Origin of the sequence: Fibrella aestuarina BUZ 2 (assembly GCF_000331105.1) — a bacterium.
In the GTDB taxonomy this organism is placed as follows: domain Bacteria; phylum Bacteroidota; class Bacteroidia; order Cytophagales; family Spirosomataceae; genus Fibrella; species Fibrella aestuarina.
Map to the genome: position 1 here is coordinate 5,875,208 of NC_020054.1, position 115,343 is coordinate 5,990,550.

General features: G+C 57.2%; 89 protein-coding genes (2 of these 89 running past the window's edge). 61 read left to right on the forward strand and 28 right to left on the reverse strand.

Features of this window, described 5'->3' with window-relative positions:
• Positions 1-3,236, reverse strand: partial view of a PAS domain S-box protein gene (locus FAES_RS24325; protein WP_015333857.1) — the 5' portion only. Its footprint begins 148 nt before the window's first position; the window shows 3,236 of its 3,384 coding nt (coding positions 1-3,236); the start codon lies at positions 3,234-3,236; its stop codon lies off the left edge, out of view.
• Complete coding sequence (locus tag FAES_RS24330) at positions 3,223-4,362, reverse strand: FIST signal transduction protein (protein WP_015333858.1); 1,140 nt, start codon at positions 4,360-4,362, stop codon at positions 3,223-3,225. Before FAES_RS24330 ends, FAES_RS24325 begins: the two co-directional genes overlap by 14 nt.
• A gap of 453 nt (positions 4,363-4,815) precedes the next feature.
• Here FAES_RS24330 and FAES_RS24335 point away from each other — a divergent pair, with 453 nt between their 5' ends.
• From FAES_RS24335 to FAES_RS24355, 5 genes are all read left to right on the forward strand, one after another.
• The gene (locus tag FAES_RS24335; protein WP_015333859.1) at positions 4,816-6,024 is read left to right on the forward strand and encodes a DUF1972 domain-containing protein; all 1,209 of its coding nucleotides are present in this window, start codon (positions 4,816-4,818) and stop codon (positions 6,022-6,024) included.
• A gap of 67 nt (positions 6,025-6,091) precedes the next feature.
• Entirely contained in the window at positions 6,092-7,183 is a 1,092-nt protein-coding gene (locus tag FAES_RS24340) for an MraY family glycosyltransferase (RefSeq protein WP_015333860.1), read from the forward strand.
• A 160-nt stretch (positions 7,184-7,343) separates the two neighbouring features.
• Positions 7,344-8,708: a sigma-54-dependent transcriptional regulator gene (locus FAES_RS24345; RefSeq protein WP_015333861.1), complete on the forward strand. Its 1,365-nt coding sequence runs from the start codon at positions 7,344-7,346 to the stop codon at positions 8,706-8,708.
• A 33-nt stretch (positions 8,709-8,741) separates the two neighbouring features.
• Entirely contained in the window at positions 8,742-11,510 is a 2,769-nt protein-coding gene (locus tag FAES_RS24350; RefSeq protein WP_015333862.1) for a response regulator, read from the forward strand.
• Between the two features lie 73 nt (positions 11,511-11,583).
• The gene (locus tag FAES_RS24355) at positions 11,584-12,114 is read left to right on the forward strand and encodes a CopD family protein (protein ID WP_015333863.1); all 531 of its coding nucleotides are present in this window, start codon (positions 11,584-11,586) and stop codon (positions 12,112-12,114) included.
• Between the two features lie 83 nt (positions 12,115-12,197).
• Here FAES_RS24355 and hslU read toward each other — a convergent pair whose 3' ends face one another.
• Positions 12,198-13,613: an ATP-dependent protease ATPase subunit HslU gene (gene hslU, locus FAES_RS24360; RefSeq protein WP_015333864.1), complete on the reverse strand. Its 1,416-nt coding sequence runs from the start codon at positions 13,611-13,613 to the stop codon at positions 12,198-12,200.
• Between the two features lie 181 nt (positions 13,614-13,794).
• Here hslU and FAES_RS24365 point away from each other — a divergent pair, with 181 nt between their 5' ends.
• From FAES_RS24365 to FAES_RS24380, 4 genes are all read left to right on the forward strand, one after another.
• On the forward strand, positions 13,795-16,362 hold the full coding sequence (locus tag FAES_RS24365; protein WP_015333865.1) for a TonB-dependent receptor: 2,568 nt from the start codon (positions 13,795-13,797) through the stop codon (positions 16,360-16,362).
• 150 nt (positions 16,363-16,512) lie between these two features.
• Positions 16,513-17,229, forward strand: a complete 717-nt coding sequence (locus tag FAES_RS24370) for a LolA-like protein (RefSeq protein ID WP_015333866.1) — start codon at positions 16,513-16,515, stop codon at positions 17,227-17,229.
• 89 nt (positions 17,230-17,318) lie between these two features.
• Positions 17,319-18,062, forward strand: a complete 744-nt coding sequence (locus FAES_RS24375) for an SOS response-associated peptidase (protein ID WP_015333867.1) — start codon at positions 17,319-17,321, stop codon at positions 18,060-18,062.
• A 202-nt stretch (positions 18,063-18,264) separates the two neighbouring features.
• Positions 18,265-21,186: a TonB-dependent receptor gene (locus tag FAES_RS24380; RefSeq protein WP_015333868.1), complete on the forward strand. Its 2,922-nt coding sequence runs from the start codon at positions 18,265-18,267 to the stop codon at positions 21,184-21,186.
• A gap of 37 nt (positions 21,187-21,223) precedes the next feature.
• Here FAES_RS24380 and FAES_RS24385 read toward each other — a convergent pair whose 3' ends face one another.
• From FAES_RS24385 to FAES_RS24415, 7 genes are all read right to left on the reverse strand, one after another.
• The gene (locus tag FAES_RS24385) at positions 21,224-23,197 is read right to left on the reverse strand and encodes a DUF3857 domain-containing protein (RefSeq protein WP_148289443.1); all 1,974 of its coding nucleotides are present in this window, start codon (positions 23,195-23,197) and stop codon (positions 21,224-21,226) included.
• A 14-nt stretch (positions 23,198-23,211) separates the two neighbouring features.
• Entirely contained in the window at positions 23,212-25,296 is a 2,085-nt protein-coding gene (locus tag FAES_RS24390; RefSeq protein WP_015333870.1) for a DUF3858 domain-containing protein, read from the reverse strand.
• 125 nt (positions 25,297-25,421) lie between these two features.
• Positions 25,422-26,288 (reverse strand): SDR family oxidoreductase, encoded by an 867-nt coding sequence (locus FAES_RS24395; RefSeq protein ID WP_015333871.1) that lies wholly within the window; start codon positions 26,286-26,288, stop codon positions 25,422-25,424.
• A gap of 38 nt (positions 26,289-26,326) precedes the next feature.
• Positions 26,327-28,615, reverse strand: a complete 2,289-nt coding sequence (locus FAES_RS30690; RefSeq protein ID WP_015333872.1) for a sensor histidine kinase — start codon at positions 28,613-28,615, stop codon at positions 26,327-26,329.
• A gap of 167 nt (positions 28,616-28,782) precedes the next feature.
• Positions 28,783-29,376, reverse strand: a complete 594-nt coding sequence (locus tag FAES_RS24405; RefSeq protein WP_015333873.1) for a TetR/AcrR family transcriptional regulator — start codon at positions 29,374-29,376, stop codon at positions 28,783-28,785.
• 170 nt (positions 29,377-29,546) lie between these two features.
• Complete coding sequence (locus FAES_RS24410; RefSeq protein WP_015333874.1) at positions 29,547-30,317, reverse strand: class I SAM-dependent methyltransferase; 771 nt, start codon at positions 30,315-30,317, stop codon at positions 29,547-29,549.
• A gap of 110 nt (positions 30,318-30,427) precedes the next feature.
• Positions 30,428-30,889, reverse strand: coding sequence for a redoxin domain-containing protein (locus FAES_RS24415; protein WP_015333875.1), 462 nt, complete (start codon positions 30,887-30,889; stop codon positions 30,428-30,430).
• A 169-nt stretch (positions 30,890-31,058) separates the two neighbouring features.
• Between FAES_RS24415 and FAES_RS24420 the strand changes: the two genes are divergently transcribed.
• Positions 31,059-31,979: an ROK family protein gene (locus tag FAES_RS24420; protein WP_015333876.1), complete on the forward strand. Its 921-nt coding sequence runs from the start codon at positions 31,059-31,061 to the stop codon at positions 31,977-31,979.
• Between the two features lie 20 nt (positions 31,980-31,999).
• Positions 32,000-32,479, forward strand: coding sequence for a DUF8479 domain-containing protein (locus FAES_RS24425; protein WP_015333877.1), 480 nt, complete (start codon positions 32,000-32,002; stop codon positions 32,477-32,479).
• A gap of 55 nt (positions 32,480-32,534) precedes the next feature.
• On the opposite strand, the gene dtd is transcribed toward FAES_RS24425, so the two are convergent.
• Both dtd and FAES_RS24435 read right to left on the reverse strand, forming a co-directional pair.
• Positions 32,535-32,987, reverse strand: a complete 453-nt coding sequence (gene dtd, locus FAES_RS24430; protein ID WP_015333878.1) for a D-aminoacyl-tRNA deacylase — start codon at positions 32,985-32,987, stop codon at positions 32,535-32,537.
• A gap of 114 nt (positions 32,988-33,101) precedes the next feature.
• A complete protein-coding gene (locus FAES_RS24435) occupies positions 33,102-33,923 on the reverse strand; it encodes a serine O-acetyltransferase (RefSeq protein ID WP_041258360.1) in 822 nt (273 codons plus the stop codon).
• A gap of 172 nt (positions 33,924-34,095) precedes the next feature.
• Here FAES_RS24435 and FAES_RS24440 point away from each other — a divergent pair, with 172 nt between their 5' ends.
• Together FAES_RS24440 and FAES_RS24445 are read left to right on the forward strand one after the other, a co-directional pair.
• Positions 34,096-35,289, forward strand: coding sequence for a PQQ-dependent sugar dehydrogenase (locus FAES_RS24440; RefSeq protein ID WP_015333880.1), 1,194 nt, complete (start codon positions 34,096-34,098; stop codon positions 35,287-35,289).
• Positions 35,290-35,382: 93 nt separating this feature from the next.
• Positions 35,383-36,096, forward strand: a complete 714-nt coding sequence (locus FAES_RS24445) for a murein L,D-transpeptidase catalytic domain family protein (RefSeq protein WP_015333881.1) — start codon at positions 35,383-35,385, stop codon at positions 36,094-36,096.
• A 154-nt stretch (positions 36,097-36,250) separates the two neighbouring features.
• Here the strand turns inward: FAES_RS24445 and FAES_RS24450 are convergent, their stop codons facing one another.
• The 3 genes from FAES_RS24450 to FAES_RS24460 all read right to left on the reverse strand — a co-directional run bounded on the left by FAES_RS24450 (position 36,251) and on the right by FAES_RS24460 (position 39,722).
• Positions 36,251-37,423: a L,D-transpeptidase family protein gene (locus FAES_RS24450; RefSeq protein ID WP_015333882.1), complete on the reverse strand. Its 1,173-nt coding sequence runs from the start codon at positions 37,421-37,423 to the stop codon at positions 36,251-36,253.
• Positions 37,424-37,505: 82 nt separating this feature from the next.
• Complete coding sequence (locus tag FAES_RS24455) at positions 37,506-38,543, reverse strand: glycoside hydrolase family 43 protein (RefSeq protein WP_015333883.1); 1,038 nt, start codon at positions 38,541-38,543, stop codon at positions 37,506-37,508.
• Positions 38,544-38,654: 111 nt separating this feature from the next.
• Entirely contained in the window at positions 38,655-39,722 is a 1,068-nt protein-coding gene (locus FAES_RS24460) for an Ldh family oxidoreductase (protein ID WP_015333884.1), read from the reverse strand.
• A gap of 128 nt (positions 39,723-39,850) precedes the next feature.
• Here FAES_RS24460 and FAES_RS24465 point away from each other — a divergent pair, with 128 nt between their 5' ends.
• The 4 genes from FAES_RS24465 (at position 39,851) to FAES_RS24480 (ending at position 43,461) form a co-directional block, all read left to right on the forward strand.
• A complete protein-coding gene (locus FAES_RS24465) occupies positions 39,851-40,408 on the forward strand; it encodes a DUF502 domain-containing protein (protein ID WP_041258361.1) in 558 nt (185 codons plus the stop codon).
• A 79-nt stretch (positions 40,409-40,487) separates the two neighbouring features.
• A complete protein-coding gene (locus FAES_RS24470) occupies positions 40,488-41,153 on the forward strand; it encodes a hypothetical protein (RefSeq protein WP_015333886.1) in 666 nt (221 codons plus the stop codon).
• 596 nt (positions 41,154-41,749) lie between these two features.
• Positions 41,750-42,184 (forward strand): response regulator, encoded by a 435-nt coding sequence (locus FAES_RS24475; RefSeq protein WP_015333887.1) that lies wholly within the window; start codon positions 41,750-41,752, stop codon positions 42,182-42,184.
• A 38-nt stretch (positions 42,185-42,222) separates the two neighbouring features.
• Positions 42,223-43,461, forward strand: a complete 1,239-nt coding sequence (locus tag FAES_RS24480; protein WP_015333888.1) for a 3-phosphoshikimate 1-carboxyvinyltransferase — start codon at positions 42,223-42,225, stop codon at positions 43,459-43,461.
• Here the strand turns inward: FAES_RS24480 and FAES_RS24485 are convergent, their stop codons facing one another.
• Together FAES_RS24485 and FAES_RS24490 are read right to left on the reverse strand one after the other, a co-directional pair.
• Positions 43,462-43,842, reverse strand: coding sequence for a DUF423 domain-containing protein (locus tag FAES_RS24485; protein WP_015333889.1), 381 nt, complete (start codon positions 43,840-43,842; stop codon positions 43,462-43,464).
• Positions 43,843-43,907: 65 nt separating this feature from the next.
• Entirely contained in the window at positions 43,908-44,567 is a 660-nt protein-coding gene (locus FAES_RS24490; protein WP_015333890.1) for a YggS family pyridoxal phosphate-dependent enzyme, read from the reverse strand.
• Positions 44,568-44,885: 318 nt separating this feature from the next.
• Between FAES_RS24490 and FAES_RS24495 the strand changes: the two genes are divergently transcribed.
• Positions 44,886-45,848 carry a DUF8428 domain-containing protein gene (locus tag FAES_RS24495; protein ID WP_015333891.1) on the forward strand — a complete coding sequence of 321 codons (963 nt, stop codon included), beginning with the start codon at positions 44,886-44,888 and terminating at the stop codon, positions 45,846-45,848.
• 94 nt (positions 45,849-45,942) lie between these two features.
• Here FAES_RS24495 and FAES_RS24500 read toward each other — a convergent pair whose 3' ends face one another.
• On the reverse strand, positions 45,943-50,808 hold the full coding sequence (locus FAES_RS24500; RefSeq protein ID WP_148289444.1) for a beta strand repeat-containing protein: 4,866 nt from the start codon (positions 50,806-50,808) through the stop codon (positions 45,943-45,945).
• A gap of 382 nt (positions 50,809-51,190) precedes the next feature.
• Between FAES_RS24500 and rpsF the strand changes: the two genes are divergently transcribed.
• The 11 genes from rpsF (at position 51,191) to FAES_RS24555 (ending at position 63,074) form a co-directional block, all read left to right on the forward strand.
• The gene (gene rpsF / locus FAES_RS24505) at positions 51,191-51,556 is read left to right on the forward strand and encodes a 30S ribosomal protein S6 (protein ID WP_015333893.1); all 366 of its coding nucleotides are present in this window, start codon (positions 51,191-51,193) and stop codon (positions 51,554-51,556) included.
• A 2-nt stretch (positions 51,557-51,558) separates the two neighbouring features.
• Positions 51,559-51,810, forward strand: coding sequence for a 30S ribosomal protein S18 (gene rpsR / locus FAES_RS24510; protein WP_015333894.1), 252 nt, complete (start codon positions 51,559-51,561; stop codon positions 51,808-51,810).
• A 114-nt stretch (positions 51,811-51,924) separates the two neighbouring features.
• Complete coding sequence (gene rplI, locus FAES_RS24515) at positions 51,925-52,365, forward strand: 50S ribosomal protein L9 (RefSeq protein WP_015333895.1); 441 nt, start codon at positions 51,925-51,927, stop codon at positions 52,363-52,365.
• Positions 52,366-52,459: 94 nt separating this feature from the next.
• Positions 52,460-53,440 carry a GSCFA domain-containing protein gene (locus FAES_RS24520; protein ID WP_015333896.1) on the forward strand — a complete coding sequence of 327 codons (981 nt, stop codon included), beginning with the start codon at positions 52,460-52,462 and terminating at the stop codon, positions 53,438-53,440.
• A gap of 104 nt (positions 53,441-53,544) precedes the next feature.
• On the forward strand, positions 53,545-54,654 hold the full coding sequence (locus FAES_RS24525) for an Mrp/NBP35 family ATP-binding protein (RefSeq protein WP_015333897.1): 1,110 nt from the start codon (positions 53,545-53,547) through the stop codon (positions 54,652-54,654).
• Between the two features lie 136 nt (positions 54,655-54,790).
• Positions 54,791-55,060 carry a NifU family protein gene (locus FAES_RS24530; protein WP_015333898.1) on the forward strand — a complete coding sequence of 90 codons (270 nt, stop codon included), beginning with the start codon at positions 54,791-54,793 and terminating at the stop codon, positions 55,058-55,060.
• A 115-nt stretch (positions 55,061-55,175) separates the two neighbouring features.
• Complete coding sequence (locus FAES_RS24535) at positions 55,176-56,537, forward strand: glycoside hydrolase family 27 protein (RefSeq protein WP_051054288.1); 1,362 nt, start codon at positions 55,176-55,178, stop codon at positions 56,535-56,537.
• Positions 56,538-56,738: 201 nt separating this feature from the next.
• Entirely contained in the window at positions 56,739-58,304 is a 1,566-nt protein-coding gene (locus FAES_RS24540; protein ID WP_015333900.1) for a flavin monoamine oxidase family protein, read from the forward strand.
• Between the two features lie 106 nt (positions 58,305-58,410).
• A complete protein-coding gene (locus FAES_RS24545) occupies positions 58,411-59,406 on the forward strand; it encodes a Hint domain-containing protein (protein ID WP_041258363.1) in 996 nt (331 codons plus the stop codon).
• 33 nt (positions 59,407-59,439) lie between these two features.
• On the forward strand, positions 59,440-61,809 hold the full coding sequence (locus tag FAES_RS24550; protein WP_015333902.1) for an efflux RND transporter permease subunit: 2,370 nt from the start codon (positions 59,440-59,442) through the stop codon (positions 61,807-61,809).
• A 107-nt stretch (positions 61,810-61,916) separates the two neighbouring features.
• Positions 61,917-63,074, forward strand: a complete 1,158-nt coding sequence (locus tag FAES_RS24555; RefSeq protein WP_015333903.1) for a hypothetical protein — start codon at positions 61,917-61,919, stop codon at positions 63,072-63,074.
• On the opposite strand, the gene FAES_RS24560 is transcribed toward FAES_RS24555, so the two are convergent.
• Positions 63,071-63,964, reverse strand: coding sequence for an alpha/beta hydrolase (locus FAES_RS24560; RefSeq protein ID WP_015333904.1), 894 nt, complete (start codon positions 63,962-63,964; stop codon positions 63,071-63,073). The genes FAES_RS24555 and FAES_RS24560 overlap by 4 nt on opposite strands.
• A gap of 115 nt (positions 63,965-64,079) precedes the next feature.
• Between FAES_RS24560 and FAES_RS24565 the strand changes: the two genes are divergently transcribed.
• Positions 64,080-64,655, forward strand: a complete 576-nt coding sequence (locus FAES_RS24565) for a DinB family protein (RefSeq protein WP_015333905.1) — start codon at positions 64,080-64,082, stop codon at positions 64,653-64,655.
• A gap of 9 nt (positions 64,656-64,664) precedes the next feature.
• On the opposite strand, the gene FAES_RS24570 is transcribed toward FAES_RS24565, so the two are convergent.
• The 3 genes from FAES_RS24570 to FAES_RS24580 all read right to left on the reverse strand — a co-directional run bounded on the left by FAES_RS24570 (position 64,665) and on the right by FAES_RS24580 (position 72,426).
• Positions 64,665-66,008: a DEAD/DEAH box helicase gene (locus FAES_RS24570; protein ID WP_015333906.1), complete on the reverse strand. Its 1,344-nt coding sequence runs from the start codon at positions 66,006-66,008 to the stop codon at positions 64,665-64,667.
• A gap of 74 nt (positions 66,009-66,082) precedes the next feature.
• On the reverse strand, positions 66,083-66,880 hold the full coding sequence (gene murQ, locus FAES_RS24575) for an N-acetylmuramic acid 6-phosphate etherase (protein ID WP_015333907.1): 798 nt from the start codon (positions 66,878-66,880) through the stop codon (positions 66,083-66,085).
• Between the two features lie 95 nt (positions 66,881-66,975).
• Positions 66,976-72,426 carry a fibronectin type III domain-containing protein gene (locus FAES_RS24580; protein ID WP_015333908.1) on the reverse strand — a complete coding sequence of 1,817 codons (5,451 nt, stop codon included), beginning with the start codon at positions 72,424-72,426 and terminating at the stop codon, positions 66,976-66,978.
• 140 nt (positions 72,427-72,566) lie between these two features.
• On the opposite strand from FAES_RS24580, the gene FAES_RS24585 reads away from it, so the two are divergent.
• The gene (locus FAES_RS24585) at positions 72,567-73,184 is read left to right on the forward strand and encodes a methyltransferase domain-containing protein (RefSeq protein WP_015333909.1); all 618 of its coding nucleotides are present in this window, start codon (positions 72,567-72,569) and stop codon (positions 73,182-73,184) included.
• Between the two features lie 153 nt (positions 73,185-73,337).
• Here FAES_RS24585 and FAES_RS24590 read toward each other — a convergent pair whose 3' ends face one another.
• Positions 73,338-74,087 (reverse strand): rhomboid family intramembrane serine protease, encoded by a 750-nt coding sequence (locus FAES_RS24590; RefSeq protein ID WP_158408813.1) that lies wholly within the window; start codon positions 74,085-74,087, stop codon positions 73,338-73,340.
• 188 nt (positions 74,088-74,275) lie between these two features.
• Here FAES_RS24590 and FAES_RS24595 point away from each other — a divergent pair, with 188 nt between their 5' ends.
• From FAES_RS24595 to FAES_RS24605, 3 genes are all read left to right on the forward strand, one after another.
• Positions 74,276-74,881 carry a TetR/AcrR family transcriptional regulator gene (locus tag FAES_RS24595; protein ID WP_015333911.1) on the forward strand — a complete coding sequence of 202 codons (606 nt, stop codon included), beginning with the start codon at positions 74,276-74,278 and terminating at the stop codon, positions 74,879-74,881.
• 79 nt (positions 74,882-74,960) lie between these two features.
• Complete coding sequence (locus FAES_RS24600; protein WP_041258365.1) at positions 74,961-75,665, forward strand: DsbA family oxidoreductase; 705 nt, start codon at positions 74,961-74,963, stop codon at positions 75,663-75,665.
• Positions 75,666-75,704: 39 nt separating this feature from the next.
• Complete coding sequence (locus FAES_RS24605; RefSeq protein ID WP_015333913.1) at positions 75,705-76,337, forward strand: nitroreductase family protein; 633 nt, start codon at positions 75,705-75,707, stop codon at positions 76,335-76,337.
• A gap of 71 nt (positions 76,338-76,408) precedes the next feature.
• Here the strand turns inward: FAES_RS24605 and FAES_RS24610 are convergent, their stop codons facing one another.
• A complete protein-coding gene (locus FAES_RS24610; protein ID WP_015333914.1) occupies positions 76,409-77,755 on the reverse strand; it encodes a PQQ-dependent sugar dehydrogenase in 1,347 nt (448 codons plus the stop codon).
• Between the two features lie 166 nt (positions 77,756-77,921).
• Here FAES_RS24610 and FAES_RS24615 point away from each other — a divergent pair, with 166 nt between their 5' ends.
• The gene (locus FAES_RS24615; RefSeq protein WP_015333915.1) at positions 77,922-78,548 is read left to right on the forward strand and encodes an L-threonylcarbamoyladenylate synthase; all 627 of its coding nucleotides are present in this window, start codon (positions 77,922-77,924) and stop codon (positions 78,546-78,548) included.
• Positions 78,549-78,586: 38 nt separating this feature from the next.
• Positions 78,587-79,501, forward strand: coding sequence for a pirin family protein (locus FAES_RS24620; RefSeq protein WP_015333916.1), 915 nt, complete (start codon positions 78,587-78,589; stop codon positions 79,499-79,501).
• Between the two features lie 6 nt (positions 79,502-79,507).
• On the opposite strand, the gene FAES_RS24625 is transcribed toward FAES_RS24620, so the two are convergent.
• Positions 79,508-80,455, reverse strand: a complete 948-nt coding sequence (locus FAES_RS24625; protein WP_015333917.1) for a 2-hydroxyacid dehydrogenase — start codon at positions 80,453-80,455, stop codon at positions 79,508-79,510.
• A gap of 147 nt (positions 80,456-80,602) precedes the next feature.
• Between FAES_RS24625 and pdxA the strand changes: the two genes are divergently transcribed.
• The 6 genes from pdxA (at position 80,603) to FAES_RS24655 (ending at position 89,170) form a co-directional block, all read left to right on the forward strand.
• On the forward strand, positions 80,603-82,429 hold the full coding sequence (pdxA, locus tag FAES_RS29780) for a 4-hydroxythreonine-4-phosphate dehydrogenase PdxA (protein WP_015333918.1): 1,827 nt from the start codon (positions 80,603-80,605) through the stop codon (positions 82,427-82,429).
• 82 nt (positions 82,430-82,511) lie between these two features.
• A complete protein-coding gene (locus FAES_RS24635) occupies positions 82,512-83,402 on the forward strand; it encodes a YicC/YloC family endoribonuclease (RefSeq protein WP_015333919.1) in 891 nt (296 codons plus the stop codon).
• A gap of 218 nt (positions 83,403-83,620) precedes the next feature.
• The gene (gene uxuA / locus FAES_RS24640) at positions 83,621-84,823 is read left to right on the forward strand and encodes a mannonate dehydratase (RefSeq protein ID WP_015333920.1); all 1,203 of its coding nucleotides are present in this window, start codon (positions 83,621-83,623) and stop codon (positions 84,821-84,823) included.
• Between the two features lie 107 nt (positions 84,824-84,930).
• Positions 84,931-86,331, forward strand: coding sequence for a glucuronate isomerase (gene uxaC, locus FAES_RS24645; protein WP_015333921.1), 1,401 nt, complete (start codon positions 84,931-84,933; stop codon positions 86,329-86,331).
• 127 nt (positions 86,332-86,458) lie between these two features.
• A complete protein-coding gene (locus FAES_RS24650; protein ID WP_015333922.1) occupies positions 86,459-87,838 on the forward strand; it encodes a M28 family metallopeptidase in 1,380 nt (459 codons plus the stop codon).
• 129 nt (positions 87,839-87,967) lie between these two features.
• On the forward strand, positions 87,968-89,170 hold the full coding sequence (locus FAES_RS24655) for a pyridoxal phosphate-dependent aminotransferase (RefSeq protein WP_015333923.1): 1,203 nt from the start codon (positions 87,968-87,970) through the stop codon (positions 89,168-89,170).
• Between the two features lie 6 nt (positions 89,171-89,176).
• On the opposite strand, the gene FAES_RS24660 is transcribed toward FAES_RS24655, so the two are convergent.
• Positions 89,177-89,866, reverse strand: a complete 690-nt coding sequence (locus tag FAES_RS24660; RefSeq protein WP_015333924.1) for a pseudouridine synthase — start codon at positions 89,864-89,866, stop codon at positions 89,177-89,179.
• Between the two features lie 103 nt (positions 89,867-89,969).
• Between FAES_RS24660 and FAES_RS24665 the strand changes: the two genes are divergently transcribed.
• Complete coding sequence (locus FAES_RS24665; RefSeq protein WP_015333925.1) at positions 89,970-90,806, forward strand: hypothetical protein; 837 nt, start codon at positions 89,970-89,972, stop codon at positions 90,804-90,806.
• A 79-nt stretch (positions 90,807-90,885) separates the two neighbouring features.
• Here FAES_RS24665 and pheA read toward each other — a convergent pair whose 3' ends face one another.
• Complete coding sequence (pheA, locus tag FAES_RS24670; protein WP_041258367.1) at positions 90,886-91,959, reverse strand: chorismate mutase; 1,074 nt, start codon at positions 91,957-91,959, stop codon at positions 90,886-90,888.
• A 116-nt stretch (positions 91,960-92,075) separates the two neighbouring features.
• Positions 92,076-93,968, reverse strand: coding sequence for a DNA topoisomerase IV subunit B (locus tag FAES_RS24675; protein WP_015333927.1), 1,893 nt, complete (start codon positions 93,966-93,968; stop codon positions 92,076-92,078).
• Positions 93,969-94,259: 291 nt separating this feature from the next.
• Here FAES_RS24675 and FAES_RS24680 point away from each other — a divergent pair, with 291 nt between their 5' ends.
• The 18 genes from FAES_RS24680 to FAES_RS24765 form a co-directional block, all read left to right on the forward strand.
• Complete coding sequence (locus FAES_RS24680) at positions 94,260-96,917, forward strand: polysaccharide biosynthesis/export family protein (protein WP_229364530.1); 2,658 nt, start codon at positions 94,260-94,262, stop codon at positions 96,915-96,917.
• Between the two features lie 21 nt (positions 96,918-96,938).
• Positions 96,939-98,045: a GumC domain-containing protein gene (locus FAES_RS24685; RefSeq protein WP_015333929.1), complete on the forward strand. Its 1,107-nt coding sequence runs from the start codon at positions 96,939-96,941 to the stop codon at positions 98,043-98,045.
• A gap of 6 nt (positions 98,046-98,051) precedes the next feature.
• On the forward strand, positions 98,052-98,882 hold the full coding sequence (locus FAES_RS24690; RefSeq protein WP_015333930.1) for an ABC transporter permease: 831 nt from the start codon (positions 98,052-98,054) through the stop codon (positions 98,880-98,882).
• Between the two features lie 17 nt (positions 98,883-98,899).
• The gene (locus FAES_RS24695; protein ID WP_015333931.1) at positions 98,900-100,156 is read left to right on the forward strand and encodes an ABC transporter ATP-binding protein; all 1,257 of its coding nucleotides are present in this window, start codon (positions 98,900-98,902) and stop codon (positions 100,154-100,156) included.
• A 131-nt stretch (positions 100,157-100,287) separates the two neighbouring features.
• On the forward strand, positions 100,288-101,385 hold the full coding sequence (locus FAES_RS24700; RefSeq protein ID WP_015333932.1) for a DegT/DnrJ/EryC1/StrS family aminotransferase: 1,098 nt from the start codon (positions 100,288-100,290) through the stop codon (positions 101,383-101,385).
• A 112-nt stretch (positions 101,386-101,497) separates the two neighbouring features.
• Positions 101,498-103,579, forward strand: coding sequence for a glycosyltransferase family 39 protein (locus FAES_RS24705; protein WP_015333933.1), 2,082 nt, complete (start codon positions 101,498-101,500; stop codon positions 103,577-103,579).
• Positions 103,580-103,690: 111 nt separating this feature from the next.
• On the forward strand, positions 103,691-104,428 hold the full coding sequence (locus FAES_RS24710; RefSeq protein WP_041259448.1) for a WbqC family protein: 738 nt from the start codon (positions 103,691-103,693) through the stop codon (positions 104,426-104,428).
• Positions 104,429-104,481: 53 nt separating this feature from the next.
• Complete coding sequence (locus FAES_RS24715; protein WP_015333935.1) at positions 104,482-105,135, forward strand: acetyltransferase; 654 nt, start codon at positions 104,482-104,484, stop codon at positions 105,133-105,135.
• Positions 105,135-106,316: a glycosyltransferase family 4 protein gene (locus FAES_RS24720; protein ID WP_015333936.1), complete on the forward strand. Its 1,182-nt coding sequence runs from the start codon at positions 105,135-105,137 to the stop codon at positions 106,314-106,316. Before FAES_RS24715 ends, FAES_RS24720 begins: the two co-directional genes overlap by 1 nt.
• Positions 106,313-107,365, forward strand: coding sequence for a hypothetical protein (locus FAES_RS24725; RefSeq protein ID WP_015333937.1), 1,053 nt, complete (start codon positions 106,313-106,315; stop codon positions 107,363-107,365). The genes FAES_RS24720 and FAES_RS24725 overlap by 4 nt, the downstream gene beginning before the upstream one ends.
• A 25-nt stretch (positions 107,366-107,390) precedes the next feature.
• A complete protein-coding gene (locus FAES_RS24730; RefSeq protein ID WP_015333938.1) occupies positions 107,391-108,392 on the forward strand; it encodes a hypothetical protein in 1,002 nt (333 codons plus the stop codon).
• Between the two features lie 96 nt (positions 108,393-108,488).
• Entirely contained in the window at positions 108,489-109,376 is an 888-nt protein-coding gene (locus FAES_RS24735) for a glycosyltransferase family 2 protein (RefSeq protein ID WP_041259450.1), read from the forward strand.
• Positions 109,373-110,746 carry a hypothetical protein gene (locus FAES_RS24740; RefSeq protein WP_015333940.1) on the forward strand — a complete coding sequence of 458 codons (1,374 nt, stop codon included), beginning with the start codon at positions 109,373-109,375 and terminating at the stop codon, positions 110,744-110,746. Before FAES_RS24735 ends, FAES_RS24740 begins: the two co-directional genes overlap by 4 nt.
• Before the next feature lie 7 nt (positions 110,747-110,753).
• Positions 110,754-111,920 (forward strand): glycosyltransferase family 4 protein, encoded by a 1,167-nt coding sequence (locus FAES_RS24745; protein WP_015333941.1) that lies wholly within the window; start codon positions 110,754-110,756, stop codon positions 111,918-111,920.
• Between the two features lie 19 nt (positions 111,921-111,939).
• Complete coding sequence (locus FAES_RS24750) at positions 111,940-113,109, forward strand: glycosyltransferase (RefSeq protein WP_015333942.1); 1,170 nt, start codon at positions 111,940-111,942, stop codon at positions 113,107-113,109.
• A 58-nt stretch (positions 113,110-113,167) separates the two neighbouring features.
• Positions 113,168-114,304 carry an acyltransferase family protein gene (locus tag FAES_RS24755; protein ID WP_015333943.1) on the forward strand — a complete coding sequence of 379 codons (1,137 nt, stop codon included), beginning with the start codon at positions 113,168-113,170 and terminating at the stop codon, positions 114,302-114,304.
• A complete protein-coding gene (locus FAES_RS24760) occupies positions 114,301-115,236 on the forward strand; it encodes a glycosyltransferase family 2 protein (RefSeq protein WP_015333944.1) in 936 nt (311 codons plus the stop codon). Before FAES_RS24755 ends, FAES_RS24760 begins: the two co-directional genes overlap by 4 nt.
• Positions 115,202-115,343, forward strand: the 5' end (the start) of a protein-coding gene (locus tag FAES_RS24765) for a WcaF family extracellular polysaccharide biosynthesis acetyltransferase (RefSeq protein ID WP_015333945.1). It continues 458 nt past the right edge of the window; 142 of the gene's 600 nt are visible here — the first part of the coding sequence; its start codon is at positions 115,202-115,204; its stop codon lies off the right edge, out of view. Before FAES_RS24760 ends, FAES_RS24765 begins: the two co-directional genes overlap by 35 nt.

A 115,343-nucleotide genomic window follows, 5' to 3' on the forward strand; every position in this document is an offset into this window, starting at 1 on the left:
TTATCGATCGACGGTTTGACACGGTGGGCCACCTTACGGACCTGCTCAAATTGCCCGGCGGCATAGGCAGCCCTGATCTCCTGCACCGACTCGGGGCCGTACCGCATGAACAGGTCGACCATCCGATCGACAAACGCCTGATTGCCTTTCGCCAGATTCATCACCGTCGACAGGTCGTATAGTGGCGGCTCGGGCGCGGCAGCGGGTAGCAAAGCAGCTTCAGCTTTTTCCAGCCACCGTACCACTATCGCCAGCAACTGTTCTTCGCTGAAGGGCTTGGCGAGGTAGTCGCTCAGACCCGCCCCGATGAACTTGGCGCTGTCGCCTTTTACGGCAAAGGCCGTCAGGGCAATGACCGGCAGTTGCGCGCTGATGTCGGCCCGGATGATCCGGGTGGCTTCCACGCCGTCCATCACGGGCATCTGAATATCCATCAGCACCAGGTCAAAAGCCTGTTGTTTCAGTTTATCGAGGGCATCAACGCCGTTTTGGGCTTCCTCAATGATGGCCCCATAGCTCGACAGCATGGTAGAAGCCACCAGGCGGTTCATCTCGTTATCGTCGGCAACCAGTATGCGTTTACCCAATAGCCGGTCGGTATCCGTAACCTCGGCCTCTTTGACGGGCAGCTTGTCGGGGTCGCCTTTGGGAAACGGCACCTGAAACGACACCGACGTACCCACGCCTTTTTTGCTTTTCACCTGCATGGTGCCGCCCATCAGCTCAACCAGATTGTGGCTGATGCTCAGGCCCAGCCCCGTCCCGCCAAACCGGCGCGTCACCGACTCATCTTCCTGCCGGAAGGTCTGGAAAATCCGTTTCGTAAAGGCCTCATCCATGCCAATGCCCGAATCGCTCACCGTCAGCTCAATTAACTGTTGATTCCGACTCCCTTTCAGCAGGTGGCAACTAACGTTGACGTGGCCCTTCTGGGTGAATTTGATGGCGTTTGACAGCAGGTTAAGCAGGATCTGGTTGAGCCGGTAGGGGTCGCCGAGCAGCACCGGGGCGATGCGTGGGTCGAAGAAGGCGTTGGTAAACAGCAACCCTTTTTCTTCCGCTTTGTGCACCATCACCTGCATGGCCCGGTCGATAACCTGTTTCGGCTCGAACCCGATTTTTTCGAGTGTCAGCTTGCCCGCCTCGATTTTCGACAGATCCAGAATATCATTAATGATAATCAGCAAGTTATCGGTAGCCGACTGAATGATCGACAGGTAATACTGCTGATCCGGATGCAGGCTCGTCTTCGACAGCCGGTTGGCCATGCCCATAATGGCGTTCATGGGTGTGCGAATTTCGTGGCTCATGTTGGCCAGGAATAATTCTTTAACCCGCGCCAGTTCCTCGGCGGCGTCCTTGGCTTTGGTCAACTCCAGTTCCAGTTCTTTCTGCCGGGTAATATCGATATGCGTACCGATAATTTTCAGCGGCTTATTGTCGCCGTCTTTTTCGGTCACGACCCCGCGGTCGAGCACCCAATGCACCGATTCGTCGCGGTGGATAATCCGGTATTCGTTGTGGTGGTGGCTGATCAACCCCAGCTTATACTGGCGGTCGTTTTCCTCGAGCAGACGCCGGTCGTCGGGGTGAACCCGGCTCCACCACAGCCCGGCCACGTCGATATGCTTGTCGAGTTGGTAGCCCAGCAGGTTATTGGATGGGTTTGAGAAATACGTTCTGCCCGTTCTGAAATCGTGCTCCCAGTAGTTGTCGCCTACGTTGGTGAGCGCCATCCGCAGCCGCTCTTCGTATTCTTTCAGTTTGCGCTGCGCTACTTTTTCGGCCGAAATATCCTCGATAATCGAGAAATAGTGCGTGACGGTACCTGCTTCGTCGGCCACCGGTTGCCCCTCGGTGCGACCCCAAAACCAACTGCCATCCTTGCGGTAGTGAATACCCTCTATGTCGAACGGGATGCCTTTTTCAAACGAATTGACCATCGTTTTGAGCGCTTCCCGGTCCGAAAAAGGCCCGCGGCAGAGTTCCATGGGCGTGCGGCCAATGATCTCGTCGTTGTCGTAGGCCGTGAGCCGGCAGAAGCCTTCGTTGCTCCAGAAGATCCGGCCGTCGCGCCCCACCAGCACCACCCCGTTCTTGTTGGCACTCGCCACCAGCGACAGCCGTTCCAGCTCGGTTTCTGCCTTTTTTCGGGCCGAAATATCCCGGATAAACGAACAGAAAAAAGTATCGTCGCCCTGGTTGACCGGGATGATGTACAGTTCGATGGGGAACAGGTCTCCAGCCCGGTTAATGGCGGGCAGCTCCATCTGTTTACCCAGCACGTCGCCGATACCGGTGGTGCGGTAGTTGGCCATGCCCGCTTCGTGCGCCGCCCGATGCGTTGGCGGAATGATGACCTCGGCTATTTTTCGGCCAATGACGTCGGCGGCAGCCCAGCCAAAAATTTTCTCGGCCTGCGGGTTCCAGAACGTAATTAACCCCTCGGTATCAATCGTGACGATGGCGTCCAGCGCGGCATTCATGATGAGCCGGTTTTTCAGCTCGCTCTGCACCAGCGCGTCCTGATTGGCCTTGCGCTCGGTGATGTCGGTATAGCTCCACAAATGCCCTTTGTAGGCGTCATCGATGTAGATCGGAATGTAGTCGCGCTGGTAGGTTTTACCCGTGGCCAGCTCCAGCATGTAGCCCTGCACCAGCCAGCGGTTGGCCAGCGTATTAGCCATGTCGCGGCTCACGACGTGGGGCGCTTTCGCCTGTTGGTTGATGCGGTCTGTCAGGACCTGACCGTGCGTGCCCGACAGTTGCTGAGGGGGCGTATCGATGCCAAACAGGTCGCAAAACACCTGATTGATAAACACCACCTGCTGCTGTTCGTCTTCGAGCACCACCCCGCTACGCATGTTGGCGATGAGCGAGGTAAAAACCTCTTCGGCGTTTTTTCGCTTCGATACCTGCTGGTTGAGCAGGCGGGCAATACCCAGCAAATCGTCGGCATCGTACTGAATATCAGCGCCGGAAATGGTACTGACAGCCTCGGTTAGTTTCTCGACGGATAATTTCTTGACGTCTAGTTCGTGCTGAAGCCGGTTGTTCAGCTGCACGTATTCGTCCTCGCTGATCGTGAAGGCGCGCTCGGCCAGTTCGCGGTCGCGCTCCAGGGCCCGGTACGACTCACTGACCACCTCCAGCAGGCGGGCCATCGCGGGCTCGGCCTGTAGGTCGTCGGGTAGATACCGGGCTATCTGCTTCTGTAACAGCTTATGGTAGCTCATAAAAAGCGGTGATCGTCATGGTCTGGTTGTGCAGCTGGCAACTGCCCCCCTCGTCGACGGGCGACAGTTCCCCATTGGCATAAAAACCGATGAGCGGCACCTGATGACCCAGTGTCTCGCTTACGGCTTCAACTTCCTCATCAATACGTGGGCCATAAATGAGTTTGCGCCCCACACAACTGACCAGCAACGCCAGCGCAGGTTCAACGCCACCGGGCAGGGCCGTCTGCTGGGCGGCGGTAGCGGCGGCGGCCGTCAGCCGGTCAAAATTGGCTTTCATGAAACGTACCCGCGCGCCCACCGGTACGTCGCCGGCAAACGTCATGGTTTTCTGAGCCTCGTCGATCGACAGGATGGTACGCACGACGGGTTTGTCTTCGCCCGGAATGGTTACCGACAGCGGAAAGTAGAGCGCCGCCCCCGGCAGGTGTTCCACATCCGGACCCAGGTATTTTTTGTACAGATCGAGCGCATTTTCGTGGCCGATTTCGTAGAGAACGTTACCGGTTGCGCGCGTGATTTCTTTTTCCAGCCCGAACATGGTCCAGCCACCCGCCGACCCGTGACCCACGAGCAGTTTCTGGCCGTAGAACCCGATGGCCGTTACCTGCCCGGCTACGGGCGGCCCGTTGAGGCCAACCAGCGTGGACTGAAACTTGGCCGCATCGCCCGCCAGACCACCCGTAATCAGGATGCGGCGGTCGTCGATGCAGAGGCCCTTCACCAGTTCGCTGCCATTGACCAGGGCTCCGTCGGCCAAGACCAGCACGTAGGCCAGGTCATCGGCAGGCAGTTGGCGGGCCAGTTGGCGGGCAGCGTCGAGGCTGGTCGCAAAGTCGCCGATATTGACGGAGGCCGTTCGCAGGCGGGTCGCCCCGAACGACAGCGCCACCGCCACCAGCGTATCGTCCTGCACCCGGTCGTGGTAGATCTCACCGGCGGTACTGCACAGAGCGATATCGGCCACCGGAAAACGGGCTCGCACGGTGTCGTAGATGGTAGTTGACGCCAACAAGTCCTTGGCCCCGAAGCATAGCACTAGTTGCGCCGCCTGATCGGTTGCCGACTTGCTGATGGTATGCGTGGACCATTGGTTGTCAGCATACTGGACGATAGACACGTGCATAGCGAAGGGGAAGGATGGAGTAACCGGCACAACTGCTACAAAATCAACGCCAACCTGCCTTACCCCTTCAAGCGGTTCATTTACGGCCAAAACGGCTTTTCACTCGTCCAGATTCTGGAAAAAAGTCCAGAATCTGGACGAGTGTGCCGGCTGGGTTACACTCGGTCTGAAGCCTGTCGGGCGCGTTCTCAAGCTGCGCTTAAAGGTGGATTAGCCGTGCCGAGTGCTCAGGTACGTTGCCCAGGTAGTGACCATGTGGCCGGGAACGTACCTGACCCGGCCGGGGCCGCTGAGAAGCGAGCCCGCGTCTGTTCCCTGCCTTTTCCTTTGTGGAATGGTTTTCCATAATCTGGAATAGCCCTGATGCTAAACACCCAAAAACAGCTCGATAGAGGCCTTTTCTGAGTTTGGCACGCCTTAGGCTATTGGGGGTAACATCAACAGGAAAAACCCATGAGTAAGACTACTGTAGCTATTATCGGAACCGTTGGCATTCCGGCCAAATACGGCGGTTTTGAAACCCTGGCCGAGCACCTGGTAGACCAGTTGGGCACTGAGCTGGACATGTCGGTCTACTGCACCACGAAGAAGTACGGCGCCGCCCAGCGACAGACCCACTACAAAGGCGCTCGCCTGATCTACCTGCCGTTTGATGCCAACGGCCTGCAAAGCATTATCTACGACTGCGTCAGCATCCTACACGCGCTCTTCTACGCCGACGTGCTGCTGATTCTGGGGGTGAGCGGGGGCATCATGCTGCCGTTTGTGCGGTGGTTTACCCGCAAGAAAATCATCATCTCAATCGATGGCATCGAGTGGAAGCGCAACAAATGGCGCAAGCTGGCCCGCTGGTATTTGTGGGCAGCCGAGTGGCTGGCCGTGCGTTACTCCCACGCCGACATTTCGGATAATGAGTCGATCCAGAACTACACCGCCATTCGGTACAAAACGCTGAGCCACATCATCGAATACGGCGCCGACCATACCCTGGCCGTGAAACCGACCAACGCCGATCGGGAGCAGTACCCGTTTCTGGCCAATCCGTATGCGTTTACCGTCTGCCGTATCGAGCCCGAAAACAACATTCACCTGGTGTTGGAGGCCTTCGCTCAATTGCCGCGGCATCGGCTGGTGATGGTGGGCAACTGGACCAACAGCGACTACGGATCTCAGTTGCGCGAGCAGTACCGCGGGGTTGAGAACCTGCTGTTGCTCGACCCGATCTACGATCAGCGGCAGCTCGATTTGCTCCGCAGCAACTGCCTCGTCTACATCCACGGCCATAGTGCGGGCGGCACCAACCCGTCGCTGGTCGAAGCCATGTACCTTGGCCTGCCGGTCATTGCCTTCGATGTCACCTACAACCGGACGACTACCGAAAACCGGGCGCTCTTCTTCAAAACGGCCAACGAACTGGTGCGGCACATTCAGCGCACGTCGATCGCCGACCTGAAATACCAGGCGGCCGTCATGAAAACCATTGCCCATCGGCGGTATACTTGGTCGGTGATTGCGCAGAAATATGCCTTTCTGGTTCGCACCGTCATGCAGACTTCAGCCAAAAGCACCCTCATCTCGAAAGCCGGTCGGCAGTTACCCGCTCACTGGCTTGTCGAATCGGAACTGGCGCACCTGAGCACGCCCGCTTACTTCTATGAATAAGACCTTGTTACGCTTATCCAACTGATTCAACACGCTTGTCCAACTATTATTTTTTCATACGCACCTCATGCACCTGAACGTACCCACCTTCGCTACCTTACTGACCGGCTTCGCCCTTGGTCTGGGCCTATGCTGGCTGCTGCTCCCACTCCTGATCCGGGTTAGCCCGGTCGTTGGCCTGGTCGATCGGCCTAACAGCCGTAAAGTTCACCAGAAGCTGATCCCGGCCATTGGCGGGCTGGCTATCGGCCTGACGCTGCTGCTGACGACCTTACTTTACTGGCCGCTCCAACAGCTCTTCGGTGACAACAGCGCCCTCGCCTTGGCACTGCTGGTGCTGATGATCACCGGCGTGCTCGACGATCGGCTCAACCTGCGGGCAACCATCCGGCTGCTCATTCAGATCGGCTGCGCGCTGCTGGTGGCCCACTACGGCATCCGGCTCACCTCATTGCACGGCCTGTTTGGCATCACGGCCCTACCTGTAGCGGTGCAATATGGCCTGACGGTGCTGATTCTGACGGGGATGGCCAACGCTTTCAACCTCATCGATGGCGTCGATGGGCTGGCGGGCAGCCTGGCACTCATCAACATGGTGCTCCTGGGTACGTTGGCGGTCGTCCTGGGGCAACCCCACTGGCTGTTACTGCTTGGCCCACTCACGGGCGCATTACTGGCTTTCCTGCGGTTCAACTGGCGCCCCGCCCGGCTGTTTATGGGCGATGGCGGCTCGGTAGTGCTGGGGTTTCTGACGGCCGCGCTGGGGATAGCCCTGCTGGAAGGAGCCTATCGGCAGGCCGCCCCCTACGCCCCGCAAGCGGTCATCCTCATTACGGCCAGTTGCCTCATCCCGATCATCGATGCGCTACGGGTCTTCGGTAGCCGCATGCTCAAAGGTCTATCGCCATTTACGCCCGACCGGAACCACATGCATCACTGGTTACTGAAGCACCGATTCGCCCATTCGCAGATCACGCTCCGGCTGGTGGGCGTTCATGCCCTGGTGATGGCTATTTCCTGGGTCGGCTCGTTCGCCCTAAGCATTTCTAGCATCTTTTTGCTTCAGGTCGGCCTCATTATTGCCTACACGACATTTATCCAACTTAGCCATTCCTTTCTTAAAAGTTACCGGCTTGTCAGAAAATTAGAAACGATCTAGCGCTTGTGGGTAGTTTTTGTTAACTTAGTAAATATGAGCCTATTTACATAGAATAAGCCGCTCAGATTGGCCTGTTTCAGCCTCCCGAGCCCAAATTCTGGCACGATACTGGCACAATTATTATATACTTCAGAGTCTGTAAGATCGTCCGACTGACACCATGACGCCTGCTAGTCCCTACCGTATTTTTATCGTCGAAGACGACCCCTGGTACGGAGAAGTGCTCAAGTATCACTTGTCAATGAATCCCGACTATGAGTTGCATCGATTCGTCACGGGTGAGGCTTGTCTGAAGCACCTGCGCCAGAGCCCGCCGCACCTGATTACCATGGACTACTCGTTGCCCGACATCAACGGGGCCGACTTGTTGCGCCAGATTCGGGAGCAACTACCCGATACGCCCGTGATCGTTATCAGCGGGCAGCAGGACGTCGAAACGGCGGTCGGGTTGTTGCAGGCTGGGGTGCATGACTATTTCGTGAAAGACGACCGCACGAAAGACCTGCTCTGGAATGCTATCCTGAAGATCCGGGAAAACCAGAACCTGAAACGGGAAATCGAGCAATTGCGCGAGGCGTTGGGCCAGAAATACGATTTCGGCAACCTGCTGATCGGGAATAGCCCAGCCATTCGGAATGTCTTTACGCTGATCCAGAAAGCCGTTCGCACCAACATCAACGTGTCGATCTCGGGCGAGACAGGCACGGGTAAAGAGTTGGTCGCCAAATCGATTCACTACCACTCCGACCGGCGAAAAAAACCGTTCGTGGCGGTCAACATGGCGGCCATCCCGCGCGAACTAACGGAAAGCGAACTCTTTGGCCATGAAAAAGGCGCCTTCACGGGGGCCGCCAGCCGCAAAATCGGTCGGTTTGAAGAAGCCAACAAAGGCACGCTCTTTCTGGACGAAGTAGCTGAAATGGACCTGACCCTGCAAAGCAAGCTGCTGCGGGTACTGCAGGAGCGTGAGTTGGTGCGGGTGGGCGGCAACGAGCGGATTCAGCTCGACATCCGGCTGGTGGTGGCTTCGCACAAAAACCTGCTCGACGAAGTGCGGCAGGGGCGTTTCCGCGAGGATCTGTACTACCGGCTCATGGGCCTGCCCATTGTGCTGCCGCCCCTGCGCGACCGGGCCACCGACGTGCTGCTGCTGGCGCGGCATTTTCTGGATGAATTCTGCAAAGACAATCACCTCACCTCGCCGGCCATTTCCCCCGCCGCAACCGACAAACTGTTGCAGTACAGCTTTCCGGGCAACGTGCGGGAGTTGAAGGCCGTTATGCAGATGGCAGCCGTCATGTGCGACGGGCAGGAGATCAGGCCCGACGACCTGATGCTGACGTCGGGCTCGGACGAGTCGGTGGTGGGTGCCGAAGGCAAGACACTCCGCCAGTATACCATCCAGATCATCAAATCGTACCTGAGTAAATATGATAACAACGTTGTACTCGTAGCCGAAAAACTAGACGTTGGCAAGTCAACGATTTATAAAATGATTCAGAACAATGAGCTGACACTGGCCTAACCGGTGTGGGCTCGTTGATGACGTCGCGTGGGTATGAAACAGGTATTGGTTAGCCCCTCTGGTGAGCCTGCATCCGCTCACCAGCAGTTGCTCGACGAGATTGAGCGGTTGCGGGCCGAGCAACAGCGGCTCGAACAGACCGTTTGTACGCTACAGGCCGAAAACGCCCGGCTCAACGAGCACTGGCCAAAGCTGCTGGCGGGGCTGGGCGACACCAGTTGGTCGTATGATCTGCAAACCGATGAGCTCACCCGCTCACCGGCCTACTACCAACAGCTCGGCTACCTTACCGAAACGCCCGACTGGCTCACGCTGCTACACCCGCAGGACAGACCCTCCTGGGAGTATGAGCTGGCAACCTGCCGCCAGGACCATCAGCCGTACTTCAGCGTAACGTACCGCGTTCGCGCTCAGGATGGTACCTATGCCTACCGGTTTGACCTGGGGTACGTCTCTACCTCGTCGGACAATGTCCGCAGCCTCCGTGGGGTTTCGGGTTCGCTCACGGTGCCGGGTCAGTTACAGCAACCCCTGAGCCGGATGGCCAGCCGCCTCACCAACCTGATGGGCCAATTGCAGGACGGGCTACTGCTGGAAGACGAACACCGCCACATTGTGCTGGTCAACCAGTATTTCTGCGACCTGTTTGGCGTGCCCCTCTCGCCACAGCAACTGACCGGCATCGACTGCTCGGGGATGGCCGAGCAGAGTAAATCGCTCTTCAGCGATCCCGAGGGGTTTGTGGCACGGGTGGCGCAGTTGCTGCACGACCGGAAACCGGTCTTGGGCGACGAACTGGAACTGGCCGATGGCCGCATTTTTGAGCGCGACTACATCCCACTCTTCAACGACGAGCAGTATACGGGTCACCTCTGGAAATACACCGACATCACCCGCCGGAAACGGGCCGAAAACGCCGCCCTCCACCAGAAAGAAAAGTACCAGCGCATCATCGAAAACATGAACCTCGGCCTGATCGAGGTGGATCTGGATGAGCGCATCGTGTATACCAACCAGAGCTTCTGCGCCATGAGCGGCTACGAGCCCGACGAACTAATTGGGCAGATTGCGACGGACAGGCTGTTGCGCGGGCAGCATGTCCAGATCATGAAGGAGAAAAACAACAGTCGGCTGGAAGGCATTGTTGATACCTACGAAGTGGCCATCAAGAATAAGCGCGGCGAGGCCATGTGGTGGCTCATCAGCGGCGCTCCCCTCTACTCCGACGATGGCGCGGTGATTGGGTCGACGGGTATTCACCTCGACATCACGAAGCAAAAACAGCTCGAATCGGACCTGCGCGTGGCTAAGGAAGCGGCCGAAGACTCGTCGCGGGCAAAAGTGCTCTTTCTGGCTAATATGAGCCACGAGATCCGCACGCCCATGAACGCCATCCTGAGCCTGGGTCAACAACTCACCAAAACGACGCTCTCCGACAAGCAACAGTTTCTGCTCAGCATGATCAACTCTGCGGCCAGTAACCTGCTGGTCATCCTGAACGACATTCTCGACTTCTCCAAGATTGAAGCGGGGCAACTCTCGTTGGAACAGATCGGTTTCAACCTGCCCAACCTGCTCCAGTCTGCCGCCCAGGTGCTGACCGGTCAGGCCGACGAAAAAGGCCTCCGGCTGAATACCCGCACCGATGCCGACATTGCGCCGGTGGTGCTCGGCGATCCCTACCGGCTCAACCAGATTCTGTTCAACCTGCTGGGCAACGCCATCAAATTCACCGAAACGGGCAGCGTCACCCTCGATTGCCAGGGTTACCAGCAGGGCAACCGGCAGTTTGTCAACATCAAGGTAATCGACACGGGCATTGGCATCGAACCCGCTTTTCAGGAAAAAATCTTCAACAAGTTTACGCAGGAGGATGGCAGCATTGGCCGTCGGTATGGCGGCACGGGGCTGGGGATGAGCATCACCAAGCAACTCGTCGATATGATGGGCGGCACCATCAGCGTAGACAGCCGGCCGGGCAAGGGCACCACGGTTCAGGTGCTCATCAGCTTCGCCATTGGCCAGCCCGCCAGCCTGACGCCCCCCACCCAGGTGACGCCACCCGACGATTTCCTGCGGAAAAAGCGCATTCTGCTGGTCGAAGACAACGAGATGAACCGGATGGTCGTCCAGATGATCCTCGAATCCTACGGCCCCACGATTGTGGAGGCTGTCAACGGCCAGAAAGCCATCGAAGCCCTCCGCGCCGAATCGTTTGATCTGGTGCTGATGGACGTGCAGATGCCCATCATGGATGGCCTCGAAGCTACCCGGCTGATCCGCCGGGAGATCAGCACCACGCTCCCCATCGTTGCCCTTACGGCCAGTGTGATCCGCAGCGAGCAGGAAGAGTGCTTCCAGGCCGGCATGAACGACTTTCTGGGCAAACCGTTCGACGAAAAAGACCTGATTGCCCAACTCACCAAGTGGCTAAATCCGCCCCAACCGGCCAACGCAGTCCCTGCCCCCCTCTACAACCTGGAGAAGCTGGAGCTGATCAGCCGGGGCAGCGAGGATTTCATTCGGCAGATGGTGCAGTTGTTTTGCACCGAAACGCCCACCACCGCCACGCAGATCCGCGACGCCTGCGCGGCTGGTGATTTCAAACGGGTGAAGTACCTGGCGCATCGCATCAAACCGTCCGTCGATAATATGGGCGTTGTGGCGCAGGTCGAGGTGGTGCGCCGGATTGAGGAACTGGCCCAAATCGGCGACGATTCCGATGAGTTGCGCGCACTCGTTAGTAGCTTTGACGAGGCAATCCACGAGGTGGTAAAGCAGATGCAGGCGCGACAGTGGTAGGCCACGCCGCGCCTGGTTGCTCGCCTCCGTGGGTACGTCTACCCAGACGGATAGGCCACAAACGCGTTCACCTATGTCGTTCCTGTATATTAAAGCCATTCACATCATCTTCGTCGTGACGTGGTTCGCCGGGCTGTTCTACATGCCCCGGCTGTTTATTTATTACACCGAAGCCGCCGAGCAGCCCGAACCGGCGCGGCAGGCCTTGCAGGCCCAGCTGAGCCTGATGCAGCGCCGGCTGTGGTACGGTATCACCTGGCCATCGGCGGTCGTGACGCTGATCATGGGCCTGAGCACCTGGTACAACTACGGCGCCACGCCCACCTGGCTGATTTACAAGCTGTGCTTTGTGGCGTTACTGTATGCTTACCACCTGTCCTGTCACGTCATTTTCAGGCAGCAGCAACGGGGCGTGTTGCGCTACACCTCCATGCAATTGCGCATCTGGAACGAAGTAGCTACAATTTTCCTCGTCAGCATCGTATTCCTGGTCGTGCTGAAAGATGCGCTCAGTATGCTGTGGGGTATACTCGGGCTGATCGCGTTTATCGGGCTGCTGCTGGCCGGTATCCGCATCTACCGCCGGGTACGTAGCGGGAAGTAAACTAAAATCCCCCGGCGGCAGGGTGTATGATCGAGCAACCCTGATTCGCTCGGTTATACACCCTGCCGCCGGGGGAAGTTTAATTACAAGATATATTGGCTCAGGTCGCGGTTTTTGACCAGCCCCGTCAGGCGTTCCTGCACCAGCTCGCGCGTGACCTCGACAGTCGAACCGGCAGCGATGGTATCGGGAATGTCGAACATGAACTCGTTGAGGAGTTGGCTCAGCACGGTTTGCAGCCGCCGGGCGCCAATGTTCTCCACCTCGGCGTTGACCTCGAAGGCAATGCGGGCAAGTTCGCGGAGGGCATCGTCGGCAAAGGTCAACGAAACCCCTTCGGCAGCCATCATCGCTTCATACTGTTTGGTCAGGGCGTTTTTGGGTTCGCGCAGAATCTGGTAGAAATCATCTTCCGACAGGCTTTGCAGCTCCACCCGAATCGGGAAACGGCCCTGCAACTCCGGAATCAGGTCCGAGGGTTTCGAGACGTGAAACGCCCCGGCCGCCACAAACAGGATGTGGTCGGTCTGGACCACGCCGTATTTGGTGTTGACCGACGATCCTTCCACGATAGGCAGCAGATCGCGCTGCACGCCCTCACGGCTGACGTCGGGGCCACCGCCCCCACCCGACCGGTTGGTGGCAATCTTGTCGATTTCGTCGATGAAGATAATGCCGGCGTCCTGCGCTTTGCGGATGGCCTCCTCCTTCACCTCGTCCATGTCGATGAGCTTGGCCGCTTCTTCTTCGAGCATGATCTTGCGCGCTTCGGCGATGGTCACCTTGCGCTTCTTGCCCTTTTTGGGCATCATGCCGCCAATCATCTCCTGAATATTCATCATCGACAGCTCGTCGATCGAGCCGCCCATCACCCCGATGCTGGGCGCGGCGCTCTGCTGCACGTCGATGTCGATTTTGCGGTCGTCGAGTTCGCCCGCCTGGATTTTCTGCCGGAAGCGCTCGCGGGTACGTTCGTTGAGTTCGGCATCGCCGTCGGGAATGCCGTCGCCGTTCTGGTCGGCGCCATTGCTGTGGCTAAAGCCAAGCTGCCCGGCCGAAGCCGCCCCTTTGACGGGCGGTATCAGGATGTCGAGAATCAGGTCTTCGACAATCTGCTGCGCCTTGATCTTGACAGCTTCTTTTTTGGCCGCCCGCACCATGTTGACGGCCTGCTCGGCGAGGTCGCGCACCATGCTTTCCACGTCGCGGCCAACGTAGCCAACCTCAGTGAATTTCGAGGCTTCTACTTTAATAAACGGGGCATCGGCCAGTTTGGCGAGGCGGCGGGCAATTTCAGTTTTCCCCACGCCCGTGGCCCCAATCATCAGAATGTTGTTGGGTGTGATTTCGCGCTGCATATCGGCCGGGGCGTTCATCCGCCGCCAGCGGTTTCGCAGAGCAATGGCCACGTTGCGCTTGGCTTCGTGTTGGCCGATAATATATTGATCAAGTTCGGCAACGATTTGCCGGGGAGTCAGGTCTCGGACGGTTGATGGCATACACTACGGGGGAGCAAAACAGAATACCCCTCATCAAAATAACAGCATAATCAAAAAATGGTGCCAGCCACTTTCATACGGCCCGTTGCCACTTCCATCCTGCCAGATTGTCCTTTCATCCGCTTTTCGTTTACTCAGGTTCGTGCCGTTGCCAACTTCGTACCGTTAACAACCTGTTTTTATGAAAGGGATACGTTTACTCAACTCGGCCATGCTGCTAATCGCGACGCTGGCAACACCAGCGCTGGCGCAGTTTCCCGGCATGGGGGGAGCGGCACAACCCAAAGCATTGCCGGGTACGGCCGGTGACCAAAGCCCCAAAGGCTCCGCTAAAATTACCGGCTTTATCGTCGACTCCACGCAGGGCAAACCCGTCGACTACGCGTCGGTGGCGCTCTATGATCGTACCAGCGGGAAAGCCGTTGATGGCACTATCGCCGACGATAAAGGTAAATTCACCCTGTCGAAACTGGTAGCGGGCAACTACCGCCTGCTGGTCTCGTTTGTAGGTTACCGCAACCAAACCATTGATAACCTGACGCTTACCAATGGGCAATCGCTCGAACTGGGCAACATTCTGCTCAGCACCAACGTCAAGCAACTCAACGAGGTAACCGTAGTTGGGCAGGCGGCGGTCATTGAAGAGAAAGTGGACCGGCTGGTGTACAACGCCGACAAAGACATTGCGGCCAAGGGCGGCGATGCCACCGATATTCTTCGCAAAGTGCCGCTGCTGACGGTCGATCTCGACGGTAACGTGAGCTTGCGCGGGAGCAGCAACATTCGGGTGCTGATCAACAACAAACCCAGCACCATCGTAGCCAGCAGCGTAGCCGACGCCCTCAAGCAGATTCCGGCCGACCAGATCAAAACGGTGGAGGTGATCACCAGCCCCTCGGCCAAGTACGATGCGGAAGGCTCAGGCGGGATTATTAACATCATCACCAAAAAGAACAGCCTTCAGGGGCTGAACCTGAACGTCGACGGCGGCGTGGGTAACCGGGGGTCGCAGTTGTCGCTCAACGGCAACTACCGCAAAGGCAAGGCGGGCTTTACGCTCGGTGGTTTCGGGCGGGCCATGTACAACGTGAAAACCCTCACCGACCTGCAACAGACCAGCCGCACGACCACCAGCACGACGCAGACGCGGCAGACCGGCAGCGGCACCACGTCGGGTAGTTTCGGGCAGTACCGGCTTGGCTTCGACTATGATTTTACCGAGAAGCAGAGCATCACGGCGGGCGTGAAATACAGCGCTCAGAACATGGTCAACTCGCAGGATTACCTGACGCAGCTGTTCACGGGCGGCACGCCTACCAGTTCGAGCCGCCGCGACGTAGACGTGAAGAACCTCTCGGGCACGGTCGATATGAACGTCGATTACCTGCACACGTTCAAGCCGCAGCAGGAATTCAGCATCTCGACGCTCTACAGCCGCAACGACCTGACTAACAATTTCTTTGCGAACCTGCTGGGCGGAACGGGTGAACTGACGGGTCGTCAGCAGAACCTCAACAACAACCTGAACCAGGAATTCACGATCCAGAGCGACTACCAGACGCCCATCCAGAAAAACCAGTTGCTCGAAGTGGGGGCGAAAGGAATTATGCGGCGCGTCGACAGCGACTACCGCTACCTGCTGGCGGGCCCAACGGGTGAGTTCTCGACGATCAACAACGGCACGGCGGGGGCACTGACCTACAACCAGAACATCGCGGCAACGTACCTGTCGTACACCTACACGACCAAAAGCCGTTACACCTTCAAAGGCGGTATGCGCTACGAACACACGTTTATCGACGCCCGGACCCGCGAGGGCGGCAACCTGGGCGTAGCCGACTACGGCGTGCTGGTGCCGAGCATCAACGCGTCGAAGACCGTTAAGGGCACGACCATCAAGCTGGGCGCCAACCGCCGGATTCAGCGGCCGGGTCTGCAACAGCTGAACCCGAACCAGAACGCGGCCAACCCGCAGGTGATTACGCAGGGGAACCCCCAGCTGCGCCCCGAGCTGACCGACAACCTGGAACTGGGCCTGAGCCGGACTATCAAGAAAACGTTTATCAACGCCACGTTCTTCGCTCGCTTTACCGACAACGCCATCGTGCAGGTGAGCCAGCCTTCCGATTCGTTGAAGGGGGCCATCGTTACGCGCTTCGAAAACATCGGTCGGCAACGTACCTACGGCGTCAACCTGTTTGCCAACGTAGCGGCCACCTCGAAGATCAACATCGGGGTATTCGCCAATATCTTCTACGCCAGCCTGTCGGGTCAGACACTGAACCTCGACCGCACCTCGACCACCATTACCAATGAAGGGTTTGTTCCGGGCGGCGGTACGTTTGTCAACGCCACCTTCAAAAATGGTTGGGGCGTGCAGGGCTTCGGCGGCTTGTTTGGCGCGCAGTTGCAGCTACAGGGTCGCTCGGGTGCCTTTGGTTTCTACACCATCGGCGTTCGGAAAGAATCGGCCAACAAGAAATACAGCCTCGGTCTGGCGGCCGAGAACTTCCTGTCGAATCGCTTCAATATCCGCAACACGCTCACATCGCCCCAGTTCGATCAGGTCAACAACGTCTACCTATACAACCGGGGTATCCGGCTGACATTCAGCCTCAAACTGGGCAAAATGACCGCCGAAGCGCCGCGTAAAAAAGCCAAGGGTGTCAACAACGACGACGTGAAGAGCGACGGCACGGATGGCGGCGGTCAACAACAGCCCGCAACCGGCGGTGGTCGCCCAAGGTAACTGGGTCGTCATTAATTGTCATTGGTCGTCATTGATTGTCATTCATTGTTTTCTCACTTTTAATAAGCCGTAGAGCGAATGACTGTCAATGACCACCAATGACGCCAAAGGCAAGTGCCCCATTCTTTATCATTTCACTTAACCAATCCAATGAAAACAACTAAACTATGGGCCGCTACGGTGGCCGTACTACTGTCGGTAGCGGCGCAGGCTCAAACGGTCGATGAACTGGTCGACAAACACATTGCCGCGATGGGCGGTCTCGACAAACTGAACGGCGTGAAAACGGTGGTTTCGGAAAGCTCACTGGCCGTACAGGGCATGGAGATTCCCAGTAAATCGGTCATTGTCAGAGGAAAATCAATGCGTTCGGAGTCCACGGTGATGGGTAATTCGATGGTTCAGGTAGTCGACGGAACGACCGGCTGGAAAGTGATGCCCGCCATGATGGGCGGCACCGGCGAACCGCAGGACATGACCGCCGACGAACTGAAGCAGATGACCGGGCAGCTCGATCCGTTCGGCGCGCTGGTAAACTACAAAGACAAAGGCTACAAGGTTGAACTGGTTGGCAAAGAACCGCTCGACAAAAAACACGACGGCTATCACCTGAAGATCACCGACAAAGACGGCAGCACGTTTGACGAGTGGCTAGACGCCAACACGTACCTGGTAGCGAAAATCAAACGGACGATGAATGGCCAAACGGGCGAAATCGGCCTCGACGATTACCAGGACGTGCAAGGCATCAAAGTACCCAAGACGATGTCGATTGCTGGTGCAATGGGTTCGATCACGATGACGACGGAGAAAATCAATTTCAACGCGCCCGTCGACGAATCGATTTTCAAGAAACCCGCCAAATAACCGGCCATCTGGTTTAGCCAGATGCTCAATAGTTACCAACGCGATCGGCCCCTTCGTAACACTCGGAGGGCCGATCGCGTTGTGTGTTTATGTGCTACCATACCTCCCTTGCCGTCGATCAGGCTGCGCTTGAAACGCGGTACAACGCCACGCTTCCGGCCGACGTGCATAGCGAGCCGCAGTATCACATCAATGCCTATACCTTTCCGCGCTACCCCATCCTGACGCATCAGCAGCCGAGTCAGTTTCAGGGTATCCGCTGGGGCCTGATTCCGCACTGGGTCAAGTCGAAACCCGACGCCGACAAACTGCGGGCGCAGACCATCAACGCCCGTTCCGAAACGATCTACGAAAAACCCTCCTTCCGGCAGGCGGCGCAACGGGGCCAACGCTGCCTCATTCCCGTGACGGGTTTCTTCGAATGGTACACCGAGGGCAAAGAGAAGTATCCCTTTTACCTGTCGGCCACCGATCAGCCGATTGCCAGCATCGCCGGGCTTTGGGACGAATGGGCCGACCCCGACACGGGCGAAGTGCTGACGACCTTCTCATTGCTGACAACCGATGCCAACCCCCTGCTCGCGGCTATCCATAACACCAAAAAACGCCAGCCCTGCCTGCTGACCCACGACCACGAACAGGCCTGGCTGCACGAAAACCTGACCGAGGCCGAAGCGCTCAAGCTATTGGCCGATGCCTATCCGGCCGGCCACATGCACAGCCACGCCATCAGCAAGCGGATCACCTCACGCACCGACGACAGCAACGTACCTGACGTGCTGGCCCCGGCAACGTACCTAGCCCTGGCTGGCAAGTCAGCGCTCTTTGCCTGACACCCCCGGGCCGGCTGGTTGCTCTACACATTTTTACCATTCATCGGCAGAATCGGAATCTTCGTCAACTAAGTTGTCCATAGTCGGTTACTACAGGTGATATTGCGCGGCTTTTCGCGATTTAATGCAACATAGCTAGCCGCAATGGTTTCTATTTTGTTTCCGTAGTGTACGGATCGACTCAACGAAACAACCTGATTTCATGTCACATAAATTACCTTCTTATGCGCTGGCAGGCCTCCTGCTAGCCTTATCGTCTGGTGCTGCCTGGGCGCAGGTACCGTCGCTGCCCGATAGCAGTGGCCGACGCCCCGCCACCACCCTGCCCGATACCAGCCGCCGCCAGCCAGCAACCGCTTTACCCGACACAAGCGCCCGCCAGACCAGGCCCGACAGCAGCGGAAGCCAGAATGCTACCCGGCAACCGATTACCCCGACAACCCAGTCGGACACCACGCAGCCTGCCACGACCGCCACGCCTGCCCAGCTAGGGCTCCCCACGCCGACTCCGGCCACAAATCAGCCCAATACCCCAACTCAACTACCGACCGACCAGCCAACCGGTACTACCCCGCCTCGGCTGGGTGGAGCGGAAGATGCGCCTCGCGGCAGTGGTAAAATCGTTGGGGTTGTCGTTGACTCACTCACCGGCAAACCGGTTGAATTCGCCAGCATCGCCCTGATCAACCCCGAAACCAACCGCCCTATCGACGGCGCCGTCGCCGATGACAAAGGCAAGTTCACGATGAATCGCCTGCCAGCGGGCAACTTCCGGGTGCTGGTGTCCTTCGTAGGCTACCGCAACGCGGTGCTGTCGAGCGTGAAGCTCCAGCGCAGCAACGACGGCATCAACCTGGGTAACATCCTGCTCGCGCCTGAAGTCCGTAACCTCAAGGAAGTGGTCGTAACGGGCCAGGCGGCGATTGTTGAAGAAAAAGTTGACCGGCTCGTCTACAACGCTGAACGCGATCTGACCTCGAAAGGTGGTGACGCTACCGATATCATGCGGAAAGTGCCGCTGCTGACCGTGGACCTCGACGGCAACGTGAGCCTGCGCGGCAGCAGTAACGTTCGGGTGCTGATCAACAATAAGCCCAGCACCATCGTAGCCAGCAGCGTGGCCGACGCCCTCAAGCAAATCCCCGCCGACATGATCAAGACGGTGGAGGTGATCACCAGCCCCTCGGCTAAGTACGACGCCGAAGGCTCAGCCGGGATCATCAACATCATCACCAAGAAGAACAACCTCCAGGGCTTCACGCTGAACCTCGACTCGGGCGTGGGTAACCGCGGCGCCAACCTCGGTTTGCAGGGGAATCTTCGTACGGGCAAAATGGGCTTCTCGCTTAATGGCTTTGGCCGCGCCAACTACAACGTGCGGGGTAGCTTCGAGAACCGCCAGACCACCGGCAACACCCGGACCCTCCAGACCGCCAACACGCTCAACCAGGGTCTATTTGGCCAATACCAACTGGGCTGGGATTTCGACATCAACAAAACGACGGCCCTCACAGCCAGCGTTCGGTACGGCGCCCGGAACCAGATGAACTTCCAGGATAAACTCACCACGACCACCTTCCTGTCGACCTCAACGCTGGTTGGCGTACGCGACGTGGACGTGAAAGATCTGTCGGGTACGGTCGACGTCAACCTCGACTTTACCAAAACGTTCAAGCCCCAGCAGGAACTGAGCATCCTGACGTTGTTCAGCCAGAACAACCGGACCAACAACTTCGTGGCCAACATTTTGGATCCCATCACGAGCCAGAGTATCCTGAGCCGCGAGCGCAACGACAACACAAGCCGCAACCAGGAATCGACGTTCCAGGTCGATTACCAGACGCCGTTGCAGGCAAACCAATTGCTGGAAGTAGGGGGTAAAGGCATTCTGCGCCAGGTTAGCAGCGACTACGCTTATCTGGTTGCCAGCGGCGAGAACGGGGGCTATTCGAACAACCCCAACCGGCAGCCCAACGGCCTTGATTACGATCAGAATGTAGTGGCCGGTTATATCTCGTACACCCTGACGACCCGCAGCAAGTATACCCTGAAAGTAGGAACACGCTACGAGCACACGGCCATCAACGCCCGCCTGCGTACGACCACCGGCGAAGACGCCCTGTTGAACCGGCGACTCGACTCGATTCCGAACTACAGCAACCTGGTGCCGAGCATCAATATTTCGAAAGCCCTGAAAAGCGGCAAGACGATCAAGCTGGCCTATAACCGCCGGTTGCAGCGGCCGGGTATCCAGTTCCTGAACCCCAACGTCAACGCCGCCAACCCGCTGAACATCGTGGTGGGTAACCCGTCCCTCAGCCCCGAGCTGACCGACAATTTCGAGTTCAGCACCAGCACCAACATCAAGTCGGTCTACCTGAACATATCGCTGTTCTCTCGCTTCACCAACAACTCCATCGAAAGTGTTCGCGACACGCTCCGGCAGACATTTGGCGACGTAACGGCGCCCGTTTTGCAGAATGTGCTGCGCACCACCTATGCCAACATTGGTCAGCAGAACTCGTATGGGATCAACCTCTTCGGTAATGCCACGCTGTTCTCGAAACTGCAACTGGGCGGTGGCGGTGACGTCTACTACTCAACGCTGACCAACAACAGCCCCAACCTGGCTCTGCGGGCCAGCAACTCCGGCTTCGTGGTTTCGGGGCGGCTCTTCGCCAGCCTCCAGCTGAAAAACAACTGGGGCGTTCAGGCCAATATGTTTGCCCGGGGCCGTCAGATTCTCCTACAGGGCTATCAGGGCGGCTTTATGTTCTACAGCGTTGGTATCCGGCACGAGTTCGACGAGAAGCGGGGTAGCTTTGGTCTGGCGGGTGAAAACTTCTTCAACCACCCCTTCACCCAGCGGTCGGCAACCAGCTCGGCCGTATTCTCGCAGGAGAGCGTTCAGAACCTCTTCAACGCCGGGGTTCGCGCCACGTTTAGCTACCGGTTCGGTAAACTTAGCTTTGATGGTGGTGGCAACCGCCGTAAGCGATCGGTCAACAACGACGACGTGAAAGATGGCGGTGGCGGCGACAACGGTGGCCAGCCACAGCAACAAGCACCAGCCGGTGGCACCGCGCCTGCGGGCGGTGGTGGCAACCGTCGGCCACGGCAATAGCCAGCCTAGCACAGGATAGGCAGATCGCCACGGCTCCCTACTTAGGTTGGGTAGCCGTGGCGATTTCCTTTTTCACCAAAACGAGCTGCGCCCGATCAGCTTTAGCAATCTTCTTCCGAAAATCGGCGTACTCGGCGTAGGCTTCGGCCGGGTAGCGCCCCTGATGCATCCGCAACCGGCGCACATACACCAACTGATTGCCACTTACCTCCGCACGCGCCGTGTAGGTACCAAACTTCGAGTCGATACGCATCGGTGCCAGCGCAAACTCAGGTGCATAGCCATCCGGGAGCGTGTAGGTGACCGTATCGGAATCGTCGTAATTATAGTGATGCGTAAGCACCAGCGGCTGACGGCGTGCCCGCGACAGCACAGGGGCCGGGCTCACCGTCGACAGCAGGTTAAGGGGCAGGAACAGCCGCGTGCCGCTGGGCGATGCCCAACGCCGGGTCGTCAGGGTAAGCGTTTCGGTCACGCAGGGAATCTGGCCGGGCGTTTCGGTCAGGCTGAACTGCTTCAGATCAAGCGACGGCAGATCACTGTGCTGAATCAGCCAGTCCCGTTGTTGCTCGTGGTTCAGGCTATGCAGGACAGCACTGTAGGGATCCTGTTGCAGGCCCGTGTACCGGGTACGTACCTGCGCTGTAGCCCCGCCATCCGGAGCCAGCGTAATGGCGACCTGTCGCTGTTGCAGGTTCTGCTCAGGGCTGTATGCGGGGGTTTGGGCCAGCTTCCCGCCTTCGGGTGTTACCAGCAACACCGTGCGGCCACCCGTGAAATCACCCAGATACCCCGCCGGGCTGTGCTGACTGGTACATTCGAGCCAGAGCGTATCCGTTGGGGTTTTCCCCGCGTTTGGCACGCACAGGAATACGTGGTTGAACTGAAAACCGGGCAAATCGATCCGAATAGCCGACCGGCTGCTGCCTGCCCGTACCAGTGCCTCAAACGACGGAATCCCCACCGCCGCCAGCATGGCCTTGGTATAGTTGGTCAGGGCTTTGCAGTCGCCATAGTGAGTTTGCGCCACGCGGCTCGCCTCGATGGTCTGCCAGCCCCCAATGCCTAGCTGAATGCTGATGTAGCGCGCCTGCCGTTGCAGGTACGTGTAGATTTTAGCCACCTTCCCCGCCGTCGTTTTTTCACCGGCGACCAGTTGCTGCACCTCCTTCCTGACGGCCTCGGGCAACTGATCGCGGCCTTTGTTAAGCGTGTAGTAGAACGTACCCACGTCTTTCCAGGAGTCGAACGTACCTGAATAGGCCTGTACCTCAAACCGGCTGGGCGCTGTGTAAACTACCGGAACGCTCTCCTCAAACGACGGGCTGAGCGGCTCGCTTTCCACCGCCCGCAGCGTGTCGGCCTGCCAGCTGTAGCCGACGACTTCGCTGCTGCCCGCTACGCTTTTCGAAAGCACAGGCGGCCGGGACTGGTTGACGGCTTTGTAGCGGAACGGCAAATCGGCGGGCAGTTCTACCCGAAACCGGCTCTGGATGACCGATAGCCGTTCGTCGTCCTGCGGCGCCCAAACCGGGTAATCCATCATGTTGCGGGTGACGTATTCATACCGAAACTCGACGGTATAAGGGTAAGCCAGCTGCCGCGAAAAAATGGCGACTTTCCGACGGGTGTCATCTTGGTAATTATCGTCGGCGTAGGCCAGATCGCTGATTTCGGCCCGTTTGAGCCGTTTGACCAGCTTACCCGACGCGTCGAAGAGCGCCCCTTCGATGTCGGTCACCTTCGAGAATTTGTCGTAGGGGACATCCAGTTTCGCCTTAGCCTCGGCTTTTTCGTTCAGGATCGTAATGACTTGTCGAACGCGCCGAACGGCCTCCCCCGGCGACTTCACGACAAACGTCGATTCGTCGTACCGAAGCACGGCGTCGGCGTTAATGGTCATGGAGGCGGGAATGGCACTGACGGCCCAATTGTCGGTTTGGGCCAGCGCCTGTTGGCCCATCAGCCCTCCGATACTGCATGCGCACAGGGCTGCCCATATGCGCGGCATACGTGCTGTCGCCATTATTTTTTCCGGGGGGTTACACCGCTACCACTTTTCGGGTCCGCGTTGGGTACGTTCGTCTGCTCGGCAATCGGGGCGGAACCGCTCTTTTTCAACACGATCTGCTCCCCGTGTTTCTGCAAGATTTTTTCGTAGAACTCTTTCAGTACGCCGTACTCATCGGCCATAAACAACGGCTCACGGATCAGCACCCGGCTCACTACGGTGATCCGGTTTTCCAACGGCTGAACCTGATAGGCAAACCGACCGCCATTGTCGGGCAGGCTGATGATCACCGGCTTGGGCATTTCCTCAACCGTGTACCCGGCGGGCAGCGTGTAGGTCGTCGTGAAGATGGTTTCCATGCCGTGGGCAAAATCGACGGGATACTGCCGCTCCGGCTGCTTGAACGGATTCTCCTGTTGGCCCTCCGTGAGCATCGGGCGCAGGTACATGCGGTCGCCAACTACCTGCGCCACTTCGGCGACCGCCAGGGTGTAGTTGACCGTCAGCGGCCGATCCAGTTCCGACACGTTGGTAAACGATACCTGTTCGACTTGCCAGTCGGGTTTCTTCTGCTTAACGTCATCGACAAACTGCTTTTCGCCCCGCGCTTTGTACGACTCGCGGGCATCAATGGCCCCGTAGCCGCTGTATGAATGGGAAAGCGTGCCTTTCAGCTCACCGTCTTCCGAAACCGTGAACGCACCGATCTTGGCTTCGGTGTCCCGTTCGGTGGTGGTCAGGGGTACAAACCGGCTGTTTCCATTGGGTAAGATGAGCCGACCGAGCTGATTCAGAGCCCGGTAGGGCAGCACACCAGGCCGGACGAACCGGTCGGTGGCATCGAGCAGAAAATCCTTACCGCCGAGCGTGAGGTGGCTCACCACATAGTTAAACTGGCGCAGCATCCCGTAACTTTCGTTGATCTGCCCGTGATCCCGGGTACTCAGGATGACGGGGTTGGCGTCAAGGCCCAGCTCGCGCAACAGACCGATCAGCATAAAATTCAGATCAGCCGCATCGCCTTTTTTCAACTCCAGTACTTTTTTGAGGCGGTCGCTCTGCACGTTGCCCTGCCCGTTCCAGGTCATGGTGTTACGCAGGTAGTCGTAGGCAGCCGTAACCCGCCCCAGGGTATCAGCAGCCGGGTACTTAGCCTTGATCCCCTCGGCTACAGGCCGCATGTAGGGCGCTTTCTGGTACTGGTTACCAAACGATTCCATCGTGAGCAGCGTCTGATCCATGTCCGACCAACTGAGCGAAAAGGCTTTCTGGAGATAGCCCGGAATGTTGATACTCGCCAGTTCGAAATCAATGCGCGAAAGGTAATCTCTGGCCGTGGTGATGTACGCCTCATTTTTGAAGGCGGGTGCATTAGCCACCGCGTAGTGCGATTCCACCGCCCCTTCATCAGCAATACCCGGCACCAGCCCGCCCGATACCGGCGTGGTTTTGTGGACCGTCAGCGGCAGATAGCCCATCATGATTACTTTGACGTGATAGTAGTTAGAGAGCGTGGATTTGTAGTCGCTCCAGATGACGGGAATATCCTGCTGAAACGCCCACGACGGGGGTGTTTCTTCGTCGGGCGAGAACCGGGTGTAGCGGTATTCGATGATGCAGCCTTCCTGCACGCCGGGCAACGTCAGTTTCTGGACCGTCAGGGTGTTGGATACACGCTCGTTGACCACGGCCGCTTTGTCCATCTTCAGCTTGGTTACCTGCCCGTTCTGTAACGTATAGGTTATCCCCTCGATGTTCTGCACATACTCCCGCGTCGGCCCGTCACCCCGCAAGGCCATCTCGACGGTTGCCCGGTCGTAGGCCGACTTCTTGTTGATCCTGATTTTACTGTAGTAGTCGGTCTGGCGCAGAATTCGTTGGTTGCGAAGGCTGAAGCGCGTGTTGGCCGATTCATAGAGCACGACCGCCTCGGCCGTTGTGTCGACGGGTGTCGGTTGCGCGGTGAAGTCGGCGGTGGTCACCTGCCCAAATTTGACGACGGGTAGCTGAGCGGCTTGCTGGGCCTGGGTGTGAACGGAGCAAAGGCTTACCAGCAGGCCTACGAAGGCCACCCGAAAAGCAGGTAAAGTTGGCTGCATGAAAACGTGAGAAAAGAGGAGGCGAAACAAAACGTGGACCGTGTCGCCCGGCGGCCCAAAACGGTTGGACGAAGCGACGCTACTGCATCGGAACAGCCGTTAAAACGTAAGGGGTAGGCGCTACGTCAGTTCACGCTTTCGGCGAACAGCTCGATGGTGGTGGCTGGCTTACCGAGTTCCTCCCAGGTACGTTGGGCCTCGAAGGTCTCCGGGTATCGGTTCAGAGCCTCGCCAATGTGCCAGCCGTAATCGGCCTGTGGCGAGAATAATCGCCCCAATCGCAGCAACGTCGGGACTACCGCGACAACCTGCAGGTTGGCTTTTTTGTATACCCTGACCAACCGGCGGGCCGCATCGAGTTGGGTGACGGGTTCGGGGCCCTGAATCACGTATTCCTGCGGTTCGCCCGCCCGCACCCGTTGCAGCGCCCGCACCACCTGCCGCCCATAGTCATGGGCGGCGATAAACCACGGCTTCACCGGCGACGTACCCACCACCAGGACCAACGGCCCCATGCGCTGCGTGGTCAGCATGGTTTCCATAAAATTGGACGGGTAAAAGATGCTGTAGTCCAGCCCCGACGCTTTGATGAGCGCCACCGCCTCCTGCTTGAGCCGAAACACCCACCAGTCAAACCCGTTCATCCCCTGATAGCGCATCACGATCGACGAGAGGTAGGCAATCCGCGTTACACCTGCCGTTTTGGCCGCCGCCAGCAGGTGCCGCAGCCCGTCGGTTTCGGTGTGGAAATCCGTCGGTTTTTCGGTTTGTTTTACCGACAGGCTCAGGTACGTTACCGTACAGCCCGCAAGGGCCGTCACCAGCGAATCAGGCTGTTGCAGGTCCCCAAAAACAACCTCGCTTTTGGGGAACAAGGCTTGGGCTTCAGGTACGTTGCGGGCGATGATGCGCACGGGAAAACCCGCCTGAACAAGCGCCTGCGTAACGGGCTTGCCGAGCATACCGGTAGCGCCAATAATGCCAATTTTCATGATCAATGGTGGTCTTAAGGGCTCCCGAAGGCACCTGGTTACGCGGGCAATTCGACAACAAATTCTGTGAAGGCATCCGGCTCCGACTGCAGACTGATGGTGCCGCTATGCCCTTTGGTCACGATATCGTAGCTGATCGACAGCCCAAGGCCGGTGCCCTGCCCCGTGGGTTTTGTCGTGAAAAAAGGCTGGAATATCTTACTTCGCACCGAGTCGGGTATGCCCAGTCCATTGTCGTGCACTCGGATACGCACCCGGTTGCCGTCGTGTTCGGTCGTCAGGGTCACCGTGGGTTTGTAGTCGACGCCCTGCTGCCGGGCCTGCACCGACCGATCGCGCACGGCATGAAAGGCGTTGGTCAGCAAATTCATCAGCACCCGCCCGATATCGGAGGGCACAACCGAGACCGTAGGCAGGGCCGGATCGTAATGCGTAACGAGCGACACATCAAACGACTTGTCGCTGGCCCGCAGGCCGTGGTACGCCAGTTTGAGGTATTCGTCGGCCAGCGCATTCAGGTTGGTGGCTTCGCGTTGGCCGGTGCTGGCCCGGCTGTGCTGTAGCATCCCCCGCACGATGCTGGCCGCCCGTTTGCCATGCTCGTTGATCTTGCTGACGTTCTGCTTAATGTCGGCCATGATCTCCCGTTCCAGGCCTTCGTCGCGCTCGTCGGCGGCGCGGGCCTGTTCGTCTTCCAACTCGGTAATCAGCTCGACCGATACTTCCGAGAAATTATTGACGAAATTGAGCGGGTTCTGAATCTCGTGCGCCACGCCCGCCGTCAGCTCGCCCAGCGAGGCCAGCTTTTCGCGCTGAATCAGTTGATCCTGCGTGGCGCGCAGGTCGGTGAGCGACTGATCGAGGGCCGCCGTGCGCTCCTGCACCAGCCGCTCCAGCGTCTCGTTCTGCTGCGCCAGCAGCGCCTGCTTTTCCTGCTCCTGTAGCAGCGTGCGGGCCGAGAGCTCCTCGACCTCTTTCAGCTTGCCGTCCAGCGAACGGTAGGTACGGGCGTAATCCTGCACGAGCGACAGCGACAGACCGACCGGAAAACTGAGTAGCCCCAGCATGGTGGTCACAAACAATACGCCCGAAAACCAGCCCAGGTTAATGTTGATATCGCCAGAACCCGTTGTCAGCACTTCAACTATAGTGATCACGATCATTACCACCATCAGGAATAAGAGGCAATAAAGGGCAGTCCTGATCGACACCCAGGGCAGGCGGGAATAGACATCCTTCCGCCGGCGGCCAATCCAGCTCACACGCAGGTATTCGATACCCAGCACCAAATAGGCAAGCGAATCGAGCTCGTAGGGCACATTCCCAACGAAAAACCGATACAGCAGTGCCAGCGCCAGCAAGCCAACCACCGTGTAATACCACCAGTTGCGTTTGAGGTCGAGGTAACGATAAATGGCCGTCAGCAGAAAGACCAGCCCAACCTGCATCATCAGTTCGCTAACGGTATCGATAATTGAGTTGGTTGTGAGCGTCGCGGTGAAATCATCGAGCCGGCGGGTGGCATAGGACACCGAAAACGCCAGCATTTCCCAACCCAGGAGCTTATTGACCTTCTGGGTTTTGTTGGCCCGGTAAAACAGGAAATGGAGTAAGGCGAGCGTCCCGAAAATGCCGGTTAGCAGGAAAGCCGAGCCCGTCTGCACCAGTTGGGTGACAAGTAGCGCAATCGGAGCCAGATCAGCCGACTGCACTTTTACTGAAAAGGCGCCTTCGTCAAAATCTGCTTTGACGACAGCGTCGCGCCGTAGCGTATAGCGTACAGCCAGTACATGGGTAGTGGTGTCGGTAATGGGCAGCGGAACGAACCGGATCAGCCGTTGCATACCAATTGTATCCATCTCCGACGTACCCAGCACGGCCAGCCGCTTTCCATCCAGGTACAACTCAGACCGACCCGTTTGATCAACAACCAGGGTGGGTTCGTTGGTCAGCAGCTTCGGGTGCAGTCGAAACCGGAGCCGAAACCAGCCTTTTCCCGACTTCCACAGTGGCTTATTGCCATTGAGTGGATCGGAAGGTGATACATTTGACTGCCAGGCCTGATCGTCGTAAGCGGGGCTGGCCCACCGGATGTCGTCGCCCGTTTTGAAGCGCCAGTATGACCCCGACATCCCGCCATTTTTGCCCACCCTTACTAGACCAGTGTCTGCTTGCGCAGACGCCTTAAAGCCATCGCTTACGCCACCAATAAACGACCCTGGTTGAGAAACCGAATCGGTTGAGGAAGGCTGCGACCGGGCCGACTGCCCAAAACAGGCCACACCGGTCAGAAAAAGTAGCGTCAGGAGTAGGTACGGGCGGATCATTCAGCAAGATACACGGCGGTACCTTAAACCCATACGGTTTTTACATCGACGTGTAACCCCATCAGAAGGATGGCCTGAAAATGATGAATGATGGATTATGAATGCTGAAATCGTTGCCTAGCGGGGCCATCATTTCAACATTCATAATCCATCATTCAACCGCTCGTCTAGCGCAGGTTGCGGATGAACCGGCGGAGGGTTTCGCGGTAAATTTGTTCGGAGGTGTCGATGGGCTGCTGGCCCCGCAACAGGAGGCCCAGCGTAATGAGGCCGTGTGAGGTCGCCCACCATTCGAAATAGAGTCGGCGGATGCTTTCAGCCGACTTCGGAATGAATGAGAAAATGATCCGACTGACGATCTCGTTGACAGTCTTCATCTCATCCGATTCGTCGAGCGACACCTGGCAGTTGGCCCCGTTCAGGTTGTACATGACCTGATACAACTCGGGCTGCTGAACGGCAAACTGCCACTGAACCAATGATATTTCGTAGAGCAATTTCTCGGGGTCGCGGTAGAGTTTCACCAGCCGTTCATATTCCTGACGCAGGTGACGAAACCCTTCGTTGCGAACCTCATCGAGCAGACGGTCCTTACTATCGAAGTAATCATAAACAACCGGCGCACTATACTCGATGGCATCGGCTATTTTCCGAATCGAGACAGCCTGCCAGCCTTCGCGGCGGGCAATGTCTTTGGCGGTCTGGAGAATACCCGTCCGCGTCTGTTCGCGGGTGCGCTGCTTGCGCTCGACTACTTCCATGTTAAATAAAGCTTGGTAAGTTAACGGCGTTAATCTGGCTGAAAGTTAGCCCATTATCTTAACAAACTATCAAACGGCATACCGTTTTCAGGAAAAAATCACAATCATTATACAATATGTTAAGCAACAGGTTTAGTAGAATAATCCACTAGTGCGTAACAGATAAATAGTTAGTGACTTATGCGCTCGGCAAGTAGCCAAACACCCTCGTCACCGATGCGGTAATCGTCACCTTCGACCGTACCGTATACAGCGAGTGTTATGAGGCCCGCCCGCCGCAAAAACCCGACCAATTCGGCAATGGTGTAGATGGTGTATTCAGCCGTTCGCTGGGCGGTTTCCACACCCGTTGCGGCGTGCTGAATGTAGGTTAGCTGCTGGGTCAGTCGGGCCGTGAGGGGGTCATAGTCCGCCTCCATCAGCACCTGTACGTCATCGCCCACGGGCAGCCAGGTACGTTCCTGAAAATCGGGCAGCAGGCTTTCGGCCACCATGCTCGATTGCACCAACAACCGCCCGCCGGGTTCCAGCAATGCCGCCATCCGCTCCACAAATGCCTGCATGGGGCCATGCTCGAAAAAACAGAAACTGTTGCCCAGGCAGTACACCGCCTGAAATGAACCTGCCCCGCCCAGTACATCAAGCGGCGTTGTCAGGAAATCGGCCTGAATGGCGCGCAGGGGTACATTTTCGCGCTGGGCGTCAGCCTGTAACTCGGCAATCGATTCGGCCGAAATATCAATGCCCGTTACCTCGGCACCCATACGGGCTAGTGGCAGGGCATGACGGCCATACCCACAAAACACGTCGAGCACGCGGTCGCCGGGGCCAAATTCCATCGACTCGATCACCCGCTCCAGTTCAAGCTGCGTTTGGTCGTCGGTTTGGGCGGCCTTCCAGGTACGTTGCGGCAACCCATGGAAGAAATCTGTATACCACATAGGTGAAGGAGTGAACGAATGAACGAGTGAAAGAGTGGTCCGCCGCTGCGGCGAAAAGGCCTGTACAGGTATGTTCCGACCGCTCTTTCACGCTTTATCACGTTCACTCGTTAATTCAGGGCTGCCTGTATGGCCGTGAAGTTGGGTACGTTACCGGCGTTGTCGAGCACCTCGGTGTACTTGAGCGCGCCATCGGTGCCAACCACAAAGGCGGCTCGTTTGCTGACGCCGTGCATGTTCATCACGAAGGTGTCATACAGCGCCCCGTAGGCGGCCGATACCTCCTTGTTGAAGTCAGACAGCAATGGGAAAGGGAGGTTCTGCTCCGCTTTGAATTTGTCGAGCGTGAAGGGTGAGTCGACCGAAATAGCCAGTACGTCGGCATTCAGGTTCTGGTAGACGTGCAGGTTGTCGCGCATTTCGCAGAGTTCGGCGGTACATACGCTGGTAAACGCCATTGGGAAGAAAAGCAACACCACGTTGCGACCGGCATAATCGGCCAGCGACACTTCTTTTTTATCCGATGAGAATAGGGTAAAAGCGGGGGCTTGTTGTCCTACTGTTAAAGCCATAATACGAAGTTGTTCAAGATTGAATGGCCAAAGTTCAAGGTTCGGCGCTCAACCTGCAAACGGTTTCACGAATCGTGGTTAACCATCGAATCCTGTCAATGAGGTTGGAGGTTGTGTCTCGAACCCTGAACTTTGGCCATTGAACTGTAAACATTGACTCCTCCCACACATGCAAACCTATTGGGGTATCGACTTGGGCGGTACTAAGATTGAAGGCGTCATTCTGTCGGCCCCTTCGCCCGACGCGGTAGTGATTCGCCAACGCATCGATACTGAAGCGCATCTGGGCTACCAGCATATCGTCGACCGGATCGTGCTGCTGATCGATCAGCTCAAGGCCGAAACCGGCTACGTACCTGACCGCATCGGCTTTGCCACGCCCGGTACCCTCGACCCGGCCACGCAGACCATGAAAAACTGCAACACGACCTGCCTCAACGGGCAGCCGCTGAAACAGGCGCTGCTGGAGCGGCTGGGTACGTCGGTCGAGCTGGCCAACGACGCCAACTGCTTTGCGCTGGCCGAAGCGACACTCGGCGCCGTGCCCGAAGTAGTACCCAATTTCCAGAGCGTATTTGGCGTGATCATGGGTACGGGCGTTGGCGGTGGCGTGGTCATTCGCGGCCTCGACGGGCGCCCGTTCGTGATCAACGGCCTGCATGGCATCGGGGGCGAGTGGGGCCATAACATCCTGGAAGAGAACGGCTACGACTGCTATTGCGGTAAACGCGGCTGCAACGAACAGGTGCTCTCAGGAACGGCACTGCAACGATTTTACTACGAGCAGAGTGGCGAGAAACGGAAGCTGAAAGAAATCGTTGAGCGCCACCGCGCCGGTATCGACCCCGTTGCCAGCCTCACCATCGACCGCATGCTGGAGTATTTTGGCCGGGCCATCTCGACCATCACCAACGTGCTTGACCCGGACGCCATCGTGCTAGGCGGCGGCGTAAGCAGCATTGACGAACTGTACACGGAAGGCGTCGAGCGCATCAAAAAATACATTTTCAACAGTGGTGTCGTCCACACGCCCATTCTCCGCCCGAAACTCGGCGACAGCGCCGGTGTATTCGGTGCGGCGATGTTGTAAGGCAATCGGCTCTCTTCACCATGCGCAGTTTTCTACTTGTCGTCGCCCCGCTCCTACTGCTTATCGTAGCCTGTTCGGAGGGCAAAAAGGCAGAGTCGACGGCTCAGCCGCCAACCGATTCGACCTCGACGGCCATCTACGATCAGGTGGCGGCTGAGTCGTCGGCCATTGCGGATCAGCTCAAAAATGCGGCGGCAGAAATCAACCGGCAATGCCCAATTCAGGTCGACGCAGGCACCCGCCTCGATAGCGCCCACGCCGTATCGACGACGGAGTTGCAGTATTTCTACACGCTCACGGCGGTGGTGCGGGCAGACATGCCGATGGACGTAGCGCAGCTCGAAGCGCAAACCAAGCCGATGCTGATCGAATCGGTCAAGACGAACCCGGCGATGGCCGAACTGCGCGACCACAGCGTTACGATGACGTACCTGTACCGCGACCGCACGGGCGAGTTTGTCATGCGCATTCCCGTGGGGCCCACCGAATACGGAAACTGAGGACGATACGTACGGGGCTTGTCGGGCTACGGGCAACACCAACGCCTGGCAAGCCCTATATCCGGTTTTTGGTGTCGATGACAATCGTGACGGGGCCGTCGTTGAGGAGTGAGACCTGCATGTCGGCCCCAAACCGGCCCGTCTGAATGGGGTGGCCGACGTCGGCGCTCAGTTGGACGATCATCTGCTCGTAGAGCGGAATGGCCACGTCGGGCCGGGCGGCGTCGATAAAGCTGGGGCGATTGCCTTTTTTGGTGCTGGCGTGCAGCGTAAACTGGCTGATCAGCAGCACGCTCCCCTGCACGGCGGCCAGGTCGAGGTTCATCTTACCATCCTCATCGTTAAAGACCCGCATACCGGCAATCTTCTTCGAGAGCCAGACAATGTCGTCGGTCGTATCGGTATGGGTGATGCCCAGCAAGACCAGAAAGCCCCGCCCGATCTGCCCGGCCACCTGCCCGTCAATACGGACAGCAGCCTCCGAAACCCGTTGTAAAACAGCGATCATAGGTGATTAATGAAGGATATACGATGTATAATGAATAATGCACAATGAATAATGGCGGTACGGCGCATAACAGACGGGGCCCATTATTCATTGTGCATTATTCAGTATACATGCCTACACGTCCTGCTCGATAGTCCGCACGTCGATCTGACTGCGGTGGTATACCCGCGAGAAGGGCGGGACGCTCTCGGTGAGCCAGACGTTACCACCGATGACCGAGTCGTGCCCAACGACCGTGTTGCCGCCCAGAATGGTGGCGTTAGCGTAAATCACCACGTTGTCTTCAATGCTCGGGTGGCGTTTTTTCTGCGCCAGCGATTTGGCAATGTGGGTGGCGCCCAGCGTTACGCCCTGATACACCCGCACGTTGGCACCGATAATCGTCGTTTCGCCGATGACGACGCCGGTACCGTGGTCAATAAAAAATGAAGGGCCGATCGTCGCGCCGGGGTGAATGTCGATACCCGTCTGGCCGTGTGCATACTCGGTCAGCATCCGGGGCAACAGGGGCACACCGGCCTGTAGCAGCGCGTGGGCAATGCGGTACACGGCAATGGCATAAAAGCCCGGATATACGGCGATCACCTCCTCGATGCTGACCGCCGCCGGGTCATTGTCGGCAATGGCTTGTGCATCCAGCAGCAGGTGCTCATGAATGGCGGGGAGTTCGTCGAAAAAGCGATGCGCTACGGCCTCGGGCAACGTACCCAGATTAGGCCGGATTGGCTGGAGCAGGCATAACAACTGCTCGTTGAGCCGCAGGTACGTTTCACCAACGTTGGCCGTTACCGACTGGCAATCCTGCGTGACGGGAAACAGCATCCGCATGAGTTGGTCGATAAACCGACCGGCATCGGGGCGCGAGGGCAGCCGATACTGATATTGCTTGCCCTGAGCAGCCAGTCGGCCCAGAAACGTCGTCAAAGAAGTAGACATAAACACATAGTGGCTAAGCTTCCCCAAACTGGGGCGATGGCCCAACACAACCGAACCTGAGGAGCGGTGTATGCTGATGGGAAAATAGGGCAAAACCGTTGATTGCCGAACAATTACCCCCATAAATAGTTCGGCGACGCGGTTTGGCCCCCTATTTGACACGTACCTGTGTATGCTGTACAAAACCCTCTATATTCTGCTTGCTTCGCTAGCCGCCACCAGTGGCTTTTCGTTTTTGGTAGCCCGTTTCTGTGAAGCTGGCGAAAAGCCAAAAGTCGACGCCAGCGTAGCAGAGGTGCGTACCGTAAACGCTCATCCCAAACTTCGCTTCGACTCACCCGTTGAGTACACCTACGCCAGCGACGGGACCAACCGCATGTTTGTGGTGGAGCAGTCGGGGCAAATCAAGGTTGTCGATCAGGTCAGTAATGCGCCAACGGCCGACACCTATCTCGACATTCGGAAGCGTGTAGCGTACGGCGGTGAAATGGGACTATTGGGCCTTGCGTTCCATCCCGATTTTGCCAAAAATGGCTTCTTCTTCGTCAATTACACCAAAGACAATCCGCGTGAAACGGTCATCAGCCGATTCAAAGCCAGCTCGACAAATGCGCGGCAGATTGACCCCGCATCAGAAGTAGTGCTGCTGACATACCGGCAACCTTACTCGAACCACAACGGTGGTAAACTTGCGTTTGGTCCCGATGGCTATCTGTACATCGCGGCGGGCGACGGCGGCAGTGGCGGCGATCCACAGAATAACGCGCAGAACAAAGCCAGCCTGTTGGGCAAGATGTTGCGTATCGACGTGAACAGCACCGAGAAGGGGCATTACGGCACTCCAAAAGATAATCCGTATGCAGGCAACCGAAACGGATGGCGTGAGGAGATTTACGCCTACGGGCTACGGAATCCGTGGCGCTTCAGCTTCGACAAGCAAAACCGCCTTTGGGTTGGCGACGTGGGGCAGAATAAGATTGAGGAGATCGATGTCGTCACCAAAGGCGGTAATTATGGCTGGCGCATCCGCGAAGCCAACGCCGCGTACAAAAACGGCGAAAAGGCAACCGACCCGCTGATCGACCCCATCTATGAATATACCCACGACAACGGCGACGTGTCGGTAACGGGCGGTGTCGTTTATGAAGGGAAGGCCATCCCAGCACTGGCCAACAAGTACTTGTTTGCCGATTATGCCAGCGGCCGGGTTTGGGCTCTGACGCCTACAGGCCGAAACAGCGCCACCAGTCAGCAGGTGCTTGAACGGGCCGGAACGATCTCGGCATTTGGCGAAGATCGGGCGGGCGAAGTGTATCTCTGCGACCACGGCGATGGCCGGATTCTGAAGGTAGTGGCCGGGAAGTAGTGGGGCTAATTGGGAATTGGGCCGTTTAGCGAATTAAATCAGTAGAGTACTCGTTATAAGCTCACCGACGTTAACGAACACACTGCTGACTGCATGACTAAACCACTGCTGATTGCCCTGTCGTTGCTTTGTCTGTCGATGACAGGCTCCGAAAAGCCAAACACGTCTTCCACTCCGCTGACCGTGACCGCCAAAAAAGCGGTACCTGCAACCGTAGCACCCGCCAACGAAGCCCTCGCTCTTTATGATGAACTGGGCCTGGCCACCACCGGATTGGGCCGCGATGTCTATGCATTAGCCCTGAAGGGTATGCAACGTATGGCTGCCGCCCGTCCCCTCCTATCTATCGTTGATATGAGTCAGCCGTCGAGCAAAAAACGGCTGTATATTATTGACTTAGCTAAGCGTAAGTTACTGTTTAACACCTATGTAGCGCACGGCCGCAACTCGGGTGAGTTGTTGCCAACCAAATTTTCTAATACCAACTCGTCGTACCAGTCGAGTCTCGGCTTTTACCAGACTATGGGGCTGTATCAGGGCAAGCACGGTCTGTCGATGCAGTTGAAAGGCCTGGAACGGGGCTGGAACGACAATGCCTTTTCGCGGGCAATCGTGATGCACGGGGCCGATTACGTTTGTGAGGATTTCATCAAGCGCACCGGTCGTCTGGGCCGCAGCCAGGGTTGTCCCGCTGTCTCGCCTACCGAGTGCTCGTCGATCGTTAAAACCATCGCTGGCGGCTCCTGCCTGTTCATTTATTCGCCCAACGAGACGTATCTGAACGAGTCGACCTTTCTGAAAGGGTAAGACGCTTCACGCACATTTTCAGTCGCTCCTTTTTTGTCATACTGTTTTTTTGTCATCCCGACGTAGGAGGGATCTTGAGGTCCGTTCACTTACGAGCAGTGACCTTCGAGATTCCTCCTACATCGGGATGACAAAAAAATAGTATGACCAGAGTTTACCGGGCGGCCAGATCCATTTTCTTTTCGAGACGATATACGTCTTTAAAATAGACCAGCTTACCCTGATCATCGACGTCGGCCAGCAGGTACGTGACGAAAACCGGGAATGGCTTCGGCAGTTTGAACGATTTCGGCGTCTGGTCGACGAGGCACCGGTTATAGAATCCCTCATCAAATTTGGTCGCACCCAACACGAAGTTGGCTAGCTCTACGGGCTGTTGCACCCGCACACAACCGTGGCTCCGCCAGTGGTTGGTGGTCTGGTCGAAGAGCTCGCGGGCGTTGGTGTCGTGGAGGTAGATAGCGGGCGGGCCATTGAGCACGAATTTGATCAGCCCCAGCGAGTTGTGGCAGCCTGATGTTTGCCGGAACCGGTACGGAAAGTCGCTGGCGGATACCGTTTCCCAATCAATCGACTCGGGGTCGACCGGCTCGTTGCGGGCATCCAGTATCTGCATATTCTGGCTGTCGAGGTAGCTCGTGCTTGCCTTCACTTTCGGCAGAATCTCCTTCTTGGCGATGCTCTCAGGTACGTTCCAGTACGGGTAAGCCACAATTTCGGTCAGGTTGCAATTGAACCGGGGCGTCGCTTTGTCGGCCTTGCCCACAATCACGTCCATCGGCAACGTGCGCTGCCCGGCCCGGTCATACACCACCAGCCGCGCCGCCGGAATATTCACCAGAATGAACTGCTCATTGCTGAACCGGTTGAGGTAGCGGTAATAGTTGAGCGTGCGTTCAATGGCCTTCCGTTGCTCGGGCGTGGCCGTTTGCCGCACCTGCTGGTACTGCGCCAACAGGGCTTTGTAGGGCGCAAAGCGGGGCGCGTCCGTTTTCAGAGCCGACGCCACATCGCTGGCCCGAAGGGCTTTTCCAACCACTGCCGTATCGACCGTCTCCTTCAGCTTGGCAAACGACTGATCGTCGGGTTCGTGTCCGTAGCGGATTTCGGTAATCAGTTTTTCGAGCGTTTGGCGGGCTTCGGCGGGGTTGCTGCTGGCAAAGCGCGTACTGTCGATGCCGAGCGAGTCGGCGTAGCGCCGCGTTGCCTGCAACTGCGCGGGCCAGTCGGGACCGGCCGGTTTCTTGTCGGAACAGCGGACGAAGGTCAGCGACAGCAACAGTGCTGCCAACCGACCCAGGTGTATCCAGTTTCTGCGTTGAGTCATATAGTAAAGACGCACCACAGACCAAAAATGTTGCCAGTACTTAGGCTGTCGCCACTGCAGGTACGTTCTACGGCGCACGCACTCAGCGCATTGGCCCCGCTGTGGGCACTTTCGGAATGGGCTTGCCAAAGTTGGGAGTTCCGTCGGCATTCCAGGTAAACGGCTGAATATGGGGCGCTCGTTTGTTACCACAGCCATCGTTGGGGTTGGCGTTGGCGTGGTAGATCATCCAATTCTGCCCGGCCCCGTCCGTAAAAAAACCACCGTGCCCCGGTGCATAGACGCCATTTTCGGGTGCCTGCACAAAAGCGGGCTGAGGCATCTTGGTCCAGTTTTTTGGGTTTAGCAGGCTGCCTTTTCCCCTATAAGTCAACAGGCCAAGGCAGTAGTCGAGCCAGCAGGCATTGGCCGAATAGGCCAGAAACAGGCGACCATCGTGTTGCAGGGCTTCGGGACCTTCGTTGACCCAGATTTGCGGCACCTCGCCATTTTTCTGCCAGTCGGCGGGTACGTCGCCGTGTTTTTCCCAGTCATATTCCGGCTGACTGATTTTGTACCGCCGCCCTTTTTTCAGCGTCCAAGGGTTGGTCATTTCGCCAATGAAAATATCCTGACGCCCGTTTTTGCGGCCTTCCCAGCCCGACCAGACGGCGTAGCGTTTACCACGAAAATCGAACACGCTCATGTCGATAGCCCAATGATCGTCGGCATCCCCGATTTTGCCTTTCACCGTCCACGTACCCGTAAACGGGTCTGCCGCCGGGTTTTCAATGACCCAGACGCGGTGACTTAGGTTGTTGAGCGAATCGGCCGAAAAGTAGACGTACCAGCGATCGTCCAGGTGATGAATCTCGGGCGCCCAGAGCTCTCTGGAATACCCCGTACCGGCAGGCGGCGTAAAAATCACCTTGCGCTCAGCCTGCCCCAGATCGGCCAGATTCTGCGTACGCCAGAGGGTGAGGTCGCGGCCGGTCGTGTTCATGTAATAATACCAGCCATCTTTCTGCAACACCCACGGATCGGGCCCGGATGGTTTCAGCGGGTTGGTGAAGGTTGGCTGGGCGAGGGCCGTCAGGGCAGTCAGGCTGGTTAGCCAGAGCGCAATCAGGTACGTTCTCATCGGAAAGGGGGCGTTTAGCCGGCAACAAAAAAGCCGTTCATGACGTAAAGACACGAACGGCAAAAAATAGCCCCCAAATCAGGCAAAATCTAGGGTACAGGCGAGTGCGGTCTACAGCTTCAGCCCAAACCGCTCGCCCAAATGCTCTAGTTGTTGCACCACTGTTTCGTGCACCGGAATGCCCGCTTGTAGCCGTTCGGCTTCCATCAGCCGCTCGGGGTCACCGGGAACCAGCACCTGCTTACCCGCTACGGCCTTGGCCGACCGGAAGCGCTGAATCCAGGTATCCATGTGGTTTTTGAACTCGGCGGCGGGCCGGAACGCGTCGATGCGCATAGCACCGAAAAAGTGGCCCGTACCCACGCCTACACCTTCGTTGGCGCTCATAAAGCCCGCGGTGGCGAAGGGCGGCACCCACGGGCCGTAGTTGGCTCCCGACAGTACCCCCGAAAAGATATCGACGATGGCCCCCAGCCCGTAACCTTTGTGGCTACCGTGCTCGCGATCAGAGCCGAGCGGCAGCAACGCTCCGCCGTTTTTTACCGCGTTCGAGTCGGTGGTAGGTTGTCCGTCGGCGTCCTGCGCCCAGCCCAGCGGGGCGGGTTGCCCTTTGCGTTGCAGAATTTCCAGCTTCCCGTACGCAACGGCCGTCGAGGCAAAATCGGCCAGGAAGGGTGGCTCGGTTGCGGCCGGGATCGCCACGGCGATGGGGTTGGTACCCAGCAGTTTGTCGAGCGAAAAAGTGGGCGCTACCAGCGGGGCGGCGTGGGTCATGGCCTGCCCGATCATATCGTGATCGGTGGCCAGCAGGGCGTGGTAACCGGCAATGCCGAAGTGGTTGGAGTTACGCACGGCCACCCAGCCCGTACCAGCTACGCGGGCTTTATCGATCGCCACCTGCATGGCCCAGGGCCCCACCACCAGGCCCAGCCCCCGGTCGCCGTCGACCACGGCGGTCGAGGGGGTTTCGTGGACGATTTTGATGGCAGGCGTGGGGTTTAGCCGACCGTTATCGTACAGCCGAACGTACCCAGGCAGGCGCGCTACCCCGTGCGAATCGACGCCGCGTAAATCGGCAGAAACCAGCACATCAGCGGCTAAACGGGCGTCGGCTTCCGAGCAACCGATGGCCCCAAAAATCTGCTCGGTAAACGAGCGAAGCGTATTGGCTTGAATCATGGGGTAAAGATAGCAGGGAATGGCGGGGTTGGCAGGGCGACTTTGGCGTAGGGATGGCCTTTAACACCGTTCCTTGCGCCATTATTGCCCCCTGCCAACCCCCGCTATTCCCTGCTATCTTTGCTCTTATGAGACATCCATTCATGAGTCGGCTCATCACGTACTTTGGTCGGGGGGTGTTGGCCATTGTACCGCTGGGTCTGACCATCTACATTATCTACAGCGTTTTTATCTGGGTCGACGGGCTGGTGCACATCGACATCCCCGGCATCGGGTTTCTGATCGTCACCCTGTTGATTCTGGGGTCGGGCCTGTTGATCTCCACCGTTATTCCACAATCGCTGGGTGGTTTGTTTGAAGGTTCCATCCGGCACCTGCCGCTGGTCAGCCTCATCTATTTTTCCGTCAAGGATCTGATTTCGGCCTTTGTGGGCGACAAAAAGAAATTCAACCAGCCCGTGCTCGTTACCATCAACCGGGAGTCAGGCCTGTGCAAAGTAGGGTTCCTGACCCAGACTGATCTGAGCCACCTCGACCTCGTCGACAGCGTGATGGTCTACATGCCTCACTCCTATGCCTTTTCGGGCGAATTGTATGTGGTGCCCGCCGCCAACGTCAAACTGCTCAACATCGCATCGGCCGATGCAATGAAGCTGATCGTGTCGGGCGGTGTCAGCGGAAAATGATACCAAACCGGGGCGCTGCCTCGCCCTTTCCAACCTTTACCGCAGTCATGGGGTTATGAACACGTGAACGGATAGCCCCATGAAACCCGCCTTTCTCTTTGTAAGTATCTGTCTGCTGACCCAACTGGCGCAGGCCCAACCGGGCAGTGTGCCGGGTGTACGGATGCAGGAGCCCCCGCTCCGCACCACAACGCCAGCGGTCGCCTACCCCCCATCGACCGACACCCTACCGGCTTTTCTGGCCGCCGACTCAGCCCGACGCCCCGCCCCGCACACCCGCTATCTGGCGGTTGACCGCACGGGCCTCTTCGGCAAATTTCGGCGGTACCGGATTTTCCCGGGCGAGACCATGGCCTTCCGTACCTGGTCGGATGGGCAGAAATACCGCTACCCCCTGATGAGCGTGAGCGATACGGCCTTTACCATCGCCTTCCAGAACGAACTCTACGATCAGGCGCAGCCCCTGGGTTTCCCGCTCGCCGATGTGCGCAAGGTTTATTTGCGACGGCAGATTCCGTTTGTCAACCAGGCGGCTTACCTGCTGCCCGCCGCCGGGATTATTTTTCTCGTGGCCGACTTTGTAAACCCACGGGCGCTCGATGGCGGCGGCCGGTTTATCTTCGAGAAGAAAGCGTTGATACCGGCGGGCCTGCTCATCTTGGGAGGTGGTGTCTGCTACAAGCTATCCTACCGGAAATACCCGATCAATAGTCGCAATCGCCTGAAAGTATTGTGGACATTATAATTGTCGCCAAAATTCCAATCCGCAAACTGGTTTTTTTACCCGAAATCTTGTGAAGCCATAATTAAACAAATAAGTTACCGCTGTCACGATTTTTTGTTAACGTGTTGAAATAGAAGTCTATTTATTTGATAAGCGCAGCCCAAATAACGGCTCATCATTGCCAGTTGATATACTTTATGTACCCGATAGCGGCGGCGACCAACACATAACCGATTTCCAGTAAGCAACCCATTTAAGCCTACATTTTCCTGTCAATGTTAATTTACAATTAACTGGTCAACATTTAGTTATAATTTACAGTAACTATAATTAGCCGATCGATAGCCCAGTTTGCAGCACGATCAACTTTCGGGTCAATTACCCAAAAACCGTACTCTGCAAACTTGATGAACTCGCTTTTTAGCAGTTACTAGTTTTTTAGTAACAATCAGTGGATTGAGCATAGTTAATCTTGCATCGGATTCAGTTTCAGCATCTTTTAAGGGTACTTGCTCTAAAAACATGTTTAGAATTTAATTCAAAGATGTTGAACAAAATGGCCTGATTACCGAGCCGAACGATTACCTTTATACGCATTAACGGTTTCGTTAACCCCTATGAGCCAGCATACCATCTATATTGCCGAAGACGATGAGGACGATCAGTTCCTACTTCGTACCGCCTTCGCGTCGGCAAGTAAAGCGTGTGAGCTGGTTTTCTTCACCAACGGTGAACAACTGCTCAACCAGCTTCAGGAGACAGGCCCACGCCCCGCGCTGGTACTGCTTGATCTGAATATGCCCGTGATGGATGGGTTTCAGACCTTGCAGTATTTGCGGCAGCAGGACGCCTACCGCACGTTGCCTGTTGTGGTCCTGACCACCTCCAGCCAGCGTGACGATGTGATGCGGGCCTACTCGCTGGGCGCCAATTCGTTTATCACCAAACCAAACCAATACGTGGATTTGGTGAAGACGGTGCAGCACCTCCAACAATTCTGGCTGAATCTGGCGCAGATTCCACCGGCCAATCCGCAACCGGCTGTGAGCTAGTTAGCCCGTAACCGGCGTTTTTTTCGTTGCTTTGCAGCATGAATGCCGTTTCTGTAACGCCCACTGGCCAACCAATTCGGGCCACCATTGCCCTTACCTCGTCGAAAAGCGAAAGCAACCGCGCCCTGATTCTCGACGCCCTCACCGGCTTCCGCTGCCATCTGCACAACCTGTCGTCGGCCCGCGACACGCAGACCATGATCCGCCTGCTCCGCACCGATGATGCCACGGCCGACGTGCTCGATGCGGGCACTACGATGCGGTTTCTGACGGCCTATTTCGCCCTGACAGGCCAAACCAAAACCATGACCGGTACTCCCCGCATGTGCGAGCGGCCCATTGGGCTGCTGGTTGAAGCCCTGCGCGCGCTGGGTGCCGATATCGCGTATCTGGGTAAAGACGGTTATCCGCCCTTGCAGACACGGGGTTTCCAGTCGACGGGCCTACAGGAACTGAGCATTCGGGGCGACGTGAGCAGCCAGTATATTTCGGCGCTGGCTATGCTGGCTCCCTACCTGCCTACCGGCCTGACGCTGAACCTCACAGGTACGTTAGGCTCGGTGCCCTATATCACGATGACTTTGCAGCAAATGGCCGCGTTTGGCGTTCGGCCCGAGGCCGACTGGGGCGCTCAGCGTATCCACATTCCGGCGGGTACGTACCAACCCACCGATTACACCATCGAGTCGGACTGGTCGGGGGCTAGTTACTGGTTTAGCGTGGTGGCGCTGGCCGACGAGGCCGATATCGAGTTGCTGGGACTCAAAGACGAGTCGCTTCAGGGCGATAGCGCCATTGTCGGCATCATGGACCAGCTCGGCGTGCAGGCAACGTATACGGGAAAAGGGTATCGGCTAACGAAAAAAGCCGCCGCCGGCCAGCTTACGGTCGATTTCACGAACTGCCCCGATCTGGCCCAAACCGTGGCCGTCTGCGCAGCCATCAAAGGCATCCCGGCTACGTTTACGGGCATCGAAAGCCTGAAAATCAAGGAGACAGACCGGGTGCTTGCGCTTCAGACCGAACTGCGCAAATTCGGCGCCGATCTGGTGGAAGTGGAGCCCAACCACCGCTACGAGGTGCGGGCAGCCAACGCACCCCAGCCCGACGCCGCGCCCGTCCGCATCGATACGTACGACGATCACCGCATGGCCATGGCTTTTGCGCCCATTGCTGCCCGCTACCCGGTTATTATTGAAGAACCCGGCGTGGTGGCAAAATCGTACCCATCCTTCTGGGAGGATTTCAGCACCGTCGCCGGAGTCACTGCGCTGTAATCACCGCACGGCCCACCAAAGCAACGCCCAACCGGCGATCATGAACAGGCCGCCGATGGGCGTGATGGCACCCAGCCAGGTGATGCCCGACAGGCACAGCACGTAGAGTGACCCGGAGAAGATGAGCACGCCGATCAGGAAGCTATAGCCCGAGTAGCCCAGCCACTTTACGGCCGCTGGGTTACCGGCCAGCTGCTGCATGAGTATACCCACCAGCACCAGGGCAAACGTGTGGTAGAAATGGTAGCGCACGGCCGTCTCGAAGGTATCGAACCGGCCCGCGGCTTCCAGTTTAGCCCGCAGCCCGTGTGCCCCGAACGCGCCGATCGAGACGCCCAGGATACCCAACACGGCTCCGGTTTGAAGAAAGAATTTATGCATGTCTGTTTTGGCGTCTGGAAAGTCAGTCGTACTGCTTCGGCAACTGACTGGCTTTCCAGACTAGTTTATCGTTGCCCAAAAATAGCACTGCCAACGCGGACCATGGTGCTGCCTTCTTCAAGCGCAATGAGGTAATCGCTGCTCATGCCCATCGAAAGTTCGGTCAGGGCTACGTTGGGGCGCTCGATCGGCCGCAGGGCATCAAAGAGTTGCTTTAATTCGCGAAACTCCTCCCGTACCTGCGCTTCATCGTCGGTGTTGGTGGCGATGCCCATCAGGCCCACAATCCGAATGTTGGTCAGGTCGTCGAGGCCGGGGGCCTGCAGGAGGTCGATCACCTCAGACGGGGCAAAGCCAAATTTCGTTTCCTCGTCAGCAATAAAGACTTGTAGCAGACAGTCGATCACGCGGTTATGCCGCTGCGCCTGTTTATCAATTTCGACCAGCAATTTTTCGCTATCGACCGACTCGATCAGGCTGATGAACGGGGCGATGTATTTGACTTTGTTGGTTTGCAGATGACCGATCTGATGCCAGCGTACATCGGCGGGGAGCAGCGGCTGTTTCTCAATCAGTTCCTGCACCCGGTTTTCGCCAAAATGACGGCAACCGGCCTCGTAGGCCTCCTGCAACATGGGTACAGGCTTCGTTTTCGTGACGGCAACCAGCGTAGCCCGGCCGGCGATCTGCGTGTCAATCTGTTGAATAGCGGTGGCAATAGACATGAGAAGAGAGGTTCGTATGAGTCAATTTTGGATAGCGATTAACGCCAGCAGATAACCGGCAAAAGGAATGACGGGGCAGCATCAAAGCTCGGGATCAGGCCGTTCGGCCATCGCCGTTTGGGAAGAATGTGTGCCCTGCATTTGAGTTTAGTAAAGAATGCTGTAGTTTTTGGCCTCAGAAGAAGTGATTTACGCCGTTTGACTGGCGAGGTGCATGCTATATCAACTGCTTGGGCCTTCTGCGTTAAGTAGTAATCGTGGCAATACACCTCCTATTCTGTACACTGTAAATCTAACCGCATCACATCGTATCCTGTTATGGAACAAAGAACCGAAAAACGAAACAGCAGCCGTAACATCCTGTTAGTCGCCCTCTTAGCTTTAGCCGCACTGAACGTATTGTTGCTTTATTTCTGGATTCAGGAGAAAGAGAATAACAAAACCAAAGATGCCACGATCGCCGCCAAGACCGAAGAGGTGCTGGTTACGAAGATGAAGCTCGATTCTATTTCGGCGCAACTGGATGCAAAAATCGCCGAAATTCAACAGCTAGGCGGCAGCGTCGATTCGTTGTTAAAAGTCAAAGAGCAGGTCGAGGCCGACAAAATGCGCATTCGTGACGTGCAGAATTTTGACGCCCGCAAGTATCAGCAGAAGATTGCGCAGTACCAGACCCTGCTGGCCGCCAAAGATGAAGAGATTGCCCGGTTGCGCGAGGAGAACGGCATCCTCAACGAAGAGAATCAAACCCTGTCGGCCCAGAACAATTCGCTCCGACAAGACAGGCAGATCCTGGTCGATACGGTAGCTAGCTATGCCTCGAAGACACGGGCCGTACAGGCGCAGAACCGAGAGCTAAGCGATAAAGTCACTGTGGCCGCCGCCCTGCATGCCGATGACATCGTGGTGACCGCCCTCAACGAGCGGGGCAAGGAAAAAGACGGCGGCACCTACAAGGCGAAACGGCTCGACAAGGTAAAAGTCTCGTTCCGGCTGTCGCAAAACCCGCTGACTGAGAAAAACGCGAAAGACATCTACCTGCGTATTCTCGACCCGGCGGGGGCTGTCATCTCCGATATGGCCACGGGCTCGGGTGAGTTTACCTACGCCAACAAAGACATGATCTACACGGCCATGCAACGCATCGATTACGACAACACGGGACAGCAGGTGTCGTTTGTGTACGGCCGGGGTGGGCAGCGTTTCAACGAAGGCCGCCACATCATCGAAATCTATTCGGAAGGCTTCCGTATCGGTCAGGGCGAATTCACCGTGAAATAACCCCTTTCCTGCTTTCGACAGGCTATTGACTCTTTACGAAAAAGCCCCGGCCGTAGCTGCCGGGGCTTTTTCGTAAAGAGTCATTTTCTAGGCCTCACCGCGTCACGATTCGTACTACGATCGGCGAGATACACTTGTTCAGGCAGGGGCATTCGGCGGGTGCCACAACGACCACTACGTCGGTAATACAGTTGCCATCACTGCCAAACAGACGGACGGTATAATCCTGTGGCTGCGTGGGGTTAGGCAGGTTGGTGAAACTAACCGAATTGCCGACCACGATCTTGTTGCTGGGCGCCCCAAACGCAGGACCTGCCCCGTAGCTGCTTCCCAGGACGATGTCGGCCCGCACGGTGTTTTGCAGAGCGGTAAAATCGATTCGTGCGTCGTTGTTGGCCCTATTACCCGTACAGGTGGCCTGCGTAAGGGTTGGGGTGTTCCCATAGGTCGGCGCGCCCGTTACGGTCACCGTCGCGACTGTTGTCGAGAAGCAACTTGTCGGGAAGGTACAGGTAACGGAGTAGGTTGTCGTTGCCAGTGGCGTTACCAATAGGGTTGCACTCGCGCTACCCGTCGACCAACGAACCGTACCGCCCACGCAGCCACCCAGTGTCAGCGATGTCGATGTGCCGGCGCAGACGGTAGCAGAATTGACCGTCAGCTGTGGCAGCGGGTTAACCGTGATGCCAAGGCTAGCCACTGCCGTACAGCCGTTCGCATTGGTTACCGTCACCGAATACGTACCTGTGCTGGTTACTGAAAGGATAGCGGTCGTTGCCCCCGTCGACCAGCGGTAACTGGTGCCACCACCGGCCGTAAGTGTTACGACCTCACCGGCACAGACCACCGTATTACTAGCCGTCAGCGTGGCCGTCGGCGGCGCAGTGTTGCTGATCACTGAAGTAGTGGCCGCCGCCGTACAACCGTTGGCGCCCGTCACCGTCACCGAATACAGCCCCGCCAGGCTGGTGACAAAACTCTGGGCGCTGCTGGTGAAACTGTTGGGACCGCTCCACCGGTAGCTCACGCCCCCCGTGCTGCTGGAGGCCGACACACTGGCCGTGGGCTGGGCGCAGGTGATGGGGCCGGTGTTGGTGGCGGCCACGTTCTGGGGCGCTACAATGTCCTGCACCACCGTGGTGGTCACGGCGCTACTGCTACAACCATTGGTGGTGACCACCAGCGTATACGTACCTGGGGTGTTGGTGGTGAAGCTCTGAGCCGTGCTGGCAAAGGCACTTGGTCCCGTCCAGCTAAAGCTCGAGCCTGTCAGGCTTGACGTACCTGACACGGTGGCCGCCGTGGCGCAGGTGGCCGTGGTACTCACCGCCGTCGCGACGGGTACAGGATTTACCGTTATGGTTCCTTGTGTGGCAGCCGTACAGCCACTGGCGTTGCTAACAACGACCGTGTATGTAGTCGTAGCGGCCGGGGCTATCGTGAACGTACCGGTCGTGTTGCTCAGGTTGCCGGGGCTCAGTGTATAGCTGGTGCCGCCCGTGGCCGTTAACGTAGCGGTTTGACCAGCACAGATCACCGTACTGCTGAGCGTTGGCGTCGGCAGCGGATTCACCGTCACGGTTCCCTGGGCTACTGCCGTACAGCCACTGGCGTTGGTTGCTGTCACGCTGTATGTACCAGCTGTGGTCACCGGAATACTGGCGGTCGTCGCGCCCGTCGACCACCGATAGCTGGTGCCGCCATTGGCGGTCAGCGTAACCGTCTGCCCGGCACAGATGGCCGTGGCGCTGGGGGTAACACTGGCCGTGGGCAGTGGATTAACGGTCACGGTCCCCTGGGCAGCCGCCGTACAGCCATTCGCGCCCGTAACGACAACCGTATAGGTCGTGGTATTGGTGGGCGTCACCGCAAACGTACCGGTCGTATTGCTCAGATTACCGGGATTCAGCACGTAGCTCGTGCCACTACCCGCCGTTAGGGTAGCCGTCTGACCAGCGCAGATAGCCGTCGACGATAAGGTTGCCGTGGGGGCTACTGTGTTGCTGGTAACGGTAGTGGTCACGGCAGTGCTGCTACAGCCGTTGGCGGTCACCACCAGCGTATACGTACCTGGGGTGTTGGTAGTGAAGCTCTGGGCCGTGCTGGCAAAGGCACTTGGTCCCGTCCAGCTAAAGCTCGAGCCCGTCAGGCTCGACGTACCTGACACGGTGGCCGCCGTGGCGCAGGTAATTGTGCCGCTGGTTGTAGCCGCGCCAACCGGGTTTGGATTTACGGTTACACTGCCAGAGGCAACCGCCGTGCAACCCACTGCATTCGTCGCCGTTACACTATAGACGGTAGTGTTCGACCCGCTGCCTACGATGGTCGCGGTATTGCCCGCTGCCCCCCCAATCTGGGTTAGGCCTGCTGAGAAAACATAACTGGTAAGCCCCGCCGTGGCAGTCAGCGTTGCCGTCTGACCGGCGCAAACCGTGGCTGATGACAACGTAATTGCAGGCGGCGCGGTGTTGCTGATCACTGAAGTAGTGGCCGCCGCCGTACAACCGTTGGCGCCCGTCACCGTCACCGAATACAGCCCCGCCAGGCTGGTGACAAAACTCTGGGCGCTGCTGGTGAAACTGTTGGGACCGCTCCACCGGTAGCTCACGCCCCCCGTGCTGCTGGAGGCCGATACACTGGCCGTGGGCTGGGCGCAGGTGATGGGGCCGGTGTTGGTGGCGGCCACGTTCTGGGGCGCTACAATGTCCTGCACCACTGTGGTGGTCACGGCGCTGCTGCTACAACCATTGGTGGTGACCACCAGCGTATACGTACCTGGGGTGTTGGTGGTGAAGCTCTGGGCCGTGCTGGCAAAGGCGCTTGGCCCCGTCCAGCTAAAGCTCGAGCCCGTCAGGCTTGACGTACCTGACACGGTAGCCGCCGTGGCGCAGGTGGCTGTGGTACTCACCGCCGTCGCCACTGGATTAGGCCGTACGGTCACGCTGCCAGAAGCCACCGCTGTACAGCCTGCGGCGTTGGTAGCCGTTACGCTATAGGCCGTTGTCGCCGAGCCACTCCCCACAATCGTAGCTGTGTTACCCGTTGCCCCCCCTACCTGCGTCAGGCCCGCCGAGAAAACATAATTGCTCAGACCCGCCGTGGCGGTGAGCGTGGCGGTTTGGCCCGCGCAGACCGTAGCCGATGACAACGTAAGGGCTGGGGGCGCCGTGTTGCTAACCACCGTGGTGGTCACGGCGCTACTGCTGCAGCCGTTGGTGGTGACCACCAGCGTATACGTACCTGGGGTGTTGGTGGTGAAGCTCTGGGCCGTGCTGGCAAAGGCACTTGGCCCCGTCCAGCTGAAGCTCGAGCCTGTCAGGCTTGAGGTACCAGACACGGTGGCGGGGCTGGCACAGGTGGCCGTAGTGCTTACTGCCGTCGCGACGGGTACAGCCCTCACGGTTACGCTACCAGTAGCCGTAGCCAGGCAACCTGCGCTGCTGGCAGCCGTTACACTATACGCGGTGGTGGCGGTACCGCTCCCCACAATCGTCGCGGTGTTGCCTGCCGAGCCCCCAACTTGGGTTAACCCCGGCGAGAACGTGTAACTGGCCAGCCCACTGGTAGCCGTCAGCGTAGCGATTTGCCCGGCGCATACCGTGCTACTAGTCAACGTCACCACCGGAAGCTGGTTTACTGTCACTGTGCCGGTCGCTGTGGCCGTACAGTTATTGCTATTAGCCGCCGTAACGGTATATGTCGTCGTTGATGAAGGCGTTACCGAAAAAATACCCGTCGTATTGACTGTTCCCGTGTTGACCAGCGTATAGCTGGTACCGCCTGTGGCCGTCAGTGTGGCGGTTTGCCCGACACAAATGGTGGCGTTGGTCAGTGTTGGTGTTGGCAGCGCATTGATCGACAATGTACCTCCGGCTACGGCCGAACAGCCAATCCGGTCGGTGATCGTTACCGAGAACGTACTCGTCGTTGTCGAACTGATCGTGATCGTATTCGAAGCGGCTGAGGTAGTGGTAGGCCCGGTAATGGTGGTGTTGGGCGAACTCGACGCATATCGGTACGTGATTTGTGGGTTGGCATTCGTCGATGTAATCTGCACCAGCCCACTGGCGCCCGAGCAAAGCGTCAGGTTCGACGGCGTAAAGACCGTAGTCGCTGCGCAAGGGCAGTAGAACTGCACAAAGTGCGGACCGTTCTGCCCGGTAATGTTCCGGGTCGTTATTTCGGTACCCGACGAATTGTAAACCTGCACCTCATTCTCCCCAAAATCGGCCACGTACAGGAATCCATCGGGGCTCCAGTTGAGCCCCTGATAGGGGTTGGAGCCCGCGTCCATGGTCAGAAACGTCGTTGGGACAACTATGACACCCGGCGAAAAGCGTTCTACCCGCGCGCCCGTGGGGTCTTTTATAGTGACATAAATCAGGCCGTCGGGACCAGTCGTTATCCCCCTTGGTGTCCCGCCGACATACGACGCAACCAGTGTAGGCAAGCTGATCGTCGCGTAGTTGTTTGAGAACGTGTATCGTTCAATACGGCCCAACGTTGTTACGGTGGGAGTATTGATCGTACCACGGGTCACATACATGTCTGCTCCCACAAACTCGATGCCCAGCGCCTGCTGACCAGTCAGGGTAGCCAGGGTATAGGTGTTTAGCACAACACCGTTATTGATGTTTATTCGTTTGATGGAATTGCTACCATAATCAGCCACAAAAATGTTGCCATCCGGCCCAATGACTAGCCGCTCCGGAAAACTCAGCCCGGACGTGAAGTTGCCGGTACCATATTGGGCGCCCGTTACTGGGTTATACTTTCGGATGAACCCTGCTCCAGCGGCCCCACCGCCTGCATTCGCCACGTAGAGCGTATCCCGATACAGGAGAATCGAGTTGGGCTGATTCAAGGTAGTGCCACTGTTGATTAACGACCCCGAAAAGGTGGGGGTGGTTGTCACGTTGGTGTACGTCGTTACGTTGCTGGTGTTGTAGTTAGCAACCAACAGTTTGGCATTGGTACAGATCTGGGCATTTGCTTCTGTGCTTTTACTTAACGTCCATAGCAATACCAGCAATGCGCCAACAAGCCGGAGATAATGCAACGAATTACTACTGTATTTGGACAAACGATGAGTGAGTAAATAATTCACCATTTAATTCAATGACAAGTTAGGTGTATATCCTTTTTGCACGCAAAACATATGCCATCCCTGTCTTTTTACGCCCACATTACAGACAAATTATTCCTATATACTATTAGTTAATAAAACCTAAACAAATAGGTACGTACTCATATAAAGCGCGCGTGCCCTTTGAAAAGCGGCTTGCGCGTATACGATCTGTTTCTTACCTTTGCGGCCTCATTTCAAATAACTTACTTCTATCATGTTCCAAAAGAACTACGAAACGGTGTTCATTTTGACTCCCGTTTTATCTGAATCTCAGGTAAAGGACGCCGTTGACAAGTATCGGACCCTGCTGACCAGCGCCGGGGCCGAGATTGTCCACGAGTACAGCATGGGTTTGCGGAAGCTGGCCTACCCGATCAAAAACAAGAATACGGGCTTTTATCAGGTGTTTGAGTTCCAGTGCGAACCCTCACTGATCGACAAACTGAACGTTGAGTACCTCCGTGATGAGCGCATCCTGCGCGATCTGACGATCGTTCTCGACAAGCACGCTATTGACTACAACGCCCGCAAGCGGAACGGTCAGATTGGGAAGAAAAAAGAAACGGCCGAAGCAAAATAACCATGAGCCTCCAGAACGAATCGCTGAACAGCGGCGAAGTCCGCAAAAAATACTGCCGCTTCAAGAAAGCCGGCATCAAATACATCGACTATAAAGATCCCAACTTCCTGCTGAAGTTGTTGAATGATCAGGGTCGTATTCTGCCCCGCCGGATCACGGGCACCAGCCTCAAATACCAGCGTAAAGTAGCGCAGGCCGTTAAGCGGGCGCGCCACCTTGCCTTACTCCCCTTCGTAGCCGATTCACTCAAATAGTTTGCAGTTTTCAGTTTGCAGTTTTTCAGTGGCGCCGCAACGGCCAATGGCCCTAAACGGCGTCTGACTGGTACTGGAAACTCGAAACTGGAAGCTGAAAACTAGTTTTCAGTCATGGAAATCATTCTCAAGACCGATATCACTGGGTTGGGGTATAAGAACGACATTGTTACGGTAAAACCCGGCTATGGTCGTAACTACCTGATCCCGCAGGGATTTGCTATGATGGCAACGCCCTCGAACAAGAAAATTGTAGCCGAAAACATCCGTCAGGCTGCCCACAAAGTCGAGAAAATCAAGAACGACGCCGTGGCGCTGGCCGACCAGATTGGCGACATGAAACTGACCATCGCGGCCAAAGCCGGCGAAACGGGCAAGATCTTCGGTCGCGTGACCAACACGCAGATCGCTGACGCCCTGCGCGAGCAAGGCATCGACATCGACCGCAAGAAAATCACCATCGAAGACGTGAAAACGCTGGGCGAATACCAGGCGACGATCGATCTGCACAAAGAGGTGAAGAAAACGGTAACCGTCGAGGTTGTCGGCGAATAATTTTCAAACCTTATAGGGCTGGGCGCCCCCGTCTAAAACCTATAAGGTTTCAGAAAAAACGGACTCAAAAGGTCCGTTTTTTTGTTTTTCAGGTATGCAGTTTCGTACCGAATTAACGCCCGACAAACTCCCCGTTTCCCTACAGCTTACTGACCGGTTTGTCACGGTTGGCTCGTGTTTTGCTGAGGTGATGGGCCAACGACTGGCCGACCATAAACTCGATGGGCTGGTCAATCCGCTGGGTACGTTGTTCAGTCCCGCGTCGATTAGTCAGGCGCTCACGCTGGCGCTCACAGGGCAAGCGCCCGCCCCCGAGGGCTATGTACAGCGCGACGGCCTCTGGTTTCATTATGCTTTTCACTCGTCGCTCTGGGCTAGCTCGCAGGAAGCGTTGGCCACGTTGTTGCACGAACGGCTGCAACAGGTGGGGCAGGCGCTACGGCAGGCCAACTGGTTGCTGCTTACCCTCGGATCGGCGGTGGTGTACCGACATCGGGAAACGGGGCGCGTGGTGGCCAATTGCCATAAGATGCCGGGTACGTCGTTTGAGAAATACCTGTGCCAGATCGACCACGTCCGCGACGACCTGACGCGCCTATTGCGGCTGTTGCGCCGTCATAACCCTCAGCTACAAATTGTGCTTACCGTCAGTCCGGTGCGGCACGTTCGGGATGGGCTGGCCCTCAACGGAGCCAGTAAAGCCCTGTTACGAACCCTTTGCGCCGAACTGCCCGTCTGGCACCCGCAAACGCACTATTTCCCGGCCTACGAACTGGTGCAGGACGACCTGCGCGACTACCGCTTCTACGAAGCCGACCTGATACACCCCAATGCGCAGGCACACGACTATGTGTTCGCCAAATTTGCCGACAGCGCGTTTTCACCCGACCTTTGCACCTTCGTTGCGGAGTGGAGTCAGATTCGGCGCGCAATGGCCCACCGGCCTCTGCACGGCCCCACCGACGCCCATCGGCAGTTCCTGCAAACCTTGCTGAACCGCTTCGACAACTTGCCCGTTACGATTGATACCACTACCGAACGAGCTGAAATCGAACAACGCTTAACAGGATTATAAATCAGGAAGTATGCGCTATGATTTGATCTGTGCAAAGACGACTGGCTGGTAGCTCCGCCAATTCATCATTCATATTCCCCAGTTCACAATCCTCCAGAGAAATTATGTCAAGCTATAAACTCACCGAACAGACTGTACTGGCGGCCTTGTCCAACGTAGAAGAACCAGACCTCAAGCGCGATATTATCTCGCTGGGCATGGTCAAAGACGTGGTACTGGGCGTTGATTCGGTGCGCTTTACCGTGGTGCTCACCACGCCCGCCTGCCCCTTGAAAGAACTCATCCGGCAGCGGTGCGAGGATGCCATCCACACCCATATCGGTCCGGAAGTGGCCGTACAGGTCGATATGACGGCCAACGTCACGTCGACCCGGAGCGATGCGCCCCTGCTCCCCGGCGTGAAAAACATCATCGCCGTGGCCTCCGGAAAGGGCGGCGTGGGTAAGTCGACCGTTACGGCCAATCTGGCTATTGCCCTGCACAAGTCGGGCGCGAAGGTGGGTATTATCGACGCCGACATTTACGGTCCTTCGATCCCGGTGATGTTTGGTGCCGAAGAGATGCAACCCCAGATTGTGCAGATCGACGGGCAGAACCGGCTCCAACCCATCCGGCAGTTTGGCATCAAGCTCATGTCGATCGGATTTTTGGTACCGCCGGATCAGGCAATGCTCTGGCGTGGGCCGGTAGCGAGCCGGGCCTTGCAGCAGTTCTTCTCCGACACCGAGTGGGGCGAACTCGATTACCTGCTCATCGACCTACCCCCCGGCACTGGCGATATTCACCTGTCGCTGGTACAAACCGTGCCGGTTACGGGCGCCATTATCGTGACCACGCCGCAGAAAGTAGCCATTGCCGACGCCATCAAAGGGCTGGCGATGTTCCGACAGCCGCAGATCAACGTACCTGTACTGGGTATCGTGGAAAACATGGCCTGGTTTACGCCCGCCGAATTGCCCGGCAACAAATATTACATCTTTGGCAGTGGCGGCGCCGCTCAACTGGCCGAGAAGTTCGACGTCCCCGTGCTGGGTCAGGTACCGCTGGTGCAGAGCGTCCGCGAAGCGGGCGACGAAGGCAAACCCGCGCTGGTATCCGACGAAGGACCGGCGACGGAGGCCTTCCGCGAAGCCGCTGAAGCACTGGCTCGCCGGGTCGCTATCCGCAACGCCACGCAGGATCAGACCAAACGCGTTGAGTTCACGCGCGTTTAGTCGGGTCGGCGCCTGATGGCTGTCGGGCAGGGGCACCGCCGGTTCGGCCGAGAATCGGTTTGTGGTGAAACCAGGCCCGACAGCCATCAAACTTTGACCGTTAATTCGTATTTTTACAGAAACAGGACAACGATTTATGCAGGCTGAAACAGCAACCAACCCCCTGATTGACCGCGTCGAGAAAGCCCTCGATAGCATGCGGCCCTATCTGGCGGCAGATGGCGGCAATGTACGGGTACTCGACGTAACGGCAGAGGGTGTCGCGCGGCTCGAACTGATGGGTTCGTGCGGTAGTTGCCCCATGTCGGCCATGACGTTCAAAGGCGGCCTGGAAGACGCTATTCTTCGCGCCGTACCCGAAATTAACCGCGTAGAGGCCGTTAATCTCTCGGCGATGCCCTCTTAACGGCGGCCCCATACAACGAGCTTTCGCCAATTTTTGCCGCCTCAGCACAATAGGCCCGCATTTTGCTAGGTGCTGAGATACATTGGTATTTTCCTCATCGTCCTCGTTGTATCGCATGAAATTTCCGCTGCTCATAGTGGGCCTTTTCTCGGCCATGCTGGGGGTTGCCCAGCCCGCTCCCGTTGCGCAAACTCCGCCGATGGGCTGGTCCAGCTACATGGCCTTGCAGCCTCAGTCGCTGGAAAATGAAGTCCGCATCAATGCCGACTACATGGCCCAAACCCTCAGCGCACACGGCTGGCAATTTGTGCTCGTCGACTACAGTTGGGCCTACCCGAATCCACCGGAAGACAACGGCGGCAATCCCAATCAGTCGCGGCTGGCCAACGGTGATTACGTGCCACTCCTCAACATGGATGCCCACGGTCGGCTCCTGCCCGACCCGCGTAAGTTCCCCTCGTCGAAAGACGGGCAGGGCCTGCGCCCACTAGCTTCGTACCTGCATGGGCTAGGGCTTAAATTCGGGCTTCACGTGATGCGGGGCATTCCCCGTCAGGCCGTTCGGGCCAAGACGCCCATTCTGGGCACCGATGGTATCACCGCCGATCAGATTGCCGATACCGTCAATGTGTGTCCCTGGCTCAACCACATGTATGGGGTCGACATGCGGAAACCCGGCGCGCAGGAGTACTACAATTCCCTGCTCGAACTGTATGGCCAGTGGAACGTCGATTACATCAAATTTGACGACATGGGTCAGCCGGGTAACCCGTCGGTATACCACAAAGAGGAAGTGGAAGCCGTGCGGAAAGCCATCGACGAACTGCGGAGACCCATCATCTTCAGCGTGGCCTACGCGCAACCGTTCGACAACAGCGACCACCTACGCCAACACGCTAACCTGTTCCGAATCAGCAACGATGCCGTCACCAACTGGGAGCAGCTGAAAAAACAGTTCGACTACGGCGCGCAGTGGTCCACGGTCGCCAGCGCCGGTCACTGGCCCGACGCCGATCGGCTGCCGCTGGGTTGGCGCCCGAAACGGAACGTACCTGGCGAAGCCTTTACCGATGCCGAGCAACGTACCCGGCTGACCCTCTGGTGCATGCTGAAATCGCCCCTGATGCTCGACGGTAACCTGCCCGACTGTACGCCCTTTGCGGCCAGCCTGCTCACCAACGACGAAGGCTTGGCCGTGAACCAGGAAGCGACCAACCCTCGGCAACTGAGCCGCACCGACGATCTGGCAATCTGGGTATCCGATGCCCCCGACGGGCAAACGAAAAACGTAGCCCTGTTCAACCTTTCCAACGAAAGCCGCCCCGTAACCCTCACCCTGAGCGACGTGGGCATTCCCAAAAAAGCGAACATCCGCGACGTGTGGGGCAAGGCCTACAAAGGCCAGTTCAAGAAAACGTTCACCCATCAGCTCGGCCCCCACGATGCAGTGCTGCTACGCGTCGCACCGGTTCAGTGAAGGTGCTTTGCGAGACCTTATAAGGTAGTAAGGCCTAAACGAATTGATTGCTTTCTGGATCGTTTGCCAAACATTGTTTGGAGTTATTGCATAATCGCAAGCAAAACATGCATCTTTTAAACATATTTTAGCCGGTTACGCTTCTAATCGCGCGTATGTGTATTTTCACAGGATCAGAATAGCCTGTTCCCACTGACACCCATGACACGACGCGATTTTATTCATTCGACTTCGGCGGGATATGCATCGCTGCTCGCCTGGGGTCTGCTGGCACCGGCGCCCGCTTCCGCCTTCAACCTGCCACCCAACGGGGTTAGCGCCACGGGTAAGGCCCGCCGCGTGGTGATCTTGGGCGCCGGGCTGGCGGGATTGGCTTCGGCCTGGGAGCTGGGCAAACTCGGCTACGACTGCACCGTGCTCGAAGCCCGCAGCCGGTCGGGTGGCCGCGTCTGGACGGTGCGGGGCGGCACCTCGGAGACCGAACTTGGCGGCACAGCCCAGACCTGCCGCTTCGACGACGGCTATTATTTCAACGGCGGGGCCGCCCGCATCCCGCACCATCACCAGCTCACGCTCCAATATTGCCGCGAACTGGGTGTACCGCTCGAAATTTTCAACGGGGGCAACGAAGCCGCCTACCTGTACAACGATCAGGCTGAGGGTACTACGGGTACAGGTTCGTTTGCCAACCGGCGCATTCGGGTGAAGGAGTACCACAACGATATGCGCGGCTACACGGCCGAGTTGCTCACAAAAGCGCTCGATCAGGGCGCGCTCGACAAAGAGCTGACCAAGGAAGACATCGAAAAGCTGGTCGATTTCCTGAAAAACGAAGGCGACCTCAACACGGCGCATCTTTACAAAGGCACCAACCGGCGCGGCTACAAAACCGAACCCGGCGCGGGCGCCACGGCCGGTATCACCACCGACCCCTACGGCCTCACCGACATTCTACGGTCGGGGTTCATGCAGCCCGTTTTCTACAACGTCGGCGATTACATTTACGAACAGCAAACGACGCTGCTTCAGCCCGTGGGCGGCATGGATGCCATTCCCAAAGCCTTTGAAAAACGGCTGGCGGGCAAAATCCTGTTCAACGCCCCCGTGACCGAACTCCGCAAAACCGAAAATGGCGTGCGGGTCGTGCACCAGAAAGGCGGCAAACCCACCGAACTGCTGGCCGATTTCTGCGTCTGCACGTTGCCCCTACCCGTACTCAAAAACCTTGAATCGGATTTGTCGGGCTCGGTCAAACGCGCCGCCGACTTTGTGCCGTACATCAAAACGGGTAAAATCGGGTTGCAATTCAAACGCCGGTTCTGGGAGGAAGACGATGGGATTTACGGCGGCATTTCGCGCACCAACATGGACATCAACCAGATCTGGTATCCGTCGTTTGGCTTCCAGAAACCCAAGGGCGTGCTCATCGGCTATTACAATTTCTACAGCCGGGCCGAAGCCGTAGGCGCTCTGCCCGTTGCCGAACGCCAGAAACTAGCGCTGGCACAGGGGCAAAAGATTCACCCCCAATACGCCACCGAGTTCGACAACGCCTTTTCGCTGGCCTGGCACCGCATTCCTTATTCGGAGGGCGGCTGGGCGTTGTACGACGACACCGTCCGGCGCAAACAATACCCCGCCTTGCTCGAGCCCGACGGCGCTATTTACTTTGCCGGCGAACATACCACGTACCTGACAGCCTGGATGGCCGGCGCCCTTACCTCGGCCCGCCGCGCCGTCGAAGCCATTCACGCCCGGGTGGGATAGACAACCTAGTTTTCGGTCGTCAGTTTACAGTAGCCTATGAAACATGGGCAGGTCTGTAGACGTAGCCACTGAAAACAGTAAACTGAAGACTGAAAACCAGCAAACTATGAAGCGTACCCTGATTACCTCCCTCTTCACGCTGCTGACGGCGCTGATCACCAACTTTTTCGCCCAGCGGGTGATGGCTCAGTCGTCGCCGGGCGTGCTGACCGCCGACCAGGCGACGGCTGTAAAAGCCATTCGCATCGCTAACCTCGACAAAGACACCTACTTCAAGTCGGGTGGGTTTATTCTGGAACGCTACGAAGACCGCCCCGCCTACGTGTTTACCTACAGCGACGGCATCACGCGGAAAGTGTATCTGTATAAAGTCTACAGCGCCGCCGACACCAAAGAGCTTGGGTTGCTGGCGCTGTATCAGAACGGCAAAACCAACGAGGTGAAGTCGTTTGTGATTCCCGGTTCGGGAGCCGACCGCAAAGCCTGGGACGCCTATATCGACGACCTGAAATATGTAGGCGAAAAAGAACCGGGCCTCATGTCGACGCTGACGTTTGTGCTAAGCCGCGAACTAAGTGGCCTGATGGGCGGTAACGGATCGGCCAAGGCCGACGATGGCGTCAAGAAGAAAGAAGAATACAACTTCTGCTTCGGCCCCACGGCCCGCGTGACGCTGCCTAACGGCGACACGAAAGCGATCAGCCAGGTACGGACCGGCGACGAAGTATTAGGCTACGACGCCGCATCGAACACGCTGGTTTCTAGCCGCGTAACGGCCGTCGATACGCATGCAGGTACGTTCCGGCTGGTGGGGGTCTGGCTGGTGCCGACGCAGGAACTGACCGCCAGCCGCGCTACGTACCCAGCCCAGCCGGTGCTGCTCGAAGCCACCGCGACCCACCCCGTGCTGACCGCCACCGGCCGCAAATCGCTGGGCGACGTAACAACGGGCGACACGCTGTATCGCTACGAAAACAACCGACTCGTGCCGTATCAGGTGGTTCGGGTGGGCACGACGGGGCAAGCCGTTGAGCGCCTTTATAACCTACGTACCCAGCCGGGCGGCTATGTGGTAGATGGCACGGTTGTGCTGGACAAATAAAGGCGGGCCGACCACTTTTGGCTAACTTGCCGCATGATTTGGTCCCGAATAGCCGCCTTTATCTTATCGAATCGGCTGGTGTTACTCATCCTGGTGGCAGTAGGCACCGTGTTCATGGGTTACCATGCCGCTCAGGTGAAACTGTCTTACGAATTTGCCAAAATCCTGCCGGTTACCGACCCCGATTACAAGCAGTATCAGGCGTTTAAAGAGCGGTTTGGCGAAGACGGCAACATCATGGTGGTGGGGGTCGAAACCGATTCGATGTACCAGTTGCCCTTCCTGCGTGACTGGCAGCAGCTTAATCGGCAGATCAAACAGATCGACGGCATCCGCGACGTGGTGTCGAACACGGGGCTGTATACGATTCGGCTCAACGACAGCACCGACCGATTTCAGTTGCAGCCCGTTGCCAAAGAGCTTCCCACTACGCAGGCCGAAGCCGATAGCCTGCGGGCCACGCTCGGTCGCCTGCCCTTTTATCAGGGGCTGGTTACCGATTCATCGGGCCGGGCGCACTTGATGGCCGTTTCGTTCGACCAGAAAAAGCTAAATACGAAAGGGCGCATTGCCACGGTCCGGCAGGTCGAGCAACTGGTCGATGCCTTCGGCGAACGCCACCACACGACCGTGCACCTGTCGGGATTGCCCTACATCCGCACGGAATTCACGGCCAAAGTAAGTCGGGAGCTGGGGCTGTTTATGGGCCTTGCCTTTCTGGTTACGGCTTCCATCCTGTTCATTTTTTTCCGGTCGGCGTCGGTGGTCGGCATCAGCATGGCCGTGGTGGCGGTAGGCGTGGTATGGGCGCTGGGCTACCTGGTCTTGCTGGGCTACAGCATCACCATCCTGTCGGGCCTGATTCCGCCCATCCTGATCGTCATTGGGGTACCCAACGCCATTTTCCTGCTCAACCGCTATCATGACGAGCTCAACAAAGGCCTGCCGCAACGCGAGGCCCTGAGCGTAGCGATTGCCAAAGTAGGCGAAACCACTTTCTTCGCCAACGTCACCACGTCGATCGGCTTCTTCGTCTTCTACTTCACGGCCAGCCCGTTCCTGCTCGAATTTGGCCTGATTGCCGCCCTCGGCATCATGACCACCTTCGCGACGTCGCTGATCCTGATTCCGGTGGTCTTCAGCTACCTGAACGTACCCAGCGAAAAACACCGCAGTCACCTCGACAGCCCGCTGGTCACCCGGTTTCTGGTTTGGGTCGATGGGCTCGTGCATCGGCGGCGGGCGGCGGTTTATCTGTTTGTCGGTGTGTGCGTCGTGGCGGGTCTGGTCGGAATGAGCCTGATTCGGGCAACGGGCTATATGGTCGACGATCTGCCCAAAAACGACCCCATCTACACCGATCTGAAGTATTTCGAGAAGACCTATAAAGGTGTACTGCCCTTCGAGGTCAGCATCGACGCCGGGCGGCCGGGGCGCGTGCTGACGCCTCCTACCCTCAACAAGATCAGGCAGTTGCAGCGTGAATTCGGGCAGCACCCTGAACTGGCCCGGCCGCTGTCGGTGGTTGAGGCGGTGAAGTTTTTCTACCAGGCTTACCGGGGTGGCGATCCGCGCTATTACCTGCTACCTCCGGCGCTAGAAATGGCCAAACTGCAACGCTACACCAGTCAGTTGAGCACCGGCACCAAGCGCACCGGCTCGGTGAGTCTGGCGTCGTATGTCGATACCAGCCGCCGATATACCCGGGTGAGTTTTCAGGTGGCCGATATCGGCTCGACCCGGCTGCGCGCGCTGATCGACCAACTCCAGCCCCGCGCCGACTCCATCTTTAATTTCGACCGCGAAACAGGCCGATGGGTTGACTCGGCTGATCGCTACGCCGTGAACATCACCGGCAACAGCGTCACGTTTACACGGGGCAACGAATACCTGCTCCGCAACCTCGCCGAAAGCACGCTGCTGGCCATCGGGCTGGTATCGGTGATCCTCATCATTCTGCTGCGCGACGTGCGGCTGAGTCTTACGGCCATTGTGCCGAGTATCGTGCCGCTGATCGTGACGGCGGGGTTGATGGGCTATTTTCACATCAACCTCAAGCCTTCGACCATCCTGATTTTTAGTATTGCGTTCGGTCTTTCGTCCGACGGCACCATTTATTTCATCACCAAATACCGCGATGAACTGCGCGATAAGAGCGTCGACGTGGCCGAGGCGATATCGCGGACCATCCGGCAAACGGGCGTCAGCATGGTTTACACGGCATTTATTCTGTTTGCGGGCTTCGCCATTTTCACCGCCTCCACCTTTCAGGGAACCGTGTCGCTGGGCATTCTGGTGTCGATTACGCTGCTGATGGGCATGACCTCGAACCTGATCCTGCTGCCAGCTTTCTTGATGACGGTTTACAACCGGCGGCAACGAAAAAAGGTAACGGTTTCGTAAGTTTCGGTTGCAAGCAAGTAGTACCAAATGGTCGATTTCTTTGACTACTATTTCAACGGTTACGTAACCGTTGGAATCCTGCTTGGTACGTACGGCACAACTCACTTATGAAACGATTTTACAGTTTCCTGCTTTTCCTGGCCTGGTCAATCAGCCTCTGCGCACAGCCACTCAAAGCGCCAAAAGGCACGCCCACCGTTCATTTCACGCTAACGGATAGCACCGTCGTTTCGGGCAAAATTATCCGGCAGGACAGCGCCACCATAGCCGTGCAGCGGCCGGGCAAGTACGTAACGTACCTGCAACCCAACCAGATCGTCCGCATCACCACGACCCGCCCCGCCAGACAAGCCAACCCGACAAAAATCACGTCGTTCAGCCTGCGCGACGGCGCGACGGTCAGTGGTCAGGTTGTTCGCCAGACACCCGTAGCGGTGGTCGTCCGGCAAGCCAACGGCACCCAAAGCTACATCGACCCGGCCGACATCCTCAGCACATCGACCATGGCAACGGAAGCGGCGAGCAGTGGCCCCAAAGCCATTGCCTCCGATGCCATCGGGGCCCCGTATCTGCTCAGTGGCCGCACGGCCTACACGCCCAGCGCTGGGACGGTCTATTACCGCAACACGTACCTGATCCGCAACGAGGCCGAAGTGGGCATTACCAACGGCTGGAGCGCCGGGGTGATTACCAACCCATCCTGGAATTTCGTGTATGAGACGTCGTCCTATCTCAGTGAAGCGATTTATACCAGCACCGATTTTGGTACACAGGTATACACGCGGGTTGGCGTTCCTATTGGCAAAAGCATCCGGTTGGGTGCGGTGCTTACCACTCACTTGCAACGCCAGTATACCTTGAACTCATTTGATATCAGGAGCTACATCAGGAGCAGTCTATTGGGGCAAGTACTAGCTTCATTTGGCAAACCACAAAACAACATCACGTTAGGGTATACGTTCCGAATCGATGACAACCTGATGTTCCTACAGGATTTCGGCATGCTGACGATCGGTACAATTCAATACCTCAGTCCGTCACTTTCGGTCGTCAGTGATAATCGCATTCGGATACACGGCAATTCATATGGCCCTGCGACCCGCCTCTCGGCGGCTCTACGCATCCGCAAGAGAAGCCACGCATTCGATATCGGCATTTTTTCGTATACACAGCAGTCATTCTCCAACATCAATTATACGAGTAGAACGAAGCTCTATGCCTACCCCTACCTAAGCTACGCCGTACAACTCGGCGGCAGGCGTTAGTCGGCTTGTGTTCCGTTGACGAGTTTCAGTGTTTCGCGGTAAATCACGTTGCGCTTCCAGAACAATTGCGACGCCATCGGCACGTGTTTTTTACCGGGCAGTACGGTGTATTGGCTTTTCACACCCAGCGCCAGCAGTTTTTCGTGGAAACTTTTGGCACCGTCGATGATGCTCGGGTACGTATTGCCACCCACATACAATAGCGTCGGTGGCGCAGCCGGACCACTTGCCCCGCCTGAACGCACCTGATAAAACGGCGAAACGTCGCGCCAGCCCTCGGGCTTGTTACCGAACGGGATCAGGTACTGCCTGTCAGATGGGTACTTCATTTCCTTTAGGTAATCGTACATGTTGATCCCCGCCGGATCGTCGAGGATAGCGCCTTTGACGGGGTTTTGCGCCAGCCCCAGTTTGGTAAAATAAGTATCCTGAACGGCCAGCAACGCCGCCAGCCCACCGCCCGCCGAGTGCCCCATGACGTAGATCCGGCCGGGGTCGCCGCCAAAGTCAGCAATGTGGTTTTTGACCCACAGAATTGCCTGTGCGCAATCGTCGGCCATAGCAGGCACCTGCACCTCGGGCGAGAGTCGGTAGCTCGGAATCACGGCCACTACGCCCTGTTTGGCCAGTCGTCGCCCGATAAACCAATAAATGTTTTTGCTGCCACTATTCCAGTTGCCGCCGTGGAAAAACACAACGACCGGGGCGGGCCTGTTCGCTTTTCCGTTGGGTCGGTACACATCGAGCACGTTCTTTTCCGGATTGAAATCGGCGCTGGTCTTGGCTTTGTAGGGGATGTCTTTGGTTCGTTTGCTGGTAAACGAAATGGCAGACACCTGGGTCGATAGAAACAGCAATAAAGCGGCTAAAGGCCGGGCATAAACAGGCATAGCAAATAGGTGGATGATCGTGAAGGCAGGAGTCGATGCGGCGATTGGCCGCAACGTACCCAGCTAGTAACACCGCTAGCTACGTTGCAGTTTAATTTCTGTAGTTTCGCCTCTCATGGAAGAGCGCGACCCAGCCACCACCAACGGCCCCATCACTCCCGAAGAACGTACCTACGTTGTCGATACCCTACTCGCTACCCGCGACGCCCTACGCCAGGCGGTGTCGGGCTTATCCGACGACCAGCAACGCTATAAAACCGCGCCCGACCGCTGGTCGATTACCGCCTGTATGGAGCATATCTATCTGGTTGAACGGGGTATTTCAAAAGCCATACACACCGCGATGCTTGCCCCCGCCGATCCAGACCGGCGCATGGCCATCAAGGTATCCGACCTGTTTGTGATCAAGGCGGTACGTAGCCGGGGCGTAACCATCCCGGCGCCCACGCCATTTGTACCCACGGGCCGTTTTGCCGACGTACCCAGCGCCCTGGAAGCCTTCGAGCAACAACGCGCCGCTACCCTTACGTTTGCCGAGACCGCCGCGGCCGACATGCGGGTTCATTTTTTCGAACACCCCGTGCTGGGTACGTTGGATGCCTACCAGGCCCTGCTGGTCATTGCCTCCCACGGCGAACGGCATCGCAAACAAATCGAAGAGATCAAAGCCAGCACTGCCTTCCCGGCCTAAGCGGGCTGATTATTTCCGTCGGCCGGGTTTATACGATCGGCCGTACTTCGCTTTCTTCTCGGCTTCGTAATCGCGCCGCACGTTGACTTTCTGGTTGTGAGCCGCTTTCTCATGAAATGCCGGGCCAACCTCGTCGCGCTTGGGCACTTTCGGCTGCACAATTTTCATCTTTATCTCCGGCTTTTCGGCATCGGTCAACACCGTCGAGATTGGCAGCTTATCGGGCAGCGGTATCACTGGAATGGCGGTCTTCATCAGTGCTTCGATGGCGGCCTGCCGCTCGGCATCGGCCTCGGTGATGAAGGCAATCGCAATGCCTTTCTGGTCGGCCCGGCCCGTGCGCCCGATGCGGTGAATGTAGCTTTCGGGCTCATCAGGCAGATCGAAGTTAATCACGTGCGATACCCCCAGCAGATCGATACCGCGCGATACCAGATCGGTGGCGATGAGCACGCGTAGTTCGCCCGCGCCAAACCGCCTTACCGCTTCGAATCGGTAGGTCTGGGCTTTATCGGCATGAATCACGCCCACCGAGTCGATAAACCGGCGATCAAGATCATCAAACAGCTGATCGGCCATGGCTTTCGTCGCCACAAACACCAGCACTTTCGTCATGGTGCTGTCTTCCTGCAACAGCCGCTCCAGCAGATTCAGTTTGGTGTTGTAATTGGGTACGTTGTAGGCCGATTGCAGAATGCCTTTCAGCGGCGTACCGGCCGGGGCAGCTTCCACACGCACAGGATCGTTAAAGAACGTACCCGGCGTCGACACGCCCAGCAGTTGCTCCACGTCGTCGGTGAGGGTAGCCGAGAATAGCAGGTTCTGCCGCTTGGTCGGTAGCAGGTCGAGGATAGCCGTCAATTGTGCCCGAAAACCGAGGTTCAACATTTCGTCGAACTCATCGATCACCAGCCGCTTCAATTGCTTCGTCTTCAGCACATTACTCTTCAGCAGATCGACCGCCCGACCTGGTGTGGCGACTAGGATATCAGCACCAGCCTGCACCTGCGCCGCCTGCGGTTTGAGGTTCACGCCACCATAGACGCCTACCGTCAGCACGTTCATGTATTTGGTCAGGGCCGTGACAGTTTCCACTACCTGCACCACCAGTTCCCGCGTGGGCACCAGCACCAGCAACTGGGGCGTGTGGGTCGGCGAAAACTGATACTGCCGCAGCGAAGGCAGCAGATACGCAATGGTTTTCCCGGTGCCCGTCTGGGCGATGCCGCACACGTCGCGCCCCGACATGGCCACCGAGAATACCTTTTCCTGAATGGTGGTCGGTTGGGTATAGCCCAGATCGGCCAGCGCGTTCAGGAGTGGCTTATTGAGATTGAGGTCGTTGAACGTCATGGGGGAGGTGATCGATGATGCAGTTATTTGGTACGCTATCTCAGAGATGCGGCGTACCAAACAACCACTCCGGCTCACTTATAATTCTCGATCGCGCCGCGAACATTACCGAAACGGGCCAGCAGGTCGTTGGCGACCTCTTCCGACACGTTCAGTTCGTCCATCACCATCCGGGCAGCGCGCTGTTGCAGTTTGATGTTAGACAGTTGCATATCGACCATCTTATTGCCCTTGACCCGACCCAGTTGAATCATAACGCTGGTCGACAGCATATTCAGAGCGAGTTTCTGGGCTGTACCGGCTTTCATGCGTGTGCTACCCGTCACGAATTCGGGGCCAACCACTACTTCAACGGGAAATTCAGCCGCCTGCGCCACCGCCGATCCGGGATTGCAGACAATACAGCCCGTGAGGCAACCGGCCGCGCGCGCCTGATTCAGCCCGCCAATGACGTAGGGCGTCCGGCCAGAGGCAGCAATGCCCACCACCGTATCGACCGGTTCAATTTTGTAAGCGCTCAAGTCGATCCACGCCTGATTAGGATCATCCTCGGCAAATTCGACCGCCTTCCGAATAGCGCCATCACCACCGGCAATCAGGCCCACCACGAGGTCGTGCGGGACGCCATAGGTCGGCGGACACTCCGAGGCATCCACCACGCCTAACCGGCCGCTTGTGCCGGCGCCAATGTAAAACAGCCGCCCGCCTTCGCGCATGCGGGCCACTACCTGCGTTACGAGCGCTTCGAGTTGCGGAATGGCTTTCGCCACGGCCAGGGGCACGGTTTGGTCTTCGCGGTTGATATTGGTCAGCAGGTCGTGGACCGACATCTGCTCAAGATGCTCGTAGTGGGAGGTCGATTCGGTAATCATAAATACGTTCGGAATGCCGTCGTTGAGGATGCAAAACTACCACTTAAGAACGTTTCTTACCGAAAAGCTGAAGTGTAAATGGGTGACGCACCCACCTACGGCCGTATGACTGCCTGTAAGCCAGCACCGCTGCCAATCCGCAATTGTCCAGTAGCCTCATACTGCACCTGTTTTGCCACCCCGCTGCTATTCGCTGGCAGTGTGACGACATGACGGAGTAAAACCGCATCGGTAACGCCGGGCACACAGTTGCAGGACCAGGTTGTCGGGTCGCTCCAGGTTCCGTTTTTCACCGTATATAAGCCCAATAGAGCCGGGCGTTTCAGTCTGATCAGGGTCGTCTGGGAATAGGGTAAGTCAGTGCATTGGCTACGTATCTGCCACTCATAACTACCGCCGGTTGCCAATCCGGTCAATGTGTAACTTGTCCCCATGACCCCTGCGACAGTATTCCAAGCGTTGGTTCCTGCCAAGCGCCATTGTAGTTCGTAGGGGCCATTTCCGAAATTGTCCTGCCAACGTAACCGCACCGATGTTGGGCTTACTACTTCCGTCTGTGGCCGGGTGGGAAAGCTGCAAAAGAGCTGAAATATATAGGCATCTGTCTGATAATACTGCCCACAGGTCGCTCCAACCTGCCACTCGTATGTCCGATTTGTGGCCAGTCCGGTCAATGAATAAGGGCTACTAATTCCGGTGATACTCTGCCAAATGGATGTTCCTTTTTCTCGCCAGCGAAGCCCATACAGGTTAAGTTGTTGATACAGATCGATCGGACTAGCCTGCCAGCGCAGTAAAACGGTGGTAGGGTCCGTAGGTGTGGCCGTTTGATTGTATACTGAAGGGGAAGTACAGGTCAATACAAAATCAGATCCGCTTTTGTACGAAGCCTCTACGTCGGGCGCGCAGCTACTGCGTACTTGCCATTGATAGGTAATGCCAGCCGTTAGGTTCTGAATAAGCGCAGATTGGCCTTCTACCAACGTACTGGTCCAGACGGTTGTGTTAATCGGCCGCCAACGAACCACGCTCACAACGCTCCCTCCAGTCCAGCTAAGCTGAGCTCTGTTAGGATTGAGCATCCCCATAGACCACAGGTTGGTTGCAGCAGCACATTGGGTGGTGAAGCGGACTGCAGGCGTGAAGCTGGGCAATCCATTGTTGAGGCAATCGGCAGCTACTGCGGCCTCATAAGTGGTGGCGGCTGTCAGGTCAGTCAGGGTGTAGACAGACGTGCCCGTTATGCGCCGTTCAATCCATGGCTGCGTACCAACGACCCGGTAACGAAGTATGTATTGGGATGACTCCGTTTGCCAGGTCCATTTTAGTAGGGCTGCTGTGGGTGACGTTCGTTCGGCATTCACCTGGTAAACAACCGGGCAGATTGTTATAAAGGTGACGATGCTGGAGTACCGTTGAGGAACACCATCGAACATCGGAGCGACCCGCCATTCGTACGGGGTACCCGCCTGCAAACCCGTTAGTGAATTGACCGCGCCGGTCTGCACAAGAGCCGTGTTCCAGCCAACATTACCCGCCATGCGCCATTGCAGCATGACATCGGCGCTAGACGATACCCAATTCAATTGGGCAGAAGTAGGTTTGACGTTGTAAGCATACAGATCCGTCACGGTTGGTACCAGGGTCGTGAAGGTGGTTGTCGCACTGTACGTTAACGCACCGTCGCCGTTCACCAGCACCAATCGGGCAACGTACTCCGTACCGGGTGTCAGGTTCTGAAGCAGCAGCGATTGGGTTGTCAGCAGTCCCGTATTGCTCCACTCAGCGGCTCCTGCTTCCCGCCATTGAACTCGGTAGGCCGACGACCCGCCGTAGATGATGGCTAAGCGCGCCTCGGTCGGGGTTATGCCACCAATTACATAGATGTAGCCCTGATCGACACCAGTCTGAAATGTATTGATTGACGAAAATACCGAACGAACGTTCCCGTCGCAGGTAACCTGTGTACGGTACTCATACGTCGCCCCAGAAGTTAATCCGGTCAGCGTAACCGGGCTGCTCGAAGCAGCCACGGCAGACCAAGTCGTCGACCCACTGAGTCGCCACTGGACAACTGCCACTTCGCCCGACTCCCAGCGGATTGATGCAGTCCGGTAGTTGGCACTAGCATATACATTAGTAAGTGGTCGACAGATCGTCCGAAATGTAGCCGCTGTACTGACCTGCCAAGCACCATCGGTTTCGCAGTAGGTACGGATGCGCACTTCGTACGTGGTGTTAGGCGCCAATCCGGTCAGAAACGCCGTGGAGTTACGTTGCGCAGGCCAGTCAGACCAGTTAACCATGTTTTGTACCCTGTACTGAACGATGGCGGATCCCGAGAAAGGGGTGCTTTCGCTGAAACCCCAAAATATAGTTGCCGAAGTAGAACCGGGTGCGGTTGTTATGTAGGCCGGTTTCATCAGCGTACAGCCATTGGCGGGAAGATCCGTTCGAAACGAAGATCCAGTCACAAAATCACTGTTCGTATTTCCCCAGCATACCGACGCGATTCGCCACTCATACGCTTGGTTAGGTACAAGGCCAGCCAGCGTGTATTTGTTATAACCCGGCGACTGAGAACCCGTCGAGGCGGTAATCGACATCCACGTTGTCGTCGTTGCGATGCGCCATTGCACAATGGCCTGCGCGCCGCCATACCAGCCTATCTGCACGCTCGTTCCATCGAGTACTGTCCGTTCCAGACTGTAAGGGGATTGGCACGAGAGGGTCGCGTAAGTCGAATAGCTATAGCTTGAACGCATCCCATCCCGTTCGGCACGTACCTGAAACTCATAATTTTTACTATACTGTAACCCACCAACTGACCACTTCAATTGCGGCCACTCAATCATCGCCTGACCTGCGGGTACACTTACTGTACTCCAGCTGCCGCCGTCTGTCAGCCTGTATTGGATCGTAAAAGCGGTTGATCGAGTTTCTTCAATGGTCGCCTTGGGATGTTGCCACAGCACATCGACGGACGAAGCCGACGTAACTTGCGGATACCCGATTTCGGGCGATCCGAAGGTTAGCTGAAACGGATAGCTTGACGAAAACGCGCTGTTGACAGTCGTTGAGCAAACGCTCTGAAGTTGGTATTCATACGTAGTACCGGGCTTTAGGTCAGGAATCGAATAATTAGGTTGGCCCGTCACATCCGAAAGCCAGTCAGTACTGCCAACAGCTCGCCAACGCAACCGGTAGCTATCCGTGCTTGTACGGCTATACCATGACACCTGAAACCGCGAGTTATCTATTTGAGAGCCATTGTAGACAGTTGGCGCTAAACAGCTAATGACAAACGCCGGGCCGTCTACCCAAAGCCCGACAGATTCGTTCCCGCAAACTCCCCGTATCCGCCATTCATACGTTGTATCAGTGAGCAGCCCATACAAGGTGAACGTTTTGTTGCCAGGCGGAGCAGGCGAGGCGGGCTCGGCTTCGTCAGCGGGTACCGTTTTGCTAATCCAATTGCCGTTACCAGCGGGGCGATATTGAATTTCGTATTGACCGCTGTTGCTTTGGCCGTACCAGCTCAGTGCAACGCCACCCCCAGGCTTATAAAACGTGACCTGTAGGTTATTAAGCGCGCCATTACACTGTGTTACAAATGTCTGCGCGGTACCAAATGGAGCCGAGTCGTTTGCCTTGCAGGTGGACCGAACCTTCCATTCATAAATCTGACCGGCAGTCAGCCCACTCAGCGAATAGGTTGTGGTGGTAATGCCAGTGATGGTTGTCCAAGTGGCAGGCCCCGACAACGTCCGGTATTGAATCTCATAGCCTAGGCGCAGTTCAGTTGCTCCGCCGTTCCACGACAGCGTAGCCGAGTTATTGGTAACCTCTTGCGTCTGATACTGGTACGGTTGAAAACAGTTGAGCGAAAAATAGCTTTGGCTGCTGAAGTCACTGCGTACACCAGCCTCGCAGACCCGGCGCAACTGCCAGTAGTAACTTTGACCCGGCGTAAGGCCCGTCAGGGTATACGGTGAAGACGTTATACCCGAAACCGTCGTCCAGGAATACGCATCAGACGTGCGCCATTGCAGTTCTGCCGTAGTAGTCGGTACTTTGTTTTGCCACGTCAGCCGGACCGACGAACCGCTGAGGGCTTCGGTATTAAATTGCGTGAACGGAGCATAGCAGGGTACCGAATATGTCTGTATTGGTGAAAACTCCGAGATTTCCGATGGCGAGCAGACGTGTCTTACCCGCCATTCGTAGATGACACTAGCGAGTGGACTGCTTATTACGTAATTCGCCTGCGTTAGTCCAGTGGCTACTGACCAGCCCGACGTACCACTCACCCGCCATTGCACCTCATACCTCCAGTCCTCAAGCCCTACCCAGCTTAACCGCAGATCGTTTTCGTTGGTAAGCTGGGCCGAAAGGCTGGTGGTAACAGGAGCACAGCTGGTCGTAAATACACGCACGGTCGAATAATCAGATGGAACACCACCTGCACAGGCCCCATTAACGCGCCATTCGTAGGTGGTATTATTAGCTAGGCCCGTCAGTTCATAGCCGGCGGCGGACACGTCGCGGATAACCGTCCAGGTAGACGTACCCGCTACTCGATAGCTCACATCTACCGCGGTGGAGGCTAACCAGCTTACTGCGGCAGCATTATGCGTTATCGCTAATGTGGTTAGCTGAGTCGGTACGGCACATTGCGTTTGAAACAGCGATGAAGCCGAATAGGCCGATTTTTCGGTTGCTGAACAGGCTGAACGTACCTGCCATTCGTAGTACATATTCGGGCTGATTGGCTGTAGTCCGTAATCAGCACTGGCCAGATTAGCTATCTCTGTCCAAGTACTGGCCCCGACTGGCCGCCAGCGTAGATCGACAGCGTAGACATTCGGCGCATTACTCCAGCGCAGTTCTACAGCGTTTGTGTTTGCCGCCAGCACACTCAAATTCTGCGGGGCCGCACATTCGGTGCGAAAGATCACCGAACTCGTAAAGTCTGACCACACATTTTCGGCGCAACGGGTACGTACCCGCCATTCAAACGTCGTGTTGTTAGGCAGGTTTTGCAGAGTGGTCGCGTTACCAGAAAGGTCCCCAGCCACTGTCCAGGAGCTGCTTCCTACGGGACGCCACTGCACCTCATGCGCTGCATTGACGACGCCAGACTGCCACTGTAGCCTAGCCGATTGATGAGTGACGTCGCTGGTTGATGGGCTGCTCGGGCTGGCGCAGATGGTCTGAAACGTTCGGGTCTCCGACACCTGTGACGTATCTCCAACCGAACAGATGGCACGTACCCGCCACTGGTAGACGGTGTTATTCGTTAGGCCGGTCAGTGATAGTGTCGACGAACTTTGCGGCGGCAGGGACGTCCAGTTCGTTTGCGACGTTGCTTTATACTGGACCTGCCCGGTGACGTTGCCACAGCACTGGTACCAACTCAGTTGAGCCGACTGGTAGGTAACGGCACTTACGTAAAGATTATACGGAGGCGTCGCACAGTTGGTCTGCGCGATTGTCAGGTGGGCAATAGAGCAAAAAATAACAAAGAGCAGGTAGCGTATTTGCATAGAACCAGGATAAAGGTCGAGGTGGGAGTAGGTTAGTATGAATCTACTTTCTTGGCAAAACGTAAGCAGACTACGCTAACATTTTGGCGCAACTATCCTGCCAATATGGTTGACAATGTACCTGATCAACGTGCTATCATATGCTACTTAACGACACCTATTTCCGGCGCTACGACGAAACCGACGACGGCCAGTTTTACCAGTTGCCCCGGCTGGTGGTGCACATCGACGAACCGGCCATTACCGCCACGACGCAACTCTTCGGCGAGTTATTACCCCCCGGCGGTGCCATCCTTGATCTGATGAGCAGCTGGCGCAGTCACCTGCCAACCGACGTCATTTACGGGCGCGTGGCTGGCCTGGGTATGAACGCGACCGAATTGGCTCAAAACCCGCAACTCACCGACCACATCGTGCAAAACCTGAACGAGCAACCGACGCTCCCGTATGCCGATGCCGAGTTTGATGGCTGCGTGCTTACCGTTTCGGTACAATACCTGACCCAACCGGTGGCGGTGTTTCGAGAGGTTGGTCGTGTGTTGAAACCGGGCGCGCCCTTTATCACCGTCTTTTCCAATCGGATGTTTCCGACGAAAGCGGTGGCCGTTTGGCAGGCGCTGGATGATGCCGGTCATGCCCAATTGGTCGAGACGTATTACCAGCAGACGGGTCTGTTTACAACCATCCTTACCGAAGACCGTAGCCCGTTTCCACGCCGGAGCGACCCACTTTTTGCCACAATCGGGGTTCGCCGTTGAAAAGCGGTTCTTTTTTGAAAAATTATCGATCAATTTTTCAAGGCGTAAACTAAACTCACAACACGGTCGTTTACCATACAACTGCGAAACAAAAAGCCCCGACCACATAGGCCGGGGCTTTTCTATTTATGGCAGACGCCTGCTTAGACCGCGTCAAAGAGGTGATCGCGAAAAGACGAACAGCGCCAGTACCACCACAACCAGCGCCGACAACCCGAAGGCTACGGCGTTGCGCGCCAGCAGACGCGGTGCCGGCCAGCCCAGTTCGGCACGAATCACGTAGTAGTAGCTTAGTCCTACCAGCAGGCCACCCAGAAAACCGCCGAGGTGCGCGGCGTTGTCGGCTCCAATACCCGCGCCAATCAGTAGGTTGATTCCCACTACAGACAGGCTATTTTTAAGCAACGCCTTCCGGGCGGCAGCGTCGAACAGATTGGTGAGCAGCAGCCCCACCAGCATCCCTTCGATCCCGAAGATAGCCCCCGAAGCGCCTGCGCTCACTACCATATCGTGCCACCACAGGCTTACCAGACTGCCCGTGAGTCCCGTAACAACGTACCCAACGGCAAAGCGCGACGTACCCAGCAACGGCTCTATCTGGCTGCCCAGCACCCGCAGCGACATCATGTTGACCACGATGTGGATCAGGCCGATGTGCAGAAAACAGGCCGTCAGCAGTCGCCAGGGTTGGCCGCCGTAAGTCAGCGGGGTATAGTTGGCGCCCCAATTGACCAGATCCTGCCCGGTTGGCGACATGATGTTCACACCCGTCAGGACCATACCTACGAAAACAAGGATATTGATGCCCATCAGAATGGGTGTGGCAACGTACCCAGGCCGGGGCCAGAACACATCGCGAAGGCTGCCGGAAGGTGACGTTGATGGGGGCTGGGTGGTGTTCATGTCCATTGTTTAGTGGTCGTTACTGTCTGGTTGATAAGGCATCCCAACGAGATAGAAGTTCCGGCCGGTACTCGCCAGGGCGCCCGGCGATGAGCCATTCTTGTCAGTTTTATTGTGATGATGAATAATGGCGAACTAAAATTTATGGACAAAAGTTAACGCTGTTATAAAAGCAAACACCGTGTAACGTGGGCGTACTCGAACGACGGCAACGACAGAAAGAAGAAGTCAGGAACAGCATTCTGACGGCCGCCTGGCAGCAGGTGCTGGCCGAGGGCTGGGCTTCGCTTTCGATCCGGAAAATTGCCGACGCCATCGAGTACAGTGTGCCCGTCATCTACAGCCACTTTGTGAGCAAAGATGCCATTTTGCTTGAGTTTACGCGGCAAGGGTTTCAGCGCCTGCTAGAGCAGATGCAGCAGCAGGCCATTTGCGACAAAGCGCCCGCCGAACAACTACAGGGCATCGCCCAGGCTTACTGGACGTTTGCCTTCGAAAACCGAGAGTACTACCAATTGATGTTTGGGCTTGGAATTCCAACCTGCGACGCCGCCAACCACATTGCCGAACTGCGGCTTTTCTCTGATTTTGTTCGTCATCCCATCGAGCAGTTGCTGGCAACAGGCCCTAATGTAGATGCCGACCCTTATTTGAAATTCCGCACGTTTTGGTCGATTCTGCACGGTCTGGTGTCGATTCAGATGATCGACGGGCAATCGTCGAAAACGGACAACTACTGCCAACTGATCCTTCAGGATGCGATCACAGGCTTTATCAAGTCATTGACCTACTAAATTTTTTTGCCTAAATCCTAACACCGTTATATTTTCTACTACTGTAATTATGACCACGCAAACAGCCACAAAGCCAACTATGAACGTCGAAATATGGAGCGACGTGATGTGCCCTTTTTGCTACATCGGCAAACGAAAATTTGAACAGGCACTGGCGCAGTTTCCGCAACGCGATCAGGTGCAGGTAATCTGGAAAAGCTTTCAGTTGAATCCCAACCAGAAAACCGAGCCGAACCGCTCGCTCAACGACTATTTGGCCGACGCAAAAGGCTGGAGTCTGGAGCAGACCCGCGCCATGAATGAGCGCGTAACCGATATGGCGAGCGAGGTAGGCCTGACGTATCACCTGGACCGGGCCGTCGTCGCCAACTCATTCGATGCCCACCGCCTGATCCAACTGGCCAAGACGCAGGGCCTGGGCGACGCCATGGAAGAGCGCCTGTTCCTGGCCTACTTTACCGAAGGCCTCAATACCGCCGACCACGCCACGTTGCTTCGGCTCGGTACCGAGGTAGGCCTGTCGGCCGAGTCAGTTGAGCAGGTACTCGGCAGCAATCAGTTTGCCGATGCCGTTCGGCAGGACATTTACGAATCGCAGCAGGTGGGCGTGCGAGGCGTACCGTTTTTCGTGCTGAATGGGCGGTACGCCGTATCGGGGGCACAGGCACCCGATACCTTCCTGGGCGCGCTGACCACCGCCTGGACCAACTGGAAACAGACCCAGCCTGCCCTCACCGACCTCTCGGCCGATGCGCCCGCCTGCGACATCGACGGCAATTGCTAATTATCAATCAATAGAATACAACCTGAACAAATTCATCTTATGGAACTCATTGAGGCCCTGAACTGGCGCTACGCTGCCAAAAAAATGAACGGAAAGCCCGTTCCCACCGAAAAAGTAAACCGGATACTGGAAGCCATTCGGCTATCGGCTTCGTCGGTCGGCATTCAGCCTTACAACGTGCTTGTAATTGATAGCCACGAGCTACGCGGCAAGATTCACGAACAGGCCTGCCCGCAACCACAAATTGTAGAAGGCTCACACGTGCTGGTGTTTGCTAGCTGGACCGCCGTTGAAGCGCAGCAGATTGATGCCTACATGCAGCTGATTGCCGACACACGCCAGACGCCGATCGAGTCGCTGACGCCCTTCGCCGATTCCATCAAGGGAGCGCTGCTGACCCGCACGCCCGAAGCCCGCGCTGAATGGGCTGCCCGGCAAGCCTACATTGCCCTCGGCACAGGCCTGATTGCCGCAGCCACGGAAGAAGTCGACGCTACGCCGATGGAAGGATTCAACGCTGACGCTCTCGACAAACTGCTTGATCTGCCCGCCAAAGGCCTACACAGCACGTCCATTCTGGTGCTGGGCTATCGCGATGCTGAAAAAGACTTTCTGGCCACCGCGCCCAAAGTGCGCCGCCCGGCCGAAGAACTGTTTATCGAAGTTGCGTAACCAATAACTGCCAACCAGCAAAGGCGGCGATCCAATTGGATCGCCGCCTTTGCTGGTTGGTTCGGGTTTACTTACTTCTTCGCCAGCACGCGCCACACGGTGCCTTTTACGGAATCAGTGATGTAGAGCGAGCCATCAGGCCCCTGCGCCAGGCCCATTGGGCGGTGTTTGGCGTCGCCGGGGCTGGCTAGTTCGAGCTTACCGGCGTTGGCGTTTTGGCCCGGTACACCCTGCTCGGCTACGCCCGCGAAGTTTTCGGCAAACACTTCGTATTTACCCGACGGGCGGCCGTCTTTACCAAACGGAATGAAGGCGACAAAATAACCACCCTGTTTCAGCGGTGCGCGGTTCCACGATCCGTGAAAGCAAACAAACGCGCCGTTTTTGTAGCGGGCGGGGAACTGGTTGCCCGTGTAGAACAGCACGTCATTGGGCGCCCAGTGACCGGGAAAGGCCATGATGGGTTTGTCTTTGCCCGCACACTGATCCTGCGTTTTCCCATCGCCGCCATATTCGGGCGCCAGCATTTTTTTGTTTTGGTAGTGGTCGTTGTAGCAGTAGGGCCAGCCAAAATCGGCCCCATCTTTCACCATCAGAAACTCTTCCGACGGCAGCTCGGCGCTGACCTCATCCGTGAAGGCGCCGCCCCAGTTGTTGAGGTTGTCGCGGCCATGTTGCAGGGCATACAGCGTGTTGGTAGCGGTGTTCCAGTCGAGGGCAACGGCATTACGGATGCCAGTTGCATAGCGCCGACCATCGCTTTGCCGCTGATTGGTTTTGTTGGCGTCGAACACCCAGATACCGGCGTAGTTATCGAGCAGTGGGCAAGGCATTTGTCCTTTCGACCCCGGCTGCCGGTCTTTTTCCTGGCAGGCGTTTGAGGGTGCTCCGAAGTTAACAAACAGTTTGCCGTCGGGCGAAACGGCCAGCGATTTGCTGGCGTGCTGCCGTTGCAGGGTCAGGCCCACCACAATCGGCTCGGGTTGGGTATCGGCCATCACTTTACCGTTGGTCAGCTTATACCGATACACCGACGTATCCGACGAGGCGTAGAGATAGCCATTCACTACGGCGGCGCCTGTGCCGGGGTAGTTACCAAACAGCACCGTTTGGTCGGCGCGGCCATCACCGTTGGTATCGTTCAGTTGCACAATACCCTTGCCGTCTTTGAGGCGTTCGAGCTTGACAAACAACGTACCTGTGGTGGGGTCGACGGCGGCGTGGCGCGCCCGACCCAGGTTATCGGCATAGACGAGTGCCGAGAAACCCGGTGCCAGTTTCAGCCCGCCGTTATCATCATCCGGTTTAATGGCCGACGTACCCGGCCGGGTGGGGCGGGGGCTTTTTTTGCCGGGCGTTGTCGCCGCCGTGAGGGTTGCCAGCAGGGCCAGCGTAAGTAGTGGAACGTAGCGATTCATAGAACGAAGCGATTCAGGTACAGCCAAACAACTAATTGTGAAAGCACGAAGTTATGCCAAGAGCGCTGAAGGTTTACGGGTCCGAGTTCAATGTTGATCCGGCAATCTGGCTGGGTACGTTGTTGGTAACCGTAAACCTTGGGCGCTGAACCTTAAACTCCTTTTTATGCCTGCCGATTTCGTAAAAATATACCCCAAGAACCCCGACATGAACCGCATCCGGCAGGTAGCCAGCGCCCTGCGCGATGGGGCGGTGGTTATTTACCCGACCGATACTATCTATGGTATGGGCTGCGATATTCACAATGCGCGGGCGGTGGAACGGGTGGCCCGTATTAAAGGTATCAAACCCCAGAAAAACGATTTCTCGTTTATCTGTTACGACCTTAGCCACATCGCCGATTATGCACGCGTGAGCAATTCGGCGTTTAAGTTGATGAAACGGCTACTGCCCGGCCCCTACACGGTCATTCTGGAAGCCAACAACCAGGTACCCAAATTGCTGAATAGCAGCAAAAAGACGGTCGGTATTCGGGTGCCTGACAATGATATCCCCCGGCAGCTTGTCCACGAACTGGGCAACCCGATCATTACTACTACCCTGCGCGATGAAGAACCCGGCACGGTCGAATACAGCACCGACCCCGAACTGATTTTCGAGAAATACCGCCACGACGTCGACATCGTCATCGACGGGGGCATCGGTGGGTACGTTCCGTCCACCGTCATCGACGCCACCACCGACGATTTCGAGGTTATCCGGCTGGGGCTGGGCGAAGTTAATTGGGACTAACAACGGCATCCGATTCACACGAACACCTACCGCTCCTTATGCTGGATCAAATCATCGACGCGCGCCCGGCTGCATTGGGCAATGGGTTCACCGTCAGGCGGATTCTGCCTTACCGGCTTCGGCGTATGCTGGGGCCGTTTATTTTCATGGATCACGGTGGCCCGGTGGCCCTGCCGCCGCAGCCCGTCACGAGCATGGACGTGCTGCCGCATCCACACATCGGCCTGTCGACGGTGAGCTATCTGTTCGACGGGCAGCTTACCCACCGCGACAGCCTGGGTGTTGAGCAGGTGATTCGGCCCGGCGACGTCAACTGGATGACGGCCGGCCGGGGCATAGCCCATTCCGAGCGCTTCGAAGACCCCAATCTGCTCGTCGGCAATAGCCTCGAAATGATACAGACGTGGGTGGCCCTGCCCGAAGCCGACGAAGAGAGCGACCCCGCCTTTACGAACTATTCAATCGAACAGTTGCCCGTTTTCACGGATACCGGCGTTTGGCTGCGGCTTATCGCGGGCGATGTGTTTGGCCTTACCAATGCCGTTAAAAGCCATTCACCGCTGTTTTACGCCCATGTCGTGCTCCAGCCGGGCACGCGCTTTGGCCTGCCGCTGGGCTACAGCGAACGGGGCGCCTACGTGGCCAAAGGGCGCGTGGAGGTAAGCGGACGTACCTACGAAGCCGGCCAATTGCTCGTCTTCACGAAAGGTATCGATCCGGTGCTAGTCGCCCACGAAGCCTGCACGCTGATGCTGTTGGGCGGCGAACCGCTGGGCGAGCGCTACATCTGGTGGAACTTCGTGTCGTCGCGCCTCGACCGCATCGAGCAGGCCAAAGCCGACTGGCAGGCGGGGCGTATTGCGCTCCCTCCCACCGACAACACGACGTTCATTCCCCTGCCCGACGATAAATCGAAGCCCGTGGGTAGCCCGCCGCCACCACCCCTCTCCTGACCGGTTTCAGGCTTTTTTCATCGCCAGGAGTTGATCCACCAGCACCTGGTTGATCCGCACGTAACTTTCGTGGGTCCAGCCCGCAATGTGGGGCGTCAGCACCACCCGATCTGACTGGCGGAGGTAGTCAAACGCCGCCTGTTGCGCGGGCGTCAGCGTCTTCAACTTTTCGTTTTCCAGCACGTCGAGGCAAGCCCCGCGCACTTTACCCGACTGAAGCCCGGCCACTACCGCCGTCAGCGAAGCCACCTCACCGCGCGACGCATTGACGAGGAAAAACGGCTTGCTAAACTGCTCGATAAACGCGTCGTTGATCCATTGGCGCGTATCGGTAGTTAGCGGCACGTGCAGGCTCAGCACATCGGCCTCGGCCATAATCTGCGCCACGGTAGCGGCTTCGGCATAGGCGTCGCCGTAGTCGGTGCGGTATTTGTCGTAGGCCAGCACGCGGCAGCCGAAGCCACTGAGGCGGCGGGCGGTGGCTTGTCCGTTGTTGCCGTAGCCAAACAGCCCCACCGTTTTGCCCATCAGTTCGATGCCCCGGTTGCCCTCGCGGTCCCAGGTGCCCTGCCGTACCTCGCGGTCGGCTTTCAGGAGGTTGTTGAACAGGGCTAGCAACATACCCAGCACGTGTTCGGCGACGGCATCGCGGTTACCCGTGCCAGCATGAAAGACCTGAATCCTGCGCGCCTCGGTAGCGGCCACGTCGATCAGGTCGAGCCCGGCGCCCGCCCGGCCAATGTAGCGTAGGTGCGGGGCGGCGGCCAGCATCTCGGTATCGACGGTCGTTTTGCTGCGAATAATAAGCCCTTCGAACGGCCCGATCCGGGCGAGCAGGTCGGCCCGGCTGACGGTGGGTTGGTACTCATAGCTGTAACCGGCTTCATCGAGCATGGTAAACAGCGAGGGGTGCATTTCATCGGCAATCAGAATCGCCGCTTGGGGTGTCGACATGAGGGGAAGTTTGTAACTTGCAAACGTAATTATCAATTAATAAAAATAGGTTGAGGTTGCGCGTTTACGAGTGAAGGGTTGCCAATACCCCGGCAACCGGCTTCCAACAGCCAACTGTAGCCGCATACCCTAACCTGTTTTTCTGGAATGGAACAACAGCCACCCAATACAGAAGGCCGCGAAACTCCGGCGTCGGGCGAGTCGAACAACGGACAGGAACGGCGCAGCCGAAACCGGAATCGCAATCGGAACCGGAACCGCAATCGCGACAAAAACGGGCAGCCTCGTGGTGAACAGGCGTCGGCCATCGACGACGATCTGGAGTTTGAAGAGATTGACACGTCGTTTATCGGTGCCGAAGACGATACCGACGAGAGCGGCAACGTACCTGAGCCGGCCGGTACCCAGGCCGAGCCAGCCAGTCAGCGCCCACCCCGCAGCGAACGAAACCGCCCCGAACGGGGCGAGCGTGCCCAGTCTGAGCGGAACGAGCGCAACAACCAGCGCCAGCCCACCGACCGGGGCGACCGCGCCGAACGCCCAGCCCGCCCTGAGCGCGAGCGGAACCGACCCGAGCGGAGCGAACGGCCTGAACGGCCCGAACGTACCCAACCGGAACGTACCCAGCCCGAGCGGTCTGCCTTTGACCGGTCGGGTTCGCGGCCCGTCGAGTTGCGCCAGGCTCAACCCAGTGTGCAGCCTCCCCAGCCCGAGCGGCAGGAGCGGTACGAGCCCATGGCCGTTGATCGGTATGCGGGGGCCTCGGTCTTCGAAGCCGACGACGAACTGGATGGCAGCCACCGCTCCGGCGACCGCGCGCCCATTTCGGAAACCGCGCAGAAAGAACGCCTCATCATCGGCATCACCCTCGGCGATTACAACGGCGTTGGCCCCGAGGTGATCCTGAAAGCGTTGCAATACAATCAGCTGCAGAAGATTTGCACGCCGGTTATTTATGGCTCTATGCGCGTACTGAACCGGTACCGCAACCTGCTCAACCTGAAAGACTGGAACCTCAACGGGATTCAGCAGGTCGATCAGGCGAGTCATAAAATGACCAATGTCATCACCTGTTTCAGCGAAAACACGCCCCCGCCGGTACCGCAACCAACCGTAGCCGAGGGCGACCCCCCGGCCGACGGCGAGGCCGAAACGCCCGCCCCCGTTGTTGAGAAACCCGCTCCGCTACCCGTCGATATTCAGCCCGGCAAGGTGACGCCCGAAGCCGGCATTGCGGCCTTTGCCTGCCTGAGCCGCGGGGTCGAAGATCTCAAAGCCGGGAAAATTCATGCCCTCGTTACGGCGCCGATCAACAAGCACAATATTCAGTCGGAAGCGTTCAAGTTTCCGGGCCATACCGAGTACCTCGCCAGCGCTTTCGGTGTTGCCGACAACCTCATGTTCATGGTCAGCGAGACACTGAAGGTGGGCGTCGTGACGGGCCACGTACCGCTGGGGCGCGTTCGGCAGGGCATTCACAAAGGAGCGATTCTGCAAAAGATCGACCTGATGACCAAGTCGCTGAAACAGGATTTCGGCATTCGTCGCCCCAAAATCGCCGTGCTGGGCCTCAACCCTCACGCGGGCGAAAACGGTCTGCTCGGCAACGAGGAAAAAGAGATCATCACGCCGCTCATCAATGAGTTGCGGCAAAAAGGGCAGCTGGTGTATGGCCCCTTCCCGGCCGATGGCTTCTTCGGCACCCGCGCCTATCGGAAATACGACGCCGTACTGGCGATGTACCACGACCAGGGCCTGATTCCGTTTAAATCGATCGCGTTCGACGAAGGCGTCAACTTCACCGCCGGGATGCCCGCCGTTCGGACCTCGCCCGACCACGGCACAGCCTATGACATCGCAGGAAAAGGCCTCGCCGACGAAACCTCGATGATTCAGGCCATTTACACTGCCTGCGACGTCGCCCGCCGCCGCATCGACTACCAGGAATTAGAAGCCAATGCACTTAAAAAATAGCATGGGGCAGGAGGCATGGGGTTTAGGGAGTTTTTGAAACCCCATGCCCCATGCACCATGCCCCATACCTTTTCTCCCACACATGCTTAAATCAATGACCGGCTTCGGCACTGCCACCGTCGAAGCAAACGGCCTCTCGGCAACGGCGGAAGTCAAAACGCTGAATTCTAAATTCTTAGACATTTTCTGCCGGTTGCCACGCGGCTTCTCCGACCGCGAAATCGAAGTAAGGAACCTGCTGACCCAGCAACTCGAACGGGGTAAAGTCGAATTCAACCTGTCGATCACGCGCACGGCCGACCTGCGCCCGACCGTGACCATCAACCGCCCGCTCGTAACGGCCTACATCAGCGACCTGCGCGAAACGGCCAATTCGATGCTGCTGAGCACCTCGGACGACGAGCTGTTCCGGCTGGCCATGAGCATGCCCAACGTGTACCTGACCGAATCGGCCAGCAACGTGGATACGGCGCAGGAAGACTGGGCCCTCATTCAGCAGGCCGTGCTCGAAGCCATCAGCCGTTGCAATGAGTTTCGGGCGCAGGAAGGCGCTTCGCTCGAAGGCAAGTTCCGCGAGTACATCCAGACCATCACCGACCGGCTGGCCGACGTAGAAACGCAGGACGTGCTCCGCATACCGTCCGTGCGCGAACGCCTGCGCGGCAACATTACCGACCTGCTGGGCAACGAAGAGTTCGACCGCAACCGCTTCGAGCAGGAACTGGTTTACTACGTGGAGAAATTCGACATCTCGGAAGAAAAAGTGCGCCTGAAAAACCACCTGGTGTATTTCATGGAAGTGCTCGCCACCGAGGAAGCCAATGGCAAAAAACTGAACTTCATCGCCCAGGAAATTGGCCGCGAAATCAACACCATCGGTTCCAAAGCCAACGATTCGGTCATTCAGCGGTACGTGGTGCAGATGAAAGACGAACTGGAAAAGATCAAGGAGCAGACCATGAACGTGATCTAGCCGATTTACAGCTATGTTTTTTGTCATCCCGACGACAGGAGGGTTCTTCAGGTTTCCCAGCTTGAGGGTAAGGATGCTTCAAGATCCTTCCTGTCGTCGGGATGACAAAAAAACAGGATGACACTAGTGAAAGCTGATCTACACGGGTCAGCTTTTTTCATTGCTAATAGTAAGAAACAGCCTATTGGCTTCTTCTTGGTTCGCATTAGCATCACAAAATGGCATTAGAGCAAACCTGGCGCTGGTTTGGCGATTACCCCACCGGCCCTGTCGATCCCGTAAGTTTGTGGGATGTTCGGCAGGCGGGAGCCACGGGGATCGTCACCGCCCTCCACCACCTACCCAACGGCACCGTCTGGTCGAAAGCTGAGATCGACGCACGCCGCCAAACCATCGCCGCCCACGGCCTGAGCTGGTCGGTGATCGAAAGCATTCCCGTTCATGAAGACATCAAAAAGCAGCAAGGCAATTGGCGCGACTACATCGCCAATTACAAGGAGACGCTGCACAACGTAGCCGCCTGCGGGATCGATACGGTCTGCTACAACTTCATGCCTGTATTGGACTGGACCCGCACCGACCTCGATTACCAACTGCCCGACCACTCCACGGCCCTGCGCTTCGACATGACCGAGTTTTGCGCCTTCGACGTGCTGATTCTGCAACGCGCCGGTGCCGAAGCCGAGTATACGCCCGAGGTGCTAACGGCGGCACGTACCTGGCTCGACCGCGCCACCGATGCCGACGTCGCCAAGCTTACGCGTAACCTCATTGCCGGGCTACCCGGTGCCGAAGAAGGGTTCACCATCGACGCCCTGCGCGAGGTGCTGGCGTCCTACGCCCACATCGACGCTGATCAGCTGCGCCGCAATCTGATTGATTTTGTGGGTGAAATCGCCCCTGTCGCGCAGGAGCTGGGTATTCGTCTGTCGATCCACCCCGACGATCCGCCGTTTCCGATGCTGGGCCTGCCCCGCGTGATGAGCACCGAAGCCGACGCCCGCGCCCTGCTCGACGCTGTCGACGTACCGGCGAATGGCCTGTGTTTCTGCACAGGTAGCTTCGGCGTGCGGCCCGACAACGATCTGGTGGGTATGGCTTCGCGCCTGGCCGATCGTATCCATTTCATTCACCTGCGCGCCACCCGCCGCGAAGCCGACGGTAGTTTCTACGAAGCCGACCACCTCACGGGCGACGTGGATATGTATGGCGTGGTGAAAGCCCTGCTGGCTGAGCAACGCCGCCGCGAAGCCGAAGGCCGTCAGGATCTGCGAATGCCGTTCCGGCCCGATCACGGCCACCGCATGCTCGACGATCTGCGCTCGACCAAACGATCCAACCCCGGCTACACGGCCATCGGTCGCCTGCGCGGTCTGGCCGAAATCCGCGGCCTCATGCTGGGTCTTAACCAAACGCTTTAAACGCAACGGCGCGAAGGATATCGCAAAGAGCGCAACGCTCTTTTTACGCTGACTTATCAATCTTAGCGCCCTTTGCGATATCCTTCGCGCCGTTGCGTCCCCATCCTATGCAAACCTTTCTGACCGACGATTTTCTGCTGCAAAGCGAACCGGCCCGGCGGCTCTATCACGACTACGCCGCGCCAATGCCCATCATTGATTACCACAACCACCTGCCACCCGATCAGATTGTCCGGAACCATCAGTTCGAGAACATCACGCAGGTCTGGCTTTATGGCGACCATTACAAGTGGCGGGCGATGCGGACCAACGGTATTGCCGAGCACTTCATCACCGGCGGGGCATCGGACTGGGAGAAGTTTGAAAAATGGGCCGAAACCGTTCCGTACACGCTGCGCAACCCACTTTACCATTGGACCCACCTTGAACTCCAACGGTACTTTGGCATTACGGAACTGCTGACCCCCGCCACGGCCCGCCGCATTTATGACCAATGTTCAGAGCAGTTGCAAGCGCCGGAATTCAGCACGCAGGGCCTGCTACGCCGCATGAAGGTAGCGGCTGTCGGCACGACTGACGACCCGGCCGATTCGCTGGAACACCATGCCGCCCTGCCCGCGACCGATCCAGGCTTCGAGATGGTGCCGACGTTCCGGCCCGACAAAGCCATGACGCCCGACGACCCAGCTGCTTTTCAGGCGTACATCGCTAAACTGAGCAGCGCCGCCGGTCAGCCAATTCAGGATTTCGATGGGCTGTTGTCGGCCCTGGAAAGCCGCGCCGACTGGTTTGTGCAACACGGCTGCCGGGCCTCCGACCACGGCCTTGAAACCGTCTACGCCGATTCGTTCGACCGGGCATCGGTGGCGCAGTCGTTTGAGCGCGCCATGAACGGCGAAACCCTGTCGGCGGGCGAGCTGGGTACGTTCAAATCGGCGATGCTGCTGTTTTTTGGGCAGCTCGTTCACAGCAAAGGCTGGGTACAACAGTTTCACCTGGGTGCGCTGCGCAACAACAACACCCGGCAACTGCGCGAATTAGGCCCCGACACGGGTTGGGACAGCATCGGCGATTTCAGTCAGGCTCGCTCGCTGTCGCGCCACCTCGACCGCCTCGACAACACCAATCAACTGGCCAAAACGATTCTGTACAACCTGAACCCGGCCGATAACGACCTGTTCGCGACGATGATCGGTAACTTCCAGGATGGCAGCACGCCCGGCAAGCTGCAGTTTGGTTCGGGCTGGTGGTTTCTGGACCAGAAAAACGGCATGGAGCAACAGATCAACTCCCTGTCGAACATGGGGCTGTTGAGCCGGTTCGTCGGGATGCTCACCGATTCGCGCAGCTTCCTGTCGTTTCCCCGCCACGAGTATTTCCGGCGTATCCTCTGCAACCTGATCGGGGCCGATGTTGCCAACGGCGAACTGCCCAACGACCTTGCGTGGTTGGGCGGCATTGTGCAGGATATCTGCTATCGCAACGCCAAAGGCTATTTTGGATTTTAAGCCGATTGCCGTAGACTATCTGGTTATTGGCCAAAATTCCAGCGTTTTTACCCCAATCTTATCCAGCGCAGGCTCCATGAGCTTGCGCTTTTTTAATTAGTTTCGTTCGCTAAATCAACAAACACCCATGCGCCTCCTGTTACCTGCTGCTTCGCTCGGTTTCACCTTACTCTCGACCTCTCTTTTTGCCCAGACAACCATTCAGCGTGACCCCCAAATAGCCGATCTGGTGGCACAAGTATCGCCCGACAGCCTTCGGGCGCACGTCGACGGGCTAGTTCGCTTCGGCACGCGCCACACACTCAGCACCACAACCGACTCCAAAAAGGGCATTGGCGCTGCCCGGCAGTGGATTCTGGGTAAATTTCAGCAGTACGCCAAACAGTCGGGGGGCCGCATGACCGCCGCGCTCGATACCTGGACACTGCAACCCGACGGTAAACGCATCGACAAACCCGCCGACATGGGGAACGTAATGGCGACGCTGAAAGGTACCGACCCCAACGACGACCGCGTGTTTATCGTACAGGGGCACATGGACAGCCGCGTGACCAACGTGATGAACCGCGACAGCGATGCCCCCGGCGCCAACGACGACGGCTCCGGCACGGCGGCGGTGATTGAGCTATGCCGGGTGCTGAGCAAGTCGCAGTTTCCGGCTACGATCGTGTTTGTCACGCTGACGGGCGAAGAGCAGGGCCTGTTGGGCGCCGAACACCTCAGCGAACGGGCGGTGCAGGAGAAATGGAACGTGGAGGCGGTGCTGAACAACGACATTATGGGCAGCAACAACAGCAGCGAAACGCGCATCATCGACAATACCCGGCTGCGGGTGTTCAGCGAGGGGCTGCCGCTCTACCAAACTACCGACCGGGCCGTTAACATCCGGCAGTTTGGCACCGAAAACGACGGCAAGGCCCGCACCCTCGCCAGGTACGTTAAAGAATTGGGTGAGCGCTATGTTGAGAATCTGGAGATCGTGACCATCTATCGCAACGACCGCTACCTGCGTGGTGGCGATCATACGCCCTACGTGCAGCGTGGCTTTGCGGCGGTACGCCTCACCGAGATGAACGAAAACTACGAGCATCAGCACCAGGACCTCCGCACGGAAGGCACCGGCGCCAAGGCGATCGAGTACGGCGACTACGCCAAATTCATGGATTTTGAGTACCTGCGGAAAAACACCGCCGTGAACCTCGCTACGCTGGCCAACCTGGCGAAAGCGCCCACCCCGCCGCAGAACGTCACGATCGAGGTTCGCAACCTGACCAACGGCACGGCATTGTACTGGCAGGCACCCAAAACCGACAGCGGCCGGAAAGCGCGTGGCTACTACGTGCTGATGCGCGAAACCCACATGCCCTTCTGGCAGAAGAAATTCTTCACGACCAAACTCGGCATGACGCTGCCTTACTCGAAAGACAATTACTTCTTCGCGGTACAAGCCGTTTCGGACGATGGCAACGAGAGTATGCCCATTTTGCCCGTGCCTAATCTGCGCTAAACGCGAAGAGCGACCTTTTACACTGCCTTTCAAGTAGTTACCTGCGCTAGCGAGTGCGTTAATTCGTATCTTGTAGCTGTTCGTCGGTACACTGCCGCGGGCTTTTCCAATCAACAACCTTGATGCATCATGAACGACTGTACTTCTTCTTCCCGACGTACCTGGCTGCGTAATGCAGGCCTGCTCACGGCCGGGCTTGGTCTGACCCGCTGGCAGGAGGCCCGCGCCAGTTTTGTTCCCGAATCCGTAATGGCCGAGCAGCGGCTGTTCGGTGAGTTTGCGCAGCAGGTAGCGCAGCTTCAGCAATTGCCGCCCGATACCATGCCGGTGCTGAAAGCCCGCCTGTTTGCCAACGAAAACCCGCACGGCATTGCTCCCAGCGCGAAAGCGGCGCTCGAAAAAGCCACTACGCTGGGGAACCGCTATGCCTGGATGGAATTTGCGCAGTTGAAAAAGCTGATTGCTGATGCAGAAGGCGTTACGCCCAAGCAGATTATGATGTCGCCCGGCTCATCGGACGTGCTGATGGCCACGGCAGCGGCCTTCTCGCAACGCGGCCCCATCCTGACCTGCCGTCCCACCTACGACGATTTGCTGGAACGCGCCACCGCGGCCAAAGGACAGATACTCACCGTTCCGTCGACAGCCGACATGGGTTATGACCTGGCCGCACTGAAAGCCAAGGCGCTGAGCACGCCGGGACTGGGGCTGGTCTATATCGTGAACCCCAACAACCCGACGGGTACTATTGTGCCCCCGGCTGAGCTGGCGCAGTTTTGCCGCGACGTGGCGCCCACGGTGCCCATCCTGATCGACGAAGCCTACATCGATTTCCTCGAACCTGCCGATCGCCCTGTGTTGGGTAAACTGGTTGGCGAGGGGCTGAACATCATGCTGGCCCGTACGTTCTCGAAAATTCACGGCTTCGCGGGGCTTCGGCTTGGGTACGTTATGGCACAGCCCAACATGCTGGCGCAGATCAAGCCGTACACCAACGGCGAATTTGCGGTCAGCATCACCACGCTCATGGCCGGGATTGCCTCGTATCAGGATCAGGCCTGGCAGACGTTCTGCCGCACCGAAAACGCCAAAGCCCGTGATTACACGACCAAGGCCCTGAAAGAAATCGGCTATGAACCCATTCCGTCATACGCCAATTTCATTCTCTTCCCTATCAAAATGAAAACGAAGCTGTTTGAGGGGCAGATGTTCGGGCAGGGCGTGGGTATACAGACCCGTGACATAGATCGGCAACCTTACTGCCGCGTCAGCATCGGGACCATGGACGAGATGAAGACCTTTGTGGACGCCTTCAAAAAAGTGGTTGGCTAAGCCACCTTAATTCATATCCAGAAACAGGGTGGCCAGCATTCGCGAAAATTCGCTTTGCAGGGGTGCCACAATGCTCAACGCCTCCCCTGTTTCTGGATGCGTAAACTCCAGCCGTCGGGCGTGCAGCAGCATGGTGTTCATCTGAAATTTCTCCAGAAATAGCTTGTTCTGTTTGTTGCACCCGTGCGGCCGATCGCCAATGATCGGGTGAAAAATATGCGCCATGTGCTTGCGTAACTGGTGCATCCGACCGGTTTCGGGGGTCAGCTCAACCAGCGAATAGCGCGAGGTGTCGTGCTTGCCAAATGGAATCGGCACCTCGGCATGCCGCAACGTTTTCAGGTGCGTGACAGCGTCCTGCACAACCCCGTCTTCGCGGCGAAGCGGGTAGTCGATCGTCAGGTCATCGGGCGTGTGGCCGCGCACGATGGCGATGTACGTTTTCTTCACCTCGCCGTTCATGAACTGCCGCTGCATGGCCGCGTTCATCGACTCGGTCAGGGCAAACAGCAGCACCCCACTCGTTTTTCGGTCGAGGCGATGAGCCGGCCATACGTGCTGCCCCAACTGATCGCGCAGTGTCTGTACGGCAAATTCGTTGGCATCGGCAGCAATAGGCGAGCGATGCACCAGCAATCCGTGCGGCTTGTTGACAGCGACGAGATCGTCGGTCTGAAAGATGATGTTGAGTGACATAGGGTAATAACCGACCCATCAGTGGCCGTCAATCAATTTTACAGCAAAAAGCAGGCTAAAATAGCCGCAAAATCCAGGGGATAGGGGTGTAACTTTGCGCTCCATGCTTCGCCCGTTTGTCTACCTGAGTCTGCCCGTTGTGCTGGGCGCTATTTTCTCGAACCGGATGGCCATTCGCCTGTCCGACGTGGACCCCGTCCATTGGGCAACAACGCCGCTGCTAGCCCTTTCCGTCTGGATTGTGTATACGGCCGATCGCCTGTTCGACATTCGGAAGGGCCCGCTGCCCAGCACCGCCCGGCACCGGTTCCACGCCGCCAATGCCGATTTGCTGTGGGGGCTGGTGGGCGGCCTGGTAGCGATTTCGGCCATATTGGTCTTTTTTTTGCCGGGCAACGTCATCCGGTTTGGGGCTGGGCTGGGGATCCTCTGCGGCCTGTATGTGTTGGGCGTATCGCAACTACCCGAGCGGCATCCGATACTGGTTGCCAAAGAGCCGTTGGTCGCCATTTTCTTCACGGCGGGTATCTGGGGCAGTGTATGGGTGCAGCGGCCGCTGGTTGGCTGGCCGTTCAAGGTGCAGGCTCTGCTCTTTCTGGGTATCGCCTTCCAGAATTTAGTACTCTTTTCGGTGTATGAACAGCGCGAGCCCAACGCACAACGCAACGCCGTATCGCTGGCTACCATCTGGGGGCAACGTACCTGCGATCTGGTATTGCGGTGGCTGACCTTTCTGTTGGTCGGTGGGGCGCTCGCGGTCTGTTTTTTCGCCGACGATTCGGGCGGCGGTGCCCGATTCTCACAACGGGCCAGCCTTATACTGGCCATCATGAGCCTCACACTCTACGCCATTCAGCGCTACCCGGCTTACTTCCAGAAATACAACCGCTACCGTTTTTTCGGCGATGCCGTTTTCTGGCTTCCCGCGCTGGTGCTCTGATTCGTTTGGAAGAGTTTGCAGTTTACAGACACAACCTGCGTCAGCCTTTACACTCCAAACTATAAACCCCAAACTCCCTTCACTGCACCCTCAAATAACTGCCCAGGTTCTTCAGGTACGTTGCGTGGGTAGTCAGGATTTCCTGTAGCGCGGGTTCCGACGCATGGCCCTCGCACTCGATCAGGAACCACGACAGAAAGGCGGTGCCGCTGCGCAGTGGGCGGCTTTCAATCTTGCTGATGTTGATATCGCGCGAACTGAACTCCTGCAGGAAGGCCGCCAGAACACCGGGTTTTTCGGTGTTGGGCAACCGGGCAATCAGCGTAGTTTTATCCTGACCACTGGGTTGATTCTGGAAGTTTTTCGCCAGAATCAGGAAGCGCGTCCGGTTGAGGTCGTTGTCTTCGATGTTGTCGAACAAGACCGGCACACCGAACAGTTTGGCGGCGATGTGTGAGCAGATCGCCGCCGAATTGGGCTGCTGAGCCGCCAGTTTAGCCGCTTTAGACGTAGACTCCACCGGCACGAATTCGACCTCCAGACCATCGAATGTATCGTAGAGGAAGCGGCTACACTGCCGGAAAGCAATGTCCTTGGAATAAATGTACTTGAGCGTAGCCAGGTCCTCTGTTTTCGTAGCGAAGGTGAAGTGCACCGGAATCTGCGCCTCGGCGGCGATGCTGATGTCGCGCTCGTTGAGCAGGTCGATGGTTTCGTTGACCACGCCCTCCTGGTTGTTTTCGATCGGCACGACTCCAAACCGCGATCGGCCCGTTTCGACGCTTTCAAAGACCGACCGAATCGTTGGCAGGGCCGTATAGGCGCTGAGTCCGCCAAATCGCCCTTCGGCGGCCTGATGCGTGAAGCTGCCTTCCGGCCCCAGGTACGCGACCCGCTCGGGCAACTCCATGTTGCGAGCCACGGCAAATACTTCCAGAAAAATAGCCTCGATCGCTGCCTGCGTCAGTGGCCCCTTGTTCTGCGCCGTGAGCCGGTCGATGATCTGCCGCTCGCGTTCGGGGCGGTAGATAACAGCATTCGTTGATCGTTTCAGTTCTCCCACGTGCCGCACCAGTTCCATCCGCTGATTCATCAGCGCAAGAATCTGGTCGTCGAGGGTATCAATGTCATTACGGAGCGATTCAAGAGTCATGAGGCAAATTTGACTGAATAATGTAAAATGTACAATGAATAATGGCTTTGTATGAGCATCGACCCGACTCATACAAAGCCATTATTCATTGTACATTTTACATTATTCACTTACCGCTACACCAGCGCCACGTCTTCTATGTCTTTCTCGATGCGGAGGTTGTCGATGATAAAGCGCTGCCGATCGGGCGTGTTTTTGCCCATGTAGTAACTCAGCAGTTTCGACACCGAGGCGTCTTTCTCCATAATGACCGGTTCGAGGCGCATGTCTTCACCAATGAACAGGCCAAATTCATCGGGCGAAATCTCGCCCAGTCCTTTGAAGCGCGTGATCTCGACCTTCTTGCCGCCTTTGGTCAGTTTGTCGATGGCGCTCTGCTTCTCTTCTTCCGAATAGCAATAGGCCGTCTCCTTGTGGTTCTTGGGGTTACGTACCCGGAACAGCGGCGTTTCCAGAATATAGAGGTGACCGTTACGCACCAGATCTGGGAAGAATTGCAGGAAGAACGTCAGCATCAGCAGCCGGATATGCATCCCATCTACGTCGGCGTCGGTGGCGATCACGATCCGGTTATAGCGAAGGTTTTCCAGTCCTTCTTCAATATCGAGGGCGTGTTGCAGCAGGTTGAACTCCTCGTTCTCGTAGACCACTTTTTTGGTCAGGCCAAAACAGTTGAGTGGCTTACCGCGCAGGCTGAATACGGCCTGCGTCTGCACGTTGCGGCTTTTGGTAATTGACCCGCTGGCCGAATCGCCTTCCGTAATAAACAAGGTCGTATTAAGGCGCTCCTCGGCTTTCAGGTCGGGCAGGTGAATGCGGCAGTCGCGGAGTTTCTTGTTATGGAGGCTGGCTTTCTTGGCGCGTTCGTTGGCGAGTTTCTTGATGCCCGCCAGCTCTTTCCGCTCCCGCTCCGACTGTTCGATCCGCCGCTTCAGGGCGTCTTTCACCGCCGGGTTCATGTGCAGAAAGTCGTCGAGGCGGTCTTTCAGGAAGTCCATCACGAACGAGCGTACTGAGGGCGCATTTTCGTCGGGGGCCATGTTGACCGAGCCGAGCTTGGTTTTGGTCTGCGACTCGAATACCGGCTCCTGCACCCGCACACTGATCGCCGCCACGATACTCGCCCGAATGTCGGCCGCGTCATAATCCTTGCCGAAGTGGTCGCGGATGGTTTTCACGAAAGCCTCTTTCAGGGCATTCTGGTGGGTACCGCCCTGCGTGGTGTACTGGCCGTTGACGAATGAGTGGTATTCTTCGCCGTACTGGCTACCATGGCTCAACGCCAACTCAATGTCAGCTCCTTTCAAGTGGATGATCGGGTAACGCAACTCCTCTTCCTTGTGCTTGCTGCGGAGCAGGTCGAGCAGGCCGTTCTGCGACACAAACTTCTGCCCGTTGAAGTTCATGATCAGGCCCGCGTTGAGGTAGCAGTAGTTCCAGAGCATGTCGGAGACAAATTGCCCCCGGTAATGGTAATTCTTGAATACGGTATCGTCGGGCTCGAATACCGACAGCGTGCCATTGCGCTGATTGGTTTCTTCGTCGCCCTCGCGCACCAGCACGCCCCGGTCAAATTCGGCCCAGACAGTGCGTCCATCCCGAAACGACTGAATACGGAAAAAGCCTGACAGGGCATTGACGGCCTTGGTACCAACCCCGTTGAGCCCAACTGATTTCTGGAACGCGCCGGAGTCGTACTTACCGCCTGTATTGATCTTCGACACCACCTCGACCACTTTGCCCAGAGGAATACCCCGGCCATAGTCGCGGACTTCGATGCGGTGATCGGTCACTTTGATGTCGATGACTTTTCCGTTGCCCATCACGTGTTCGTCGATGGAGTTATCGATGATTTCTTTGAGCAACACATAAATCCCGTCGTCGGCCGCTGACCCATCGCCCAGCTTGCCGATATACATGCCGGGACGGAGCCGGATGTGTTCGCGCCAATCGAGCGAGCGAATGCTGTCTTCGTTGTACTGTACGGGTGACTTTACTTGTTCTGCCATGTCAAATTGAATCAGGATAGGGGTGGTTTGTCCGTCGTCTGGTTACAGAGGGACGCTACTAAACATTGGAAAAATTATACCGAAATGAGCCGACCACCACCTTGACCCACTTAGTAGAAAACTGTTTAATTTCCGGCAAAAGTTCGTTTACTTTGCCCGCTGATTGTGCTGAAATATCATAAAAACAAGAAACTTCGTTTACACATTACCGTCTTTATCAGCCTACTCATGGTAGGTTGACATCTTAAAAATATGCAAAAACTACCAGAATTCCAACATTCTCGGGTTTCTTTGTTTGCCACTATTTCCGACCAATCCAAGCGCACAGCAGCCAAAACCTTAGCCCTTGTTGGCCTCCTTCTCGGAACCCTGCCCGCTACGTTTGGTCAGATCACCCCGGCCCCGAGCAGTGGCGCCCCATCAGCACCCTCGTCATCGGGCATTCCCAGTCAGTTACCAGCCGGCACGCGGTTACCCAACGGCATTCCAACGCCCTCGCAAAGCCAGCAGGGACGTACCTCACAGCAGGGGGCCAATACCAATCCCAATCAGCGCGCAGGCCAGGTACAGCAGGGCAACACCGGCACCCGCCAGACTACCGGCGCCAACGGACAGGCGACGCAAGGCCAAACCGGGCAAACGGGCCGTAACGGGCAGGCGACCCAAACGGGTCAGAATGGGCAAACCGGACAAGCGGGCGTTGATGCCAACGGCAACCCAACCGAAGCCACAGCCGAGGGCAACAATGAGCCCAACATCAATACGCAGATTAGCGAGCAAGGTTACAATGATCTCTCGCCTGAAGAGGCCCTCCGTGCCCGCGAACGGGCAGCCCTTCGCCGGAAGCTGTTCGGCTACGAGCTGTTCAACAACCCTGATCTGGCAACCACGTTTCAGCCCAATCTGAACATCGCCACGCCTGTCAGCTACGTATTAGGCACTGGCGACCAACTCAATATCAACATTTACGGTTTCTCGCAGGATGCGATCCGGCAGACCGTCACCCCCGAGGGAAACATCTACCTGCCCAGCGGCATTGGGCCGGTACACGTATCTGGCCTGACGGTCGAAGCAGCCAAAGCCCGTATCACCGAGCGGCTGTCAAAAATTTACGTAGGCCTAAAGAATAGTTCGTATGGCCCGCGCAACACGTACCTGGAAGTCACGCTGGGTGGCATTCGGACTATCCGGGTATCCGTTCTGGGCGAAGCCATCAAGCCAGGTACGTATTCAGTTTCTTCGCTGTCGTCGGCCATGAACGTCATCTACGCATCGGGTGGCCCCAGTGATCTGGGTTCGTTCCGGAACGTGCAGGTGATTCGCAACAACCGCGTGGTCGCAACCATCGATCTATACGACCTGCTGCTGACCGGTGTGCTGCGCAACAACGTCCGCCTGCAAGACAACGACAACATCCGCATTCCGGGGTACGTCTCTCACGTCGAACTTCAGGGCAACACCCGCCGCAACAACATCTTCGAAATGCTGCCCGGCGAAACCATGGAGCGGTTGCTGTTCTACGGGGGCGGTTTTTCGGCGACAGCCTACAAGAGCCGTGTGAAAGTGACCCGCCTCACCAACCGTGAGCTTAAAGTAATCGACGTGTTGGCCGATCAGTTCAAGAGCTTTGCCATGCAGGACGGGGATATCGCGCGGGTCGAACAATTGCTCGACCGGTTCGAAAACCAGGTTACCATTGCCGGGGCCGTCTACCGGGCCGGCACCTATTCGCTCGATCAGAATAAGACATTGAAAGAATTGGTAGCCAGCGCCGAAGGGGTGCGGGGCGAAGCGCTGCTGGGCCGGGTAAACATCCTCCGCATCCGGGAAGACATGTCGTCGGAAAACATTACCGTCGATCTGGGCAAAATCCTGGCGGGTACGGAGCCCGACCTGCCGCTTCAGCGCGAAGACGTAGTCAACGTCACCTCGAAGTTTGATCTGGCTGAGTACGGCACCGTATCCATCGAAGGCGAGGTAAATCGCCCCGGTCAGTTGGGCTATCAGTCAAACATGACCCTCGAAGATGCGTTCCTGCAAGTGGGCGGTCTGCGCGAGTCGGCGGCTGCGGCACAGGTCGAAGTGGTCCGGCGCAAAAAAGACGTGGACCCTAACTCAGCCAACGCACAGATTGCCGATGTATTCCGGTTCAGCATCGACCGGAATCTGGAACTGGCCAACGACAATAAGTTTTTCCTGCAACCGTACGATCAGGTAATTGTACGGCGCTCGCCTAACTACCAGGTGCAAACCTTTGCGCAGGTAGAGGGCGAAGTCATTCTGCCGGGCTCGTACCCCATCAAAACTAAAGATCAGAAAGTCTCGGATCTGGTTTTGATGGCTGGGGGCCTCACCCCGCAGGCCTATGTACAGGGCGCTACGCTGATCCGCACGGTTAAGCTAAGCCCCGAAGAGTTAGCTCAACGGCAGCGGTCAGTCACGGAGCTATCCGACGATAACCGGAAAACAGCCGTTAACATTGAGGCTGTCGAACCTAACAAACAGGAGTCGATCGGTATCGATCTGAAGCGTATTCTGGCTCGTCCGGGCTCGACGGAAGACATTCTGTTGCAGGAAGGCGACTTGCTACGCATTCCCAAGCAGCTCGAAACCGTCCGAATCCAGGGTGAAGTACTGCTGCCAACGACCGTCAAGTTCCGGGGTGGCCAAACCTTCCAGGATTACATTTCACAGGCTGGCGGCTTTACCGAACAATCGCAGCGGAAGCGGGCCTTTATCGTCTATGCCAACGGCTCGGTCGATCGCACACGCCGGTTTATGTTCTTCAACATCTACCCACGTGTTGAGCCGGGTGCTGAAGTAATCGTGCCACAACGGCGCACCAACCCACTTACCCCGCAACAGATTATTGGCAGCGCCACGGGCATTGCTACGGGTCTGATGGGGCTGATTTCGGCCGTGCTTGCGTTCCGGTTACTCCAACCATAAGCTACCTAAACAACAAAACACATGAACACGCCTCAAGCTAAAAGTACCCCGGTCGTAACGGCCCCGCTGCCGCCCGATCAGATTTCGCCCAAGGAAGTGTTGGCGCGAGCAACCAAACTGAAAGATGTGGCGCGCCGTAACTGGTATGTGCTACTAGTCGTCGTAGTGATTGGTGGCATTATCGGCTACGTTACCGATCTGACGTCGAAGAAAAAGCCAACCTACATTGCCCGGATCGTCTTTAACCTGGGCGGTGGCTCAGGCTCAAACGGGCAGATGGGCGACCTGGGTGCGCTCGCCAGCGCTTTTGGCCTCGGTCAGGCTACACCCGATGCGAGCATTTTCTCGGGCGAAAATTTTACGCTCTACGTGCGGTCGAAACCCGTTGTGGAAACCACGCTGATGAAAACCGTGAAGATCAACGGCGTCGATACGCTGCTGGTCAATTATTACATGGCACACAGCGGCATCCGCGACAAAGAGTGGGAAGAAGACGAAACGTTGAAGAAATTCATGTTTGCCGGCCCCAAAAAGCGGGAAGACTTCACGCCCACCGAACAACAGGCGATGTATGACATCTACGAGCGGCTGTCGGGTGAAATGGAAATCAAGCCCGTCGATCGGAAGTCGTCGTTCCTGAGCCTGGTGGCCACCACCGAAGATGGGCCTTTGTCGAAAGCATTTGTCGAGAATCACCTGGTAACCATCGAGGAGGACTACAAGAAAAAACAGACCAAGAAGACCCGCGAAATGCTGACCCTGCTCGAAAATCGGGTCGATTCACTCTCCGGCCGCCTTACCGGGACTGAAAATAAGCTTGCCAGCTACATGAACCAGAATCAGCAGGTTGTCGTAGCCGAAGGTCGCCTTCAGGAGAGTCGCCTTACGCGCAACAGCACCTTTCTGCAGCAGCAGTACTTCGCGGCCGTTACCAGCCTCGACAACATGAAGCTGTCGCTGATTCGGGAGCAGCCGCTGTTTACCACCATCGAGCCGGTGATCCTGCCCCTTTACCGTAAAGTACCCGCCAAAGCAGGTATGCAGGCCGGTTTAGCCATTGGTCTCGTATTAGGGTTAGTGGCCATTTTCCTGCGGGAATCATTCCGGTCCCCTAAACCGACCGTCTAGTACAGTATGAAAACACACGAAGTTGTTATTCAAGCCGGGCGTCCTGAACGCTTCTATTGGCGGGATTTATGGCGCAGTCGCGAACTGCTGTACATCCTGTCGATGCGCGACATTTCAGTTCGGTACAAGCAGACGGCGCTGGGCATGTCGTGGAGCCTCATTCGTCCGTTGCTCACCATGCTGGTGCAGACGTTCGTCTTCAGCTTCGTGGCCAAGCTCCCGCCCGATCCGGGTGTGCCCTACGCACTGATGGTGCTGGCAGGCATTACGATCTGGACGTTTTTTTCAAACGCCTTTCAGCAAATTAGCACCAGCATTACGGCCAACGCCAACCTGGTGACGAAGGTTTACTTTCCCCGGCTGGTCATGCCCCTGAGTGCGGTTGCGGTCAGTTTCGTAGACTTTCTGATTGCCTTTGGTCTATTTGTCGGGATTTCGATTTATTACCAATACGTACCTGACTGGCATATTCTGTTTCTGCCCCTGTTTCTGTTGCTGGCCATGCTGGGCGCCTTTGCGTTTGGCCTGTTTTTCGCAGCGATCAACGTGCGGTTTCGGGATGTCGGTCAACTGATCCCGTTCATGATTCAGGTGGGTTTCTACCTGTGCCCGATTGCCTACAGCAGTAGTCTGGTAGCGGGACACCCGTATGAGAAGTTCTACATCCTGAACCCGGCTGTTGGCATCATTGATGGATTTAAGTGGTCGGTGCTTCGCGGACAAACCCATTTAAATCCGCAGAGTTTAGTATATTCAACGGCCATCGTGCTGATCTTTCTAAGTTTGTCTATTGTGTTTTTCCGAAAGCGGGAGAACTCATTCGTAGACGACATTTAATCGTTCACTATACGCTCATGTCGGTTATTTCGGTCGAAAATTTAAGTAAGCACTACATCATTGACCATAAAAAGGGCAAGGGCGGCAATAGCCTGCGCGATGCCATTACCCACACGGTGAAAGGCTTGTTTGGTGGGAAAGGGACCGATGATGAGGTGACACACGAAGAGTTTTGGGCCCTGCGCGACGTCAGCTTTTCGGTTGAACAAGGCGACCGGGTGGGTATCGTGGGCCACAACGGCGCGGGTAAATCGACCCTGTTGAAAATTCTGAGCAAAATTGTCGAACCCACCACCGGTCAGGTACGTATCCGGGGCCGGGTAGCCAGTCTGCTTGAAGTCGGCACGGGTTTTCACCCCGAACTGACGGGCCGCGAGAATATTTACCTCAACGGCTCGCTGCTCGGCATGAAGCGCGAAGAAATCAAAGCTTCCTTTGATGAGATCGTGGCCTTTGCGGGCGTCGAGCGGTTTCTCGATACACCCGTAAAACGGTATTCGTCGGGGATGTACGTGCGGTTGGGCTTTGCCATTTCGGCCCACCTCAACCCCGAAATCATGATTGTCGATGAGGTATTGGCCGTGGGCGACGCCGATTTTCAGAAGAAGAGCCTCGGCAAAATGCGCGACAACTCAGCGAGTGGCCGCACCATTCTGTTTGTAAGCCACAACCTGACGGCCGTGCAGGCGCTTTGCAACAAAACGCTGTATTTCGAGAAGGGGCAACTCATCGAGCAGGGCGAAACCAACCAGGTGGTAGCTTCCTACCTGAGCAAGGTGGCACGTACCCGGCTCCGCCGCGAATGGGCCACGCCCGAGGAAGCGCCCGGCAACGACCTCGTGCGTATCCGGCGGATGGAGCTGGTGCCCGAATACCCACAAGGCGCCACGCATATCGACGTCCGAACGCCCATGCGGATTCAGTTTGAATTCTGGAACATGATGGACCGGGCCAACCTGAACCTGAGCCTGCACGTATACTCGCTTACGGGCGAATGCATTTTCAACATCGGTAGTCAGTCGCAGGCTTACGGCAAAGGGCTGATTCAGGGCGAGTGCGTCATTCCGGGTTATTTCCTCAACGACGGCACCTACACCATCTCGATGATGATCGTGAAAGACACCGTGACGCCGTTGTTCAATATGGAAGAAGGCATCACGTTCGATGTCGAAGACTACCGCGAAGGTGTGGCCTGGTACGGCAAATGGCCAGGCTACGTGCGGCCGCAATTCCCGTTCCGGGTCGAGGCGCTCGAATCGCTCAAGGAGGTGTAGTACCTTTGTCATCCAACCGACTGCCATTCGTCATTGGCTGTGTGTAGCGTTGTGAACCTACCTTCGGGTAACTTTGCAAGGCATCACGAAACCACAACGGCATAGCCGAATGCCTACTGACCCATCAAGCCATGATTAACGTTACGAAATCATACCTGCCCGACCTGGCCGAATACACCCGCCTACTGGAGGGCGTGTGGGAACGGGTGCATCTGACCAACGACGGACCGCTCGTTCGGCAGCTGGAAGAGCAGATGCGAGCCTATCTGGGCGTTCGTAACCTGCGTTTTTGCACCAACGGCACCATCGTTATGCAGATCGCGCTCAAGGCGATGGGCATTACGGGTGAAGTAATCACCACGCCTTTTTCGTACTGCGCGACGACCAACGTGTTACTTTGGGAAGGCTGCACACCCGTTTTCGCCGATATCCGGGCCGACGACTTCACCATCGACGCCGATCTGATCGAACCGCTCGTTACCGAACGCACCCAGGCTATTCTGGCTACGCACGTCTATGGCAACGCCTGCCAGATCGAGCAGATCGAAGCCATCGCCCACAAACATAACCTTAAGGTCATCTACGACGGGGCGCATGCCTTTGGGGCGGAGTACAACGGGCGGTCGCTGCTGAGCTACGGTGATGCCAGCACCTGTAGCTTCCACGCCACCAAGGTCTTTCATACCGTGGAAGGCGGGTGCCTGATCACCCCCGACGACGATGACGAACTGGCCACGACGGTGCAGCACTACCGCACCTTCGGCCATAAGTTCGACGAGTATTACAGCATGGGGATCAACGCCAAAAATTCGGAGCTTCACGCCGCTATGGGCCTGTGCGTGCTGCCCAAAGTGGATGAGCTGATCGCCGCCCGGCAGGCTACGTCTGAGCGTTACGACAGTCAGCTTGATTTTTCGCGGCTGCAGCGCCCTACGCTTACCACGGGCATGACCCGCTACAACTACGCCTATTACCCGGTTGTGTTTGCCTCGGAACAGGCGTTGCTGAACACCGTTGAAGCACTAAACGCCCAGGGCATCGCGCCACGGCGTTATTTCTACCCGTCGCTCAACACACTGTCGTTTCTGACTAACGCCGAAGCCTGTCCCATTTCAGAAGATATCGCCCGTCGGGTGCTGTGTCTGCCCCTTTACCCCGGCCTGCCCGATGAAGACGTGGATCGGATCTGCCAGTTGGTCAATGAGGCGATCGTTGAGGTAGGCGTATAAACTGACTGTATAATGAAGAATTGGTAATGTATAACGATCCTCCACTGCCCGAAGATTGATCTGACTAGTACGTCATTATACAGTATTCATTCTCCATTATTCATCACCATTTATGCTCTTCTTTCTCCTTCTCTTTCTAACCTACATAGGCTGGCTGGCAGCGCGTGTGGCGCGTCCATCGCTGGTCGACTGGTTGCTGACCGCATTCCTGCTGTTTACCAGCAGCGTCATCCTGACGGGCTTTATTCTGTCGGCGCTCTACCAGACCAATCACGAGTGGGTATGGGCCTTTGCGGTCTTCATCACGGCGAGTATCGTCGGGTTTAGCCTCCGTTGGCTCGCGGGCAAACCAACCCCGGTCAACGTCGGTGCATTGCTGCAAAACCGGCGGCACGAAGCAGCCGCCTGGTTTGGCGACCTGTCACTGTTTGGAAAAGTGATCTACGGCGGGCTGTTGCTCACCCTGACCATTCTGGCGGTGACCAACCTGGCGATTGTCGTGTTCACCGTACCCAACGAGTGGGATAGCATGACGGGCCACCTCAACCGGGTGGTGCAATACATGCAGCGGGGCAGCATGCGCCACTTCGGCGGTACCAACTGGAACATCGACACGTACCCGAAGAGCGTCTGCACGCTTCAGATCTACGGGTATCTGCTGATGGGTCGCTTCGAAAATGGTTTTAAGCTGATCCATCACCTCTCTTACTGGATGGTGCTGGTCGCCACGTTTGGTATCACCCAGCGCATAGGGCAGCTACGCGGTGCCAGCGCCCGCACAACGTTGTCGGCCAGCTTCCTGACGGCGCTCTGCATGGCTCTGCTGCCCGATTTTCTGATGCAGGCCGTAACGACCGAGACCGACATCGTGTTGACCGCCTACCTGAGCCTGCTGATCTACCTGCTCTTCAGCTACCGCGTCGGGCGGGAATACCGCTACCTCTACCTGGCGGGCGTTGCCTTCGGGGTAGCTTATGGCCACAAAGTCACCTTCACGCTGCTGCTGCCATCGGTCTTCACGATCATGGTCTACACCGTATTCTGGTCGGGGCCGCCTTCGGCTGATTCACTCCTGACGACCTGGCAACGTACCTGGCGGCTGGGCGCGGCCATTGTAGTCGGCGCCTGCCTCTGGATGCTCCCCACGGGTTACCTTAAAAACATCGAAGTATTTGGTCACCCCATTGGCCCCCCGACGGCCCTGCGGCATCAATCCGTAGAGCGGGCGGGGTCACTGCGCAACCTGCTGGAACAGGGCTCACGCAACGTCGTTCGCTATGGCTATGATCTGGTGAATCTCGACGGGCTGCGGAACGTACCTGCGGGGGCAGAACTCAACCGGACCATGCGCAAACCGCTGGTGTGGCTCGAAGACCGCCTCCACATGCGCCTCGATGATGAGACGGATTTTTCGATCGTCCCGTTCACCTTCGAGCGGCGGTTTGTCTTCACCAACGCCAACCCGTATTGGGGCATCATCGGCTTCGGCCTTATGCTCCCGTTGCTGATCCTGGTCGTGCTATTCGTGCTGCGGTCGCCCGCGCACTTCTTTCTGGCCATTGCCGTCGGGCTGCACTGGCTGGCCCTCGCCTACTCGGCCCCATATGACCCCTTTAAGGGCCGCTATTTCACCGAAACGGGCATGATCGCCGTTCAGTTTGTGGCGTTGCTGGTGTTCATCCCACGCCTCAACCTCCTGAAACCGGGCCATGTTTTCCTAAAAAGTTACGTTGGCCTGGTGCTGACCGTAGGCGCGTTGTCGGCGCTGTTTAGCGTTTTCCTGAATATCCGTGCCCTGCCATTTGCCTGGACAACGCCCGATGGTTACCCCTTCCCTTCGGTCTTTGAAGCCGACCGCGTGCGCGTCATGACCATCGGCCGACCCGACACCTACATCCCTTACAAACGCTTCGACGACATGGTACCCGACACCGCCACCGTGGCGCTGGGCACCATCAATGACGACTACGAGTACCCGCTTTACGGCAAAAACCTGTCGCGCCGACTCATTCAGATCAACCCGTTTGAGCAGGGCGTGCAGCCCATTCCCAACGAAGCGACGTACCTGTTCTTCGACAAGAGCGTGATCAAGCCCCGCCCCGGCGACATTCGCCTCGGCACCGATACCAGCGCCCGCAACAGCCCCTACGTGGTTGTACCCGGCGAAGACTATTATTTACGTAAACTGAAATAAAATACCCCGCCCTAAAGGGAGTCTGCTGGCGCACAAGCAGCTACGCGAAAGCAACGAATGGTGCGCCAGCAGGCTCCCTTTAGGGCGGGGGGTATCATCCAACACTTCGATATGACGCTCGCCATCATGCAACCGTATTTTCTGCCGTATATCGGCTACATGCAGTTGCTCAATGCTGTCGATACCTTCGTTTTTTACGACGATGTCGCCTTCATCAATCGCGGCTGGGTGAACCGGAATCGGATTTTGGTGGGTGGCAAGGAGTTGCTGTTTACGGTGCCGCTGAAAGACGCCAGCCAGAACAAAGCCATCCGCGACATCGCACTGGCCAACGATCCGAAATGGCGGGGCAAATTGCTGCGGACCATCGAGCAAAGCTACCGCAAAGCGCCGCTCTTTGCCGAGGTGATGCCCATGACCGAGCGGATCATCAACTTTGAGGCCGGTAGCCAGACCGACGTCTCGGTAGCCGATTATATTTTTCACAGCTTCACCGAGCTCACCACGTACCTGAGCATCACCACGCGGCTGGTGGCTACCTCGGGGATTTACCAGAACAGCCAGCTGAAAGCCCAGGAACGCATTATCGACATTTGCCGACAGGAAGGCGCCGACCGCTACATTAACCCGATTGGCGGCACGGAGTTATATTCGCAACCGGGATTCGATCAGATCGGCTGCGAACTGGCGTTTATGCAGGCTCGGCGGGTAACGTACCCACAGCACGGTGCGGCCGAGTTTGTCCCCTGGCTGTCGATTCTGGACATTTTGATGAACAACACCGCAGACGCCATCCGGCCGATGCTCACTGAGTTTGACCTTATAACCAATGAGCGATTGAGTGAATAAGTGCTTTTTAGAAGCATCTATCCGCTCGTTCACTCAGTTACTCATGACCACGTATGGCTAAAATCATCATTTTCGGGGTCCTCGACACGGCAGAGCTGGCCCATTTTTACCTGACGCACGACTCCGACCATGAGGTAGTGGCCTTCACCGTCAACCGGGAATACCTGACCGATGCGTCATTCAAAGGCCTACCAGTGGTGGCGTTTGAAGACGTCGAGACGCTCTTTCCGCCGAGCGAGTACCAATTTTTCGCGCCCATGACCGGCCGGAACATGAACCGCAACCGGGAGAAGGTGTACAACGAAGCCAAAGCCAAAGGCTACAAGTTCATCTCGTACATCAGCTCGAAAGCCACTACGTTCGGCAACGAAATCGGCGAAAACTGCTTCATCCTCGAAGACAACACCATCCAGCCGTTCACAACGATCGGCAACAACGTGGTGCTGTGGAGCGGTAACCACATCGGCCACCACGGCCGCATCGACGACCACGTCTTTTTCACCTCACACGTGGTAATGTCGGGGCATTGCCACATTCATTCCTACTGTTTCTTTGGCGTCAACAGCACCATCCGCGATTACCTCACGGTAGCCGAAGGCACCCTGCTGGCCATGTCGGCGGCTCTTTACAAAGACTCGGAAGCCTGGGGCGTTTACATCGGCAATCCGCCCAAAAAAGGACCCAAGCCTAGCTACGAGACATACTGATGCGGTTGCTGCTTATTGGTCATGATGCCAATCGGGCGGGGGCTCAATTGGTGCTGCTGTACCTGATGCGCCTGCTGAAGGCAGATGGCATTTCCATGCACTTGCTGCTGGGCGAAGGCGGCCCCCTCGAAGCCGACTACCGGGCGCTGGCACCGGTGACGATCTGGCCCCAGACCAACGGCCACCTGGTAAGCCCCAACGCCGATAAAGTCTTGGGCAAGCTGGGGCTTTGGCATCGGCAGGCCAACCGGCGCGACAAACGGCATCAGCGAACGATTGCGCAGGAACTACAGCTCAAGGGGGTCGATGCGGTGCTGGTCAATACGGTGTCGGGGGCTCAGTGGCTGCGGCAGTTGCCCCTCGCCGACAACGTACCTGTGATTGCCTATTTGCATGAACTAACGATGTCGGTGCAGCTTTACACCCGCCCCGATGATCTGCGGTATCTGTTCAGCCGGGCGCAACACCTGCTGACGGTTTCGGAGGCAACGGCTCACTTTTACGAAACGCGCTTTCAGGTGCCCGCCGAGCGCATTTCGCTGTTTACGCTCATCGACGTCGACACGATTCGTCAACGTGTGGCCGACGCCAGCCAACCCAACAGCACGCCCCTGCTCGACGTACCGGCGGATGCGGTTGTCGTTGGCGGCTGTGGCAATGCCGAGTGGCGCAAAGGGAACGACCTGTTCGTGGCGCTGGCCCGCATGGTCAATCAGTTACCGGGGGCGCCTGTCTATTTCGTCTGGGTTGGTATGCCGCCCAGCACGCTCCGCGACGACCTCTGGCACGACGTTGAAAAGGCGGGGCTCGCCGATCACGTCCGGTTCATCGAGCCAACGTCCGACGTGCTGCGCTACATGGCCCGATTCGACGTGTTTCTGCTTTGCTCGCGCGAAGATCCCTACCCGCTTGTCGTGCTTGAGGCGGGGGCCAGTCAGTTGCCAGTTGTTTGCTTTGCCGGAGCCGGAGGCGCGCCCGAACTGGTTGAAGCCGATGGCGGCGCCGTTGTACCTTACCTGGACCTGAACGCGATGGCAATGGCACTGCGCCAACTCGCCAACGACCCGGCCCGTCGGCAGCAACAGGGCCACCGCCTGAGCCAGAAAATCGACCAACGACACAACAGCCGCCGAAGCATCGATCAGTTGCTCGGTCTGCTGACCCAACTAACGACTGCATGACGCTTGCCTTCACCATTTGCTCGGTTAATTACCTCGCTCAGGCCCGCACCCTCGGCGATTCGCTCCGCCAAACCAACCCCGACTGGCAGTTTGTGATTGGCTTGGTGGATGACCTGCGCACGGCCAACCTACCGGCTGAACTGGTGCCGGCTTACCCCATGCTCGAAGTGGCTGCGCTCAACATCCCCGATTTTGCGGGCATGTGCGACCGCTACGATATCACGGAGCTAAACACCGCCGTCAAGCCATTTTTCATTGCCCATTTTTTTGAGCACGGCATGCAGGGCCTGGGGCACGAAACACGAGGTATGGAGCCAGCTACAGCTACGCCAATCCCCACGCCCCCAGCCCCGCGCCCTCAGCCCGACAAAGTCATTTATTTCGACCCGGATATTATTGTTTTTCAACCCCTTACCCGGCTGTCGACGGCGCTGGACACGCATAGCCTGGTGCTTACGCCCCATACCATTGCCCCCACGCCCGACTGGGAAACGCCCAACGAACAAGACCACCTGAACACGGGCATTTTCAATCTGGGTTTCATCGGCCTGCGCAACGACGACACCGCCCGCCGGTTTGTGCTGTGGTGGCAGCAACGCCTGACGTATGAGTGCCGGATTGACCTCTGCAAAGGTCTGTTCGTCGATCAGCACTGGGTCAATTTTGCGCCCATTTATCACGATAATGTGCTGATTGAGAAGCATACCGGCTACAACGTGGCGTATTGGAACGTGCACGAACGAACGCTGTCGCAGCAAGGCGATACGTGGCTCGTCAATGGCACCGACGAACTCCAGTTTTTCCACTACAGTGGCTACGGGGTGACCAAGCCTGATGCCATTTCGAAGTACCAGACCCGCTACACCTTCGACCAACGCCCCGACCTGTTGCCGCTGTTCCGGCTGTACCACCAACGCCTGCTCGACAACGGCAACGAAGCCTACCGGGCCTACCCCTGCGTATACATCAAGCCCCCCACCGTGTTGTACTACACGAGCGTCCGCCGGTTGCTCAACAAGCCCGTTCAGAAACTGATGGGCTGGATGTGAGCGAAGCCCATACCTTTGCAGTGGCATGCTCATTACCATCAGTACTATCGCTCAACTCCCCCAGGCGCTAACCCTGGGCCGTAGTTTTCACCAACATCACCCCGACCAGCCGTTTATCATTGGGCTGGCCGACAACGCCTACAACCTGCCAACGGGTTGGCAATCGCCGTTTCCGCTGCTTACGCTGGCCGACGCGGGTTTTTCGCCCGAGGCGCTGGCAGCCCTGTCAGCCCGTTACACACCCACCGAATTTCGGGCAGCCACGAAACCCGCTTTCATCCGGGCGGCGTATGACCGTTTTTTTCAGTCGGGTATGCTCTACGCTGATCCGTCGGCCTACGTTTTTGCGCCGCTATCGGGCCTGTTCAACACACTGTCGACGCACAGCCTGTTAGTAAATCCACATTGGCTGACGGCCCCTAGCGACTCCTTGCTGCCCGACGAAAAGCACCTGCAAAATGTGGGACTCTACAGCAGTGGCCTCATCGGTTTTGGGCGTCATCCCGAGACCAGCCGTATGCTCAACTGGTGGCACGAACGGGTCCAGGACCACGCTCATCTCGACTTTTGTCATGGCCAATGTCTTGATCAGACGTGGCTGATGCACGTACCCACGTTCTTCGCCAATACAGGCTTGCTGAAAGACCCCGGCTTGCAGGTTGCCCTCTGGAATTTACCCGAGCGCCGCCTCCGCCACACGCCGCTGGGCTGGCAAGTAAGCCATAACGGCCAGACGACGCCCCTGCTCACGGCCGATTTCCAGGGCCTGCTGCGCCCCGACGAGGGGTTATTTCAGCAGCAAACCCGCTTCAACCTCGGGCAGCGCCCCGACGGAAAACACCTGCTGGACGATTACCAGAAGGCCTTACGCGAACAAGCCTCAACAGGCCTTACCCGAATCGTGCCGGCCTATGGTCAGCAGCCCGAGCCGGTAGTGCGGCGTAGCTGGCGGCGGGCTGCCCATGAGCGGCTGAGTCGATTAAGCCGTTGGATCGACACAGTACCGGTCCGGCCTGTTCACCGCTGATCCGTTTGCTGGGTCGTACGCTCACCTTCTGGCTTTTTGTCGGATAAATCAATCATTTTTGGCTATTTTGCGTCGCTTTTCTACGAAAAATACAAAATGCCCACGTTACACGACTTCGTTACTGCACCTTACACACCAGCCGACCGCACCACGCCAATGGCTACTGGTAAGTCGCTTCCGAAGTTGACCGTAGTGACTCCGTCGTACAATCAGGCCGCCTATTTGGAGCGGACGATTCTAAGCGTACTGAACCAGCAGTACCCAAATCTGGAGTATATCATCATCGACGGCGGCTCGACGGACGGCTCGCTGGCGATCATTGAAAAGTACGCGCCCTATCTGGCCAACTGGGTCAGCGAGCCCGACAAAGGCCAGACCGATGCCATCAACAAAGGGTTTCGGCGGGCAACCGGCGATTACGTCGCTTACCAGAACTCCGACGACGTATTTGCGCCCGATGCCCTCTGGCAGGTGGCCCGAGCCTGGCAACAGGCCCCGCAGACCGACGTTTTTTTCGGCGACATGTACATCATCGACGAACAGGACGTTATTCTGGAAGAGTTGCGGGTACCGTCGTTCAGCGCCGGTTGCCAGATTCACGAGGGCATGCAGGTGTTTAACCAATCGCTATTTATCCGGCGTGAGTTGCTGGCCCAGACCGGCTGGCTCGACGCCTCGCTCCGGTTCGTGATGGACTACGAGGTCGTTACGCGCCTGGGCGTGCGGCCGGGCGTGCGGTTTCGGCACGTACCTGGTTTCTGGGGCGGCTTCCGCATTCAGCCCGACGCCAAATCGTCGCAGATCGCGGCCATTGGTGAGGCCGAGCACCGGCAGGTGAGCGAGCGTTACCAGCCGCAGTTGCCAAGCCGCCTGAGTGGTTCATTCTGGCGCCGATACAGTCGGCTACGCAAGCTGGCCTGGTTCCTGCTGCGGGGTCAGTTTGGCTACATCTATCATCGACTTACACTGCCCAAAGCACTATGAAGGATTTTCTGAAACGACTGGACCTGATGCGGCTGGCGCTGGGTATGTTTATCGTACTCGACTCCTACCCGTTGGGCTTTTTCTTCAAAGAAGTCGTCAAGATTCCGTTGCCATCAGAGGTATTCACGGCCGGGTTCATCCTGTTCGGGATGGTGCTGATGGTGCACAAAACGTTTCTGAAAACGTTTTACCGGGTCAACACGCCCGTCTTTTTCGCCGTCATGGCCTTTCTGGGTACGTGTCTGCTTTATGCCTTCATGTTCAATGAAGTAGGTTTAGCGGAGCGTAACAAAGACATGGTCTATTACGCCTTCGTGATCGGCTATATGTTTCTGCTGATCTGTCTGCCCAACGAAGTCGCCCGCGAAGTGGCCTTTGTGGGCGCCATGTTTACGCTGGTGTCTAACCTGGCGCTGGTTTATTCGCTCATTGTCGATCCCGAATGGACCATCGGCCAACGGGCCGCCATTCAATACGGCGAGCCGGGCATGCGGACGGGTAACCCCCACGTTTTTGCCCGAAATGCACAGATCGGGATTGTGTGCTCGCTGCTGTGGGCCTACCGACCCAACCAGAACGCCATTTTTAAGATTCTGGGCATTGGGTTGGTCATCTTCAACGTCATCATTATCATGCTGACGTTCAGTAAAGCGGCCATTCTGGCCACCACCATGACTGCCGTCATTTACATGGCGGCCAATCTGCACCGCACCAGCCCGCGCAAAGTGATGCAGGTACTGATTAGCCCCACGTCGCTGATCATCCTGGCCCTGCCCTTTGTCGGTTTCTTTGTCTTTATCTCGATGCGGCCCGACATCTGGGACATTATCCTGGCCTACGGAGACATGATTTACGAGCGGTTCAGCGAGAATATCCTGGCCTTGCTGGGGCTGGAATCAGAAGCCGCAGGCGGCGCGGCCGAGCTAGACGTATCATCAGCCAACCGGGCGCTCAGCGTCGATTATACGATCAACGTTATCACTGATGTGCCCTACAAGTTGCTGCTGGGCTTCGGCTACAAAACGTTTTACATGGACGTACCGCTGCTCGAAGCGTTGATCAATCAGGGTATTTTTCCGTTCCTGATCTACGCATTCGTCTTCTATCGCCTTTGGAAAGACTGCCTGACGGTGGCTTATCGGGGTGGGCAGAATGATGTAGAGTCGCTGTGGGCCTACTGCTTTTTCCTCTTCTTTGCCAGCTACCTGTTTGCGGGGCGGCCTTACGAAATGGCCGTATTCCACCCGTTGTGTCTCTTTGCCCGGTTCGTCAACATCTATTATCCGCCCGAACTGGCGCCCGGCTACACCGATCAGCCACCCGTAGCCATCGACGAGCCCGACACGGCGGTAGCCCTTCAACCCGCCTGATGCCACCATGCGGGTACTGATTGTTCATAACATTTTGTGGGCGCATTATAAGTCGCTGCTGTTCGGCCGCCTTGCGCAGCAGTTCGGGGCTGAAGACACGTTGCTGGTCATTCAACTGGCCCTCACCGAAGGGCATCGGAAAGGGCTGGGTATGCCCGACGCCACGTCGGTAGGCTACCCGTTTCAGGTGTTGCACAATGGCTCACTCGACGAACTACCGTTGACGCAGCGCATCAGTCGTCTTATCAAAGCGGCCTTTGCCTTCCGCCCCGATGTGGTGTTGCTGACGGGGTACTACGACCCGGCCCAACTCCTGCTGGGTACGTTGCTGAAACTGCGTGGCTGCCGGGTGGTATTGCAAAACGAATCCACGGCGCTCGACAACCCCCGTACGGGCTGGCGCGAACAGCTCAAAGCCGCTTTCATACGCCGTTGTGACGGTATCTTTTGCTTCGGCACCCGTGCCGCCGATTATATGATCCAACTCGGGGCCGACCCGCGCCGGATTCTAGTGCGCAACAATGCCGTAGTCGACAATCAGTTGCTTGCTCAAACCCACGCCGCCAGTTTGCCACAACGGCAGGCGCAACAGACAGCCCTGGGCTTGAAGCCCCGCAACCTGATCTACGTGGGTCGGCTCATCGATATCAAGAACCTGGCAGCCTTGCTCAACGCCTTTGCCGCCGCTCACCAGACCATCCCATCAGACATGGCCGACGAGTGGGGGCTGATCCTGCTGGGCGAAGGCGATCAGAAAGCCCTTTTACAGGCGCAGGCTGCCCAACTGGGGCTGGCCGAACGCGTCGTTTTTCTGCCCGGCTGCGACTGGCGCGACGTACCCCGCTACCTGGCGCTGGCCGATGTATTTGTGCTGCCCAGCCTATCGGAGCCCTGGGGGTTGGTCGTCAACGAGGCGATGGCCTGCGGCCTGCCGGTGCTGGTGTCGGACCGGTGCGGCTGCGCGGTCGATCTGGTGCGCGACGGCCAAAACGGCTATACCTTTGCACCCGACGTACCTGAGCAGCTTCCCGAACGGCTTAGGCAGTTGCTCGCCGCCTCGACCGACGAACGTGACCGGATGGGGCGTGAATCAGTCCGATTGGTGGCACCTTTCGACCCCGACCGCGTCGGCAGGGCGATGTATGACGCCTTAAAACAAGTCAGTGGCCGTTAGTGCCGTTGACCGATCCCGCATGAGAATTCTACACATCTGTGCCTATACCTGGTCGATTGGTGGCCCTGCCCGCGTCATCTACGACCACGCGGCCGTAGCCGTGGTGCAGGGGCATCAGATCGACATTTTAAGCCCACAGTCGCCAGACGATAAGTCGTACCCCGCACCGGATGGGGTGCGGGTATTTCCCGTGTACCGGACGCCGCCCGTCAGCCGGTTCTTCCGGGAGTTTTCGGTCGACTTGTATCGGTTTCTCAAAGCGCATCTGCACGAATACGACCTGATTCACTGCCACGGCCTCTGGCATTTCGGGAGCATTGCACCCTTTCTACTCGACAAGCGCGTGGCCAAGGTGGTTACCATTCATGGCGTGCTCGACCGCTGGGCCGTGCAGCATAATCAGTGGAAAAAGACGATCATGGACGTGCTGATGCAGAAACGCCTGCTCGAACGCGCCGATCTGATTCACCTCATCAGCCCCGACGAACAGGACGACCTGCTGCGGTACCTGGGGCATCGTCACCCGCGCGTGGCGCTGATTCCAAACGGCATCCCCACCGCCGATTTTGCGCAGTTGCCGCCCCGGGGTACGTTCCGCCGGCAGGTTGGCCTGACCGCCGAGCGACCGATGGTGCTGTTTATGAGCCGGTTGCACGTCAAAAAAGGACTCGACATTCTGCTCGATGGCTTTGCCCGATACGCCCGCCAACACCCCGACGTGCAGTTGATACTGGCGGGTCCCGACGATAGCTATCAGGCTACCGCTGAGGCGTTTATTCGGGAACATCAGTTGGACAATCAGGTTAAGGTTGTCGGGATGCTGACGGGCGAGACTAAGAAAGCCGCGCTGGCCGACGCCGATCTGTTTGTGCTGCCCTCTTATTCGGAAGGGTTTTCGATGGCGGTGCTGGAAGCCATGGCGGCGGGTGTGGCCTGCCTGGTGTCTGACCGCGTAGGCTTCGAGCAGGCCATTCGCGAGACCAACGCTGCCTGCCTCACCGACACGACCGCCGAGGCCGTTGCCCAAAACCTCGATAAGGTGCTGAGTGACGCTACCTACCGGCGGCAACTTGCCCAGAATGGGCAGCAACTGGTTCGCCAGCGGTACGACATCAGCATCGTAGCCAACCAGTTACTGGCTGCTTACGCCTCCGTTCTGGCCCCTAAACCGCAACTAACCCACCCATAACGTACACAGTCAACGTACCTGGCCCGAATCGTCCCCCACTTCATCAGTCCGTTTACCAATGCCCGACGCGCCCCTTTCTTCCTCGACACCCATCACCCCCGCGCAGGCCCACACGGGCGTTCGGGTGGGTGCCAATCGGCGGCAATTGCAAACCATTCAGGCGGCGCGGGGCGTGGCAGCGCAGACGGTCGTGGCGTTTCACCTGACCATGTTCGTGAGCGAATCATACGCCAAAACCGCGCTTTGGGGAAGCTTATTCGAGCGCGGCTTCGCCGGGGTAGACTTGTTCTTCGTGATCAGCGGCTTCGTCATCGTCTATACCAGTCAGGAGTACATCGATCGGCCCGGTCAGCTACGTACCTACCTGACCAAGCGGTTCGTGCGCGTTTATCCCATGTACTGGCTGTCAGTGTTGGGCATGACGGCCCTGATGGTGCTTAGCTATCTGGCGGGCGGGCCGGCGGTCCGTAACAGCATTGATAGCCAATGGCCCAACCTCACCACGTTCCTGCTCACGCCCTACCACAAAATCCTCAACGGCGTCAGTTGGAGCCTGAGCTACGAACTCTTCTTTTACCTGCTTTTCGCCTGCCTGATCGTGTCGCGGCGGCTGTGGGTGGTGCCGGTGCTATTCCTGTTGGGTAGCCTCTACGTCACCGTCACGCAGTCGTATTTCGTGCCGGGCGAGACGCCGGTGATCCGTTATTTCTGGTTTAGCCCGCTCAACGTCGAGTTTGCGCTGGGGGCCATCGTGGGCGTTTGGTTTACGCGCCGCCCGCCGCAGTTGTGGCTGGGTACGTTGCTGGGTACGCTGGGGCTGGTGTGGCTTTTCGCCCTGCCCAATACCCTCAACGAATACCTGTCGCAGCGGCTCGGCCATTACGGTATAGCCAGCTTCCTGCTGCTAACGGGTCTGCTCACGCTCGAACATGCCTTTACGCTCAAATTGCCCCGCTGGATGGTCCTTACTGGCGACGCCTCGTACGTCATCTACCTAGTCCATCTACCGGCCATGCTGTTTTTCAGCCGCCTGATTGTACGGCTGTTTCCGGCCTACACACCAACGGTTTCGCTGCTGTGCCTTTCCTTTGTGGTTGGTATTACGCTGCTGAGCATTGGTATTCACCGCTGGATCGAAAAGCCGCTGATGCGTTCGCTTACCGCCCGCCTACTTCCCAAAACACGTCCATCATGAACGGCTTGTCCGTAATCATACTTACCCACAACGAAGAAAAGCACATCGGCCGCTGCCTAGACAGCCTGCGGCCCCTGACCACCGATATCTTCATCGTCGACTCGTTCTCGACCGACCGAACCGTGGAGATTGCCCGGTCGATGGGGGCTACGGTTGTGCAAAACCCCTGGACGACCTACGCCGTTCAGTTCAACTACGGTATCACCCACACGCCGTTTAAAGGCACCTGGCTGATGCGCATGGATGCCGACGAGTATGTGTTGCCGGAACTGGCCGACGAGATCAATCAGCGGCTGTCTACGCTCCCGACCGACGTCAGCGGGGTGTATGTGAAACGGCGGGTTATGTTTATGGATCGCTGGATCCGGCACGGCGGCTACTACCCCATCTGGCTGTTGCGGCTGTGGCGGCAGGGACAGGGTATCTGCGAACAGACCTGGATGGACGAGCACATCCGCCTCACCGACGGCCCTAACAAGGAGCCCGCCAAAACAATCCAGTTTGCGCACGATCTGGTCGATCATAACCTGAACGACCTCACCTGGTGGACCAACAAGCACAACCATTACGCTACCCGTGAGGTCATCGACCTGCTGAACATCCGCTACAACTTCGACCAGACGGTTCGGGTTACGCCCAAGCTGTTTGGTACGCAGGAACAACGCAAGCGCTACCTGAAAGAGAAATACGCCTCGCTGCCCCTCTTCACTCGTCCGATCGCTTATTTCCTGTTTCGCTACATCGGGCAGTTGGGTTTTCTGGATGGCCGCAAGGGGTTTGTGTGGCATTTCCTGCAAGGCTTGTGGTATCGCTTTCTGGTCGATGCCAAGCTCATGGACGTCTATAACCGGGCGGGCCGCGACAAAGCCGACCTGATCGACTATTTCAAACGGGAACATGGAAAAGACCTCACCGCTGGCATCCGGGGCTAACGTACCTAGCGGCAGCAGCGGCCGTACCGATCTGGCGCGTTACGACAACAGCTGGTACAACCCCGGCCCGCGCTGGAAAATCCTGACATGGCACTTTATCAACGCCT

Excerpts from the sequence above, each read along its gene's own strand:
- FAES_RS24725 (WP_015333937.1), top strand. The coding sequence starts at position 106,313 with ATGACGCTTGCCTTCACCATTTGCTCGGTTAATTACCTCGCTCAGGCC.
- hslU (WP_015333864.1), bottom strand. The coding sequence starts at position 13,613 with ATGCCATCAACCGTCCGAGACCTGACTCCCCGGCAAATCGTTGCCGAA.
- FAES_RS24650 (WP_015333922.1), top strand. The coding sequence starts at position 86,459 with ATGCGCCTCCTGTTACCTGCTGCTTCGCTCGGTTTCACCTTACTCTCG.
- FAES_RS24490 (WP_015333890.1), bottom strand. The coding sequence starts at position 44,567 with ATGTCTATTGCCACCGCTATTCAACAGATTGACACGCAGATCGCCGGC.
- FAES_RS24390 (WP_015333870.1), bottom strand. The coding sequence starts at position 25,296 with ATGCAGCCAACTTTACCTGCTTTTCGGGTGGCCTTCGTAGGCCTGCTG.
- FAES_RS24350 (WP_015333862.1), top strand. The coding sequence starts at position 8,742 with ATGAAACAGGTATTGGTTAGCCCCTCTGGTGAGCCTGCATCCGCTCAC.
- FAES_RS24440 (WP_015333880.1), top strand. The coding sequence starts at position 34,096 with ATGCTGTACAAAACCCTCTATATTCTGCTTGCTTCGCTAGCCGCCACC.
- FAES_RS24520 (WP_015333896.1), top strand. The coding sequence starts at position 52,460 with ATGCAGTTTCGTACCGAATTAACGCCCGACAAACTCCCCGTTTCCCTA.
- uxuA (WP_015333920.1), top strand. The coding sequence starts at position 83,621 with ATGGCATTAGAGCAAACCTGGCGCTGGTTTGGCGATTACCCCACCGGC.
- FAES_RS24610 (WP_015333914.1), bottom strand. The coding sequence starts at position 77,755 with ATGAATCGCTACGTTCCACTACTTACGCTGGCCCTGCTGGCAACCCTC.
- FAES_RS24345 (WP_015333861.1), top strand. The coding sequence starts at position 7,344 with ATGACGCCTGCTAGTCCCTACCGTATTTTTATCGTCGAAGACGACCCC.
- FAES_RS24615 (WP_015333915.1), top strand. The coding sequence starts at position 77,922 with ATGCCTGCCGATTTCGTAAAAATATACCCCAAGAACCCCGACATGAAC.
- FAES_RS24475 (WP_015333887.1), top strand. The coding sequence starts at position 41,750 with ATGAGCCAGCATACCATCTATATTGCCGAAGACGATGAGGACGATCAG.
- FAES_RS24710 (WP_041259448.1), top strand. The coding sequence starts at position 103,691 with ATGACGCTCGCCATCATGCAACCGTATTTTCTGCCGTATATCGGCTAC.
- FAES_RS24405 (WP_015333873.1), bottom strand. The coding sequence starts at position 29,376 with ATGGAAGTAGTCGAGCGCAAGCAGCGCACCCGCGAACAGACGCGGACG.
- FAES_RS24760 (WP_015333944.1), top strand. The coding sequence starts at position 114,301 with ATGAACGGCTTGTCCGTAATCATACTTACCCACAACGAAGAAAAGCAC.
- FAES_RS24465 (WP_041258361.1), top strand. The coding sequence starts at position 39,851 with ATGAGACATCCATTCATGAGTCGGCTCATCACGTACTTTGGTCGGGGG.
- FAES_RS24530 (WP_015333898.1), top strand. The coding sequence starts at position 54,791 with ATGCAGGCTGAAACAGCAACCAACCCCCTGATTGACCGCGTCGAGAAA.
- FAES_RS24580 (WP_015333908.1), bottom strand. The coding sequence starts at position 72,426 with ATGCAAATACGCTACCTGCTCTTTGTTATTTTTTGCTCTATTGCCCAC.
- FAES_RS24730 (WP_015333938.1), top strand. The coding sequence starts at position 107,391 with ATGCTCATTACCATCAGTACTATCGCTCAACTCCCCCAGGCGCTAACC.
- FAES_RS24560 (WP_015333904.1), bottom strand. The coding sequence starts at position 63,964 with ATGCCTGTTTATGCCCGGCCTTTAGCCGCTTTATTGCTGTTTCTATCG.
- FAES_RS24385 (WP_148289443.1), bottom strand. The coding sequence starts at position 23,197 with ATGCCGCGCATATGGGCAGCCCTGTGCGCATGCAGTATCGGAGGGCTG.
- FAES_RS24480 (WP_015333888.1), top strand. The coding sequence starts at position 42,223 with ATGAATGCCGTTTCTGTAACGCCCACTGGCCAACCAATTCGGGCCACC.
- FAES_RS24470 (WP_015333886.1), top strand. The coding sequence starts at position 40,488 with ATGAAACCCGCCTTTCTCTTTGTAAGTATCTGTCTGCTGACCCAACTG.
- FAES_RS24755 (WP_015333943.1), top strand. The coding sequence starts at position 113,168 with ATGCCCGACGCGCCCCTTTCTTCCTCGACACCCATCACCCCCGCGCAG.
- FAES_RS24740 (WP_015333940.1), top strand. The coding sequence starts at position 109,373 with ATGAAGGATTTTCTGAAACGACTGGACCTGATGCGGCTGGCGCTGGGT.
- FAES_RS24590 (WP_158408813.1), bottom strand. The coding sequence starts at position 74,087 with ATGAACACCACCCAGCCCCCATCAACGTCACCTTCCGGCAGCCTTCGC.
- FAES_RS24380 (WP_015333868.1), top strand. The coding sequence starts at position 18,265 with ATGTCACATAAATTACCTTCTTATGCGCTGGCAGGCCTCCTGCTAGCC.
- FAES_RS24690 (WP_015333930.1), top strand. The coding sequence starts at position 98,052 with ATGAAAACACACGAAGTTGTTATTCAAGCCGGGCGTCCTGAACGCTTC.
- FAES_RS24355 (WP_015333863.1), top strand. The coding sequence starts at position 11,584 with ATGTCGTTCCTGTATATTAAAGCCATTCACATCATCTTCGTCGTGACG.
- FAES_RS24485 (WP_015333889.1), bottom strand. The coding sequence starts at position 43,842 with ATGCATAAATTCTTTCTTCAAACCGGAGCCGTGTTGGGTATCCTGGGC.
- FAES_RS24410 (WP_015333874.1), bottom strand. The coding sequence starts at position 30,317 with ATGTGGTATACAGATTTCTTCCATGGGTTGCCGCAACGTACCTGGAAG.
- FAES_RS24365 (WP_015333865.1), top strand. The coding sequence starts at position 13,795 with ATGAAAGGGATACGTTTACTCAACTCGGCCATGCTGCTAATCGCGACG.
- FAES_RS24685 (WP_015333929.1), top strand. The coding sequence starts at position 96,939 with ATGAACACGCCTCAAGCTAAAAGTACCCCGGTCGTAACGGCCCCGCTG.
- FAES_RS24600 (WP_041258365.1), top strand. The coding sequence starts at position 74,961 with ATGAACGTCGAAATATGGAGCGACGTGATGTGCCCTTTTTGCTACATC.
- FAES_RS24550 (WP_015333902.1), top strand. The coding sequence starts at position 59,440 with ATGATTTGGTCCCGAATAGCCGCCTTTATCTTATCGAATCGGCTGGTG.
- FAES_RS24535 (WP_051054288.1), top strand. The coding sequence starts at position 55,176 with ATGAAATTTCCGCTGCTCATAGTGGGCCTTTTCTCGGCCATGCTGGGG.
- FAES_RS24435 (WP_041258360.1), bottom strand. The coding sequence starts at position 33,923 with ATGTCTACTTCTTTGACGACGTTTCTGGGCCGACTGGCTGCTCAGGGC.
- FAES_RS24445 (WP_015333881.1), top strand. The coding sequence starts at position 35,383 with ATGACTAAACCACTGCTGATTGCCCTGTCGTTGCTTTGTCTGTCGATG.
- FAES_RS24335 (WP_015333859.1), top strand. The coding sequence starts at position 4,816 with ATGAGTAAGACTACTGTAGCTATTATCGGAACCGTTGGCATTCCGGCC.
- FAES_RS24745 (WP_015333941.1), top strand. The coding sequence starts at position 110,754 with ATGCGGGTACTGATTGTTCATAACATTTTGTGGGCGCATTATAAGTCG.
- FAES_RS24545 (WP_041258363.1), top strand. The coding sequence starts at position 58,411 with ATGAAGCGTACCCTGATTACCTCCCTCTTCACGCTGCTGACGGCGCTG.
- FAES_RS24655 (WP_015333923.1), top strand. The coding sequence starts at position 87,968 with ATGAACGACTGTACTTCTTCTTCCCGACGTACCTGGCTGCGTAATGCA.
- rplI (WP_015333895.1), top strand. The coding sequence starts at position 51,925 with ATGGAAATCATTCTCAAGACCGATATCACTGGGTTGGGGTATAAGAAC.
- FAES_RS24395 (WP_015333871.1), bottom strand. The coding sequence starts at position 26,288 with ATGAAAATTGGCATTATTGGCGCTACCGGTATGCTCGGCAAGCCCGTT.
- FAES_RS24565 (WP_015333905.1), top strand. The coding sequence starts at position 64,080 with ATGGAAGAGCGCGACCCAGCCACCACCAACGGCCCCATCACTCCCGAA.
- FAES_RS24455 (WP_015333883.1), bottom strand. The coding sequence starts at position 38,543 with ATGAGAACGTACCTGATTGCGCTCTGGCTAACCAGCCTGACTGCCCTG.
- FAES_RS24555 (WP_015333903.1), top strand. The coding sequence starts at position 61,917 with ATGAAACGATTTTACAGTTTCCTGCTTTTCCTGGCCTGGTCAATCAGC.
- FAES_RS24450 (WP_015333882.1), bottom strand. The coding sequence starts at position 37,423 with ATGACTCAACGCAGAAACTGGATACACCTGGGTCGGTTGGCAGCACTG.
- FAES_RS24715 (WP_015333935.1), top strand. The coding sequence starts at position 104,482 with ATGGCTAAAATCATCATTTTCGGGGTCCTCGACACGGCAGAGCTGGCC.
- FAES_RS24700 (WP_015333932.1), top strand. The coding sequence starts at position 100,288 with ATGATTAACGTTACGAAATCATACCTGCCCGACCTGGCCGAATACACC.
- FAES_RS24675 (WP_015333927.1), bottom strand. The coding sequence starts at position 93,968 with ATGGCAGAACAAGTAAAGTCACCCGTACAGTACAACGAAGACAGCATT.
- FAES_RS24330 (WP_015333858.1), bottom strand. The coding sequence starts at position 4,362 with ATGCACGTGTCTATCGTCCAGTATGCTGACAACCAATGGTCCACGCAT.
- FAES_RS24705 (WP_015333933.1), top strand. The coding sequence starts at position 101,498 with ATGCTCTTCTTTCTCCTTCTCTTTCTAACCTACATAGGCTGGCTGGCA.
- FAES_RS24370 (WP_015333866.1), top strand. The coding sequence starts at position 16,513 with ATGAAAACAACTAAACTATGGGCCGCTACGGTGGCCGTACTACTGTCG.
- FAES_RS24570 (WP_015333906.1), bottom strand. The coding sequence starts at position 66,008 with ATGACGTTCAACGACCTCAATCTCAATAAGCCACTCCTGAACGCGCTG.
- FAES_RS24735 (WP_041259450.1), top strand. The coding sequence starts at position 108,489 with ATGCCCACGTTACACGACTTCGTTACTGCACCTTACACACCAGCCGAC.
- uxaC (WP_015333921.1), top strand. The coding sequence starts at position 84,931 with ATGCAAACCTTTCTGACCGACGATTTTCTGCTGCAAAGCGAACCGGCC.
- FAES_RS24420 (WP_015333876.1), top strand. The coding sequence starts at position 31,059 with ATGCAAACCTATTGGGGTATCGACTTGGGCGGTACTAAGATTGAAGGC.
- FAES_RS24720 (WP_015333936.1), top strand. The coding sequence starts at position 105,135 with ATGCGGTTGCTGCTTATTGGTCATGATGCCAATCGGGCGGGGGCTCAA.
- FAES_RS24460 (WP_015333884.1), bottom strand. The coding sequence starts at position 39,722 with ATGATTCAAGCCAATACGCTTCGCTCGTTTACCGAGCAGATTTTTGGG.
- FAES_RS24585 (WP_015333909.1), top strand. The coding sequence starts at position 72,567 with ATGCTACTTAACGACACCTATTTCCGGCGCTACGACGAAACCGACGAC.
- FAES_RS24695 (WP_015333931.1), top strand. The coding sequence starts at position 98,900 with ATGTCGGTTATTTCGGTCGAAAATTTAAGTAAGCACTACATCATTGAC.
- FAES_RS24540 (WP_015333900.1), top strand. The coding sequence starts at position 56,739 with ATGACACGACGCGATTTTATTCATTCGACTTCGGCGGGATATGCATCG.
- FAES_RS24620 (WP_015333916.1), top strand. The coding sequence starts at position 78,587 with ATGCTGGATCAAATCATCGACGCGCGCCCGGCTGCATTGGGCAATGGG.
- FAES_RS24605 (WP_015333913.1), top strand. The coding sequence starts at position 75,705 with ATGGAACTCATTGAGGCCCTGAACTGGCGCTACGCTGCCAAAAAAATG.
- FAES_RS24525 (WP_015333897.1), top strand. The coding sequence starts at position 53,545 with ATGTCAAGCTATAAACTCACCGAACAGACTGTACTGGCGGCCTTGTCC.
- dtd (WP_015333878.1), bottom strand. The coding sequence starts at position 32,987 with ATGATCGCTGTTTTACAACGGGTTTCGGAGGCTGCTGTCCGTATTGAC.
- FAES_RS24495 (WP_015333891.1), top strand. The coding sequence starts at position 44,886 with ATGGAACAAAGAACCGAAAAACGAAACAGCAGCCGTAACATCCTGTTA.
- FAES_RS24375 (WP_015333867.1), top strand. The coding sequence starts at position 17,319 with ATGTGCTACCATACCTCCCTTGCCGTCGATCAGGCTGCGCTTGAAACG.
- FAES_RS24340 (WP_015333860.1), top strand. The coding sequence starts at position 6,092 with ATGCACCTGAACGTACCCACCTTCGCTACCTTACTGACCGGCTTCGCC.
- FAES_RS24750 (WP_015333942.1), top strand. The coding sequence starts at position 111,940 with ATGAGAATTCTACACATCTGTGCCTATACCTGGTCGATTGGTGGCCCT.
- FAES_RS24625 (WP_015333917.1), bottom strand. The coding sequence starts at position 80,455 with ATGTCGACACCCCAAGCGGCGATTCTGATTGCCGATGAAATGCACCCC.
- pheA (WP_041258367.1), bottom strand. The coding sequence starts at position 91,959 with ATGACTCTTGAATCGCTCCGTAATGACATTGATACCCTCGACGACCAG.
- FAES_RS30690 (WP_015333872.1), bottom strand. The coding sequence starts at position 28,615 with ATGATCCGCCCGTACCTACTCCTGACGCTACTTTTTCTGACCGGTGTG.
- rpsF (WP_015333893.1), top strand. The coding sequence starts at position 51,191 with ATGTTCCAAAAGAACTACGAAACGGTGTTCATTTTGACTCCCGTTTTA.
- pdxA (WP_015333918.1), top strand. The coding sequence starts at position 80,603 with ATGGAACAACAGCCACCCAATACAGAAGGCCGCGAAACTCCGGCGTCG.
- FAES_RS24635 (WP_015333919.1), top strand. The coding sequence starts at position 82,512 with ATGCTTAAATCAATGACCGGCTTCGGCACTGCCACCGTCGAAGCAAAC.
- FAES_RS24665 (WP_015333925.1), top strand. The coding sequence starts at position 89,970 with ATGCTTCGCCCGTTTGTCTACCTGAGTCTGCCCGTTGTGCTGGGCGCT.
- murQ (WP_015333907.1), bottom strand. The coding sequence starts at position 66,880 with ATGATTACCGAATCGACCTCCCACTACGAGCATCTTGAGCAGATGTCG.
- FAES_RS24415 (WP_015333875.1), bottom strand. The coding sequence starts at position 30,889 with ATGGCTTTAACAGTAGGACAACAAGCCCCCGCTTTTACCCTATTCTCA.
- FAES_RS24660 (WP_015333924.1), bottom strand. The coding sequence starts at position 89,866 with ATGTCACTCAACATCATCTTTCAGACCGACGATCTCGTCGCTGTCAAC.
- FAES_RS24425 (WP_015333877.1), top strand. The coding sequence starts at position 32,000 with ATGCGCAGTTTTCTACTTGTCGTCGCCCCGCTCCTACTGCTTATCGTA.
- rpsR (WP_015333894.1), top strand. The coding sequence starts at position 51,559 with ATGAGCCTCCAGAACGAATCGCTGAACAGCGGCGAAGTCCGCAAAAAA.